A 111,349-nucleotide genomic window follows, 5' to 3' on the forward strand; every position below is an offset into this window, starting at 1 on the left:
GTACGCGGCTCGACGTACACGTCGTGGCCCCACACCAGATCGAGCAGCTGTTCGCGCGAGAAGACACGGCCGGCATGCTGCATGAAATGGCGCAGCAGGCGGAATTCGGTCGGGCCGAGGTGTACGTCCCGGCCGTTGCGGCGGACGCGGTGGGCAGCCAGATCCATCGTCACGTCGGCGAAGGTCAGCACCTCGTCGGTCATGCCGGGCGAGGCGCGGCGCAGCACGGCGCGCATGCGGGCGACCAGCTCGGTCGGGGAGAAGGGCTTGGTGATATAGTCGTCGGCGCCGGAATTCAGGCCGCGCACCCGGTCGCCTTCCTCGCCGCGGGCGGTCAGCATGATGATCGGGATGTCGCGGGTCTTGGCGTTGCGGCGCAGCTGGCGGCAGACCTCCAGCCCGCTCATCAGCGGCAGCATCCAGTCCAGCAGGACGATGTGCGGCGTCTGTTCGCCGGCGGCCAGCAGGGCCTCCTCGCCGTCGCTGGCGGTGGCGACGCGGAAGCCTTCCTTTTCCAGGTTGTACTTCAGCAGCGTCAGGATGTCGGCCTCGTCCTCGACGATCAGGACGAGCGGCTTCAGGGCCGCATTCATGGTGGCTCCGTTCACAGCGCGCGTCTCGACGTTAACCGGCATGGCACAGCCTTTTCAACAAAGGAGGGAAGAGGGGCGGGCGTCAGGCACACAGAGCGGATCTCAACCATAGCGGCCGGTGATGTAGCCCTGGGTGCGCTCGTCGCGCGGGTTGGTGAAGATTTCCTCGGTGTCGTCGCACTCCACCATCTCGCCCAGATGGAAGAAGGCGGTGCGCTGCGACACGCGGGCGGCCTGCTGCATGTTGTGGGTGACGATGACGATGGTGTAGTTGGCCCGCAGCTCGTCGATCAGCTCCTCGATGTGGGCGGTCGCGATGGGGTCGAGCGCCGAGCAGGGCTCGTCCATCAGGATCACCTCGGGGCTGACGGCGATGGCGCGGGCGATGCACAGCCGCTGCTGCTGGCCGCCGGACAGGCTGGTGCCCGGTTCGCGCAGCCGGTCCTTCACCTCGCCCCACAGCCCGGCACGCTTCAGCGAGGTCTGCACCACCTCGTCCAACTCGTCCCGGCCGGAGGCCAGCCCGTGGATGCGCGGGCCGTAGGCGACATTGTCGTAGATCGACTTCGGGAAGGGGTTCGGCTTCTGGAACACCATGCCGACGCGGGCGCGCAGCTGCACCGCATCGACCGCCTTGCCGTAGACGTCCTCGCCGTCGAGCGCGATCCGCCCCTCGACCCGGCAGCCCTCGATGGTGTCGTTCATCCGGTTCAGACAGCGCAGGAAGGTCGACTTGCCGCAGCCGGACGGGCCGATCAGCGCCAGCACCCGGTTTTCCCGGATGTCGAGGTCGATGCCCTTCAACGCCTGCTTGGCGCCGTAGAACACCTTCACCCCGCGGGCGGTCATCTTGTTGGGCAGCGCGGCGCCGGAGCGTTGACCGGGACGGTCGTCGGCGCGGGGCCGCAGCTTCAGCGGGTTCTGAATGCTCATGACGCTCACCACCGTCTCTCGAAAATCTTGCGCAGGATCACGGCCGCGCCGTTCAGCAGGATCAGGACGCCGAGCAGGATCAGGATCGCCGCCGAGGTGCGCTCGGTGAAGGCCCGCTCCGGGCTGTCGGCCCACATGTAGATCTGGACCGGAAGCACCGTGGCGCTGTCGGTCAGCCCGTGGGGCACGTCGACGATGAAGGCGACCATGCCGATCATCAGCAGCGGCGCCGTCTCGCCCAGCGCGCGGGCCATGCCGATGATGGTGCCGGTCAGGATGCCGGGCATCGCCAGCGGCAGCACATGGTGCAGCACCGTCTGCAACGGCGAGGCGCCGATGCCCAGCGCCGCCTGACGGATCGACGGCGGCACCGCCTTCAGCGCGACGCGGGACGCGATGATGATGACCGGCAGCGTCATCAGCGCCATCACCAGCCCGCCGACCAGCGGGGCGGAGCGCGGCATGCCGAAGAATCCCAGGAACACCGCGAGGCCGAGCAGGCCGAAGATGATCGACGGCACCGCGGCGAGGTTGTTGATGTTCACCTCGATCAGGTCGGTCCAGCGGTTCTTCGGCGCGAACTCCTCCAGATAGACCGCGGCGGCGATGCCGGTCGGCACCGACAGCGCCATGGTCACCAGCAGGGTCAGCAGCGAACCGGCGATGGCGCCGCCGATGCCGGCCTGTTCCGGCTCCCGACTGTCGCCGGCCGTGAACAGGGTGGTGTTGAAGCCCTGCGCCAAGGCGCCGGAGGCCAGCAGCGCGTCGGCGGCGGCGACCTTGGCGTCGCCGATCCCGCGCTCGCTCTCCGGCAGGTCGCGGCGGTAGGCGCCCTTCACCAGCTGGTCGATCTGGTCGTCGGCGCGGACCCAGACGGTCTGCGTCGTGCCGGCCAGCGCCGGGTTCTTTGCCACCATCGCCTCCAGCTCGTAGGGCGCGCCCGACGACAGCAGGTCGTTCAGCACGCGGCGGCCGGCGCGGTCGGTCACCTGGGGGAACTGGGCGTAGAGCGCCCGGCGCAGCAGGGCGGTGTAGTTGCGGTCGGCGACCTCCGCCGGGTCGAGCGTCACCTCCAGCCGGATGCGGGCCTCCAGGAAGGCACTGGCACCCTTGGCGACGATGGATCCCAGCAGCAGCACCAGCATCAGCGCCGCCAGCGCCACCGCGGCGGCGCCGGCCAGCCGGAAGCGGCGCTCCGCCGCATGGCGGGCGCGCAGGCGGCGGGCAAAGGCCTCGCTGCGCAGGCGCGACTTCGGCGCGGTGGAGGAGGCAGGGGCAGGGGCGGAGGAAGGCGTCACGGCCGCCGCGTCCCGCTCGACGAGGTCAGTCATATTTTTCCCGATAGGTCCGGACCACCCGCAGGGCGACCATGTTGAGGCAGAGCGTGACGAGGAACAGCACGAGGCCAAGGCCGAAGGCCGACAGCGTCTTCGGGCTGTCGAACTCCTGGTCGCCGACCAGCAGCGTGGCGATCTGGGTGGTGACGGTGGTCACCGCCTGCAACGGGTTGGCGGTCATGTTGGCGGTCAGGCCCGACGCCATGGTGACGATCATCGTCTCGCCGATGGCGCGGCTGACCGCCAGCATCACCGCGGCGACGATGCCCGGCAGCGCCGCCGGCAGCACCACCTGCCTGATGGTTTCCGACTTGGTGGCGCCGAGGCCGTAGGAGCCGTCGCGCAAGCTCTGCGGCACCGCGTTGATGACGTCGTCCGACAGCGAGCTGACGAAGGGGATGATCATCACCCCCATGACGATGCCGGCGGCCAGCGCCGATTCCGAACTGACGTCCAGCCCCAGCGCCTCGCCGACCGAGCGGACGAAGGGCGCCATCGTCAGCGCGGCGAAGAAGCCGTAGACCACGGTCGGGATGCCGGCCAGGATCTCCAGCGCCGGCTTCAGCCAAGTGCGCACGCCGCGCCCGGCATATTCCGACATGTAGATCGCCGCCATCAGCCCGACCGGCACCGCCACCAGCATCGCAATGACGGTGATGAGCAGCGTGCCGGCGAACAGCGGGATCGCGCCGAAGGAGCCGCTGGAGCCGACCTGATCGGCCCGCATCGCCATCTGCGGGCTCCAATGGGTGCCGAACAGGAAGTCGAGCGGCGAGACGACGCTGAAGAAGCGCAGCGCCTCGAACAGCAGCGACAGCACGATGCCGACCGTGGTCAGGATGGCGACCAGGGAACAGACGACCAGCGCCACCCGCACCACCCGCTCCACCGCCGGGCGGGCGCGCAGGTCCGGGCCGATGCGCCGGCGGCCCCAGGCCAGCCCGGCGACGGCAAGGCTGGCGCCAAGCGCCAGCAGGCTCCAGCCGGCGAGGTCGCGCAGGGCGGCATAGCGGCGCGCCGCCTCGACCACCAGCGGATCGGCCTCGCGCCCGGTCGAGATGCCGCGGGCGAGGTTGAGGATGTCCGCCTTCAGCAGGGCGACCGACTGGCCGTCGCCGGTGGTCAGCCGCTCCGGCAGGGCCGACAGCACCAGCTGCATGGCGAACCAGCCTTCCGACGCCGTCCAGGCGACGAACAGCAGCAGCGCCGGCAGCCCGGCCCACAGCGCGACATAGACGCCGTGATAGGAGGGGACCGAATGCAGCTCCGCCACCCGGCCGCCGACGGACGCCGCCGCCCGCGACCGGCCGATCGTGAAGCCGATCACGGTGAGCAGGGCCAGGATCAGGGCGAGGAGGGTCAGCTGCATGCGGGTCGCTCAAGAGGAGAAGTTGGTCAGAACTGGAGCGGCGTCAGGTTGACCGCCTCGACGCGGGCGGCGTCGCGCAGCGCCTTCGGCTCCGGGATCAGGCCCTTGTCGACCAGATAGCCGTCGTCGCCCATCGCCCGTTCCGACGTGTATTCGCCGATGAACTCGCGGATGCCGGGGATGACGCCGGCATGGGCGTTCTTGACATAGATGTAGAGCGGGCGGGCCAGCTCGTACTTGCCGGCGGCCACCGTCTCCGCCGTCAGCTCCACCCCGTCCATCTTCGCCGACTGCAAGGTGTCGCGGTTCTGGTCGAGGTAGCTGTAGCCGAAGACGCCGAAGGCGTTGGGGTTGGCGAGCAGCTTCTGGACGATCAGATTGTCGTTCTCGCCGGCCTCGACATAGGCGCCGTCCTCGCGAATGGTCATGCAGGCGCGCTCGCGCGCCTTTTCGTCGGGGACGGCCTTGGCGACCTCGGCCAGCTTCCTGCAGCCTTCCAGCATCGCCAGCTCGTTGAAGGTGTCGCGCGTCCCGGAGGTGGGCGGCGGCCCCAGCACCTCGATCGCCGCCTTGGGCAGCGACGGGTCGATGTCGGACCACAGCTTGTAAGGATTGGCGACCAGGGCACCGTTCACCGGCACCTCCTTCGCCAGCGCCTTCCACAGGAGGACGGTGGACAGCGACACCGGCGCCGCCTTCCGGGAGGAGGCCAGCGCGATGCCGTCATAGCCGATCTTCAGCTCGGTCATCGTGGTGACGCCGTTGCCGGCGCACTGGTCGACCTCCGACCTCTTGATCCGGCGCGAGGCGTTGGCGATGTCGGGATGGGCCGGGCCGACGCCGGCGCAGAACAGCTTCAGCCCGCCGCCGGTGCCGGTCGATTCGATCACCGGGGTCTTGAACTTGCCGATCTTGCCGAAGGCCTCCGCCACCGCGGTGGTGAAGGGGAAGACGGTGGAGGAGCCGACCGCGCGGATCTGGTCGCGCGACTGCGCCCAGGCCGGGGCGGCAAGGCCGAGGGCCAGGGTCAGGGTCAGGCCCAGGGCGGTCGCGGCGACAACATGGGTCCGGGTGGTCACGGGTGCCCCTCCTTGAGGAAACGGAGACTGGTCCAGCGGAATGGCGCGGACCATAGACCCGGAGGGCGACCGATTGATTACGTTTTTATGACGCTTTCATGACAGCGTCACAGAGCACCCCGCCTCTCTCACACCCCGCCATATCCCCTCTCTCCCCCGGGGAGAGGGTTAGGGTGAGGGGGAAGCGCGGCGGCCCTTCCACGAAAATCCTGACGCGTCTCCCCCTCACCCCGGCCCTCTCCCCGGGGGAGAGAGGGGGAAACCGTCTCCCCGACCGCCGGCAGATAAACCGTGAAGGCGCTGCCCACCCCGACCTCGCTTTCGATGGTCAGCCGGCCACGGTGGCGGTTCAGGATGTGCTTGACGATGGCCAGCCCCAGCCCGGTGCCGCCCATGGCGCGCGACCGCGCGGCATCGACGCGGTAGAAGCGCTCGGTCAGGCGGGGCAGGTGGGTGCGGGCGATGCCGTCGCCGCGGTCGCGCACCGACACCGACACCATGGCCGTGCCGCCGCGCCCGACCCGCTTGTCCTTCGCGGCAGCGCCGGGCGCCGGCAGGCCGGTGAAGCCCACCGCGGCACCGTCGGCCAGCGCCACGCTGACGGTCACGTCGGTGTCCTCGCGCGTGTATTTGATCGCGTTGCTGACGAGGTTCTGGAAGACCTGAGTCAGCTGGTCCTCGTCGCCGACGACCGGCGGCAAATCCTCCGGCGCCTCCATGCGCAGGCGGATGCGGCGCTCCGCCGCCTTCAGCTGAAGTGCGGCGATGACGTTCTCCAACTCCTCCACCACATCGACCCGCCCGTTGGGCTGCATGTGCTCGTCCAGCTCGATGCGCGACAGCGACAGCAGGTCGTTGACCAGACGGGTCATCCGGCTGGCCTGATCGTGCATGATCGCCAGGAACCGGTCCTGCGCCTCCGGATCGTCGCGGGCCGGGCCGCGCAGCGTCTCGATGAAGCCCAGCAGCGACGACAGCGGCGTGCGCAGCTCGTGGCTGGCATTGGCGATGAAGTCGGCGCGCATCTGTTCCGACCGGCGGGCGGCGGTGACGTCGTGCAGGGTCAGGATCGCCATGCGGGCGACGGTGGGCGGACGCGGCGCCGGCTCCTCCTCGATCTCGCCATCCAGCAGCGAGGGGTCGGGTTCCGGCACCAGCCGCTGGAAGGGCTTCACCTGCGCTTCGAAACTGCGCTCCACCGGGACCGGCAGGGTGAACTCGATGATGCGGGACGCCCCGCCGCGCAGCACCGAATCCACCGCCTCCAGCACCGCCGGCGTCCGCAGGGACGAGGCGAGGTCGCGGTCGACGATCTTGTCGCCGAACAGCTCCCGCGCCGTCTGGTTGGCGCGCACCACCTGCCGGTCGGCATCCATCAGCAGCAGCGGGGCGGGCAGGGCGTCGATCACCGCCTCGTCGGCGTCCAGCTGCATCCGCACGCTTTCGGCGCGGCGCAGCCCGACCCGGTGCAGGCGACCGATGGTGGCGGCCAGCGCCTTCAGGGCGGGCGGCGTCCCGGCCGGGGCCAGCGGCTCGTCGGTTTCGGCCAGCCGGGCGGCATAGTCGGTCACCGCGTTGGCGTCGCGGCGGTAGGTCCGCAGGATCTGGACCGCCCCCGCCAGGGCCGCGACGCCCGCCGCCAGCGCCAGCCCGCCATGCAAGGCCCCGCTATAGACCGCCCAGGTCAGCACGCCGGCAAGGGGGGCCAGCATCAGCAGGATGGCGGTCAGAAGCGGGGTGGGCGGCGACGCCTTCTGGCGCATGGGGTGGCACCGGATTTGAGGGTGGAGACGGACCGGGAATGCGCGGGTCCAGCCCTTCTACACCATCGCCGCGACGCTCGCGCGGCGGTCATAAAAGATTCATGGCGGAGACTGTGCGGCCGGCCGTTGACTCCAATATCTTAGAACTTTATTCTATCTTCATGGAAAAGATGGAAAACGACATCGACAGCCGGCTTGCCGTCCGGCTGCGTGCCCTGCGGGCGGACCGCAGCCTGACGCTGGACGGCCTGGCCGAACGGTCGGGCGTCAGCCGCTCGATGATCTCGCTGGTGGAGCGGGGGCAGAGCAGCCCGACGGCGTCGGTGCTGGAGCGGCTCGCCGCCGGGCTCGGCGTGACCCTGGCGACGCTGTTCGCCGAGGCCGAGCGCGCGGACGCCGACCCGGTGGTTCGCCGCGCCGACCAGATCGCCTGGACCGACCCCGCCACCGGCTACCGCCGCCGCAACCTGTCGCCGCCGGGCTATCCGTCACCCATCGAGCTGGTGGAGGTGGAGCTACCGCCGGGCGCCCGCGTCTCCTATGACAGCAGCGCCCGTGCCGCCATCGTCGAGCAGCAGATCCATCTGCTGGACGGCACCATCGAGCTGAGTGTGGACGAGGTGACGCACCGGCTAAGCACCGGCGATTGCCTCGCCATGCGGCTCGACCGGCCGACCGGCTTTCACAACCCGACCGACCGCACCGCCCGCTACATCGTGGCGCTGACCACCGAGGGGCGCGGCGGTTCAAACGCCGTTAAACGTTGAAGGAGCGAGCCATGGATGCTGCCTGCCTGGACCCGAGCCGGCGGAGTGGAGACGGTGCGGTGACGGTCCGCGTGCTGACGGCGGACGAGGCCGGCGCCTCCGTGCCAGGCCTGACCGACGTGCTGCTGGATTGCGTGGAGGGCGGGGCGTCGGTCAGTTTCATGGCCCCCCTCGACCGCGCCACCGCCGAAGGCTTCTGGCGGAGCGTGGCGGCCGGGGTGGAGCGGGGAGAGCGCATCCTGCTGGTGGCGGAAGACGGCGAGGGCGTGCTTGGCACCGTCCAGCTGGTGGTCGCCCAGCCGCCGAACCAGCCGCACCGTGCCGACCTGTCCAAGATGCTGGTCCACCGCCGCGGCCGCTGTCGCGGCGTCGGCGCCGCCCTGATGGAGGCGGCCGAGGATGCGGGACGCGCCGCCGGCAAGACCCTGCTGGTGCTGGACACCGCGTCGCCCGAGGCCGAGCGGCTCTACACGCGCGCCGGCTGGGTGAAGGTCGGCGTCATCCCGAACTTCGCCCTGTGGCCGCAGGGTGGACTCTGCGACACGGCTTTCTTCTACAAGGCGTTGGGGTGAGTGACAGTTCGAACGGTACTAGAAGGTAAGGAATTCTTCGAGAACCGATGCATTGGCCGGGGCGAATGGGTTCACAAACCGAACCCCTTCAAGCTCCCGGCCATCTTGCAAATCTTCACTGAACAGGACACGGCCACCGGCGCGCCTTACCACAGACCAGATCATGCCGTCCCAAAATTGGACGCCATGGTCACGGTGTATGCGCATAGCGTCGACAACATCTGCAAATACCGCCTCACGAATTGGAAAAACCCCGCTCCATACGTCGACGTAACGTGAGGCTTGCTCGGGAGAAGCGCGGTACTTTCTGACCACGACGGAATAGAACTCAGTCAAGGTCTGAAGCGGCAAGACTCCACACCCACCAGCACCCAGCCGATCAAGAAGATCGACCGCTCTGCGATGCTTTTCGGAGTCGCCAGCACTATCGACAGCATAGAGAAGAATGTTGGTATCGATCCCAGCTAACATCATCGCAAATGCACATCGTCGCGGTCGACACCACCCCGAAAATCAAGAGGAAGCCCTTCCGCAAGCATCTCCATCATCCGCCGATGCGCGCTGCTGCGATTCATGTTCGTGGATGCGTCGGCAGGCGACAGCACGGCAACCGGTTTGCCATCCTTGGTGATGGTGATACGCGCGCCCCCTTCGACGTCGCGTAGCATTTTCGAGAAGTCGCGGTTCGCTTCCGCCGCACTGACGAGACCGTCCGGCATGAGCATCCCCTCCCAACACTTGGTGTCTGGAATAAACTATAGGATGCCCAGCCCGGAAAGGTCACGCCTCTTCCTCCACCGCGGCGGAAGAAGAGGCGTCTTACCTCACCTCACCACGGCAGCGAGTCATGCGCCGCCAATGCTGCGGCGGTGACGATGTCGTTGACCGAGGCGCCCATGGTGACGATCTGCGCCGGCTTGTCCAAGCCGATCAGCAGCGGGCCGATCATCTGGCCGCCTGCCATCTTGTTCAGCAGCTTGGCCGAGATGTTGGCCGAATGCAGGCCGGGCATGATCAGCACGTTGGCCGGACCGGACAGCCGGCAGAACGGATAGACCCGCTTCATCAGCTGGTAATCCAGCGCCACGTCGGCCGACATCTCGCCGTCATACTCGAAATCGACCCGGCGGCTGTCGAGGATCGACAGGGCTTCCCGCAGCGGATCGGTGTTCGGGTGCGGCGTCTGGCCGAAGTTGGAGAAGGACAGCATCGCGATCCGCGGCTCGTGCCCCATCTGCCGCGCCTTGGCCGCGGCTCCGATGGCGATGTCGGCCAGCGTCTTGCCGTCGGGACGGACATGGACGGTGGTGTCGGCGATGAAGACGGTGCGGTTGCGGGTGATCGACAGGTGCAGGCCGAACACCGGCTCGCTCGCCTTCGGGTCGATGACGCGGCGGATTTCCTCGTAGGCGACGCCGAAGCTGCGGGTCAGGCCGGTCACCATGGCGTGGGCGTCGCCCTGCGCCACCATGCAGGCGGCGAAGACGTTGCGGTCCTGGTTGACCATCCGCTGACAGTCGCGCAGCAGCGCGCCCTTGCGCTGCAGGCGGCGGTAGAGGTGGTCGGCATAACGGCGGTTGGCGTCCGACAGGCGGGCGTTGTGGATCTCGAACTGGACGTTGGGCTGCCCCATCGCCGTCAGCTGTTCCCGGATGACCTCTTCCCGGCCGATCAGCACCGGCGTGCCGTAACCGTGGGCGCGGAAGGCCATGGCGGCGCGGATCGTCCGCTCCTCCTCGCCTTCGGCGAAGACGACCCGGCGCGGGTTGGTCCGCACCTTCTCCAGGATCAGTTCCAGGCTGTCGGCGGTCGGGTCCAGGCGGGTGCGCAGGGAATGCTTGTAGCTGGTCAGATCGAGGATCGGCTTGCGCGCCACGCCGCTTTCCATCGCCGCCTGGGCGACGGCGGCCGGGACGGTGACGATCAGGCGCGGGTCGAACGGCACCGGGATGATGTAGTCCGGGCCGTAGCGCAGCCGGCGCCCGGAATAGGCGGCGTCGACCTCGTCCGGCACATCCTCGCGCGCCAGCGCCGCCAGCGCCTTGGCGGCGGCGACCTTCATCGCCTCGTTGATGGTGGTGGCGCGGACGTCGAGCGCGCCGCGGAACAGGTAGGGGAAGCCCAGGACATTGTTGACCTGGTTCGGGTAGTCGGAGCGGCCGGTCGCCACGATGGCGTCGCCGCGCACCGCCTTGACCTCTTCCGGGGTGATCTCCGGATCGGGGTTGGCCAGCGCGAAGATGATCGGCTTGGCCGCCATCGACTTGACCATCTCCGGCGTCATCGCCCCCTTGGCCGACAGGCCGACGAACACGTCGGAGCCGGCCACCGCCTCTTCCAGCGTGCGCTTGTCGGTGTCGACGGCGAAGGACGACTTCCACTGGTTCATGCCGTTGGTGCGGCCGCGATAGACCACGCCCTTGGTGTCGCACAGGATGATGTTTTCACGTGAAACACCCATCGTGCAGAACAGCTCGGCGCAGGCGATGCCCGCCGCACCGGCGCCGTTCACCACCATCTTCACGTCCTCGACCTTGCGGCCGGTGATGTCGCAGGCGTTGATCAGGCCGGCGGCGGCGATGATCGCGGTGCCGTGCTGGTCGTCGTGGAAGACCGGGATGTCCAGCAGTTCGCGCAGCCGCTCCTCGATGATGAAGCAGTCGGGTGCCTTGATGTCTTCCAGGTTGATGCCGCCGAAGCTGGGGCCGAGGAAGCGCACGCAGTTGACGAATTCGTCGACGTCGCGGGTATCGACCTCCAGGTCGATGCCGTCGACGTCGGCGAAGCGCTTGAACAGCACCGCCTTGCCTTCCATCACCGGCTTGCCGGCGAGCGCGCCCAGGTCGCCCAGCCCCAGCACCGCGGTGCCGTTGGAGATGATGGCGACGATGTTGCCCTTGGCCGTGTAGTCGTAGGCGAGCGACGGGTCTTCGGCGATGCGCAGGCAGGGCGCGGCGACGCCGGGCGAATAGGCCAGCGCCAGATCGCGCTGGGTGGTCAGCGGCTTGGTCGGGGTGATTTCCAGCTTGCCGGGCCGGCCGCTGGAATGCAGCAGCAGGGCCTCTTCATCGGTGACGCGCTTGGTGTCGGACATGGATGTCGTGTTCCTCAACGGAGTGTACAGCCCGTCGGTCGTCGTTGATGCTTTTTGTGCGGTGCGCTGCCGACGGTGGGGTCGCGATGGTACACGCGGCACGCGCAACTCGCCAAGCCTCCATAGCCCGCTTTTTGTACGAATCATGCATTTCTTTGACGATTGAAGACACATTCAGTTGGGATTGCGTCCTATCTGCTGCGCTCGCCTTGCATGACCATGGCGTTTGGGCAGGCCGGGCGGCGGCTGTTACCATGCGGTGCACCCCCCGCAATCCGCGCTTTTCCGCCTCTGCCGGAGCCTCCATCTTGTCCCAGGCCACACGCCCCGCGGCGCCCACCGCGTTGACGCCTGACGAACGCCGCATCACGCTGGTCATCGCGGCGGTGCAGTTCATCAACATCCTGGATTTCATGATGGTGATGCCGCTCGGCCCCGACTTCGCACGGGCGCTTGGCATCCCGGCGGCACACATCGGTTACATCGGCGGCAGCTACACCGCCGCCGCCGCGGTGGCCGGGCTGATCGGATCGATGCTGCTCGACCGCTTCGACCGGCGCCGGGCGCTTGCCGTGGCGATGGCCGGGCTGATCGTTTCCACGGCGCTCGGCGGTCTGGCCTGGGACTTCCCGTCGCTGCTGGCGGCGCGCGTGCTGGCCGGACTGTTCGGCGGCCCGGCCGTTGCGGTCGCCATCGCCACGCTGACCGATCAAGTGGCGCCGCAGCGCCGCGGGCAGGCGATGGGGGCCGTGATGTCGGCCTTCTCACTGTCGGCCATCGCCGGCGTGCCGGTCGGGCTTGAACTGGCGCTCTATGGCGGCTGGCGCCTGCCTTTCTTCGCGGTGGCCGCCGCCGGGCTGGTCGTCGCCGTCGCCGCCATCGCCATCCTGCCGCCGCAGCGCGGCCATCTGGCTGCCGGGACAGGGGTCAAGACGGGGGCGTGGGTGCGGATGACGGCGCTGCTGTCCCGCCGCAAGGTCTGGCTGGCCTACGCCACGGTGGCGCTGGTGCAGGTCCAGCAATTCATGATCGTTCCCAACATCGCCGCCTATGTGCAGGGCAATCTGGGCTTCCCGCGCGACCATCTCAGCCTGGTCTACATGACCGGCGGCACGCTGAGCTTCTTCGCCGCCCGCTGGGCCGGCCGGCTGGTCGACCGTCATGGCTCCAGCGCCATCACCTTCGCGGCGACCGTGGGGTTGAGCGTCGTGATCTTCACGGCCTTCATCGGCTACCGTCCCTGGATGCCGGTGCTGGGGCTGTTCCCCTTCTTCATGACCTTCGTCGGCGTCCGCATGGTCGCCAACGGCGCCGCCTTCTCCCGCGTGCCGGACCCGCAGGAGCGCGCCGGCTTCATGGCCCTGGTGTCGGCGGTCCAGCATCTCAGCTCCGCCTTCGGGGCTTTCCTGTCGGCGGAAATCCTGACCAACGCGCCCGACGGCCGGCTGGAGCATGTCTCGACCATGGCCACGGTCTCCATCGCCGTCGGGCTTGCCATTCCCGTGCTGACCCTGTGGCTGGAGCGGGCGACGCGCCCGGCGGCGACGCCGTCGCCTGCCCCGATGGTCACGGACACCGTACTGGAGGACACCGTGCTGGACGGGGCGGGGCAGAGCCGTTAGCTTGCCGCCGATCTGCAAACGACCTTCGGAATGATGCCCATGCGCCCCTCCGGCCGCGCCTTCGACCAACTGCGCACCGTCTCCCTCGAACCCGGCTTCAGCCGGTATGCCGAGGGGTCCTGCATGGTGCGTTTCGGCAACACGCATGTGCTGTGCACCGCCAGCGTCGACGAGACGGTGCCGCGCTTCCTGAAGAACACCGGGCTGGGCTGGGTCACCGCCGAATACGGCATGCTGCCGCGCTCCACCCACAGCCGCAGCGACCGTGAGGCGGCCAAGGGCAAGCAGTCCGGCCGCACCCAGGAAATCCAGCGCCTGATCGGCCGCGCGCTCCGCGCCGTCACCGACCGCTCGGCGATGGGCGAGAAGCAGATCAAGATCGACTGCGACGTGATCCAGGCCGACGGCGGCACCCGCACCGCCGCCATCACCGGCAGCTATGTCGCCCTGCATCTGGCCTTCCAGCACCTGATGCAGATCGGCGCCCTGAAGACGATGCCGCTGACCGATCAGGTCGCCGCCGTCTCCTGCGGCCTCTATCAGGGCAACGCCGTGCTCGACCTCGATTACGACGAGGATTCCAAGGCGCAGGCCGATGCCAACTTCGTCCTGACCGGCAAGGCCGGCATCGTCGAAATCCAGGGCACCGCCGAGGAAACCCCCTTCTCCGAGCCGCAGTTCATGGAGCTGCTGGCGCTCGCCCGCAAGGGCGTGACCGAGCTGGTGGCGTTGCAGAAGCAGGTGCTCGGCATCAAGTAATACCAGAGTCATAAAGTTTCGACTTTTGACCCTGGTATCGGCCGCGACCGCGGCCGCGCGGGCACATGCCCGCGAAGCCAAGGCCCGCGGACGCGGGCCGCCCGGCGTTTGAGGGGCTGGAAAGTGCCGACCGCAGGTCGGAGCTTTCCAGCACTTATATAAAGCCGTTTCAGTCAGAGGTTCAGACCATGTCCGCTCCCCGCCGCTTCACCGGCGACACCCTCGTCATCGCCAGCCACAACAAGGGCAAGGTGCGCGAGATCGCCGACCTGCTCGGCCCCTATGTCGCCAATTTCACCGCGGCCGGGGAGCTGGGCCTGCCCGAACCTGAGGAAACCGGCACCACCTTCATCGCCAACGCGGAGCTGAAGGCCAAGGCCGCAGCCGCCGCCGGCCATATGGCGCTTGCCGACGACAGCGGGCTGGTGGTGCCGGCGCTGAACGGCGATCCCGGCATCTACTCCGCCCGCTGGGCTGGGCCGGCCAAGGACTTCGCCATTGCGATGCAAAAGGTCGAGGACGGGCTTGTCGGCAAAACGGATCGCAGCGCCTATTTCGTCTGCGCCCTGTCGCTCGCCTGGCCGGACGGCCATGTCGAAACGGTGGAGGGCCGCTGCTATGGCACGCTGGTGTGGCCGCCGCGGGGGCCGCAGGGCTTCGGCTATGACCCGATGTTCCTGCCCGACGGCCACGGGCTGACCTTCGGCGAGATGGACCCGGTGAAGAAGCACGAGATGAGCCACCGCGCCGACGCCTTCCGCCAGCTGGTGGAGCGGTGCTTCCGGTGACCATGTCCGATCCCGGCTTCTCTGGCCCCGGTTTTGCCATCTACGTCCATTGGCCCTTCTGCAAGTCGAAGTGCCCGTACTGCGATTTCAACAGCCATGTCCGCGAGCGGGTCGACCATGACCGCTGGCGGGCCGGGCTGCTGCGCGAACTGGACCATTACGCCGACCTGACCGCCGGGCGCACCGTCACCTCGATCTTCTTCGGCGGCGGCACCCCGTCGCTGATGGAACCCTCCACCGTCGGCGCCATTGTCGACCGCGTCGCCCAACGCTGTACGGTCGCCGATGGGCTGGAAGTGACGCTGGAGGCCAACCCGACCTCCGTCGAAGCCGACAAGTTCCGCGCCTTCCGCAGCGCCGGGATCGACCGCGTCTCGCTGGGCATCCAGGCGCTGGACGACGCCAGCCTGAAGTTCCTCGGCCGCGAACACACTGCGGCGGAGGCGACCGGCGCCATCGAGCTGGCGGCGCGGATTTTCGACCGCTTCTCCTTCGACCTGATCTATGCCCGTCCCGGCCAGACGGTGGCGGCTTGGCAGGCGGAGCTGGCGCGGGCGCTGGACTACGCGGTCGGCCACCTGTCGGTCTATCAACTGACCATCGAGCAGGGCACGGCCTTCTATCCGCTCCATGCCCGCGGCGATCTGGTCCTGCCCGACGAGGATCTGGCCGGCGATCTCTATGAGGCGACGCAGAGCCAGCTGACGGCGGCCGGGCTGCCGGCCTACGAGATTTCCAACCACGCCCGGCCGGGCGAGGAAAGCCGCCACAACCTGACCTACTGGCGCTATGGCGACTATGTCGGCATCGGTCCCGGTGCCCATGGCCGGCTGACGCTGGACGGCGAGAAATTCGCCACCCGAGCCCATCGCGCCCCGGAGATTTGGCTGGAGCGGGTGGAGCGCGACGGCCATGGCGCCGCCGCTCCCGATCCCATCGACCGTGATGCCCGCGGGACCGAGCTGCTGATGATGGGGCTGCGCCTGACCGAAGGCGTGCGGCTTGCCCGCCTGACGGAGGAAACCGGCCGGAGTTTGGACGATTTCGTCGATCCGGCAGCCCTGTCCCGCCTGATCGACGGCGATTTCCTGACCCGCGATGCCGACCGTCTGGTTGCCACACCGGAGGGGCTACAGCGTCTGAACGCGGTGCTCGGCGCAATTCTGGCGTAAAATCGGTCAGCTCCAGCAGGGAAAGGGCATGGGATGCTCATCACTCTGATCGTCGCCGCCGCAACGAACGACGTGATCGGCCGCGATGGCCGGCTTCCCTGGAGCCTTCCTAGCGACCTGCGCCGGTTCAAGGACCTGACGATGGGCAAGCCGATCCTGATGGGCCGGAAGACCTGGGAATCCCTGCCGCGCCGTCCACTTCCCGGCCGGGACAATCTGGTGGTCAGCCGTCAGGCTTCCATCGGCGAAAAGGACGGTGCCCGCTGGTTCAGCGGGCTGGGTGCGGCGGTGTCGTGGGCGCAGGCGTCCGGCGCCGCCGAACTCTGCGTCATCGGCGGCGCCGCCCTGTTCCGCGAGACGATGCCGATTGCCGACAGCCTGCACCTGACCCGCATCGAAAGCGCGGTCGAGGGCGACACGCTGATGCCGCCGATCGGGGCGGAGTGGGCGGAGGTGTGGTCGAGCGCGCCCATGGAAGAGAACGGGCTGATCTATCGCTACATCGACTTCGGGAAGGTGAGGGGGTAGGGGCGAGAACGCCCCCGACAAAGCCCCGTTACTCTTCGCCGCCCAGCCTGTGCAGCACGTCGTCCAGCTGGTCGAGCGTCTGGTAATGGATGGTGATCGTCCCGCGCTGACCCTGCGGATTGATGGCGACCTTCAAGCCGATGCGGGCGGAGATCTCCTCCTCCAGATTGATCAGGTCGACGTCCTTCATCGCAGGCGCGGATCCGGCTCCGCCAGCCGCGGCCTTGCCCTTCTTCGCCTTGGGCTGGTCGCCGCGCATCAGGTCTTCGGTCTGGCGCACGTTCAGGCCGCGGGTGACGACCTCGCGGGCGACGGCGGCCGGATCTGGGGCGGTCAGCAGGGCACGGGCATGGCCGGCGGTCAGCGCGCCGTCCTGCACCATCGACTTGACAGGCTCCGGCAGGGCCAGCAGGCGCATCATGTTGGCGACATGGCTGCGGCTCTTGCCGACGGCGCGGGCCAGATCCTCCTGCGTGTGCTCGAACTCCTCCATCAGCCGGCGATAGCCTTCCGCCTCTTCCAGAGGGGTCAGATCCTGGCGCTGGATGTTCTCGATCAGCGCGATTTCCAGCGCCTCACGGTCGCTGAGATCGCGGATGATGACCGGCACTTCGTGCAGTCCGGCGATCTGCGCCGCGCGCCAGCGGCGTTCGCCAGCGATCAGCTCATAGGAATTGGCGTCCTCGGCGTCGCGGCGGACCAGCAGCGGCTGGAGGATGCCCTTGTCCCGGATGGACTCGACGAGGCCCTGGATCGCCTCGTCATCGAACTTCCGCCGCGGCTGGTATTTGCCGGGATGGACGAACTCGATCGGCACCTGCTTGGACTGCCGCACCTTGTCGAGCGCCGAATAATCCTCGGTCGCCTCGCCGAACAGGGCGGACAGGCCGCGGCCCAGGCTGGCGCGGCGGGCGCCTCCTTGTTTGGTGTCGTCGATCATGCGGTCAGTCTCTTCTCACGGCGAAGCACCTCGCCCGCCAGATGGATGTAGGCCTGCGATCCGGGGCAGCGCATGTCGTAGATCAGCACCGGCTTGCCGTGGGACGGCGCCTCCGACACCTTGACGTTGCGCGGGATCACGGTGTCGTACACCTTCTCCCCGAAGAAGCCGCGGACGTCCGCCGCCACCATGTCCGACAAATTGTTGCGCTTGTCGAACATGGTCAGCACGACGCCGTGGATGTCGAGGTTGGGGTTGAAGGCGCGCTTCACCCGCTCGATGGTGCGGACCAGATGGCTGAGGCCTTCCAGCGCGTAGAACTCGCACTGGAGGGGGACCATCACCGCATGCGATGCGACCAGCGCGTTCAGCGTCAGCAATCCCAGCGCCGGCGGGCAGTCGATCAGGACGTAATCGTATTCCAGCGCGCTGTTGGCGACCGCTTCGCGCAGGCGGAACTCGCGGCGCTCGGCACCGACCAGTTCGATCTCCGCACCCGACAGATCGACCGACGAGGTGATGATCGACAGGTTCGGCACGGAGGAGGGGGTGGCGGCCTCCTCCAGCGACACGTCGTCGAACAGCACGTCGTAGATGCCGACGCGGCGGTCGGAGCGGGGGATGCCGAGACCGGTGGACGCGTTGCCCTGCGGGTCGAGGTCGATCACCAGCACCCGCTTGCCGATGACGGCGAGCGCGGTGGCAAGATTGATCGTCGTCGTGGTCTTGCCCACGCCGCCCTTCTGGTTGGCAATCGCAACCACGCGGGCAAGGGGACGGGTGACGGCAGACATGGCAGCCTCTCGGGAGTCCGGTTGGCGGGAAGAGGGCGGGGGAACGGTGTCAGGCACGGTCTTCACGCACGCTCAAGATGGCTCACACGCAGGATGGTCCCGCTCGGATCGGTGCGGCTGTCGAATCGCTCAGGAGCCAGTGTCCAATATTGCGTTGCAGCGGTCAATTCGTCGTCCAGCGCCGCGCCCTTCAGGAACAGGCACTTGCCGCGCGATCCGATGAAGGGATGAGCCCAGCCGAACAGGTCGGCCAGCGGCGCCAGGGCGCGGGCGGTGACGACATCGGCCTCGATGCCGGTGACGGTCTCGATCCGCTTGGTGTGGACGGTGACGGGGGCCTCGCAGACGCGGGCGACCTCGCGCAGGAAGGCGCATTTGCGCACGTCGCTCTCGATCAGATGCACCTGCGGCACGCCGAGGATGGCGAGCACCAGACCGGGGAAACCGGCGCCGCTGCCGAGATCGACCAGCACCCGCGTGCCGTCCGGCAACAGCGGGAAGAGCTGGGCGGAGTCGAGAAAGTGACGCTTCCAGGCATCCGGCAAGGTGGAGGGGCCGACCAGATTGATCTTCGGCTGCCACTTGCGCAGCAGAGTCTCATAGGCGATCAGGCGGTCGAGCGTTTCACGTGAAACACCCGTGGCCTCCTGAAATGCAACCGCATCGAACCCGCTCATTCCGCAGCCACCCCGGACGAGGCGACACTGGACGATGCTACATCGCGGCGCTTCACGTGGCGGAGCAGGGCGACCAGCGCCGCCGGGGTCATGCCGGGAATGCGCGCGGCAGCGCCCAGCGTCGCCGGACGCGACTGGCGCAGCTTCTGCCGGATTTCGGCGGACAGGCTGCCGATGCCGTCGACATCGAGATCGTCGGGCAGGGCGAGCGACTCGTCCTTACGGAAGGCGCGGATGTCGGCCTCCTGCCGGCCGAGATAGCCGGCATATTTGCCGTCGATCTCCAGCTGCTCGGCAATCTCGGGGGCGATCTCGCCAAGCTCCGGCCACAGGCGGGCGAGAGCGGCGAGATCGATGTCGGGATAGCGCAGCAGGTCGGCGCCACTGCGGCGCACGCCGTCCTGGTTCACCGCGACGCCCTGGCGGGACAGCTCGACCGGGGTCGCCTGCAGCGATGCGACCAGGGCACGCCCGGCGGACAGGGCGGCGCTCTTGGCGGCGAAAACATCGCGACGCTCGGAGCCGACGCAGCCGATGGCGACGCCCTTGTCGGTCAGCCGCTGGTCGGCATTGTCGGCGCGCAGCAGCAGCCGGTATTCGGCGCGCGAGGTGAACATGCGATAGGGCTCGTTGGTGCCCCGGCCGATCAGGTCGTCGATCAGCACACCGATATAGGCGTCGGCACGGTCGAGCACGAAGCCGTCCGGGTTGCCGCCCGCCGCCAGCGCCGCGTTGATGCCGGCCATCAGCCCCTGGGCCGCCGCCTCTTCATAGCCGGTGGTGCCGTTGATCTGGCCGGCCAGGAACAGGCGCGGCGCCCGACGGGTCTCCAGCGTCGGCTTCAGTTCACGCGGATCGACATAGTCGTATTCGATGGCGTAGCCAGGACGGATCATCACCACCTTCTCCAGCCCCGGCATGCTGGCGAGAATGCCGAGCTGCACGTCGCGGGGCAGGGAGGTCGAGATGCCGTTCGGGTAGACGGTGGGATCGTCCAGCCCTTCCGGTTCGAGGAAGATCTGGTGCTTCTCCTTCTCGGCGAAGCGGACGACCTTGTCCTCGATGGACGGGCAATAGCGCGGGCCGGTGCCGGTGATCTGGCCGGAGTACATCGGGGCGCGATGCAGGTTGGCGCGGATCAGCGCGTGCGCCTCCGGCGTCGTCCAGGTGATCGCGCAGTCGATCTGCGGCGTGTCGATCCGCTCGGTCATGTAGGAGAAGGGCGGCGGCGGCAGGTCGCCGGGCTGCTTCTCCAGCGCGTCCCAATCGATGGTGCGCCCGTCGAGCCGCGGCGGCGTGCCGGTCTTCAGACGGCCGAGAGTGAAGCCGAGACGGGCCAGCGTGTCGGACAGGCCGATGGACGGCGCCTCGCCGACACGGCCGGCGGGCGTGCGTTCCTCGCCGATGTGGATCAGCCCGCGCAGGAAGGTGCCGGTGGTCAGCACCACGGCACCGGCGCGGATGGACTCGCCGGCCCCGGTGACGACGCCGACGATGCGCTGTTCACCATCGACGATCAGGTCTTCGGCGCCGCCGGCCTCGATGAACAGGTTCTCTTGGTCCGCCAGCAGAGCCTGCATCGCCTGCCGGTAAAGCTTGCGGTCGGCCTGGGCGCGCGGACCGCGGACGGCGGGCCCCTTGCTGCGGTTCAGGATGCGGAACTGGATGCCGCCGCGGTCGATGGCCTTCGCCATCACCCCGTCCAGCGCATCGATCTCCCGCACCAGATGGCCCTTGGCCAAACCGCCGATGGCGGGGTTGCAGGACATCTCGCCGATAGTTTCGACCTTGTGGGTCAGCAGGAGCGTGCGCGCACCCATGCGCGCTGCCGCCGCGGCAGCCTCACAGCCGGCGTGACCGCCGCCGACAACGATGACATCATAGCTTCGCATGTGCGGGACCATAGCGGAACGGCGGCACGGATCCAAGAGGGAGGCAGGGAGGCGGGCGGAGACAAGTGCCGCAGGTCAGCCCTGTTTCACGTGAAACACGCCCTCACTTCCCCCTTCATTTCCCAATACAGAAATCCCGGAAGATCACGTCCAGCAGATCTTCGACATCCACCCGCCCGGTGATGCGCCCCAATGCCCGGCTGGCGAGACGCACATCCTCCGCCGCCAGTTCGGGCAACGGCGCCTCCAACGCGCGCAGCAGCGACTCCCGGCATTCGATCAGCGCGGCCCGGTGACGGGCGCGGGTCAGCGACGGCGCGCTGCCGATGGCGAGCCGGTCGGCACTGAACTCCGTCAGCTTGTCTTCCAACAGCTTCAGCCCGTCACCGGTCTGGGCGGAGACCAGGATCGGAGACAGATCCGGCCGCAGATCGGCAGCCTTCGCAAGGTCGGTCTTGTTGAAGACCACCACCGTGTCGCTGTCGATCAGGTCCAGCGTTGCCGGGTCGAGATCGGGCAGGGTGGCGGCATCGAACACCGCGACCTTCACGTCGGCGCGGGCGGCCCGGTCCCGGGCGCGGCGGATGCCTTCCTCCTCGACCTCGTCGGCGGCGGCCTCCCGCAGGCCGGCGGTATCGGCCAGCACGACCGGATAGCCGCCAAGGTCGAGATGGACCTCGATGATGTCACGGGTGGTGCCGGCGCGGGCGGAGACGATGGCGGCGTCCCGGCGGGCCAGCGCGTTCAGCAGGCTCGACTTGCCGGCATTGGGCGCGCCGACGATGGCGATGTGCAGGCCCTCGCGCAGACGCTCGCCCCGGCCGCCGTCATCGAGATGGCTGGCGATCTCCCCGGCCAGCCCAGCGATCACCGGACGGACGGCATCGGCGACGCCGCCGGGCAGGTCGTCCTCGGCGAAGTCGATGTCAGCCTCGATGTGGGCGAGGGCGCGGGTCAGCCGCTCCCGCCAGCCGTCATAAAGCTTGCCGAGCGCGCCCTCCATCTGCCGCAAGGCCTGCCGGCGCTGCGCAGTGGTCTCGGCGTCGATCAGGTCGGCGACCGCCTCGGCCTCCGTCAGGTCGAGCTTGCCGTTCTCGAAGGCGCGGCGGGTGAACTCGCCGGGCTCTGCCAGCCGCAGGCCGGGCAGGGTGGCGAGCGCCTCGATCACGCCGGTGACGACGGCGCGGCCGCCATGCAGGTGCAGTTCCACCACATTCTCGCCGGTAAAGCTGGCGGGGGCGGTGAAGCGCAGGACCAGCGCGTCGTCCAGCGCGTCGCCGGTCTGCGGATCGTGCAGCTTGGTCAGCACGGCGCGGCGCGGTGCGGGCAGGGGGCGGCCAGTCAGTCCCACGAGGGCGGATCCGGCCGCGGGTCCGGAAATGCGAACCACCGCCACACCGGATCGTCCGGGGGCGGTGGCGAGCGCGTAGATGGTGGTGACGGACATCGGCGGAGGATCAGCCCTGCTGCTCGGGCCGCAGCTCGCGCTGCTCCGCCGTCAGCATCAGCCGCTCGACCCGGCGGCCTTCGACCAGATGGGTCTGGAGGATTTCGTCGACGTCGCCGGTGCTGCGGTAGGTGTACCAGACCCCGTCCGGATAGATCACCAGCGTCGGCCCCAACTCGCAGCGGTCGAGACAGCCGGCGGAATTGATCCGCACCTTGCCGTCGAAGCCGAGTTCGCGGGCGCGGGCCTTCATATAGTCGCGCAGCTTCTCCGACCCATGGGCGGCGCAGGATCCGCGCCGGTGCCCGTCCGGGCGGCGGTTGGTGCAGCAGAAGACATGAGCTTCAAAATAAGGCTTCTGGGACTCAATCGAACGGTCGGTCACTTTCTTCCTTCCTGGCCCAGGGCCGAGGCCATCTGGGACCAAAACATCTTCTGCATCTGCTCCATGCCCTGGATGCCGGCGGGCAGCCAGGTCTTGAGCATGGTCTCCGGGTCCATGGCCTGGAGGTTGGCACGCATCCGTTCCTGGATCTCGTGCATCATGGCATCCTGCATCGGCTTCACGTCGGGCAGGCCGAGGAAGTGCCGGGCCTCGTCCGGGGTGCAGTCGATGTCGACGGTGATTTTCATGGGGACCCCCTCCAGAGCCGGAGCCGGCCTCTCCCCCTCGAAATCGAAGGATCGGACACCGGTCCCAAGCATTGGCCGCGTTGATTTTGGGGTTGAGCGCCGCGGCGGCTCATGCCCCACTATACAGATAGGATGCACTGGCGCAACGCCACCCCGGCGCCACCTATTGTCCAACGACACACCAACAGATCGGACACCGCCATGCCCGCCACTCCGTTGGGCGCGAACCTGCTAGGCCGGGAGACCAGCCCCTATCTGCTGCAGCACAAGGACAACCCGGTGCACTGGATGCCCTGGGGTCCGGAGGCTTTCGCCCGTGCCAAGGCGGAGAACAAGCCGGTGCTGCTGTCGGTCGGCTATGCCGCCTGCCACTGGTGCCACGTGATGGCGCATGAAAGCTTCGAGAATCCCGAGATCGCCGGGCTGATGAACGAGCTGTTCATCAACATCAAGGTCGACCGGGAAGAGCGTCCGGACCTCGACACCATCTACCAGTCGGCACTGGCGCTGCTGGGACAGCAGGGCGGCTGGCCGCTGACCATGTTCCTGACGGCGGATGCCGAGCCCTTCTGGGGCGGCACCTATTTCCCGCCGGCAGCGCGCTATGGCCGCGCCGGCTTCCCCGACGTGCTGCACGGCATCGCCGACACCTATGCCAACGAGCAGGACAAGGTGGTCAAGAATGTCGACGCGCTGAAATCGGCCCTCGCCGGGATGGGCGAGAACCGGTCGGCCGGCGCCGTCGATGCCGCGGTGCTGGATCAGGTGGCGCAACGGCTGCTGCGAGAAGTCGACCCCATCCATGGCGGCATCGGCAGCGCGCCGAAATTCCCGCAGGTGCCGCTGTTCGAACTGCTGTGGCGGGCGTGGCAGCGCACCGGGCGCGAGCCCTTCCGCGAGGCGGTGACCCACACGCTGGCCAACATGGCGCAGGGCGGCATCTACGACCATCTCGGTGGCGGCTTCGCCCGCTATTCGGTCGATGAACGCTGGCTGGTCCCGCATTTCGAGAAGATGCTCTACGACAACGCCGAGCTGCTCGACCTGATGACGCTGGTCTGGCAGGAGACGCGCGACCCGCTGCTGGAAACCCGCATCCGCGAGACGGCCGGCTGGCTGCTGCGCGAGATGATCGCCGACGGCGGCGGCTTCGCCGCGACGCTGGATGCCGACAGCGAGGGCGAAGAGGGACTCTTTTATATATGGCAGGAGCATGAGGTCGACCGGCTGCTCGGTCCCGCCCTCGGCGACAACGGGCTGGCGACGTTTAAACGCGTTTACGAGGTGCTGCCCCAGGGCAATTGGGAAGGCGTCACCATCCTGAACCGGCTGGGCGGCCTGACGCTGGCCGACGACGCCACTGAGGCGATGCTCGCCAAGGGCCGGGACATCCTGCTGCGGGCGCGGGCCAAGCGGGTGCGGCCGGGCTGGGACGACAAGGTGCTGGCCGACTGGAACGGCCTGATGATCGCCGCCCTGACCCATGCCGCCCTGGCGCTCGCTGAGCCGGAGTGGCTGGACGCCGCCGGCCGCGCCTTCGCCTTCGTCCGCGACCGCATGGATACGGACGGGCGGCTCTGCCACAGCTGGCGGCACGGGCAGGGCAAGCACACCGGCATGCTGGACGACTACGCCCACATGGCGCGCGCCGCCCTGGCGCTGCACGAGGCGACCGGGGATCCGGCCGCCCTCGACCGGGCCAGGGTCTGGGTGGCGACGCTCGACGCCCATTTCTGGGACGGCGCCAACGGCGGCTATTTCTTCACCGCCGACGATGCCGAGGGGCTGATCGTCCGCACCAAGAGCCCTCACGACAACGCCACCCCCAGCGGCAACGGCACCATGCTGGCGGTGCTGACCATTCTGTTCCAGCGCACCGGCGAGGATGCGTATCGCGAGCGGACGGAGGCGCTCGCCGCCGCCTTCTCCGGCGAGCTGGCGCGCAACTTCTTCCCGCTGCCGACCTTCCTCAACGCGGTGGAGCTGATGACGGCGCCGGTTCAGATCGTCATCGTCGGTCCGCCCAAAACTGCGGAGACGGAAGCGCTGCGGCGGACGGTGCTGGAGCACTCGCTGCCCAACCGCATCCTGACCGTGCTGGCACCGGAGGCGGATCTGCCCGCCGGTCATCCGGCGCAGGGCAAGGGGATGCGCGACGGGATCGCCACCGCCTATGTCTGCCACGGCATGACCTGTTCGGCCCCGGTGACGGCGCCGACGGATCTGGCGGCTCTGCTGGCAACGAAAAACTGATTTTTGCGGGAGGACCCCATGGCGCGCCTTTCCATCGACAGCCCGCTCGGGTCCCTGATGCTGACCGGGGACGGATCCGCCCTGACCGCGCTCGGCTGGGGCCGCTTCGACCAGGACGAGCCGGACGCCGTGCTGGCCGAGACGGCGCGCCAGCTGGACGCCTATTTCACCGGACGGCTCCAGCGCTTCGATCTGCCGCTGAAGCCGGCAGGCACCGCCTTCCGCCAGAGCGTCTGGGAGGCGATGCTGGCGATCCCCTATGGCGGCACCGCCACCTATGGCGGGATGGCGAAGATGCTGGACAGCGGGCCGCGCGCGGTCGGCGGTGCCTGCGGCGCCAACCCGATCCCCATCGTCATCCCCTGCCACCGGGTGCTGGCCAGCGGCGGCGCGCCCGGCGGCTATTCCGGCCATGGCGGGCTCGACACCAAGGCGTGGCTACTGGCGTTGGAGCGCCGCCATGCCGGCGTAGGCCAGGGCAACGGCGCGGCGGCGGAACAGTTCGCGCTGCTCTGAAACGCCTGAGAACTCAAAAGAAGGGAGACCATACCACCATGGTTCACGCGATCCGCATCCATGAGCACGGCGGGCCGGAGGTTCTGCGCTGGGACGAGATCGAGGTGGGAGAGCCCGGTCCGGGACAGGTGCGCATCCGCCAGACCGCGGTCGGGCTGAACTACATCGACACCTATCACCGCTCCGGCGCCTACAAGCTGCCGGATCTGCCGGCGGTGATCGGCATGGCCGGCACCGGAACAGTCGAGGCGCTGGGTCCGGACGTCACCACGCTGAAGCCCGGCGACCGCGTCGGCTACGCCATGTCCATCGGCGCCTATGCCGAGAGCCGGCTGATCGCCGCCGACCGGCTGGTGCCGCTGCCGAGCTGGCTTGACGAGCAGGCGACCGCCGCCACGCTGCTCCAGGGCTTGACCGCGCAGTATCTGCTGCGCAGCACCTATGCGGTCCAGCCCGGCGACACCATCCTGGTGCAGGCCGCCGCCGGCGGGGTGGGGCTGCTGCTGTGCTCCTGGGCCCGGCATCTCGGCGCCACGGTGATCGGCACCGTCGGATCGGAGGAGAAGGCCGAACTGGCGAAGGCCCATGGCTGCCACCACACCATCGACTACACCCGCGAGGATTTCGTCGTCCGGGTGAAGGAGCTGACAGGCGGGCAGGGCGTGCCGGTCGTCTATGACGGCGTCGGCAGGACGACCTTCCTGAAGGGGCTGGATTGCCTGCGGCCGCGCGGTCTGATGGTCCTGTTCGGCGCCGCGTCGGGTGCGCCGGAGCCGCTGGATCTGGGGCTGCTGGCGGCGAAAGGGTCGCTCTACGTGACGCGGCCGACGCTGGCGACCTACACCGCCAAGCGGGAGGATCTGATGGCCTCGGCCGCGGAACTGTTCGACGCGGTGAAAAATGGCGGGGTGACGTTCACGGTGAACCAGCGCTTCGCGCTGAAGGACACCGCCGACGCGCACCGGGCGCTGGAATCGCGGTCGACCACGGGGTCGACAGTGCTGGTGCCTTAAAGCCGGAACCGAGGGGCGGAGAGCCGGAGACCCGGATCCGCCCCATCCCTCACTCCACCGCCCACAGCGGGTTCTTGATCTTCTTCAGCATCTCCGCATGGGCCGCAACCTCGTCGTCGCTGACGGCGAAGACGCGGGCCTCGCGGAAGGGACGGTCGATGCGGACCGGGCTGGCGACGCCGCCCTTCGAGGCCGGACCCCCGGCGAAGGACAGGCCGGTCTGCCGGCCGCCCAGCAGCTCCAGATAAACCTCGGCCAGCAGCTGCGCGTCGAGCAGCGCGCCGTGCAGGGTGCGGTTGGAGTTGTCGACGCCGAAGCGCTTGCACAGCGCGTCCAGGGTGGCGGGCGAGCCGGGGAACTTCTGCCGGGCCATCAGCAGGGTGTCGACGGCGCGGTCCTTCGGCATCACCGGATAGCCGGCGATCTTCAGCTCCCAGTTCAGGAAATGCATGTCGAAGGCGGCGTTGTGGATCACCAGCGGCGCGTCGCCGATGAAAGCGACGAAGTCGGCGGCGACGTCGTTGAACAGCGGCTTGTCGGCCAGGAACTCCGTGCTCAGCCCATGGACGGCGAAGGCCTCGGGCGGCATGTCGCGCTCGGGGTTCAGATAGACGTGGAAGCGCTCGCCGGTGGCGAGATGGTTGACCAGCTCGATGCAGCCGATCTCGACCAGCCGGTGACCTTCCTCCGGCTTGAAGCCCGTGGTTTCGGTGTCGAGAACGATTTCACGCATGATGGATCTGCCCTGGTTGATAGCCGCGCGGCGGCCAGTGCCTTCCGGTCCGCCGCGCCGTCCGATGCTGTCTGATCTGGCGCACAATGCCCTGAAGCGCGCGCCGCGTCACCAGCCGACCGGCGCCGGTTGGAACGACATAGTCGGCACGCTGCCGCTTTTCCATATCCGGCATCTGGCGGGCGAGGATGCCGGCGAACTTCTCCGCCGTCATGCCCGGCCGGGCCAGCACGCGGGCGCGCTGGACGGCGAAGGGGGCCGAAACGACGATGGTCGCATCGACCCGCCGCTCGCCCCGGGTTTCGAACAGCAGCGGGATGTCCAGCACGGCGATCCTGGCACCGCGGCGGGCGGCACGGGCGAGGAAGTCGCGCTGCGCCGCCTGGACCATCGGATGCAGGATCGCCTCCAGCCGTTTCAGCGCACCCCCGTCGCGGAACACCGCCGCTCCCAGCGCCGGCCGGCTGACCGCCCCATCGACCACCACGCCGGGGAAGGCGGCGTCGATGACGGGCACCGCCCGGCCGCCGCGGCCGAGCAGCACATGCACCACCGCGTCGGAATCGCAGACCGGGGCACCCATCGCCTTCAGCATGCGGGCGGCGGTGCTCTTGCCCATGCCGATGGAACCGGTCAGGCCCAGCACGATCATCGCCCGTGCCTCAGCCTTCCAGGACGAAGCGGGTCAGATCCGGCGTCACCTGCGGCTCGACGCCGAACCAGGCCTTGAAGCCGGGGCGCGCCTGATGCAGCAGCATGCCGATGCCGCCGGCCACCGGGTTGCCGCGCGTCCTGGCCTCGGCCAGCAGCGGGGTTTCCAGCGGCACATAGACGATGTCGTTGACCACGGCCGAGACGGGCAGGGCGCGCAAGGACAGGTCCAGCGCCGGCTGCCCGGCCATGCCCTGGGTCGTGGTGTTGACCAGCAGGGACGCGCCATCGAGCGCGGTTTCACGTGAAACCCAATCGACCACCGTCACGCCGCTGTTGAGATCGGCGGCGGCCAGATCCGCCGCCAGCTCCTCGGCACGGGCGCGGGTGCGGTTGACCAGACGGACCTCCGGCGCACCGGCGTCGAGCAGGGCGACCACAACGGCGCGGGCGGCCCCGCCGGCACCGATCACCACCGCCGGACCGCGCTCCGCCGTCCAGTCCGGCTGCTCGGCACGCAGATTCTCGATGAAGCCGAAGCCGTCGGTGTTGCCGCCTTCCAGCGCGCCGTCATCGGCCACCACGATGGTGTTGACGGCTCCCATCCGCCGCGCCGTCCCGTCCAGCCGGTCGACGGTGCGGAAGGCGATCTCCTTCAACGGGACGGTGACGTTGCAGCCGCGGAAGCCCAAAGCGGGCAGGGCGCGGATCGCCTGTTCGGCGCGCTCCGGCGCTACCGCCAGCGGCACATAGGCGCCGTCGATCCCATACTGCCGCAGCCAGAATCCATGCAGCCGGGGAGAGCGCGAATGGCCGATGGGCCAGCCCATCACACCGGCGATCTTGGCCTTGCCGCTGATCACCCCAGAAGAACCCGCCGTCATTCCCTGCCCACTCCATGCACGCGCAGAAAGCCGAGCAGCGGCAGAAGCGGCAGCCCGAGGATGGTGAAGAAGTCGCCCTCGACCCGGTGGAACAGCTGCGCCCCCAGCCCTTCCAGCTGATAGGCGCCGACCGAGTGCAGCACCTCGTCGCCGACGCGATCGAGATAATCGTCGAGGAAGGCTTCGCTGAAGTTGCGCATGGTCAGGCGGGCGCTGTCGGTCTTGTGCCACATCCGCTCGCCGTCGCGCACGACCACGGCGCAGCTGACCAGTTGATGGGTCTTGCCGCGCAGGTCGAGCAGCTGGGCGCGTGCCGCGGCGCGGTCGGCCGGCTTGTCGAACCAGCGTCCCTCGCAGTCCAGCATCTGGTCGGCGCCGACCACCAGCGCGCCCGGATGGCGGCGGGTGATGCGCTGGGCCTTCAATTCGGCCAGGGCCTCGGCGACGGCATCGGCGGGAACGCCCTCGGCCCGGCCGGCGGCCTTCACCTCGTCCTCGTCGACCAGCGGCCTGTCGAGGATGGCGGTCACGCCGGCCTGTTCCAGCATCGCCGCCCGCGTGCGCGAGCCTGACGCCAGGACGAGCTTGGGAGCCGCGCTCACGTCTTCTTCCCTTCCGGGCTGAAATTGGCGCTCTGGCGGCGGGCGAGCAGCATCATGATCTCGGCCGCGGTCTCCTCGATGGAGCGGCGCGACACGTCGATCACCGGCCAGCCGCGCCGGCTGAACAGCCGCCGCGCCTCCTGCACCTCGGCACGGACCAGCTCGGGGTCGGCGTAGCTGGAGCCCTCGCCCTGGTTCAGCAGCTTCAGCCGGTTGCGGCGAATCTGCACCAGCCGGTCGGGGTCCTTGGTCAAGCCGACGATCAGCGGCCGGGTCAGCAGATCCAGTTCCGCCGGCAGCGGACTGCCCGGCACCAGCGGGATGTTGGCCGCCTTGATGCCGCGGTTGGCCAGATAGATGCAGGTCGGCGTCTTGGAGCTGCGCGACACGCCGATCAGCACCACGTCGGCCTCGTGCAGGTCCCAGTTCGACTGGCCGTCGTCATGGGACAGGGCGAAATCGACGGCGTCGATCCGGCTGAAATATTCGGCGTCGAGGACGTGCTGGCGGCCGGGCTGGCGCTGCGATTCCACGCCCAGGAAGGCGGCGAGTGCGTTGATCAGCGGATCGAGCACGGGGATGCAGGGCACCTGCATCTCGCGGCAGAAATCCTGGAGCCGGCGGCGCAGCGTCTCGTCGACCAGCGTGAACATCACCAGCCCGTGGTTGTCCCGGATTCCCTCCAGAACGAGGTCGAGCTGGCGGTCGGTCCGCACCAGATTCCAGAAATGTTCGATCGGCCGAACGTCGTCGAACTGGATGACGCAGGCGCGCGCCACGCTGTTGATCGTCTCGCCCGTCGCATCGGATACGAGATGTAGGTGGAACTCTTTCATCCGTCCCCAACATTCTGTGGAGAATCCGGCCCAGATCTGTGGACAACCGGATTCACCGTCGTTTCGTCCCGGCTGGGGGACTCTTCCTCCCCGATACGGCCAAGCGCGGAACAACTCCGCCGACCGCTTCGGAAGCTGGGAAGATCCGGTCCCGTCCGCCCGGTTATCCACGGGACTCCCGCTCGTCCAGCTATAGCATTTCCGCCGTTTCCGGCGGTAGTGCTCCGAATCGTCCACAGATCCGCACACATGCCCGCACAAGCCCCCGGATCTGTGGACAGATTCTCCAGAATCGGGGATCACCGTTATCCACAGCCATCCACCTCATCCTCTTCCTTTCTCCCTTTAAAAAATATAGTGAAGAAGAGGGGATAAACCCGTCCCGGATTCTGGCGCGGAATCGGCGCCGGAATCGCACGGGGCTTTTCGGATTCGCATGTCAGGGGAACGCACCGTCTTGTCCGCCACCAGCTCCGACGTCCAGAATCGGGCTTCCAAGCCTGCCCTGAAGCCGATGCTCGCCGCCCTGGCGGGAGAGGTGCGGCCGCGTCCGCCCTTCTGGCTGATGCGTCAGGCCGGACGCTATCTGCCGGAGTATCGCGAACTGCGGGCCAAGGCCGGCAGCTTCCTCGACCTCTGCTACAATCCCGACTTCGCGGTCGAGGTCACCTTGCAGCCCCTGCGCCGCTACGGCATGGACGCGGCGATTCTGTTCTCCGACATCCTGGTGGTGCCGCATGCCCTGGGGCAGCCGCTGGCCTATCTGGAAGGCGAGGGGCCGAAGCTGGATCCGGTCCGCACTGTCGAGGACCTGAAGCGCCTGTCGCGCGACCGCTTCCACGAGACGCTGGCGCCGGTCTACGAGACGGTGCGCCGGCTCTCCACCGCGATCCCCGCCGAGACGACCCTGATCGGCTTTGCGGGGGCTCCCTGGACCATCGCCTGCTACATGGTGGAGGGGGCGGGCTCCAAGGAGTATGCCCACGTCAAGCGCTGGGCCTACGGCGATCCTGTCGGCTTCGGCCAGCTGATCGACCTGATCGTCGAAGTGACCGCCGATTATCTCTGCCGCCAGATCGAGGCCGGGGCCGAGACGGTGCAGCTGTTCGACAGCTGGGCCGGCGTGCTGCCGGTGGCGGAGTTCCGCCGCTGGGTGATCGAGCCGACGCGGCAGATCGTCGCATTGGTCAAGGCGAAGCACCCGAACACGCCGATCATCGGCTTCCCGCGCGGCGCCGGCCACGCCTACGAGGAGTATGTCGCCGGGTCCGGCGTGGACGCCGTCGGGCTCGACACCACCGTTCCGCCGGCGTGGGCCGCACAGACCCTCCAGACCCGGCTGCCGGTGCAGGGGAACCTCGATCCGATCATGCTGGCTACCGGCGGCAAGGCGCTGGAGACGGCGACCCACGACATCCTGGCGGCGTTGGCCGCTGGGCCCTTCGTGTTCAATCTGGGCCATGGCGTCATCCAGTCGACCCCGCCGGCCCATGTGGAGGCGCTGACGCGCATCCTGCGGGAGTGGCCGGGGCAGGGCTGAGGGCTTTTCCGCCGGACCGCACCTAAAGGTCTGAAAAAGCGACGGCAGGGGTCTGGACAGAGCGGCTGCAACGCTCCAGTTTAGCGGGCACCATGAGCCAGCAATTCCCCCAGACCTCCGCCGCGACCAATGCCGCCTCGGCCAATGCCGGCCCCGGCGACCGAACTTCTGGGAGCCGGCCGCGTCGCGTCGCCGTCGTGCTGTTCAACCTCGGCGGTCCGGACGCGCCGGAGGCGGTGCGGCCCTTCCTGTTCAACCTGTTCGCCGATCCGGCCATCATCCGGCTGCCGAACCCGTTCCGCTTCGTGATCGCCAGCCTGATCAGCGGGCGGCGGGCCAAGCCGGCGACGGCGATCTACGCGCAGCTCGGCGGCAAATCGCCGCTGCTGGAGAACACGGAGGCCCAGGCGGCGGCGCTGGAGAGCGCCCTGGGGGCGGATCCGGGGGCAGATCCGGCCGTTGCCGGGGAGGGGACGGAGACCAAGGTCTTCATCGCCATGCGCTACTGGCACCCGATGAGCGCCGAGACGGCAGCAAAGGTGAAGGCCTACGACCCGGATCTGGTCGTGCTGCTGCCGCTCTACCCGCAATTCTCCACCACCACCACGGCGTCGAGCGCCAAGGCTTGGACCGAGGCGGCACGCACCGTCGGGCTGACGGCGCCGACGAAGCTGCTGTGCTGCTACCCGACCCAGGCCGGCTTCATCGACGGCACGGCGGACCTGATCCGCCCGCTGTACGAGGCCGCCAAGGCCCATGGCAGGCCGCGTGTCCTGTTCTCCGCCCACGGGCTGCCGAAGAAGGTGGTGGCTGGGGGCGACCCCTATCAGTGGCAGTGCGAGCGGACGGCCGAATCCATCGCCGCGGCGCTCGGCATCGACGATCTCGACTGGATCAACTGCTACCAGAGCCGCGTCGGCCCGATGGAGTGGATCGGTCCCAGCACCGACGCCGAGATCCGCCGCGCTGGCCAGGACGGCGTGCCGATCCTGGTGGTGCCGATGGCCTTCGTGTCGGAGCATTCCGAGACGCTGGTGGAGATCGAGGTCGAATACCGCCACCTCGCCAAGGAGGCCGGGGTGCCGCATTTCACCCGCGTGCCGACGGTCGGGGTGCATCCCGGCTTCATCGACGGGCTGGTCCGGCTGGTGCGGCAGACGGTCGCGGGCAAGGCGGCGATCTGCTCGCAGAAGGGCGACCGGATCTGCCCGTCCAACTTCTCCGGCTGCCCGCAGGCACGGCGCTGAACCGCGGGGCTGAGCCGCGACGGCCGAACTGAAACGGCTGAACAGTAAAGAAAAAGGGGACACGCCCGGTGCTGTACGAATGGATCAAGGCGCTGCACGTCATCAGCATCATCGCCTGGATGGCGGGGCTGCTCTATCTGCCGCGCCTGTTCGTCTACCATTGCCAAGTGCAGGCCGGATCCGAGGCGTCGGAGACCTTCAAGGTGATGGAACGCCGCCTGCTGCGCGCCATCATGAACCCGGCGATGATCGCGGCCTATGTGTTCGGCATCGCCATGATCGTGCTGACGCCGGAATGGATGAAGCAGGGCTGGCTGCACGCCAAGCTGCTGTTCGTCCTGCTGCTGACCGCCAGCCACATGATGATGGCCCGCTGGCGCCGGGACTTCGCAGAGGACCGCAACACGCGGCCGCAGCGCTTCTTCCGCATCGCCAACGAGGTGCCGACGCTGCTGATGATCGGCATCGTCGTCTTCGTCATCGTGAAGCCCTTCTGACCGGCTTGGCAGGTGAATCGCCGGTCTTCCATCTCCTGGAAAAAGCGGAATCCGCGACCTTCGCCGGTTTCGCTTTCGTTTGACTTGCGTCCGCCGATCCGATAACCATGTCAGGACCACGGGGTTTTCGCCCCGCGGCCTCCCACGCCCACATCTGCCGATCCGACGCTCTGATCTTGAGCCGGGCCTGGTGGCTGGCGAATCGCTCCCGTGCGGCCATTTTCCGGACGCCCTGGCGCGCCGTCGCCGAAGCGCCACCCGCTGCCCACCCGACGCGACCGCGTTGCGGCGTCCGCCGCCCCCAGCCGCCGTCGGCCGGACCCTCCGGCACTCCCCACCTCCAAGGCCATTCCCCCGCATGACGATTTCACAGGCAATCCGATGCATCTCCAAGAGCTGAAGTGCAAAAGCCCCGCTGAACTGCTGGCGTTCGCGGAGGAGTTGCAGATCGAGAACGCGAGCACGCTGCGCAAGCAGGACATGATGTTCGCGATCCTGAAGCAGCTGGCCGAAAACGACATTCCGATCTTCGGCGACGGCGTGTTGGAGGTGCTGCAGGACGGGTTCGGTTTCCTGCGTTCGCCGGAATCCAATTATCTGCCGGGTCCCGACGATATTTACGTCAGCCCCAGCCAGGTGCGCCGCTTCGGCCTGCGCACCGGCGACACGGTGGAAGGGCAGATCCGCTCGCCCAAGGACGGTGAGCGCTATTTCGCCCTGCTGAAGGTCAACACCATCAATTTCGACGCGCCCGACAAGGTCCGTCACCGCATCAACTTCGACAACCTGACGCCGCTCTATCCGGAAGAACGCATCCGGATGGAGGTCGAGGACCCCACCAAGAAGAACCTCACCGGCCGCATCGTCGACCTGGTGGCGCCGCTCGGCAAGGGGCAGCGCGGGCTGATCGTGGCGCCGCCGCGCACCGGCAAGACGGTGATGCTGCAGAACATCGCCCACTCGATCGCCACCAACCACCCCGAAGCCTACCTGATCGTCCTCTTGATCGACGAGCGTCCGGAAGAAGTGACGGACATGGCCCGCTCGGTCCGCGGCGAGGTCATCAGCTCCACCTTCGACGAGCCGGCCACCCGTCACGTCCAGGTCGCGGAAATGGTGATCGAGAAGGCCAAGCGCCTGGTCGAGCACAAGCGCGACGTGGTCATCCTGCTGGACAGCATCACCCGCCTGGCCCGCGCCTACAACACCGTGGTGCCGTCATCGGGCAAGGTGCTGACCGGCGGCGTCGATGCCAACGCCCTGCAACGGCCCAAGCGCTTCTTCGGCGCCGCCCGCAATGTGGAAGAGGGCGGGTCGCTGACCATCATCGCCACCGCGCTGATCGACACCGGCAGCCGCATGGACGAGGTGATCTTCGAAGAGTTCAAGGGCACCGGCAACTCGGAAATCGTGCTGGACCGCAAGCTCTCCGACAAGCGCACCTTCCCGGCCATCGACATCTCCAAGTCGGGCACCCGCAAGGAGGAGCTGCTGGTCGACAAGGGCACCATGTCGAAGATGTGGATCCTGCGCCGCATCCTGATGCCGATGGGCGTGACCGATGCGGTCGACTTCCTGGTCGACAAGCTGAAGCACACCAAGTCGAACAACGAGTTCTTCGAAAGCATGAACCAGTAAGGTCGTGCCGGATCCGCCCTCTCCTCTGCGGAGGGGGCGGCCATCTGTCGCGGCACAGAAAAAGGGCGGGGACCTTCCGGTCACCCGCCCTTTTCCTTTTTCAACTCGGTCCCTTCGGCCGATCCCTGACCGGGATCAGAAGGGCGGCTGCTGCGGCTGTTCGGCCTGCTGGGCCGACTGGCGATGGTACAGCTCGGCGAAGTCGATCGGGTTGATCATCAGCGGCGGGAAGCCGCCTTCGCGGGTCGCGCTGGAGACGATGGCGCGGGCGAACGGGAAGATCATCCGGGCGCCTTCGATCATCAGGACCGGGCGGTGATGCTCTTCCGGCAGGCCGGGGAACTGGAACAGCGCGCCATAGGCCAGCTCGACCAGGAAGGCGACGGACTCGCCCTGGCGGGCTTCGCACCGCAGGTTCAGCGTCAGCTCGTAAATGTCGTCGCCGACCTTCTGGCCCTGGACGTCGACGCCGATGTTGACCTGCGGCTGCGGCTGGTTCGGCAGCAGGCTCTGCGGGGCGTTGGGGTTCTCGAAGGAGAAGTCCTTCACATACTGCGCGAGGACATGCATCGGCAGCGAAGACGTCTGCTGCTGCTCGGCGCCGTTGCTCATCTGATCGGACATAACGGACTCCTAATCGCCGGCCCGCGTTCCATCCCCGGTCCTGGTATGGACGGGGGGCAGGGGCCGCAGGCCGACCCGGATGTGAGGTGACAGGGTTTGGTTCGCGACGGTTGTGCCTTCGCCCAACGGGCTGGCTATCATGGATCGGCCGTCCTGCCAACGGAAACCGCCGACGGGAAACCGGTCCCTGGGCGGTGGCTCAGCGCCGCTCGTCCGGACGCTGCTTGCCCCATTGGGAATCGGTCAGCCGCGGTGCGTCGCGATCCTCGCCGCTCCTGTCCTCCGGGGTGACGTCGCGGAAATCGCCGTCGATCACGCCGGGCACGCCGGGAGTGGGACGGAAGGGATCGTCGCCCCGGCGGGGACCGCCGGTGCCGAATTCGGCACTGCCGAAACCCTGCTCGCCGCCGATGGGGCCGCCGGCACCAGCCCCGAAACCGGGACCGAAACTGCCGCCCCCGAAGCCGCCCTTGCCCGTGGTGGTGAAGACCGGCATGCCAGCGCCGATCCGGCTGAGCAGCCAGCGGCCGATGCCCCGGCGCAGCGGCCGGATCAGCAGCAGGATGCCGAGGATGTCGGTCAGAAAGCCGGGGATGATCAGCAGGACGCCGGCCAGCACGGCGCAGAAGCCGTCGAGCACGGTGCCGATGGGCGCCTCGCCACGCGCCGCCGCCGCCTGGGCCTTGCTCAGCGAGGCCAGCCCCTGGTGACGGACGATCAGCATGCCCACCACCGCCGACAGGGCCAGCAGCCCGATGGTTGGCCCGGCGCCGATCCAATCGCCGACCTGGATGAATCCGACGATCTCCAGGATCGGCAGAAGAAGGATCAACAACAGGGGATTCATGGTGTCCTTGCTCTTCGGGCTCGCTGCCCCTATCTAGGTTTGGATAGGTCGTCCGGTCGAAAGACCGCCGGCCTCATCCAATTGGTGGTTCAATCGGCAATTACTGGCGGGCAAGCAACACGTAATGCCGACCGGCCGCAAGGTCCAGAGGCGGGCCGGATCCGCCGGCGATTTCGCCACGGCAAATGCCAAGACAACAAGACGTTCACGACAAATCGTATCGGAAGGAACAGATGATGGGAGACGGGTTCGTGTTCATCGAGATCGTGATCTTCGCGATGATCGCGGCCTTCCTCGTCTATCGGCTGCGCAGCGTCCTCGGCCGCCGGACGGGGGAGGAGCGGCAGCGGTCCAACCCCTTCACCTCGGCTCCGGGGGCGGCGAAGCCGGACAACGTCGTTCCCCTGCCGGAGCGCAACCGGCCGCGACCGGATGTCGCACCGGGTGCCGATGTCGTGCTGTCGGACGAGCCGCTGTCGCTGGCCGCGTCCATCGACCAGATCCGCGCCGCCGATCCGACCTTCGACGAGAAGCATTTCCTGGAAGGCTCCAAGGCCGCCTTCGCCATGATCGTCGATGCCTTCGCCCGCGGCGACACCGCGACGCTGCGCCCGCTGCTGGCCGACGATGTCTATGATAGCTTCGCCCAGGTCATCCGCGACCGTCAGGCCGCCGGCGAACAGCACGAGGCCCGCATCGAGCAGGTCCGCGAGGCCGAGGTGGTGGAGGCGAAGCTGGATGCCGGCCGCACCGCCCGCGTCACCGTGCGTCTGGTCTCCGATCAGGTGAATGTGGTGCGCGACCGCAACGGCGCCATCGTCGATGGCGATCCCAAGGCTCTGGTGGAGAACACCGACGTCTGGACCTTCGCCCGCAACCTCCGCTCCCGCGATCCGAACTGGGCGCTGGTCGAGGTTCGTCCGGTCCAGTGAGGAACGACCGCCAGCAATGACACATCGTCACCGTACCGGTTTCAGCGCCATCGCCCTCTTCGGGGCGGTGGCGTTGCTGTTTTCGGCCTGCGCCCCCAAGGAGGAGGTCAAGCCGCCGCCCGACGCCCTGACCCTGGCGCCGCTGTCCTTCGCCGATCTGACCGGCTGGCGCAGCGACCCGGTGGCGCAGGCGGTGCCGGCGCTCGCCCGCTCCTGCGCCCGCTTCAAAAGCCTGCCGGCCGACCGGATTGTCGGGCCGAACGGGGTGGCCGGAACCATCGCCGACTGGCAGGGTCCGTGCGCCCGTCTGGCGGACCTGCCGCCCGGCGACGATGCGGCCGCCCGCGCCTTCTTCGAGCAGAACTTCACCCCCTACGCCGCCGGCAACAACGGCAGCCGCGACGGTCTGTTCACCGGCTATTACGAAGCCGAGCTGGAGGGCAGCCTGCGCCCGGATCCGGCCTATCCGGTGCCGCTCTACCGCCGGCCGCCCGATCTGGTGATGGTCGATCTCGGCGACTTCTCCGACCGCTGGAAGGGGGAGCGCACCGCCGGCCGCGTGGTCGACGGCAAGCTGAAGCCTTACGAGGATCGCGCCGCCATCGTCGCCGGATCGCTGAAGGGCAAGGGGCTGGAACTGGTGTGGGTGAAGGACCCGATCGGCGCCTTCTTCCTGCAAATCCAGGGCTCGGGCCGGATCCGGATGGCCGATGGAAGCGAGACGCGCATCGGCTACGCCGCCCAGAACGGCCACAAATACGTCGCCATCGGCAAGGAGCTGATCGACCGCGGCGCGCTCAAGCGCGAGGAGGTCTCGCTCCAGACCATCCGCGCCTGGCTGCTGGCGCATCCCGATCAGGCGGCGGCGGTGATGAACGTCAACCCGTCCTACGTCTTCTTCCAGACGCTGACCGGCGACGGCCCGAACGGCGCCCAGGGCGTGGCGCTGACGCCCGGCCGCAGTCTGGCGGTCGACTCCAAGTTCATGCCTTACGGCGTTCCGGTGTGGCTGGATGCCGAGGACCCGGTCGATGCCGGACAGCGTCTGCAACGGCTGCTGGTCGCCCAGGACACCGGCGGTGCCATCCGCGGGCCGGTGCGCGGCGACGTCTTCTGGGGCCATGGCGCGGAGGCGGAGCACCGGGCCGGACTGATGAAGAGCCGCGGAAGCTATGTGCTGCTGCTGCCGAAAAGCGTGAAGGTGGCGGCAGGAAACTAGAGTTTGGTTTTCCGTGTGATTCACGCTTCAAGCGATTCCGCTTGAACCGATCACACTCCAGGGGCAGGCAGGGGTGATCGCCGGGCAATGTTTCACGTGAAGCAGAGGGGCGCCGTCTCGGGCGCCCCTCGCGCTTTTACAGGATGAACTTCGACAGGTCCGCGTTCTTCGCCAGACCGCCGACCCGCTCGCGCACCAGCGCGGCGTCGATGGTGACCGTCTCGCCGGCCCGGTCGCTGGCGGCGAAGCTGATCTCCTCCAGCAGCCGCTCCAGCACCGTGTGCAGGCGGCGCGCGCCGATGTTCTCGACGGAGCCGTTGATCTCCGCCGCCAGCCGGGCCAGCTCGTCGATGCTGTCGTCGGTGAAGACCAGATCGACCTCCTCCGTCTTCATCAGCGCCTTGTACTGGCGGATCAGGCTGGCCTCCGGCTCGGTCAGGATGCGCTTGAAGTCGTCCTGGCTCAGCGCCTTCAGCTCGACGCGGATCGGCAGGCGGCCTTGCAGCTCCGGCAGCAGGTCCGACGGCTTGGCGATGTGGAACGCGCCCGACGCGATGAACAGCACATGGTCCGTCTTCACCGGGCCATGCTTGGTCGACACCGTGGTGCCTTCGATCAGCGGCAGCAGGTCGCGCTGGACGCCTTCGCGGCTGACGTCGGCGCCGCGGGCGTCGGAGCGGGCGGAGATCTTGTCGATCTCGTCGAGGAAGACGATGCCGTTCTGCTCGACCGCGCGGATCGCCTCGGCCACCACCTTTTCCTGGTCCAGCAGCTTGTCCGACTCCTCGGCCATCAGCACGGTGTGGCTCTCGGCCACCGTCATGCGGCGGGTCTTGGTGCGGCCCCCCATCATCTTGCCGAACATGTCGTTCAGGTTCAGCATGCCCATCTGGCCGCCCGGCACGCCGGGGATGTCGAAGGTCGGCATGCCGGCCGGCGCCCCGGTGTCGGCGACCTGGATTTCGATCTCCTTGTCGTTCAGCGTGCCCTCGCGCAGCATCTTGCGGAACTTGGCGCGCGTCTCGGCACTGGCGCTGTCGCCGCACAGCGCGTCGAGCACCCGCTCCTCCGCCCGCAGTTCGGCCTTGGCGGCGACCTCCTTGCGCAGCCGCTCGCGGGTCAGGCCGATGGCGGCCTCGACCAGATCGCGGACGATCTGCTCGACGTCGCGGCCGACATAACCGACCTCGGTGAACTTGGTCGCTTCGACCTTGAGGAAGGGAGCCTGGGCCAGCCGGGCGAGGCGGCGGGCGATCTCGGTCTTGCCGACGCCGGTCGGGCCGATCATCAGGATGTTCTTCGGCAACACCTCTTCCCGCAGGCCCTCGGGCAGCTGCTGCCGGCGCCAGCGGTTGCGCAGCGCGATGGCGACCGCGCGCTTGGCCTCGTTCTGGCCGACGATGTAGCGGTCGAGTTCGGAGACGATCTCGCGCGGGCTGAAGGCGGCGGTGTCGGCGGAGACGGAAGCGGATTGAGTCGTCATGGCGCTCACAGCTTTTCCAGGGTGACGTTTTCGTTGGTGTAGACGCAGATGCCGGCGGCGATCTTCATCGCCTTGCGTGCCACGGCTTCCGCATCCATCCCGTCGATGTCGATCAGCGCACGCGCCGCCGACAGGGCGTAGGAACCGCCGGAGCCGATGCCGATCAGCCCGTCCTCCGGTTCCAGCACGTCGCCGTTGCCGGTCAGCACGAGGCTGACGCTCTTGTCGGCCACCGCCATCATCGCCTCGAGCCGGCGCAGGTAGCGGTCGGTGCGCCAGTCCTTGGCCATCTCGACGCAGGCGCGGGTCAGCTGGCCGGGATACTGCTCCAGCTTGCCTTCCAGCCGTTCGAACAGGGTCATCGCGTCGGCGGTGGCGCCGGCGAAGCCCGCCATCACCGTGCCGCCAGCCAGCCAGCGGACCTTGCGCGCGTTGGCCTTCATCACCGTCGGGCCGACCGAGACCTGCCCGTCGCCGGCGATCACCACCTGACCGTTCTTGCGCACCGACAGGATCGTGGTGCCGTGCCACTGGATGGGATCGTGAGGATTGGACGCTGGATAGGTCATGCGGGAACCACGCTGGAGAATGGGAAATTGTCCCGCCGCCCCGGATCCGGGGCGCCGTCGCAGGCGCATGGACCTTGCAAGTCGTGGCGGCAGGGCATCCGGTCTATGTGGGAGGGGCGATGTCCCCGTCAAGCATATCGCCGTTTGGCCCATCCTCCTCCCACAGGGACTCGACCGGGCCGTTCCGGCGCGCTTTGCCCGGTTTGGCCGGAGCGGCGGACGGCATAGGGCCAGCCGGATCCGCCCCCAGCCGGTCGAGCAGCGGACCGAGCGCCAGGAACTCGACCAGACCGGCCGGGGTGGCGGCCAGAGTGGGGGCGGAACGGCCGGCGGAGGGCGCGATACCGACCAGTGCGCCGCTGCCGTCCAGCAGCGGGTCGCCCGCCTCGGTCACCGCGGTCAGCAGGGCGGCCGAGCCCAGATCCGCCTGGATCAGCGTGGCACCATTCCCCTCGTCGGCCGGCAATCCGCCGACGATGCCGGCGACCTCCCGTCCCCGTCCGCCGGGGATCGCCCGCACCGGCTCGCTGACGCGCAGGGCCGCGGTGCGGACGGGCAGGGCGGGCAGCCGGGCTGGCACCCGGACCAGGGCGAAGCCGCTGGCCGGGTCGCGCCCGACCACCCAGCCGGTCAGTTCCACCCCGCGGGCGGGCCGGACGGTGACGGTGGGGTCGGATCCAGGCAGCGGGGCCAGCAGCACCGCCTGGACCTCGCCGGCCGCCTCGGTCTCGCCGATCACCAGCCCATGCGACCCACCGACCGGCAGTCTCGCCGCCGCGGGCCGGCCGGATCCGGCCCCGGTCCGCAGCAGCAGGCGGCCTGGACGGTACACCGCGGACCCCGCAGCCAGGGCAGGAGGTGCTGCGTCCGGCGTCAGCGGAGTGGGGCCGGATCCGGCCGGCGCCGCCACGGGAAACAGGGCCGACGGAGGTTGAGACTGTGGCTGGGACTGGGGCAGGGCGCCGCCCGACAGCAGGGCGCGGAAGCCGCCGTCGGCGGCGAGCGCCTCGACCGCGGCGGCGAAGGCTTCCTCGACCAGCAGGGTGTCGCCTTGCGGCACGCCGCTCTCCTGGGCAATCGCGCCGGTGGTGACCACACGGTGCACCAGCCCGCCGCCGCGCGCGTCGTAGACCGTCCATTCCACCTTGACGCTGCCGGTGCCGGAACTGCCCTTGCTGCTGCCGGTCAGCCAGTTGGTGCGGTGGCACAGCTCCAACTGCACGTCGCGCAGGTCGCCCTGCACGGTGAAGCGGGCGCGGCTGCGGTTGCCGTCGGGGTTGTCGGGACCGCCGGGCCGGCCGACCACGTCGAAACCGGCGGCGGTCATCGCCTCGGCGAAGCGCTCGTCGAAGGTGGAGCCGCGCCGCATGTTGACGCCGCTGGTCCAATAGACGTCGTCATAGGGCGGGGCGCAGTCGATGCCCCAGACATAGCGGCCGATCTGCATCCCGCGCCGCATCGACCCGATGGTCAACTCGCCGAAGCGCAACGGCGCCGTGGTCCCGGCGGCCACCGGCGGCGCCGTCCTGGCGACCGGCGGGGGCGGGGACAGGCCGGCGCATCCGGCCGGCAGCAGGCCGAGAAGCAGGGTCAGGACTGCGGCGAAAAAGCGCGGATGGTCGGTCATAAGCGGATATGCACGCAGGAAGTGTAAACAACTCTATCCTGCACACGTCCGTAGGACAATCGTCGGAATGGACAGGGCGCGCATCAATCGTGCCGGATGCTGGCGCGTGAGGATGCTTCCTGCTACAAAACCGCCATGGACCAGACCCCCATCAATGGCGGCCGCCGCGCCTCGATCGAGCGGAACACCACGGAGACCCGGATCCGGGTCGCGCTGAACCTTGACGGCACCGGCGTCTACGACGTCAAGACGGGGGTCGGCTTCCTCGACCATATGCTGGAACAGCTGTCGCGCCACAGCCTGATGGACCTGACGGTCCTGGCCGACGGCGACCTGCACATCGACTATCACCACACCACCGAGGACACCGGCATCGCCATCGGCATGGCGGTGGCGAAGGCGCTCGGCGACCGCAAGGGCATCCAGCGCTACGGCCATTCCTATGTCCCGATGGACGAGACGCTGACGCGGGTGGCGCTGGACTTCTCCAACCGGCCCTACCTGATCTGGAAGGTGAACTTCACCCGCGACAAGATCGGCGATTTCGACACCGAGCTGTTCCGCGAGTGGTTCCAGGCCTTCGCCATGGCCGCCGGCGTGACGCTGCACGTCGAGAACCTGTATGGCGAGAACAACCACCACATCGTGGAAAGCTGCTACAAGGCGCTTGCCCGCGCGCTGCGCGCCGGGGTGGAGATCGACCCGCGCAAGCGCGATGCGGTGCCCTCGACCAAGGGCACGCTCGGCGGATCGCTCTGACGGCGGGGACCGCGGTCCAGTCCTCCCCCTCCGCCGTCCTATCGGAAGGTTTGTCACGTTCATGGAAACGGTCGCGCTGATCGATTACGGCTCCGGCAACCTGCGCTCCGCCGCCAAGGCGATCGAGCGCGCGGCCGGTGAAGCCGATGCGTCCTACACGGTCCTCGTCACCTCCGACGCCGATGCCGTCCGCCGGGCCGACCGCGTGGTCCTGCCCGGCGTCGGCGCCTTCGCCGACTGCAAGCGCGGCCTGTCGGAGGTTCCCGGCATGCTGGAGGCACTGGAGGAGGTGGTGCACCGCCGCGCCCGGCCGTTCCTCGGCATCTGCGTCGGCATGCAGCTGATGGCGGAGCGTGGTCGCGAATATGGCGTGACCGAGGGGCTGGGCTGGATCCCGGGCGAGGTGGTGAAGCTGGAGCCGGCCGATCCGGCCCTGAAGATCCCGCACATGGGCTGGAACGAGCTGAACATCCGCCACCCGCACCCGGTGCTGGCCGGCCTGCCGGAAGGCAGCCACGCCTACTTCGTCCATTCCTACCAGTTCAAGCTCGCCGATCCCGACACGCTGATCGCGTCCGCGGACTATGGCGGGCCCTTCGCCGCGGTGGTCGGGCGCGACAATCTGGTCGGCACCCAGTTCCACCCGGAGAAGAGCCAGGCGACTGGCCTGGCGCTGATCGCCAATTTCCTGCGCTGGAAGGTCTGACGAGATGGCCGAGATCGCCATCGACAAGGTCGATGCGCTGAAGACCGCTGACCTGCACGATCTGTGCGACGCCGCTGACGACGCCATCCGCGCCGGCGGCGGCTTCGGCTGGGTCGAGCCGCCGCCGCGCGATGTGATGGAACGCTATTGGAAGGGCGTTCTGGTGGTGCCGGAACGGGTGATGTTCGTCGCCCGCCTGGACGGGGTGGTGGCCGGATCCGCCCAGCTGGTCAAGCCGCCGCGCAACAACGAGGCGCAGGCCCACGCCGCCCAGCTGACCACCAGCTTCGTCGCCCCCTGGGCGCGCGGCCACGGCCTTGCCCGCCGCCTGACCGTGGCGGTGCTGGAAGAGGCGCGCGCCGTCGGCTTCAAGGTGCTGAACCTCGACGTCCGCGTGACGCAGGATGCGGCCATCGCGCTCTATGAATCGCTCGGCTTCAAGCGCTGGGGCACCCATCCCTTCTACGCGCTGGTGCAGGGCAAGCCGCTCGCCGGACATTACTACTGCAAGGATCTGGAGCCTGCGCAACAGCCGCCGGCCCAATAACTGCCAGCCCAATGACCGCCCGCCCGACAACCGCCAGCCACGCCATAGGAAGACGCCCGCGATGATCATCTACCCCGCCATCGACCTCAAGGACGGTGCCTGCGTCCGCCTGCTGCGCGGCGAGATGAGCCAGGCCACGGTCTTCAACACCGATCCCGGCGAACAGGCCCGCCTGTTCCAGAGCCAGGGCTTCGAATGGCTGCATCTGGTCGACCTCAACGGCGCCTTCGAAGGCAAGCCGGTGAACGGTGCGGCGGTCGAGAGCATCCTGAAGTCGGTCACCATCCCGGTGCAGCTCGGCGGCGGCATCCGCGACCTGACCACCATCGGCATGTGGCTGGAGAAGGGCATCAGCCGCGTCATCCTGGGCACGGTGGCGCTGCGCGATCCGGAGCTGGTCAAGGCGGCCTGCCGCGAGTTCCCCGGCAAGATCGCCGTCGGCATCGACGCGCGCGAAGGCTATGTCGCCGTGGCCGGCTGGGCCGAGACCTCCGACATCAAGGCGCTCGACTTGGCGCTGAAGTTCGAGGATTGCGGCGTCGCCGCCATCATCTACACCGACATCAACCGCGACGGCGCCATGGGCGGCGTCAACGTCGAGTCCACCTCCGATCTCGCCTTCCACCTGACCACGCCGGTCATCGCGTCCGGCGGCGTCTCGTCCATCGAGGACTTGAAGGCGCTGAAGGTCGAGGAGGACACCGGGATCGAAGGCGTGATCTGCGGCCGGGCGCTGTACGACGGCCGGATCGATCCCAAGGAGGCACTGGCCCTGCTGTCCGCCCCCGCCGTCGAGGACGCCGACTGATGCTGAAGATGCGTGTCATCCCCTGCCTGGACGTCAAGGACGGCCGGGTGGTCAAGGGGGTCAATTTCGTCGATCTGGTCGATGCCGGCGATCCGGTGGAGCAGGCCCGCGTCTACGACCGCGAGGGGGCCGACGAGCTGACCTTCCTCGACATCACCGCCAGCCACGAGAACCGCGACACCATCTTCGACGTGGTGCGGCGGACGGCGGAGCAGGTCTTCATGCCACTGACCGTCGGCGGCGGCGTGCGCACGGTGGACGACATCCGCAAGCTGCTGCTGGCTGGCGCCGACAAGGTGTCGATCAACACCGCGGCGATCCACCGTCCGGAGTTCGTGCGCGAAGGCGCCGAGAAGTTCGGCGCCCAGTGCATCGTCGTCGCCATCGACGCCAAGAAGGTGGCTCCCGGCAAGTGGGAGGTCTTCACCCATGGCGGCCGCAACGCCACCGGCATCGACGCGGTGGAGTGGGCCAGGCGGATGGAATCGCTGGGGGCGGGTGAAATCCTGCTGACCTCGATGGACCGTGACGGCACCAAGAGCGGCTTCGACCTGGAGCTGACGCGCACGGTGGCGGACAGCATCCGCGTCCCGGTGATCGCGTCGGGCGGCGTCGGCACGCTCGACCATCTGGTGGAGGGCATCCGCGAGGGGCACGCCACCGCAGTGCTCGCCGCCTCGATCTTCCATTTCGGCACCTACACCATCGGCCAGGCCAAGGCCGCGCTCGCCACTGCCGGCATCCCGGTGCGCCCGGCCAAGGCGCTGGAGACGACGAATGGGTGACAAGAAGGCCACCGAGAAGGCCGCGGAAAAAGCCGCCGAGAAGGCTGCCGAGAAGCTCCAGGCCCTGCCGTCGGCCACCCCGTCCGCCATGCCGTCGGCGGAGGTGCTCGACCGCCTGTTCGTCACCGTGCAGGCGCGCAAGGGGGCGGATCCGGAAAGCTCCTACACCGCGAAGCTCTACAGCCGCGGCACCGCCAAGATCGCCCAGAAGGTGGGCGAGGAGGCGGTGGAGGCGATCCTGGAGGCCGTGCGCGGCGACAAGGCGGCACTGGCCGCGGAATCCGCCGACCTGCTCTATCACCTGCTGGTGCTGTGGGCCGATCTCGGGCTGGATCCGGCGGAGGTCTGGAGCAGGCTCGCCCAGCGCGAGGGCACCAGCGGCATCGACGAGAAGAAATCCCGCAAGGCCTGATTGGGGCCTGATCCGGGATTCCCCAGCAAGAGGACGCATGCGATGGCCAAGAGCTATGACGCCAACAACGTGTTCGCCCGCATCCTGCGCGGCGAAATCCCGTGCAAGAAGCTGCATGAGACCGAACATGCGCTGGCATTCCACGACATCGAGCCGCAGACCCCGACCCATGTGCTGGTGATCCCGAAGGGCGCCTACATCGACATGGACGACTTCACCGCCAAGGCGTCGGAGGCGGAGATCGCCGGCCTGTTCCGCGCGGTGGGCGAGGTCGCCCGCATGGTCGGCGCCGACGGCCCCGGCTACCGCATCCTGTCCAATTGCGGCGAGGCCGCGCATCAGGAAGTGCCCCACCTGCACATCCACCTGTTCGCCGGCCGCGACCTGGGGCGGATGATCGGCAAGGCCTGATACCGTCGAGCGTAAGTCATGACTTACGCTCGACGGTAAGGGCCGCGACCGCGGCCCCGCAGGCCTATGCCTGCGAAGGCAAGCGGCCGGATGGCCGCGCCCGCCGATTGAGGGCGAAAACGCCCGGCGCCGGTAGCCTCTACCTCCGGCGCATCCCCACCCGGCGCCGTGCCCCCTTCTTCGGCGGCACGGCGTCGAGGATCGCCAGGATCGCCGCGATCCCGTCCTCGTCCAGATCGCCGATCCGTTCCGACAGAAGGTTGGCGAGTTCCGTCGCCCGCGCGCTCAGGCCGGAGGTGTCCACCGTCACGCGCGGGTGGGACAGATCCGCCAGCCGTTCCAGCTCCTCCGCCTCGTCCCAGATGATGCCGAAATAGGCGCAGATCTGCCGGACCAGCTGGGGGGAGGGCTGGCCGCGCTTGCCATGCTCCAGCGCCGACAGATAGGCGGACGAGATGGACAGGTCGGTCGCCATCTGCTTCAGCGTCACGCCCCTGGCGTCTCGCAGCGACCGGACCCGTTCGCCGAACGGGGTCATGTGGAGTCCCTGACTGTTTGGGACCTAGTCCTTACGGTCGCGCCGCCGTTTGATCAAGACATACAGCGCGCCGTCGCCGCCATGCTTGGGCTGCGCCGGCTGGATCGCCAGCACCATCGGCCGCAGGCCCGGATCCGCCAGCCAGCGGGGGGTCGCCTGCCGCAGCACGCCCAGGCTGCCGAAACTGCCCTTGCCGGTGATGACCAGCACACAGCGCCGCCCCTCGTTCCAGGCGCGGTGGACGAAGCCGGCGAGCGCGTGGTGGGCCTGCGCCTGGGTCATGCCGTGCAGGTCGATGCGGCCGTCGATCTCCAGCTCGCCGCGGCGGAAGCGGTCGCCGGTGCGGCGGTCGATGTTGGCGGTCGAACCGGGCGTCAGCGGCGGGTGGGCCGCCCGCGACGGCCGGGCCGGGCCGGGGAATTGCTTTGCGGTCGGCGGCGGGGCGAGGCTGGTCGCCACCGGCTCCTCGACCAGCTCCGCCATGGTCGCCAGCGGTTCCGCCTCCACCTCTACGGCGCGGCCCGGCATCGGTTCGGCGTCGCGCATGGCGATCCGCCACAGGCGCCGCTCGTCGGGCGTGGGCAGTCGTCTGCGGGTCATCGGCGCGGAACCTTCTGCGGCAGAGAAAAGGGCGGTGCCAACGGATAAAGCCCGTCGGCCCGCCCCTGTCAATGTGTGTTGCCGCGCCGCAAAGAAAAAGGGTGCAGGCGAAAAGGCCGCCCATGAGGCGGCACTTTGCCGAAGCCTGCGCTCAGCCCTGCGACCAGGCGGCGGCCGCCGCGACCTGCTCGTCGGTCGGACGCACGCCGGTGTAGAGCACGAACTGTTCGAGCGCCTGGAGGGCGATCACCTCGGCGCCGGTGATCACCGGCTTGCCGGCTTCCCGCGCGGCGCGGATCAGCGGGGTTTCGGCCGGCATGGCGACGACGTCGAACACCTGCGCCGCCGATGCGATCAGCGCCGGTTCGAAGGCGAGGGTGTCGGCCTCCGTCCCGCCGGCCATGCCGAGCGGCGTCACATTGACCAGCAGCGACCCCTCGGCGATGCCCGTGCTGTCCGGCTGCCAGGGCAGGCTGTACTCGTCGGCGAGCCGGCGGCCGGCCGCCTCGTTGCGGGCGATCAGCGTGCCGTTGGTGAAGCCGGAATCGCGCAGCGCGCACACGACCGCACGGGCCATGCCGCCGCTGCCGCGGAGCGCGAAGGGCAGGGCGGGCGAGACGTCGTGACGGTCGAGCAGCGTGCGCACCGCGAGATAGTCGGTGTTGTAGCCGCGCAGCCGGCTGCTCCCGTCTGCGCCGATGTCGTTGACGATGGTGTTGACCGACTGCAACCCGGCGGCCGACGGGTCCAGTTCGTCGAGGAAGGGAATGCAGGCTTCCTTGAAGGGCATCGACACGCCGCAGCCGCGGATGTTCAGCGCCCGGATGCCGGTGATGGCCCCCGGCAGATCCGTGGTGGTGAACGCCTTGTAGACGTAATTCAGCGAGAGCGCTTCATAGAGGTGATTGTGGAAGCGCGTGCCGATGTTGCTCGGGCGGCCCGAAAGCGAAATGCACAGGCGCGTGTCTCTGTCGATCTTGTGGGGCAACCAAGCCTCTCCTTGCCGCTTTCTGGTTGGACGTTGTCCGGCGGGTCAGCCGCCGGCCTTCAACGCGTCCAAACGTCCTTTCAGCAGAATGTATTCCGGATCGCTCGGCTTGAACTGGGCGATCAGCTTACCCCAATGGGCGGCGGCCTCGTCCTTGTGGCCCGACATCATGGCGTCGAGGCCGAGCAGCCACAGCGCGTCCTTGTTGTCCGGCTCCGCCTTCAGCGCCAGCCGCAGGGCGGAGGTCGCCTCTTCCGGCAGGGGCTTCGGCGTCTCGTTGCGCGGCTGGGTCTGCAACACGGCGTTGGCGTAGGCGACCTGCACGTCGGCGCGGTCCGGCGCCCGCTCGCGTGCCTTGCGGGCGGCGTCCAGCGCCTTGGCGGTGTCGCCCAGCACGCCGTAGGAGCGGGCGAGCTTCAGCCAGCCGTCGACGTCCGACGGGTCGGCGTCCAGCCGGGCGGCGAGGTTGGCGACCATGCCGCGGATCATCTCGTCCTGGCCCGCTGCGTTGCCCTGGGGGTTGGCCTGGGCATTGGCCGTCCCATTGCCCTGCGCGTTCGGGGCCGCCTGCTGGCCGCCCTGCGCCGCCTGTTCCTTCTGCTCCGGCGGCAGCGGCTGCGGCGTGACCTTGGCGGGGTCGAGGTTCAGCGCCACCGCGGCCTCGCGGATCTGGTCGCGCACCACCGGCACCCACGGCGCATCGGCGGGGGACTCCGCCATCAGCGCGCTCCAGCGGTCCAGCGCCCCCTGCTGGTCGCCGGCCTGGAATCGGGCGAGGGCGGCGAAGAAGCGGGCGCGCGGGTCCTTCGGGTCCTTCGCCAGCACGGCGTCGAAGGCGGCCACCGCCTCTTCCGGCACCATGCCGTCGTTGGCGGACACCAGCGTCTCGGCGAACAGCCCCTGCACCTCGACATCGTCCCTGTTCAGGGCGACGGCATGGCGCAGCGCATCGGCGGCGTCGCCGTTGCGGCCCATCTTGGCATAAGCCTGCCCCAGGATCAGCCAGCCCTGGATGTCGCTGGGATTCTCGGCCAGCTGGGCCTTCAGCTTGTCCATCGCGGCCAGAACGCTCTTCGGCGGACCGCCACGCTCCTGCTCGATGTTGCGCGAGGCCAGCGGCTGGGCCGGCAGATCCGGGCGGCCGACCGATCCATAGACGGCAAGCGCGCCGGCCGGCAGCACCAGCGCCAGCAGCACGGCCAGAAGCCGGGCGCTGCGCGGGGCGACGCTGCCGGTCGCCGCGGTCTTCTCGGCGGTCGCCAGCATGCGCCGGGCGATCTCCGCCCTGGCCGCCTCGGCCTGGGCGTCGTTGATCAGGCCGCGCGCACGGTCGCGCTCCAGCTCGTCCAGCTGGTCGCGGTAGACCTCGCGGTCGAACTCCTCCCGGTCGGGGCCGGATCCGGCCGTGCGCAGAAGCGGCGGCACGATCAGCAGCAGCACGGCCGCGGTCAGGACGGCGGCGAAAATCCAGAACAGCATCAGTCGTCTTTCCGCAGCAGGGCGTCCAGCCGCCGCCGCTCATCCGCGCTCAGGGGCGCGGTGTCGGCACCGGCGGCAACGCCGCGCCGCCCGCGCAGGAACAGGAAGGTGCCGGCCGCACCCAGCAGCAGCACGGCGAAGGGACCGATCCACAGCACCAGCGTGGTCGCCTTGAAGGGCGGCCGCAGCAGCACATAGTCGCCGTAGCGGTCGGTGACGTATTCCATCACCTTGTCGTCGCTATCGCCGGCCTTCAGCCGGTCGCGCACCAGGAGGCGCAGGTCGCGGGCCAGCGGCGCGTTGCTGTCGTCGATGGACTGGTTCTGGCAGACGAGGCAGCGCAGCTCCTGGCTGATGGTGCGGGCGCGGTTTTCCAGCGCTGGATCCGGCAGCACCTCGTCCGGCTGGACCGCCAGGGCAGGGCGGGCGGCAGGCGAGAGCGTCGACAGCGCCAGCAGGGCGGCGAGGAGGAGTCGCTTCATCAGCCCTGCCTCAGATGCTTGACCATCGGGAGGATCTGCTCCTCCACCACCTGCGGGGTCAGCGGGCCGACATGCTTGAAGCGGATGCGGCCCTTGCGGTCGATCAGGTAGCTCTCCGGCACGCCATAGACGCCCCAGTCGATCGACACCCGGCCATCCTGGTCGGCGCCGATGGCGGCATAGGGGTTGCCGTTGCGCGACAGCCAGGTCAGCGCGTCCTCCGGCTTGTCCTTGTAGTTGATGCCGTAGACCGTCACCCCCTGCTCGCGCGACAGGCGGGTGATGACGGGATGCTCCGCCTTGCAGGGGATGCACCAGGAGGCGAAGACGTTCACCAGCGTCACGTCGCCGGCCAGCCTGGCGGAGGACAGGCCGCCGGCCCCTGGCTGTCCCTGGACCGGCTGGCCCTGCACCATCTGGCCCGGAATGGCGGGCAGGTCGAAGGTCGGGGCCGGCTTGTCGATCAGGGCCGACGGGATGTCGCGCGGGTCGCGCTCGAACCCCAGGAAGAAGGCGACGCCCACCCCGATGAACAGCAGGAAGGGCAGCAGGTACAGAAGGCGGCGCATGGTGTCTCGTGTCCTCATTCGGCCGGCAGCGGAGCCGACTTGCCCCCGGTCTTGCCGGCGGCGCGGCGGCGTTCCGGCGCGCCGATGCGGAAGCGGCGGTCGGTCAGGCTCACCAGCCCGCCCAGCATCATGCCGACGCCGCCGATCCAGATCCACGGCACCAGCGGGTGGTGGTAGATGCGGACGATCCAGGCGGTGCCGTTCTGCGTCGGGTCGCCCAGCGCCACATACAGGTCGGAGAAGACCGTGGTGTGGATGGCCGATTCCGTGGTGGTCATGCGGGTGGTGCTGTAGCTGCGGCGTTCCGGCTCCAGCGTGGCGACGCGCTGGCCGTCCTTGGTGACGGTGAAGATGCCGCGCTCCGCCTTGAAGTTCGGGCCGTCGACCAGCCCGACGCTGTCGAACTGGAACTCGTAGCCGGCGACGCTGGCCCGGTCGCCCGGCTTCATCGCCGTGATCGATTCCGTCTGCCACGCCGAGGTGCCGGTCATGCCGAGGATCGACAGGCCGACGCAGGCATGGGCGATGGTCATGCCCCAGGCGCTGCGCGGCAGGTGCACGGCGCGGTTCCAGCTGTTGCGGAACGGGGTGCGGAACAGGGCGATGCGGTCGGCGAACTCGACCAGCGAGCCGACGAAGGCCCAGGCGGCAAGGCCGATGCCGACCAGCGCCAGCAGCGGACCGCTGCCCGCCTTGACATAGGCGGTGACGGCGACGGCGGCCACCACGGCGACGCCGGCAACCCACAGCCGGGTCAGAGCCGCCCCCAGATCCGCCCGCTTCCACGACAGATAGGGGCCGACGACCATGGCGGCTACCATCGGGATGGCGACCGGCAGGAAGGTGGCGTTGAAGAAGGGGGCGCCGACCGACACCTTGCCCAGCTTCAGGATGTCGAGGAACAGCGGATAGAGCGTGCCGATGAACACCGTCGCCGTCGCGGTCGACAGCAGCAGGTTGTTCAGCACCAGCGCCCCTTCGCGGCTGATCGGCGCGAACAGCCCGCCCGCCTTCAGCGTCGGCGCCCGCAGGCTGTAGAGCAGCAGCGAGCCGCCGGTGGCGATCGCCAGCAGCACCAGGATGAAGATGCCGCGCTTGGGATCGACGGCGAAGGCGTGGACCGAGGTCAGGATGCCCGACCGCACCAGGAAGGTGCCCATCAGCGACAGCGAGAAGGTGACGATGGCGAGCAGGATGGTCCAGCTCTTCAGCGCGTCGCGCTTCTCCACCACGATTGCCGAATGCAGCAGGGCGGTGCCGGCCAGCCAGGGCATGAAGGACGCGTTCTCCACCGGGTCCCAGTACCACCAGCCGCCCCAGCCCAGCTCGTAATAGGCCCACCAGGAGCCCATGGCGATGCCCATGGTCAGGGTCGACCACGCCGCCAGCGTCCAGGGCCGCACCCAGCGCGCCCAGGCGGGATCGACCCGCCCCTCGATCAGTGCGGCGACGGCGAAGGAGAAGGCCATCGAGAAGCCGACATAGCCGGCATAGAGGAAGGGCGGGTGGAAGGCGAGGCCGGGGTCCTGCAACAGCGGGTTCAGGTCGTTGCCGTCGATGGGCGCCGGAATCACGCGGATGAAGGGGTTGGAGGTGATCAGGATGAACAGCAGGAAGCCGACCCCGATCAGCCCCTGGACCGCCAGCACGCGGGCCTTCAGCGTCGGCGGCAGGTTGCGCCCGAACACGGCGACGGCGGCGCCGAAGATCGTCAGCATGACGATCCACAGCATCATCGAGCCCTCGTGGTTGCCCCAGACGCCCGACACCTTGTAGAGCATCGGCTTGGCCGAGTGGCTGTTCTGCACCACGTTCAGCACGCTGAAATCGGACACCACATGCGCCCAGGTCAGCGCCGCGTAGGCGATCAGCACCAGCAGCATCTGGGCGATGGCCGCGGGCACCGCGACGTTCATCCAGGCGCCGTTGCGGGTGGCGGCGCCGACCAGCGGCGGCACCGACTGCACCAGCGCCACGAACAGCGCCAGCACCAGCGCGTAATGGCCGAGTTCGGGGATCACGGGTCCGCTACTCCTTCTTCGCCGTCTTCGTCGCGGACTCCGCCGGGTTCTTGTAGACGCCGGCCTGCTTCAAGGCCTCCGACACCTCGGGCGGCATGTAGTTCTCGTCATGCTTGGCCAGCACCTCGCGCGCGACGAAGACGCCGCCGGTCATCCGGCCCTCCGCCACCACCCCCTGGCCCTCGCGGAACAGGTCGGGCAGCTGGCCGCGGTAGCGGACATCCACCGTGTGGGCGGTGTCGGTGACGCGGAAGGCGGTGGTGACGCCGTCCGGCTGCTTCTGGACGCTGCCTTCCTCGACCAGCCCGCCCAGGCGGAAATTGCGGTCGCCGACCTGCTGCGTCTGCAGCTGGCTCGGGCTGTAGAAGAAGACGATGTTGTCCTGGAAGGCGGTCAGCGCCAGGGCGGTCGCCGAACCCAGCCCGAGAAGGGCGAGGCCCAGCATGTAGAGGCGGCGTTTCTTGCGGGTCATCCTTCGCTCGCTTCCGCCGGCGTTCCGGCGCTCTGATCGGCCGCTTTACGGCCAGTGCTGTTTGAGCCGTTGCGGGTGCGCCGGCGGGAGGGCCGCGTGCTTTCCAGCGCCTTCAGCGTCGCCTCGGCGTCGCGCAGCCCCTTCCAGGTGGCGACCAGCAGCCCCAGCAGGACGATTGTGGCGATGCCGTAGGCCGGCCAGACATAGGCGGCGTACCCGCCCATATGGAGAAATTCGGTCATCGTCCTTACCCCCGCATCCCGTCCGTCACGGTACCGTCACCGGCAACTCCACTTGCCACCGAAAGGCGCAGCGTCTGGATCTTGCGCTGGGCGATCTCGGTGCGCACGCGCAGCAGGACCACCGACAGGAAATAGGCGGTGAAGGCGCCGGCCATCACCAGCAGCGGCGTCAGCATGCTGGGGTCGATGCTGGGGCCGCCCATGCGCACAACGCTGGCCGGCTGGTGCAGCGTGTTCCACCAGTCGACCGAGAACTTGATGATCGGCACATTGACGATGCCGACCAGCAGCAGGACGTTGCCCGCCTTCATGCCGCGCTGCGGATCGTCGAAGGCGTTCACCAGGGCCATGTAGCCGAGATAGAGGAAGAACAGGATCAGCACGCTGGTCAGCCGCGCGTCCCACACCCACCAGGTCCCCCACATCGGCGCGCCCCACAGCGACCCGGTCACCAGGCAGACAAAGGTGAAGCCGGCGCCGATGGGGGCGGCGGCCTTGGCGAACAGGTCGGCCAGCGGGTGCTTCCACACCAGGCCGCACGCCGCGGCGATGGCCATGTTGGTGTAGACGAACAGGCTCATCCAGGCGGCGGGAACATGGATGTACATGATCCGCACCGTCTCGCCCTGCTGATAGTCGGGCGGCGAGCTGAACAGGCTGAACCACAGACCGAGGATCGTCAGGATCACGGTCGCCCCGGCGCACCACGGCAACAGCAGGGCCGACAGGCGCAGGAAGCGGGCGGGGTTGGCGAAACGATGCATGGAACGATGGCCCCGGTACGGGATGACCTTGGTCAGGCTTGCGGACGATATAAGCGCATGTATGGCGGACTGCGAGGGGTTTCGCCTTGATCTCGGTCAGGCCAATCCGCCATTCGTTCGTACTCTGACACCAAGGTATCAGGCGCCCCGGACCTCCGGCGGCACCCCTGTTCCCTGGTGTGGGACGCCGGAGGCGGGGCTTTTCATCCCCCGCGCCCCGGAGATTTTTCCCCGATCAGGCCGCCATCGCCTTCTGCGCCGCCACCCCCATCGCCTCCGCGATCAAGTCGAAGTCGCGCAGGCTGACCGGCAGCAGGCCGAAGCGGAAGGGATAGCCCCAGTTCCGCACCCCGGCGGTCAGCTCCAGCCGGTCCAGCAGCGGCTGGATCGGCGCCTCCTCCGCCGGCCACCAGGACACGTCGCGGCGGAAGGGAACGAAGCCGCCGCCCATGTCGAACCGGTAGGGCTCGCCCGGCAGGATCGTGCCGATGGCGGTGAAGGACTTCAGCCCGTCCGCCGCCCCGAACCTGTCGGTGGGGGAATAATACACCACCCGGTCGCCCGCCTGGATCCGCCGCAGCGGGGCGGCCTTGCCGTGGCAGACCTGCATGAAGCCGCCGGCCCGTCCGCGCCGGACATGCTCGGCGCTGGCCACGGCGATCCAGGCACCGGTGTATGTGTTGCCGCTCACGACCGCACCTGTTCGGACTGGGCTTCCTCACCCCGGTTGGGTGCGAACACGCGCAGGCGATGGCCGTCCGGGTCCTGTGCAACGAAGGTATGACCGAAATCCATCGCGGTTGGCGGTTGCAGGATGGTCAGGCCGCGGCCGCTCCAGTTGGCGTGCAGGTTGCGCACCGCGGCCTCGTCGGCGACGGTGAAGGCGATCTCGCCGCCGCCGGGTGCGGTCGCCGCCGGCTCCACCGTGTAGCGCGACCACAGGCCCAGCATCAGCCCGTTCCCCGCCTTGAACATGGCGAAGGTGGGCGAGGCCTCCACCGGCGGCCGGCCCAGCAGCTCGGCATAGAAGGCGGCGCTGGCGGCCGGACTGTCGACATAAAGCAGGACGAAATCGAGGGCGAGGGCGGCAGCGGGGTTGGCGGCAGCGGTCTGGGTCGCGGTCATGGTCGGCTCCGGTCTTGAGCGGTTGGGGTGGGGCGGTTCCGTTCGGCGCCCTCACCGGCAAAGCCAAGACTAGGCGGCCATGCTGACAGTTTCCGTCAGCATGGTGCCAGCCCCAGTCATCCCTTTTGCGGGATCCCCTCCGCCGTGCGCCATTCCTTCAGCATCGCCTGCCGGCGGCGGGGATAGCGGGTCTCGCTGGCGGTCAGCGCCAGGATGCGGTCGGTGCGGAAATGGCGGAAGGACTGGCGCAGCTCGCACCACGCCACCATCACCCGCACCCGGTCGAAGAAGCCCAGCGCGAAGGGCCAGACGATACGCCGGCTTTCCGAGCCGTCACGGTCGCGATAGGCGATCTCCAGCTTGCGCTCCCCGCGGATCGCGCCGCGGATGGTCGCCAGCTCGGCGTCCCCCGCAGGAATGGGCTCGCCCGGCCCGACCAGCAGTGTCGAGCCGTCCAGCCCCTCGCGCTTATCGGCCGGCAGCACCGCCGCGATCTTGGCGAGCGCGTTGCGCGCCGCCCCGCCCAGCCGGCTGTCGCCGCGCTCCACCACCCAGCGCGACCCCAGCACCAGCGCCTCGACCTCCTCCTCGGTGAACATCAGCGGCGGCAGCAGGAAGCCGGCGCGCAGCAGATAGCCGACCCCCGGCTCCCCCTCGATCATCGCGCCCTGCGCCTGGAGCGTGGCGATGTCGCGATAGAGCGTGCGCAGGCTGACCCCCAGCTCGCCGGCAAGCGACTTGCCGCTGACCGGCTGGCGATGCCGCCGCAGAACCTGCATCAGATCGAGAAGACGTTCGGCGCGGGACATCGGAAACTGCGGAAAGGGAAAGGGTATCCATAATGACAAGGGGCGCTCCCCGATGGGAAGCGCCCCTCTTCATGGCAGGAATCACCGGGCGGTTGCCCGGCTCTCCCGAACCTTAACGACGGATCACTCCGCCTTCTTGGTCAGGTCCTCGCCGGTGGCTTGGTCGACCTGCTTCATCGACAGCTTGACCTTGCCGCGGTCGTCGAAGCCGATGACCTTGACCTTCACCGAGTCACCCTGCGACACGACGTCCGACACCTTGCCGACGCGCTGCTGCGCCAGTTCGGAGATGTGGACGAGGCCGTCGCGCGAACCCAGGAAGTTCACGAAGGCGCCGAAATCGACGACCTTCACCACCTTGCCGGTGTAGACGACGTTCATCTCCGGCTCGGCGACGATGCCCTTGATCCACTCGATGGCGGCGTCCGACTTCTTCTGGTCGACGGCCGAGACCTTGACGGTGCCGTCGTCCTCGATGTCGATCTTGGCGCCGGTCTGCTCGACGATCTCGCGGATCACCTTGCCGCCGGAGCCGATCACGTCGCGAATCTTCTCCTTCGGGATGTTGATCACGGTGATGCGCGGGGCGTTCTCGTTGACGCCTTCGCGGGCGCCGGTCAGCGCCTTCGACATCTCGCCCAGGATGTGCAGGCGGCCGTCCTTGGCCTGGCCCAGCGCGATCTTCATGATCTCCTCGGTGATCGAGGTGATCTTGATGTCCATCTGCAGCGCGGTGACGCCGACCTCGGTGCCGGCGACCTTGAAGTCCATGTCGCCGAGGTGATCTTCGTCACCCAGGATGTCCGACAGGACGGCGAAGCCGTGGTCTTCCTTGATCAGGCCCATGGCGATGCCGGCAACCGGACGGATCAGCGGCGCGCCGGCGTCCATCAGCGACAGCGAGGTGCCGCAGACGGTGGCCATCGAGGAGGAGCCGTTGGACTCCGTGACTTCCGACACGACGCGCAGCGTGTAGGGGAAGTCTTCCTTCTTCGGCAGCAGCGGGTGGATGGCGCGCCACGCCAGCTTGCCGTGGCCGATCTCGCGGCGGCCCGGGCTGCCCATGCGGCCGGCTTCACCCACCGAGTACGGGGGGAAGTTGTAGTGCAGCATGAAGTGCTCGCGGTACTCGCCTTCGAGCGCGTCGATGATCTGCTCGTCCTGGCTGGTGCCCAGCGTGGTGACGACCAGCGCCTGGGTCTCGCCGCGGGTGAACAGGGCCGAGCCGTGGGCGCGCGGCAGGATGCCGACTTCCGACACGATCGGGCGCACGGTCTTGGTGTCGCGGCCGTCGATGCGGCGGCCGGTCTTCAGGACGGCGCCGCGCAGGATGTCGGCTTCCAGCTCCTTGAACTCGAACCCGATCGACTGGGCGTCGAATTCCTCGGCCAGCGTCTCGAGCGCCTTCGCCTTGGCGGCGCCGACCTTCTCGTAACGCGACTGCTTGACCGTCTCGGTATAGGCGGCCTCGACGGCGGCGCCGACGGTCTCGCGCAGGCGGGCCTTCAGGGCCTTGCGGTCATAGGCCGGCTCCGGCAGGTCCCACGGCTCCTTGGCGGCTTCCTCGGCCAGGTCGATGATCAGGTTGATCACCGGCTGGAAGTTGGTGTGGCCGAACATGACGGCGCCCAGCATGACCTCTTCGGTCAGCTCCTTGGCTTCCGATTCGACCATCAGCACGCCTTCGACAGTGCCGGCGACGACCAGATCCAGGTCGCTGTCGCCGACCTCGTCCCGGGTCGGGTTCAGGATGTACTGGCCGTTCTTGTAGCCGACGCGGGCGGCGGCGATCGGACCCAGGAACGGGATGCCGGAGATCGTCAGCGCGGCCGAGGCGCCGACCATCGCGACGATGTCCGGATCGTTCTCCAGATCGTGGCTCAGCACGGTGCAGACGACCTGCGTCTCGTTGCGGAAGCCATCGGCGAACAGCGGACGGATCGGACGGTCGATCAGGCGGCTGACCAGCGTTTCCTTCTCGGTCGGACGGCCTTCGCGCTTGAAGAAGCCGCCGGGGATCTTGCCGGCCGCGAACGCCTTTTCCTGGTAATTGACGGTCAGCGGGAAGAAATCGATGCCCGGCTTCGGCGCCTTGGCGGCGACGGCGGTGCACAGGACGGTGGTGTCACCATAAGTGACCAGAACCGCGCCGTTGGCCTGACGGGCGATCTTGCCCGTTTCCAGGACCAGCTTGCGGCCACCCCACTCGATTTCCTTGCGATGAACAGTAAACATGGATTCTTTCCTTCCATCCGACACCCTGGAACGGCCGGATTGCCGCCCAAGGCCGGGGCCATCGGTCGTAGGACCCCGCGAGAAAACTGGAGATACGGTGTTCGACAACAGGACCAAATCAATCGAGGTAGAGGCGCTGCGGATGCAAAAAAGGCCGGTCCCCGAATAAACGGGCCGGCCTGTCCATCACGAAACGCTCAAGATCGAGTTTCTATTGCCAATAACCAATGAGGTGTTCCGGAACGGTACAGGTGAACGAAGACTTGCCTTGTTCCGCTGTTCCGGTGGGTAGCCCCCGGCCGGTGGCCGGCCAGGGGAACCCGAACCCGTCAGCGGGACGGCGCAGCTTAGCGGCGCAGGCCCAGACGCTCGATCAGCGCGGCGTAGCGCGGATGATCCTTCTTCTTCAGGTAGTCGAGCAGACGGCGGCGCTGACCGACCATCACCAGCAGACCACGGCGGGAGTGGAAGTCCTTCTTGTGGCCCTTCAGGTGATCCGTCAGGTTGCTGATGCGCTCCGTCAGGATCGACACCTGGACCTCGGGCGAACCGGTGTCGTTGGTGCCGCGGGAAAATTCCTTGATCAGCTCTTGCTTGCGCTCGGGCGTAATCGACATCGGGGTCTCCTAAATCACGTGAGGTTGAGCACGCGCACCGGACGGACCTCCGCCCCCTCGACACGGGCCAACGCCACCGGCGTTCCGCCGAAAAGCGCAATGACGGTGCCATCCCCACCGTCAGCACCCTGAACCGCCATCAGGCGTTCACGATCCTGCCGGGTGAGGAGAGCGACCGTCTGGCCGTGCCTCAGTCGGTGCGCTTCCGCTTCCGTCAGGGCCAGCGCCGGGATGTCGTCCAGCGCGGTCTCGATCGGCAACAGAAGTCGTTCGACGGCCGCACCTTGCTCCATGGCGGCCAGTTCGTCCAGGGAAATCGCCCGGTCCAGCGTGAAGGAGCCGACGCGCAGGCGGCGCAGAAGCCCGACATGGCCGACCGTGCCGAGCGCCTCCGACAGGTCGCGGGCCAGCGAGCGGACATAGGTGCCCTTGCCGCAATCGACCTCGAACACCGCATGGTCGGCGTCCGGTTCCTCGACCAGCTCGAAGCGGTCGATGCGCACGGTGCGGGCGGCCAGATCGACCGCATCGCCTTCGCGCGCGATGTCATAGGCGCGCTCGCCGTCGATCTTGATGGCGCAGAACTGCGGCGGGACCTGCTGGATCTCGCCCAGGAAGGCGGGCAGGGCGGCGCGGATTTCGTCGGTCGACGGACGGTGGTCCGAGCGGGCGATCACCTCGCCCTCGCGGTCGTCGGTGCTGGTGCGCTCGCCCCAGCGGATGGAGAAGCGGTAGGTCTTGGCACCGTCCATGGCATAGGACACGGTCTTGGTCGCTTCGCCCAGCGCGATCGGCAGGATGCCGGTCGCCAGCGGGTCCAGCGTGCCGCCATGCCCGGCCTTCTCGGCGTTCAGCAGGCGGCGCACCTTCGACAGCGCCTGGGTGGAGGTCATGCCTTCCGGCTTGTCCAGCACCACCCAGCCATGGATCGGCGTGCCCTTGCGCTTACGAGCCACGACGGCCGCCCTTTTCCCCGCTCTTGTCCTCGTCGTCGAGCATGGCGCGGTCCTCGTCGAGGTCGTCGTCCCCGTCCAGTTCGTCGTCCGACGCGTCGGGGTCCCCGTCCTCGTCCTCGTCCTCGCCGTCCTCATCCTCGTCCCAGGAATCGTCCTCGTCCTCGTCGTGGTCGTCGTCGCCATTGACGCGGCCGAGCGGATGGCCGCTCAGGTCGCGGGCGACCTCCGGGCTGTGCAGGATGCTGTCGATGCGGTGGGCGTAGTCGAAGGAGGTGTCGCCCTCGAAGCTCAGCGTCGGAGCGTGGCGCAGGTTGACCATGCGGGCGACCTGCCCGCGCAGGAAGGCGGCGGCCCGTTTCAGGGCGACCTGGGCCTCCTCCATCCGCTCGCCGCCCAGCGTCGCATAGAAGACGGTGGCGTTGGACAGGTCGGGGCTGATCCGCACCTCGGTGACCGTGACGTTCAGCGAGGCCAGTTCCGGATCGTGGAAGTCCCCGCGGCGGAACAGGTCGGCAAGGGCGTGGCGCACCTCCTCGCCGACGCGCAGTTGCCGTTGGGACGGGGGCTTGCCGGCGATGAACGCGCCGCGCTTCTTGCTGGCCATGGTACGTGTCTTTCGTCGATGTCACTGGGCCGGGCTGCTTCAGCTCTCCGGCCGATCACACACAAAAAGGGAGCCGCCAAGGGAGTTGCCTGGTCTCCCACCCCGACCGCTGCCCGCCGGGCAGGGGAAGGGCGGTGGCGATCACCCCAATATAGGAACAGGGCGCAGGACAGATCCCGCGCCCTTCAAAGCGAAAAAGGCCACCCGATCCATCCCGGCGGGTGCCGGAAAGGATCGGGTGAACCGAAGAGGTCAAAGCTCGCGAGCGATTTCGTCGATCTCGAAGGCTTCGATCTGATCGCCGGCCTGGATGTTGTCGTAGTTCTCGAAGGCCATGCCGCACTCGTAACCCTCGCGGACGTCCTTGACCTCGTCCTTGAAGCGCTTGAGCGTCTTGAGCGTGCCTTCGTGAATGACGACGTTGTCGCGCAGCAGGCGGACGCCGGCGCCGCGCTTGACGGTGCCCTGCGTGACCATACAACCGGCGACCTTGCCGACCTTCGTGATGTTGAACACCTCGCGGATGGTCGCGTAGCCGATGAAGCGTTCCCGCAGCGTCGGAGACAACAGACCGGTCAGCGCCGCCTTCACGTCGTCGATCACATTGTAGATGATCGAGTAGTAGCGGATTTCGACGCCGTCGCGCTTGGCGAGGTCGCGGGCCTGCGGGTTGGCGCGGACGTTGAAGCCGATGATCATCGCGTTGGACGCATTGGCCAGCGTGATGTCGGACTCGTTGATCGCACCGACCGAGTTGTGCAGGACGCGGACCTTGACCTCGGTGTTCTCGGCCGTGAGCTTCTCCAGCGAGCTGGCGATGGCTTCGATCGAGCCCTGCACGTCGCCCTTGATGACGACCGGCAGTTCCTTGGCCTCGCCGGCCTGGATGCGGCTGAACATGTCCTGCAGCGAACCGCGGGCCGAGGCCGCCACCGCCGCTTCGCGCTTCTTGCGCTGGCGGAACTCGGCGATCTCGCGGGCACGGGCCTCGGACTCGACGACGGAGAAGTCGTCGCCGGCCATCGGCGTGCCGTTCAGGCCCAGAACCTCGACGGGCACGGCCGGGGCCGCCTCGTTGACGTTCTGGCCGCGGTCGTTGATCAGGGCGCGGACGCGGCCCCACTCGGCACCGGTGACGAACACGTCGCCGACCTTCAGCGTGCCGCGCTGGACCAGCACGGTGGCGACCGAACCGCGGCCACGCTCCAGCTTCGCCTCGATGACGACGCCTTCGGCGGCACGCTCGGGGTTGGCCCGCAGCTCCAGGATTTCGGCCTGGAGGAGGATGGCCTCCTCGAGCTTGCTCAGGTTGCGCTTGGCCTTGGCCGACACTTCGACGTCGAGCACGTCGCCGCCCATCTCTTCGACCACCAGCTCGTGCTGGAGCAGTTCCTGGCGGACGCGCTCCGGCTTGGCATCGGGCAGGTCGCACTTGTTGATGGCGACGATGATCGGAACCTTGGCCGCCTTGGCGTGGCGGATGGCCTCGATCGTCTGCGGCATGACGCCGTCGTTGGCGGCGACCACCAGAACGACCACGTCGGTGACGTTGGCGCCGCGGGCACGCATCTCGGTGAAGGCGGCGTGACCCGGCGTGTCGATGAAGGTGATCTTCGCACCCGACTCCAGCTGCACCTGATAGGCGCCGATGTGCTGGGTGATGCCGCCGGCCTCGCCCGACACCACGTCGGTCTGGCGCAGCGCGTCGAGCAGCGAGGTCTTGCCGTGGTCGACGTGGCCCATGATGGTGACGACCGGGGGACGCGGCACCAGGACGGCGCCCTCTTCCTCGGTGGCACGCAGGCCGATCTCGACGTCGGACTCCGACACGCGGCGGACGCGGTGGCCGAACTCGGTGATCAGCAGCTCGGCGGTGTCGGCGTCGATGGTCTGGTTGATGGTCGCCATCACGCCCATGCGCATCAGCGCCTTGATGACGTCGGCGCCACGCTCGGCCATGCGGTTGGCCAGCTCCTGGACGGTGATGACCTCCGGCAGGACGACGTCGCGGGTGACCTTGGCGGTCTCCTGACGGCTCATCTGGCGCAGGCGTTCACGCTCGCGGGCACGGCGCACCGCGGCCAGCGACCGGGTGCGGTCGCTGCCGTCGTCGCTGAGCGCCTGCGAGACGGTCAGCTTGGTGCCCTTGCGGCGGTCGGCGCCGGCGGGAGCCTTGGCGGCCGGACGGGCCGGCGCGGCCTTGGCCGGGGCGCCGCCGCGACCACCCTTGCGGCGGTTGTCGTCCTCTTCCTCGGCACGGGCCGGCGGGGCGCCGACGCCCGGCTGGGGGCGGCCGGGAGCGGCATCGGCGGCGGGACGGGCGGCGGGACCGCCGGGGCGCTGATCGCCGGCCGGCCGGGCACCGACCGGACGCGCGCCGTCACGGCCCGCACCGTCGCGGGCGCCATCGCGGGCACCGTCGCGGCGCGGGGCCGGCTCGGCGTCGCGACGCTTGGCGTCCTCGGCTTCCTTGCGCTTGGCCTCTTCCTCCTTGCGGCGGCGTTCGGCCTCGGCGGCGATCTTGCGATCTTCCTCCTGGATGGCGCGCATCTCGTCCAGCTCGCGCTGGCGCAAGGTGTCGGCATCCAGGATGATCGGCGGCATTTCCGGCGCGGCCGGCGCCGGAGCGTCGGACGGGGCGGCGGCGGCGGCCGGAGCAGCGGCTTCGGAGGGGGCGGCCGGAGCGGCGGCCTCATCCTCGGCGGCCTGGGCGGCGCGGGCTTCGGCCTCGGCGGCGCGGGCTTCGGCCCGGGCCACTTCCTCTTCGGCGTCGATCCGGCGCTGCTCTTCGAACGCGGCGGCGCCACGAAGCGCACGCAGGCGGGATTCCAGCTCCTCGCGGGTCAGCTGGCGCCCGGCAGGGGCACCGCCGCCACGGGGGCGCTGGCCCTGTGCGCCGCGCATGGGCAGGCCCTGGGCAGCTTGACGCGCAGCGGCGCCGCCGTCGGCAACGCCGGGCACGGCGCCCTTTTCAACATGACGCTTGCGCTTGACCTCTACGGTCACCGCTTTTGACCGGCCATGGGAGAAGCTCTGCCGGACCTGGGTCTCGACCGGCTTCTTCGACTCCAGCTTTCCTTTGCTGGCGCCGGTTAGGTGCAAGACTTTTTTCTGGTCCTGGTCGTTGCTGTCGGTCATCGGTTCCCGAATGGTCAGACGTTACATCGCAGGCCGGCCGGCCGTATCGCCGACTCCCAAGCCCTTATCAGATTCCCGGTGCGCGTCCCGGTCCCCTTCGGGACCTGTCGAGCCCAGCTGCCCCTGGGGACCTTTCAGCCCCCTCAGGCGTGCCGCATCGCGGGCCAGCCCTGCGGCCAGCCTGCCCCGCGCCACCACGGCGTGCACCGCGTGATCGCGTCCCAGCGCCGCGGCCAAGGCCGGGGACTGGAAGAGATCGATCACCGGCAGCGACGGCGCGAGCGCCGTCACCTTGCCGCGCTGGTCCAGCGAGCCGTCCGCGGCTTCGACCAGCAGGGCCGGCGGGGGACCCGCACGGCCGACCTGGTTGGCCCTCAACGCCTCGCGCACCTTCTCGTATCCCGCCAGAACGTGGCCGGCACGGCGGGCAAGGCCCAACGCGTGCAGACAGCGCCGCTCCAGCAGCCGTTCCAGCCTCTCGGCCAGATCGGGCGGTACTTTCACCGCCCGGCGGGCCGCTTTGGCGAAAACGGATTTACCCGTGGCTTTCGCCAGGGCATCCCGGTCGGCCGTGACCCAAAGGCCGCGGCCGGGCAGACGTTCCTCCAGGTCCGGAACCACCTCGCCGTCGGGGCCGATCACGAAGCGGATCATGCTCTCCTTCGGCCCCACCGTGCCCGACGCGATGCAGCGGCGCAGAGGCCCCTTCTCGTCGTCGGCCGGCAGGCGGTCCGTACCGGCACCATCGTCCTGTGCCAAATCCTGTTCCGGCACCGCATCCGCGGTGGCGGTCGGTGTCCGTTCGTCGTTCCGTTCGGTCATCCGATCGTCATCCGCTCGCGCGGTCCCGAATAATCGTTCCTCTCGGGCGCAGTTCCAACCGGCATTGCTGCCGGTCAGGCCTGCGCGCCATGGCCGTCGGCCGAACCCGCGGCAGCGCCATCGGCGGCGGGAGCCGCGGCGGCGCCGTCCTCGCCCTCACCCTCGAACCAGTGGGCGCGTGCGGCCATGATGATCGCGTTCGCCTCCTCTTCCGAAGGGGCGTCCTTGGCGCCGTCCTTGCCCAGGATCTCGACCAGCTCGTCGCCGGCCAGATCGGCCAGGTCGTCCAGCGTCTTGACGCCGTTCTCGCCCAGCTTCACCAGCTGCGTGGCGCTGAAGCCGGTCAGCTCGGCGATGATGTCCTCGACGCCCAGCTCCAGCCGGCGCTCGTTGGCCTGCTCGTCCCGGACTTCCAGGAAGGCGAGAGCGCGCTGCTTCAGCTCGTCGGCGACCGACTCGTCGAACCCTTCGATCTCGGCCAGCTCCTCGGTCTCGACATAGGCGATCTCCTCGACCGAGGTGAAGCCTTCGGCGACCAGCAGGTGGGCGATCACGTCGTCGACGTCCAGCGCCTGCATGAACAGGGCGGAGCGGTTGTGGATTTCCTCCGACCGGCGCTCCGACTCTTCCTGTTCGGTCAGGATGTCGATGTCCCAGCCGGTCAGCATCGAGGCGAGGCGCACGTTCTGGCCGCGGCGGCCGATGGCCAGCGACAGCTGGTCGTCGGGCACCACCACCTCGATGCGGTGGTTGTCGTCGTCGAGCACGACCTTGGCGACCTCGGCCGGGGCGAGCGCGTTGACGACGAAGGTCGGCGCCTCGCCGTTCCACGGGATGATGTCGATCTTCTCGCCCTGCAGCTCGCCGACGACCGCCTGGACGCGGCTGCCGCGCATGCCCACGCAGGCGCCGACCGGGTCGATGGAGCTGTCGTGGCTCAGCACCGCGATCTTGGCGCGCGAACCCGGGTCACGGGCGACCGCCTTGATCTCGATGATGCCGTCGTAGATTTCCGGCACTTCCTGGGCGAACAGCTTCGCCATGAACATCGGATGCGTGCGCGACAGGAAGATCTGCGGCCCGCGCGGTTCCTCGCGGACGTCGAAGATGTAGGCGCGCACGCGGTCGCCGTTCTTGAAATGCTCGCGCGGCAGCAGCTCGTCGCGGCGCAGGATCGCTTCGGCGCGGCCCAGGTCGACGGTGACGTTGCCGTATTCGACGCGCTTGACCAGACCGTTGACGATCTCGCCGTTGCGGTCCTTGTACTCGTTGAACTGGCGCTTGCGCTCGGCGTCGCGCACCTTCTGCACGATCACCTGCTTGGCGGTCTGGGCGGCGATGCGGCCGAAATCGATCGGCGGCAGCGGGTCGACCAGGAAATCGCCGAGCTTGGCGCCGGCCTTGCGCTTCTGGGCGTAGGGCAGGGTGACCTGCGTCGCCTCGTTCTCCACCGTCTCGACCACTTCGAGGTGGCGGGTCAGATGGATGTCGCCGGTCTTGCGGTCGATGCGGGCGCGGATGTCGTGCTCATGGCCGTACTTGGAGCGGCCGGCCTTCTGAATCGCCTGCTCCATCGCCTCCAGGACTTCGTCCCGGTCGATGTTCTTTTCGCGGGCGACCGCGTCAGCGACTTGCAGCAGTTCCATCCGTTACACTTCCTGAATCGGTCTTGTGTGGTGCCGGTCTTGCGTGATGTCCGGTCGGGTCGGCGGGTTCGGGGCGGGGGTCCTGGCGGCTATCGTCCTGGCGGACCGGGCCGTCAGTGCTCCAGGCCCTCCTGCTGTTCCTGGCTGGCGCGGATCAGCTCGTCCGTCAGCACCAGCTTGGCGCGCAGGATGTTGTCGAACTCCAGCCGGGCGGGTCCCTGTTCGGTGTCGACGCACACGAGGCCGTCCTCGACGCCCTTCAGCATGCCCTTGAAACGCTTGCGGCCGTCGATGGCCATGCGGCTTTCCAGCCGGGCTTCGAAGCCGGCGAAGCGCTCGAAATCCTTGAGCCGGGTCAGCGGCCGGTCGATGCCGGGCGAGCTGACTTCCAGCGTGTAGGCCTCGCGGATCGGGTCTTCCACGTCCAGCAGGGCCGAAACGGAGCGGCTGATGTCGGCGCAGTCCTCGACAGTCATGGGCGCGCCGTCGGCGCGCTCCGCCATGATCTGGAGAATTGCCCGCTGGCCGCCGGAGATCTGAACGCGCACGACCTCATAGCCCATGGCTTCGACCGACGGCGTGATGATCTGTTCGATGCGACCTGTAGCGTCCATTCCACCTAACCCAAAGCCTGCGGCCGGGATCGAACCGGACGAGGTTTCCACAACAGAAGGTTTAACAAGCGCGTGTTACCACACGCTCATAAAAAAATAAGTGGGCAAAAGCCCACCCGCAAAGCGTCTCGCCGGCCCGGTTGCCCGGGCCGCCGATCCGTATGGGTTCTCAGAGGCTGAATATAGTCATTCCGGCCGATGCCGCAAGCCTTTTCGGGACCGATCGTCATGGCAGCCCGGAATCTCAAGCGGAACGGGTATGCGTCACCCCCGCGGGCGGCGGACGAAGCGCATGAAGACCGGCTTGCGCCCGGCAATGATCGCCTTCTCCTCATAGCGCGTCGCCGGCCAGTCGTCGGGGCGGATGCGCCAGTCGGACGGGCGGCGCGCCGTCCATTCGAAATCGGGATGCTTGACCGTATGTTCAAGCATCCAGCGCACCAGACCCATGTCGTCGCTGGCCAGACGCAGCTCGGCGCCGTCCTTCAGCACGCGGGCCAGCCGCGGCAGGTTCTCCGGCCCGATGAAGCGGCGGTCGGCATGGCGCTTCTTGGGCCAGGGGTCGGCGAACAGCACGAAGGCACGGCCGATCGACGCGTCGGGCAGGGCGTCCAGCAGCGGCCGGGCATCGTCGGGATGGATGCGCACGTTGCTGAGATCGTCGTCGTCGATCATCCCCAGGAGGCCGGCGATGCCGTTGAGGAAGGGCTCGGCGCCGACGATGCCGACATCCGGGTTGTGCCTGGCCTGCCAGGCGAGGTGATGGCCCATGCCGAAGCCGACCTCCAGCCAGACCTCGCGTTTCGGCGTGTCGAACAGGCTGGCGGGGTCCCAAAATCCCGGTGTCGGGCTGTCGCCGGATTTCGGCACCGCGATCTGGAGCTGCGGCAGCAGATCCTCGATCAGGCTCGTGCGGCGCTTGCGCAAAGGGCGGCCCTTGCGCCGGCCGAACAGCCGGTTTCCGGTTTCGCTCTGCGGAGCTTCGTCAGTCGGTCGGTCGGTTTTGCTGTCGGTCATGGGCTGTCAATTATGGGCTGTCGGTCATGGCGGCCGATGCGGTTCGAAGAGCGGCATCGGCAGGAAAAGGGCTTACAAAAAAGGGCGGCGGAGGCCGTTTCCAGCCTCCGCCGCCTTTTTCAGATCCGGTGATCCGCCGGTCGGGGCGGTCAGAAGGCGCCGCGCAGGGCCTCGACCAGATCGGTCTTCTCCCACGAGAAGCCGCCGTCCACCTCGGGCTCGCGGCCGAAATGGCCGTAGGCGGCGGTGCGGGCGTAGATCGGCTTGTTCAGGCCCAGATGCGTGCGGATGCCGCGCGGGGACAGGTCGACCAGCTGCTGGAGGATGTCGGACAGACGGTCCTCGTCGACGTTGCCGGTGCCGTGGGTGTCGACATAGACCGACAGCGGCTTCGACACGCCGATGGCGTAGGAGACCTGGATCGTGCACTTGTCCGCCAGTTCCGCCGCGACGACGTTCTTGGCGAGGTAGCGGGCGGCGTAGGCGGCCGAGCGGTCGACCTTGGTCGGGTCCTTGCCGGAGAAGGCGCCGCCGCCGTGCGGGGCCGCACCGCCGTAGGTGTCGACGATGATCTTGCGGCCGGTCAGGCCGGCGTCACCGTCCGGGCCGCCGATGACGAAGCGGCCGGTCGGGTTGACGTACAGGTTCTTATCGTCGCACATCCAGCCTTCCGGCAGGCAGTTGACGATGTGCGGCATGACGATCTCGCGCACCGCGTCCTGGTCCAGCCCCTCGGCATGCTGGGTCGACAGCACGATGGCGGTGGCGCGGGTCGGGCGGCCGTCGATGTACTGCAGGGTGACCTGGCTCTTGGCGTCCGGGCCCAGCTGCGGGGCGGCGCCGGAATGGCGCGCCTCGGCCAGCGACTTCAGGATGGCGTGGCTGTAGTAGATCGGCGCCGGCATCAGGGCCGGGGTCTCGCGGCAGGCATAGCCGAACATGATGCCCTGGTCGCCGGCACCCTCGTCCTTGTTGCCCGCGGCGTCGACGCCGACCGCGATGTCGGCGGACTGGGAATGGACGAAGCACTTGACGTCCATCTTCTCCCAGTGGAAGCCGTCCTGCTCGTAGCCGATGTCCTTCACCGCGGCACGGGCGGCTGCGACCAGCTGGTCGGCCTCGATGCTGGCGGGGCCGCGAACCTCGCCGGCCAGCACCACCTGGTTGGTGGTCGCCAGCGTCTCCACGGCCACGCGGGCCTGCGGGTCGTGCGAGAGGTAGAGATCGACGATGGCGTCGGAAATGCGGTCGCAGACCTTGTCGGGATGACCCTCCGACACGGACTCGCTGGTGAAGACGTAGTTCAACTTTGCCACGGGAAACCTCGGCATTCGGCGGCACGCTATTTCATGAGCCGAAACGGCAGACCGGTACAGCGGCCGCAGACACCGATCCAAATCCGGTTTTGACAAGGTTTCAGGCCGGGGTCAAGAAGCCTACCGGCGGTAAGGCCTTGGTCCTATCATCGCAGGCACCACACGAAGGGGGTGGATACGGTCGCGCCACATCTTCCCCGTTCGGTGGGTATCACAGGCCGCGGACAACCGGCAGGAGTCGCTGCCGTGAGCTTGACGCCCTCAATTGCCGCTCCCAATTGCCGCGGTGAATTGCCGCCGTGGGTCACTGCTGCAAATCACCGCCGCACCTTACTCCGCGGCTTCCGCCACGGCGGCGCTGGCCACTGCCTTGGTCAGCTCGAACAGGCGCTTGCGCACCGACGGATCGCTGATCTTGTAATAGGCGCGGACCAGTTCCAGCGTCTCGCGCTTGGCCATCGGATCGGGCTCGTAGGTGCTGGCCGACCGCTCTTCCGAGCCACCCGCCTCGTCGTCGTCATCGACGCGGGCCGAGGCCGCTTCGACCGGCATGTCGTCGAAGAAGAAGGAAACCGGCACGTCCAGCACGCGGCTGAGATCGAACAGACGCGATGCACCGATGCGGTTGGCGCCGCGCTCGTACTTCTGCACCTGCTGGAAGGTCAGGCCGATGGCCTCACCCAACTTTTCCTGGCTCATGCCGAGAAGGGTGCGGCGGAGACGGACGCGGGATCCGACATGGACATCGATGGGATTCGGCTTTCCGGTCTTCGGACGGCCCGCACCCGCACGGCGCCCGCGCGGCGCTCCAGTTTCAGTCTGCATCTCGTTTATCCCTGTAACGGTTGTGCAACCTAGTTACGACATATCCACGTATGCAGTCAAGCCCGCTCCGGTCATGCCGGTTACACGAATTTGTTCTGCCTGTGGCGGGCATAATGCCCGTATTGCAGCGTCACCGGTGATATCGCGAGGCCAGGGCTGCCATGAAACAGCCTAGAAGCACTATGCCGAAAATCCAGTCGCCCATACGGGCATAGGCTGTAACGCCAACCGGCGCTTTCGGTAACGTGGTATCGATGAAGCCACGCTCACCCAGACCGAGCAACTGTCGCACACGACCGTAGGAATCCACCACCCCGGATATTCCCGTATTCGCCACCCGTACGAGCGGCAGCCCTTCCTCGACGGCACGCACCTGATTGATGGCGAAATGCTGGTGCGGACCGGCGGTGCGGCCGTACCAGGCGTCGTTGGTCAGGTTCAGCAGCCATTGCGGCCGGTCGGCGGTATCGACCACCGCGCCGGGGAAGATGCTCTCGTAGCAGATCAGCGGGCTGAAAGGCGGCAGGCCCGCCACGCGGTCGCCCAGATGCAGGGTGCGCGGGCCGGGACCGGCGGAGAATTCCGCCCCGTTGCCGGCGATGGCGCCGACCGGCAGCCATTGCCGCAGCGGCATATATTCGCCGAAGGGGACGAGATGGAACTTGTCGTAGTCGGCGACCGCGGCGCCGCTGCCGTCCACCGCCACCATGCCGTTGAAATAGCGGCGTTCGCCGTCGGCATCCACCGTCGTGCGCGGGGCTCCGGTGATCAGCAGCCCGCCGGACGGCGTGACCGAGGCCAGGGCCTGCCGCACCCGCGCATCGTCCTCGATGAAGAAGGGCACGGCGGTTTCCGGCCAGATGATGACGTTGGGCGGCGGGGTGGAGGGATCGGCCGGGGCGGCGGCGGACAAAGCGAGATGGCTCTGGAAATTCTGCACCCGTTCGCCGGGCGCCCATTTCAGCCGCTGGTCGATTGCCGCCTGCACCAGCCGCAGCCGCACCCCCGGCACCGGCTCGTCGACCGCACCGGCCAGCCGCCATGCGCCCCAGCCGCCGAGGACCGCCAGCAGCGCCAGACCGGCGGCGACGGCGGCGCCGGCGCGACCGGGCGTGGTGTCGCGGTCGGGCAGGGCGGCCGGCAGCGACGCCACCAGCACCGTCACCAGCGTCAGGCCATAGATGCCGATCAGCGAGGCGGTTTGCAGAACCGGCAGCACCCCGACCCAGCCATAGCCGATCAGGTTCCAGGGGAAGCCGGTGAAGACATGGCCGCGCAGCCATTCCCACAGGCACCAGCAGGCGGCGAACAGCAGCGGGCGCCCGAGCCCGGCGCCGAAGCCGCGCCGGCGCAGCAGCTGGAAGGTCAGGGTGGCGCCGCCGCTGAACATCGCCAGCACGACCGGCAGGCCGACCGCCGACAGCGGCAGCGCCCACCAGAAGCGTTCGATGTCGGTGAACAGCGCGGCGCTGATCCAGTAGAGCCCCAGCAGGTGGTGGCCGAAGCCGAAGAACCAGCCGACGGCGAAGGCGCCCTTTTTGGTCTCCGCCCCGTCCAGCAGCCAGATCAGGCCGGGAAAGGCCACCAGCACGACCGGCATCAGGTTGGCCGGCGGCAGCGCCAGCGTGGCGAACCCGCCCAGCAGCATCGCGGCGGCCAGCCGGCGCCAGCCGGTCAGGGCGGCCAGCCGCGCGGAAACGCGGCCCAGCTTGGCCGGGACGGGCAGGGTGTCGGTGGCGGTCAAGGCAAAACTCCGGCAGCGGCAGGGAGCGGCGCCACAGGTGCAGGGCGGGCGGCGCCATAGGTAATGCCGCCGGGCAGGGGTGCCAAGGTTCTTGTGGGCGGGGCTGTGTTGTGGAGAGGGAGCGTTGCGAGGTGTCCCGTCACCCGCGGAGGAAGGCCCCAACCCCTCTCCCACAGGGGGAGAGGGGCTTCGTCAGAGACCGCAATCCAAATGCGATAGCCTTCCCCGGCAAAGGCTGACCAGAGAAGAGGCCAGGCATCAACGGGTGTTACGCCGTCTCCGCCAGCTCCACGCTGTTGGCCGGGACATTGTGGACGCGCAGGCGCTTCAGGCGGCGGGAATCGGCGTCGACGATCTCGAACTCCAGGCCCGACGGGTGGACCAGCCGTTCGCCCAGCCCCGGCACGCGGCCGGCGATGGAGACGACCAGACCGCCGAGCGTGTCGATGTCCTCACGCTCCTCCTCGGTCAGCACCGGGCCGACGCGGACCTCGAAATCCTCGATGGGCAGGCGGGCGTCGGCGATCAGGCTGCCGTCGGGACGTTCGACCAGCCGCGGGGCCGCGGCCTCGTCATGCTCGTCCTCGATCTCGCCGACGATCTCCTCGACCAGATCCTCGATGGTGACGAGGCCGTCGATGCCGCCGAACTCGTCCACCACCAGGGCCATGTGCTGGCGGGTCTGGCGCATCTGCACCAGCAGGTCGAGCACATGCATGGAGGGGGCGACGATCTTCGCCTCGCGGATGATGCCGCTCAGGTCCGGCTTCTGGCGCAGGCCTTCGGCGGAGATGGCCTGCCTGGCCATCAGGGTCATCACATCCTTGATGTGGATGATGCCGACCACGTCGTCCAGGGTCTCGCGGAACACCGGCAGGCGGGAATGGCCTTCCTCGGCGACGCGCTGGACCAAGGCGGGGAAGGGGGTGTCGATGTCGACGGCGATAATGTCGGCGCGCGGCACCATGACGTCGGCGACGGTGCGGTCGCGCAGCTTCAGGATGTTGGTCAGCAGCGCCCGCTCGCCGGTGCCCAGCGAATCCTCGCCGTCCTCGCTGGCCGCATCGTCCAGGCCGGAGATCAGCTCTTCGATGGTGCCGCGCAGGGATGTGTCCTCGCGGCCGCCCCAGACGGTGCGGAGCCACCCCTTGAACAGGTGGCCCAGGGAATGGTCTTCGGCCCCGTTGTCATCACGGGGCGTGCGACTGTCGGATATATCGCTCATCGGTCCGGCGGTTGGTGGTTGGCGGCGTAAGGATCGGCGATTCCGAGCGTGGCGAGCAACCGGGTTTCCAGCGCCTCCATCTCCTCGGCCTCGTCGTCCGTCTCGTGATCATACCCCAGCAGATGCAGAACACCATGCATCACAAGGTGAGTCAGGTGGTCCTGCAAGCTTTTCCGCTGTTCGGCGGCTTCGCGTGCAACCGTTTCATAGGCGAGGATGACGTCGCCCAGCATCACCGGCACGCCTTCCTGCGCGTCGGGCTCCTCCGCCTCGGTCAGGGCGAAGGACAGGACGTTGGTCGGCTTGTCCTTGCCGCGATACTCGCGGTTCAGCCGGTGGACCAGTTCGTCGTCGGCCAGCACGACCGACAGCTCGGCCGGGCCTTCCTCGTCGTCATAGGCGGCGCCGAGCGCCGCGAGCGCCGCGCGCTCGGCCAGCCACTCGGCATCCTCGGCCCAGTCGCCGGCTTCACGTGAAACAGCGATATCGACCGCGGTGGTCATTGCGGTTCTCCAACGATCCCTGCATCTCTGCCGGTCGTTTCGGCTGCGGAACCGGCCGGCGCAGCGTTGGTGCGGCGGGTCTGCCTGCGCTCCGCCTCGCGGGCATCGGCCTGATCGTAGGCGCGGATGATGCGGGCCACCATCGGGTGGCGGACCACGTCGGCGTCGGTGAAGCGGACGAAGCGCACGCCCTCCACCCCGCCCAGGATGTCGAGCGCGTCGCGCAGGCCCGACCGGGTGCCGGTCGGCAAATCGATCTGCGAGATGTCGCCGGTCACCACCATCCGCCCGCCTTCGCCCAGCCGGGTCAGGAACATCTTCATCTGCATCGGCGTGGTGTTCTGCGCCTCGTCCAGGATGACGAAGGCGTTGCCCAGCGTCCGGCCGCGCATGAAGGCCAGCGGCGCGATCTCGATCTCGCCGGACTCCAGCCGCTTCTTGACCTGCTCGGCCGGAAGCATGTCGTGCAGCGCGTCGTAGAGCGGGCGCAGGTAAGGATCGACCTTTTCCTTCAGGTCGCCGGGCAGGAAGCCCAGCCGCTCGCCGGCCTCGACCGCCGGGCGCGACAGCACGATGCGGTCGACCTGACCGGTGGTCAGCAGCGCCACCGCCTGCGCGACCGCCAGATAGGTCTTGCCGGTGCCGGCCGGGCCGAGCCCGAAGACCAGCTCGCTCTCCGCCAGGGCCTGGAGATAGGCGGCCTGGGTCGGGGTGCGGGGCGTGATCGGGCCGCGGCGGCGGGTGCGCAGCGCGATCTCGGCGCGTGTGATCGTCGCCTGCGGGGCGGCGGGGCGCGCCTCCTCACCAGTAGAAACGCCGGCAAAACCGGCCTCGGCGGTCGCCATGCGGACGGCGCCGTCGACCTCGCCGCCGTCGATGGTCTGGCCGCGGGTCAGCCGGCCATACAGGCCGTTCAGCGCCGTCCGCGCCGTTTCGGCGGCGTCGGACGGGCCGGAGATGGTCAGGGTGTTGCCGCGGGAGATCAGCGACACGCCGAGAAGCGATTCGATGCGGGCGAGGTGGCGGTCATGCTCCCCGTACAGCATCGGCAGAAGACGGTTGTCATCGAATTGAACGTCGATGCGCCGTTCGGGCAGACCGTTCAAGCGCTGGCCTCCAAGGTTACGGCAGGCTGGAAGGGAGAGGCGGTGACGTATTCGCCGGTCACCACCGTGCCGGCGAGGCTGTTGGCCCGCGCGGCGTCGACCCGCACCTCGACGATGCGGCCGAGCAGCCGTTCGTCCGCCTCGGCATGGACCGACTGCATCCACGGGCTGCGGCCCAGCAGCTGGCCGTCGCGGCGGCCGACGCGGTCGAACAGGACCGGCACGCTGCGGCCGACGAAGCCGTGGTTGAAGGCGATCTGCTGGGCGTCCAGCAGCTGGCGCAGCGCCTCCAGCCGCGCCTCCTTCACCTCTTCCGGCAGCTGGGCGCCCTCGGCCGAGGCCGGGGTGCCGGGACGCGAGCTGTATTTGAAGGAATAGGCCTGGGCATAGCCGATCTCGGTGACCAGCTTCAGCGTCTGGGCGAAATCGGCGTCGGTCTCGCCGGGGAAGCCGACGATGAAGTCGCCGGACATCGCCAGATCGGGCTTGGCGTCGCGCAGCCGGTCGACCAGCCGGCGGTAGTCGTCGGCGCTGTGCTTGCGGTTCATCGCCGCCAGGACGCGGTCCGACCCGGCCTGCACCGGCAGATGCAGGTAGGGCATCAGCTGCGGCACCTCGGCATGGGCGCGGATCAGGTCGTCGGCCATGTCGCGCGGGTGCGAGGTGGTGTAGCGGATGCGCGCCAGCCCGTCGATCTCCGCCAGCTCGCGGATCAGCCGGCCGAGGCCCCAGGTCGCGCCGTCCGGCCCTTCGCCGTGCCAGGCGTTGACGTTCTGGCCCAGCAGGGTGATCTCGCGCGTGCCGCCGGCGACCAGCCGCTTCGCCTCGGCCAGGATCTGGCCGGCGGGGCGGGAGAACTCGGCGCCGCGGGTGTAGGGCACCACGCAGAAGGTGCAGAACTTGTCGCAGCCCTCCTGCACCGCCAGGAAGGCGGCGACGCCCTGGCTGCCGGCTTCCTCCGGCAGCAGGTCGAACTTGGATTCGGCCGGGAAATCGGTGTTCAGCACGCTGCCGGCGGCACGGCTGGCCTTCGCCACCATCTCCGGCAGGGTGTGGTAGGTCTGCGGGCCGAAGACCATGTCGACGAAGGGGGCGCGGGCGACGATCTCCTCGCCCTCGGCCTGGGCGACGCAGCCGGCGACCGCCAGGATCATCCGGCCGTCCTCGGCCTCCGCCTTGCGGTCCTTCATCTGGCGCAGCCGGCCCAGCTCGGAGAAAACCTTCTCGGCCGCCTTCTCGCGGATGTGGCAGGTGTTCAGGATCACCATGTCGGCGCCGTCCGGCTCATCGACCGGCCGGTAGCCCAGCGGTGCCAGGACGTCCACCATGCGGGCGGAGTCGTACACGTTCATCTGGCAGCCCCAGGTCTTGATGAACAGCTTCTTGGTCAACCCGCACCCTTCCGCTTGGAACAAAAACGAATAGCGCGCTCACGGTTCTGCGTGGCGCGCGGCACGCCGTCGGTCCGGCGTCGCTCCTGATGAGATGGTATCGCGTGCGGGGCGAATCGAGTCAATCCCGCTTCGCCCCACCCACTATTTGCAAGCCTTTGCTTTCCGCAATCCGGAACCGTCACGCCGCCCCGGCCTGGAGGCCGTCGCGCCAGAACCAGTCGGTCCGGCGCACCCGGTCAGTCCAAAGTCGCTCCGCCGCCGTCCGGCTGAACAGGGCGCTGAAAGGGACGGGGGTGTCTCCCGCCGGCAGGTCGATGGAACTGGCCAGCACCGGGCCGAGCACCGGCGTGGCGCCGGCTTCCGTCTCCCGCGCGTCGGCCTGCTCGGGCTTGCCGATCATGCCGGCGGCGCCGGCCAGCGAGCCTTCGACCAGTTCCAGCCCCAACAGCCGGCTCATGTCGACCGGACCCGGCATCTCCATGCCCAGCGTCAGGGCGCGGGAGAAGCCGAACCGCTCGTAATAGGGGGCGTCGCCGACCAGGATCACCGACTTGTGGCCCAGCGCCACCGCCTTGTTCAGGCTCATCCGGATCATCTTGCTGCCCAGCCCGCTGCCCTGGAGATGGGCGGCGACCGCGATGGGGCCGAGCAGGATGGACGGGGTGGCGCCGCCGACCAAGATCGGCCAGTAGCGGATGGTGCCCACCACAACCTCGCGGCCATGCTCGTCATGCTCGATGGCGACGAGGTTCAGGGCGGGGATGGAGTCGACGCCGTCGCGCAGCCGGTAGGCGGTCTTGTTGAAGCGGTCCGGACCGAAGGAGGCGTCCAGCAGGGCTTCGATGGCGGCGGCGTGCTTCGGCTCTTCGACGGTGATGATCATCAGGTGGGGCTCCCGGCGGGAAGAAGGTCTTCTCAGAAGGCTTCTGAAGGGCGGATCGCGCCGCCGCCGGAAGGCCGGGGGTGTCAGGTCCCCGATGTGCCTTTGGCGTTCGCACGCGACCCAAGGACGGCCGCAACCGCAATGCGCGGTGCGAGGCTCCGTCGTCGGATGCGAAGGGCGTGCGAACGAGACATGGACAAGGCTCTTCGGCCGTTGCTGGGACTTGCGCATATATCATCGTCGTCCCCCCGTCGCAAGACCGTGGAGACCCCGAAGCGATGCATGACTGTATCCACCTGAATGCGGGCATGTCCCACGATTGTCCGGACCGCGTCTGGACAGTGCGGAGGGGGAACTTTATTGTGTGGCCGACAGCCGCCCGGCGCCCCGGACTCGCCCGGGCGCCGGGACGTTTTCCGGCCGGCGCCGTTTACCGGGCTGTCCGTCCGGATTGCCCGCCCAGGATTGCCCCCCAGGATCCTCGACCATGTACACCGCCGTCACCCACGACATCCGCGTCACCGTCCAGCCCGTGTTCCTGGAGGACCAGTCGTCCCCGGCGGAGGGACGCTTCGTCTGGGCCTATCATGTCCGCATCGAGAATGAGGGCGAGGAGACGGTGCAGCTGCGCACCCGCCACTGGCGCATCACCGACGCCATGGGCCGCGTGCAGGAGGTGCGGGGCCCCGGCGTCGTCGGCGAACAGCCGGTGCTGGAGCCGGGCGACCATTTCGAATACACCAGCGGCACCCCGCTCGGCACGCCGTCCGGCATCATGGCCGGAACCTACGGCATGGAGGGCGAGGACGGCCGCGCCTTCGACGTGACGATCCCGGCCTTCTCGCTGGACAGTCCGCACCAGCCGATGCAGCTGAACTGATCCGTGAACCGGCTGCAAAAAGCGGGCTCGAAAAAGGACGCGGGCGAATAATACAATAGAATGTGTGTGGTTATTGGAAGAATTCAACACGCGGCTTTGACAAGCCGCATGGCTGCCCGTACTTTGTCCATCGCTTGAAGGTCATAGGCCGGATCCTATCTAGGATCTTCCGGATGGCGTCCGGCGACAGAAACCGGGCGGAAACGGAAAGGCGGGCGCCGCCACTCCGTTCTAGATGTCTCCTTTTCGTCTTGCGGGCCGTTCGGTTGATCCGCCGAGGCATCGGCTCCGTACTGACGGCAAACCCGAGTGACGCCAGACAGGGTGGGCGTGTTGCGCGACAGCCGTCGGCTCACGGCCGATGGTCCACGCAAGGCGTGTTATCAGTTATGGAAAGGATGTTCCCGTGACGGCTACCAAGACCCCGCACGCCAAGCCTCCGGCGGCCGACAACGTGCTCCGCGGCCCCGGCCTGTCCCGGCCGGACGCCCTTGCCCGCCCGTCCCGCGCCGACGCGGAGGAGGCCGTGCGCACCCTGATCCGCTGGGCCGGCGACGATCCGGCGCGCGAAGGGCTGGTCGGCACGCCGGACCGCGTCGTCCGCTCCTATGAGGAATTCTTCGCCGGCTACGGCATCGACCCGGTCGAGATCCTGTCGCGCACCTTCGAGGAGACCGACGGCTACGACGAGATGGTCGTGCTGCGCGACATCCGGGTCGAGTCCTATTGCGAGCACCACATGGTGCCGATCATCGGCAAGGCCCATGTCGCCTATCTGCCGCGCCGCCGCGTCGTCGGCATCTCCAAGCTGGCGCGGCTGGTCGAGGCCTATGGCAAGCGCCTGCAAATCCAGGAGAAGATGACGGCGCAGATCGCCAACACCATCGACGAGGTCCTCCAGCCCGAGGGCGTCGCCGTGGTGGTCGAGGCGCAGCACCAGTGCATGACGACCCGCGGCATCCACAAGACCGGCGTGACCATGGTGACCAGCCGCATGCTGGGCGCCTTCCGCACCGACCCGTCGACCCGCCGCGAATTCCTGACGATGATCGGCAACCCGTCGTCGCGCGGGATGGAGTGAGGTCCGCAGGGCTTTACACTCAAACCGCTGCCTGCCAAGCTCCCGCCGCTATTTCCCAGTGAGCGGTGTGGAGCATGGCGGCGAAGGTGACCCCGGCGGTCAATGCGGCGAAGGCGGCGGGCGTCGCCTTCCGCCTGATGGAATACGAGTACGACCCGTCGGCCGACGCCATCGGCCTGCACGCGGCCGAATCGCTCGGCCTCGACCCGGCCATCGTCTACAAGACCCTGATCGTCCAGCTGGAGCCCAAGGCGCTGGCCTGCGCCGTCATTCCGGTCGCGGCCAAGCTGGATTTGAAGGCCATCGCCGCGGCGGCCAAGGCGAAGAAGGCCGATCTGGCCGACCCGGCGCTGGCGGAAAAGACCACCGGCTTCCTCGTCGGCGGCATCAGCCCGCTCGGCCAGAAGAAGGCGCTGCCGACCTTCATCGACGCGAGCGCCGAAGCGCTGCCGGAAATGGTGGTGAATGGCGGCCGGCGCGGCTTGCAGATCGTGCTGGCGCCCGCCGATCTGGCCAAGGCGACGAAAGCGGCGGTCTGCGCCATCGTCGCACATTGAGTCATGATTTTACGGTGGTGGTGACCCCGGCAGGACTCGAACCTGCTGCCTCAAGTTTAGGAAACTCGCGCTCTATCCTGATGAGCTACGGGGCCACTTGCGCCGCACCTTAACGGTTTCGCCGGGAAGGGGAAAGCGGCTTTTGGTGAAAGTGCGGCGTCGCCGGAGCGCTCGCCTGAAGGCGGGCGTCACGCCGTTGGAAGCAACATAGACCACGGATTACACGGATTTCCACAAGGATTACACAGATCAGGCTGTATCAGGGACGTCAATCCATAGGAATGGCGACCGGGATGGACCGTGCTGAACCGGGCGGTTCCGTGAAATCCGTGTCAAAATCCGTGAAATCCGTGTCGATTGTTGCCTGCGTCTCCAGTACCTCGCGTTCAGGCGAGTGACTTGCCCCTGCCGGCCCCCATCAGTCCGAATAGCGCTCCTCCAGCCACGGATCGGCGTGGTTGTTGTAGCCGCGGACCTCCCAATAGCCCTTGCGGTCGCCGGCCAGCAACTCGATCCGCTTCACCCACTTGGCGCTCTTCCACAGATACAGCTTGGGCAGGACGATCCGCACCGGGCCGCCATGCTCGCGGCTGATCGGCTGGCCCTCCCAGCTCGTGGCGAGCAGCACGCCGTCGTCGTCGAAGTCCGACAGGGCGACGTTGGTGGTGTAGCCGTCGAAGGAATGGAAGACGACGAAGCGCGCCTCCGGCTTCGGCCGCGCCAGTTCCAGCAGGCGGCGGGCGCTGACGCCCTCCCACCGGTTGTCGTAGCGCGACCAGGTGGTGACGCAGTGGATGTCGGAAACGAAGCTCTCCTGCGGCTGCGCCTGGAAATCCCCCCAGTTCCACGACAGCGGGGTCTCCACCAGCCCGTCCACCGCGAGCGTCCAGTTGGCCGTCGTCACCTTCGGCGTGATGCCGAGATCCAGCACCGGCCAGTCGGTCACCAGACGCTGGCCGGGCGGCAGCCGGTCGCGCGCCGGGTCGGCGGCATGGCCGGTGAGCGCACGGCCATCGCGCGCCCACTGCTCCTTGGTGGCGACCAGCTTGTCGCGGACGGTGCCGTCCTGTCCGATCGTCCGGTCCGGTTCCAGTCCGGTACGCCCGTCCGGCTTGGGCTCCGGCTTGGGCTCCGGCTTGGGAGGTGTCTCGCTCATGGCTCATCCTTACTCAGCGCTTCCGGCTCCGCCGGCATCTCCGCCGGCAGGGGTCCCGCTTAAAAAAGGAACAGACAGTCGGGTTGGCAAGCGGAAGCGGGAGAACTAACTTCCCGAAACCCGGCATATTGGAGCCACAGTTCCACGCCAGGGTGCCGGCCGGCCGTGTTTTCGCCGCCCACCCTTGTCGCCGCCCCATCAGAGACCACCCGAGTGAATTGCCGATGATCCGGTCCGCAACGCCCGCCGCAAACCCTTCCTCAAGCGTTTGGCGTCAGCTCCTGTCCGGCGGCCTGGCCGTCCTGCTTCTCGTGGGTCTGCTCGCCGGGGCGGGGGCTCCGGTGCTCGCCGCCTCAGCGGCGCCCGCCGGCGCGGTTCCGGCTCCGGCCGCCGGTGCCGCCGCTCCCGCCGCCACCGCGCCCGTGGTGGTGGACGAGGCGACCGTGCAGCAGCTGGAGGCTCTGGTCGGCACGCTGGAGAACCAGGATGCGCGCACCCAGCTGGTCACCCAGCTGCGCAACCTGATCACCGCCCAGCGCGGCCTCGCCCAGGCCAAGGAGGCGGAAGGCGAGTCGGCGCTGCCGCAGACCCTCGGCGCCCGCGCGCTGGCCTTCCTGGCGGCGCGGATGGACGTGGTCAGCCGCCAGCTGGTGCAGGTCGCCAACGTCTTCTCCGACCTGCCGGGAGCGCTGTCCTGGGTGCAGCGGCAGGTGCAGGACGACACCGCCCGCGAACGCTGGGTGCAGATCGCCATCCAGCTGGCGATGATCCTCGGCATCGGCGCGGTGGCCGCGCGCGGCATCGGCTGGCTGCTCAGCCGGCCGCGCCATGCGATGGCCGCCCGTCCCGTCGGCTCCTCCCTGCTGCGCATCCCGATGCTGCTCGGCCGGGCGGTGCTGGAACTGGCGCCGATCCTCGGCTTCATCGTCGTCGCCTACACCATCCTGTCGGTGACCGAACCGGCGCCGCGCGTGCGGCTGGTGGCGCTGGCGGTGGTGAACGCCACCGTCATCACCCAGGCGCTGCTGATCCTGGTGCGGATGCTGTTCGCGCCCGACGCCCCCAACCTGCGGCTGGTCCACACCAGCGAGGCCGGGGCGAAGCGCTGCTACATCTGGTCGCGCCGGCTGATCGCGGTCGCCGTCTACGGCTATTTCCTGGCGGAGGGGGCCTATGTGCTGGGCCTGCCGCTGGGGGCCTACGGCGCGCTGCTGAAGCTGCTGGGCGTAGTGATCGCCGCCATGCTGATCGCGCTGATCCTGCAGAACCGGGTCGGCGTCGCCGACTGGATGCGCGGCAACCCGCTGTCGGGCGACGGCGACCCGCTGGCGACCGCCCGGCGCGAGGCGGAAGGGCAGGGGGCGGTGCTGCGCACCGCGCGCCGCCGCTTCGCCGAGATCTGGCACGTGCTGGCCATCCTCTATGTCGTGGTGACGCTGGGCGTCTGGGTGCTGAACGTCTATGGCGGCTTCGAATTCCTGGCCCGCGGCACCGCGGTGACCATGGTGGCGGTGGTGGTGGCCCGGCTTCTGGTGACCGGGCTGAACCGGACGTTGCGCCGCGGCCTGACCATGAACCGCGAGCTGGCCGGCAACCTGCCGCAGCTCCACACCCGCGCCTTCCACTATCTCCCCATCGTCCAGCGCATCGGCAAGGCCATCATCTGGCTGGTGGCGCTGGGCGCCGCGCTGAACGGCTGGGGCATCGACACGCTGGGCATGGTCGAAACCGCCGCCGGCCGCCGCATCGTCGGCAGCACGATCTCCATCGGCCTGCTGCTGGCCGGCGCCATCGTCGCCTGGGAGGTGGTCAGCGCGCTGATCGAGCATTTCCTGCGCGCCACCGACCGCAACGGCACCCGCATCGAACGCAGCGCCCGCATGCGCACGCTGCTGCCGCTGCTGCGCAACGCCTTCCTGATCCTGCTGGTGACGATGGTGTCGCTGATCACCCTGTCGGAGCTGGGCGTCAACATCGCGCCGCTGCTGGCCGGTGCCGGCGTCGTCGGTCTGGCCATCGGTTTCGGATCGCAGACGCTGGTCAAGGACATCATCACCGGCCTGTTCATCCTGTTCGAGGACACGGTGTCGGTCGGCGACGTGGTGGATGTCGGCGGCGGCCATTCCGGCACGGTGGAGGCGATCTCCATCCGCTCGATCCGCCTGCGCGACGGGGCCGGCGCCGTCCATTCCGTGCCGTTCAGCGCCGTCACCACCGTGAAGAACATGAGCAAGGACTTCTCGGTCACCCTGTTCAACATCACGGTGTCCAACCGCGAGGACCCCGACCGCATCATCGCCGCGCTGAAGGAGACCGGTGCCGAGGTGCAGGCCCAGCCGCAGTTCGCCGCCGACATCCTGACCCCGCTGGAGGTGCTGGGCGTCGACAAGCTGTCCGACACCGGCATCAACATCCTGGCCCAGTTCAAGACCCGCCCGACCCGCCAGTGGGGCGTCACCCGCGAGTTCAACCGCCTGCTGAAGAAGAAGTTCGACGAGCAGGGCATCTCCATGCCGACCCAGTCGATGCAGCTGGTCGTCGGCCAGAACCCGCAGGACCGCGCGCTGGCGGAAGCGCTCAGCCAGGGCTCCTGACCGCCGGGGGTACTGCCCGTAAGCACAGCCTCCGACCTTACGGACAGGGAACGCCCGGCATTGCCGGGCGTTTTCCTTATGTACGTCCTGTACGTCCGACGAGCGGGAGCCAGCCGCAAAAATGGTCAGCGATGCCTTTTCCCGTTTCGCCCGCTGGATGGAGCGCCAGTCCGGCCGTCCGGGCGCCTTCGTCACCGCCTTCGCCGTCGTGCTGGTCTGGGGGCTGACCGGGCCGCTGTTCCACTTTTCCGACACGTGGCAGCTGGTGATCAACACCGGCACCACCATCGTCACCTTCCTGATGGTGTTCATCATCCAGAACGCCCAGAACCGCGACACCCAGGCCATCCACCTGAAGCTGGACGAGCTGATCCGCGCCACCCACTCCGCCCGCAACGGCATGATCGACGTGGAGGAGATGCCGGAAGCCGAGCTGGCGAAGGTGAAGCGCAGCTTCGAAAAGCTCGCCCAGACCGCCGAGTGCCTGGACCACCGCATCGACGAGAAGGTGGAGCGCGCGGTCGAGCGTGAAGTGGAGCGCGAGGTCGACGAGGAGCTGGAGGAACGCGGCCTGCCCGACCCGGCCGACAAGCGTTGAGGCTTGCCCTATCCGGCGGGCGCCGGCGGGCAGGGGGGACGGCGCCAGAGGCGCAGCGCATCGTCCAGCGCGCGGGCGAAGCTGGACCGCTCGTCCGGCGACAGGAAGGACCCGACGCCTACGGACTGGCCATGGGAACTCAGCGTGACCTGCCCGGCGGCGGCGCGGCGCTCATGGTCGGCCGGCTCGGTGTGGGTGATCCGCAGCCAGTAGGGATGGAAGGACCAGCGCCGCTCCGGCGCCTTCCAATGCACCCGCTGCACCGTCAGCGCGGTCTCGGTCAGCCGCACCCGCTCGTACTGGCGGGCGGAGCGGTAGCTGACCCGGAAGGCCAGCCACAGCGCCAGCACGTCCAGGCCGCAGAAGGGCACGACCGGCCAGGCGCCATGGGCGACGAAGATGCCGGCGACGATCAGGTTCATCGCCACCACCACCGCCATCAGCACCCGGAAGCCGCTGCGGCCCAGGCTGCGGTGCGGGTGAAGGATGGCGTCGAACAGCACACGCACGGAGCCGCTGCCGCCGCCGCTTTCCGCGGGGGAGGGACCGTCGCCGGGATGCCGGCCACCGGGTTGCGGGCCGCTGATGTCGATTGGCATGGCGCCCATCCTACCCCAGCGCCGCCCGGCAGAAAACCGCGAGGAAAGCGGGGTTATGCCGCCCTCGACACCATCGGCACCGCGCCGCCGTTCAGCACCCAGGCCATGGCGCTGTCCATGCCGGGATAGTCGGCGGGATGGTCGGCGGCCGGCCGGCCCTCGATCTCTCCGGCCAGGCTGCCCTCGACGGTCGGACCCTTGGCCAGGACGAAAATCCGCGCCTGGTCGTCGATGCCGGCGGCGATCATCACCTCCGCCATCACCGAGGCCCAGTGCCAGTCGGTCATCACCACGCCGCAGCGCAGCTGTCCGCAGCGCCGGGCCAGCTTCATCAGGGCGACGACGATCTCCGGCCGGAACCCTTCCTCGGCCTCGAAGCGGTCGAACTCGACAAGGCTGCTCCAGGACGTGCCGCGGGCGCCCAGGGTGGCGCAGTGCCTCTCCACCTGCCGGGCGATGCTGTCGCGCTGCTCCAGCGACAGGGTGCCCTGCAACCGGACATGCAGTCCCCAATCCTTCAGTTCCACAAGATAAGACGCGGTCATATCAAGATACCCTTATCCGATCGGAACGCCACAACCAGGATGATCCATGGTTCTTTTGCAGGCGTTCAAGCGGTGTCCCGGCAGTCAGCAAATCATACGCCACCGTGAAAGGGACCGGAAAGCCGGTATTCTGCGTCCAATTCTGTTGATTCGTCGTCACTTGTTCGAGTGTTTGTCGCAAATTGCGACGCAAGGCCGCAGTTTGGTCTGCGTTCTGCGCTGGATCGTTTCGCTGTTGTCATCGACCCGTCCCGCAGCCCCTCCGAACGGCCCGTTCCGCCTCTGGCGCAGGCGGGGCCGTTGCGGCTATGGTGGCGGCCATGAAGCCAGCCGCCGTCCAGGAATTCTTCCGCCGCCTGTCCGCCGCCAATCCGGAACCCCGGAGCGAGCTGGAATACGTCAATCCTTACACGCTGCTGGTCGCCGTGGTGCTGTCGGCCCAGGCCACCGACGTCGGGGTGAACCGGGCGACCGGACCGCTGTTCCAGCTCGTCACCACGCCGCAGCAGATGGTGGCGCTGGGCGAGGAGGGGCTGCGCGGCCATATCAAGACCATCGGCCTGTTCAACACCAAGGCCAAGAACGTCATCCGCCTGTCGGAGCTGTTGATCGAGCGCCATGGCGGCGAGGTGCCGCGCGACCGCGACGCGCTGGAACAGCTTCCCGGCGTCGGCCGCAAGACCGCCAACGTCGTCCTGAACGTCGCCTTCGGCGAGGAGACCATCGCGGTCGACACCCACATCTTCCGCGTCGGCAACCGCACCGGGCTCGCCCCCGGCAAGACGCCGGACGCGGTGGAGGCGAAGCTGCTGAAGGCGGTGCCCAAGCTGTACCGCCGCCATGCCCACCACTGGCTGATCCTGCACGGCCGCTACGTCTGCAAGGCGCGCAAGCCCGATTGCCCGGTCTGCCCGGTCGCCGACCTCTGCGCCTTCAAGGACAAGATCATCGCGTGAATTGGGCGTGAATTGGGCCTGACCGGAACGCAAAACGCCCGGCATGGCGGAAGCCAGCCGGGCGTTTTGCGTTTTCTGCCGGTCGCAGGGGCCGGTCAGACGGTCTCGGCCGCCGGGATCTGCTCGATCGCGGGCTGGGCCACCGGCTGAACCGCGGCGGCGGCGGGCTTGGACCCGGTGCTGTAGAGCTGGATGTCGCCGACCAGCTGGCCGCCGGCATCGACCGCCAGTTCGCCGAAGCGGATCGACCCGGTGATCTTGCCGGTCGAGCGCACGGTCAGGCGGCCGCGGACGGCGATGTCGCCTTCGAAGCGGCCGGCGATGTCGGCCTCCTCGATGTCGACCGAGCCCTTGAACAGGCCGGTCTCGGCGATCTCGACCAGCCGGCCTTCGCGCAGCTTGGCCTCGACCGTGCCTTCGACCACCAGCACGTCGCAGGAGCCGATCTCGCCGGCCAGCGAGATGTCGCGGCCGACGGTCAGGCGGCGCTGCTCGGGCATGGCCGGGGCGACGGGGGCCGGCGCGGCCGGAGCCTGGGCGACGGGAGCGGCGGCCGGGTTGGCGATGGGGATCGACGGCTGGCGCGGGGCGGAGCCGGGCATGTCGACGACCCGGCGCGGCACGTCGGTCTTGAAGCCGGCACCCGGCACGGACGGTGCGGACGGGGGCTTGGGAATGCTGTTCATGTCGGGTCCCTTCGAGGCGGAAGGCATGTCGGGATAGGCCGGGGCGGCGTGCTGCGTGTCGGCCAGGGCGTGGGCCATGCTGGGGGCGGCTGCTCCGGCCGCGAGAGCGGAAGCCGGGGTGGAGGCCGGGGCATGTGCCGGGTTGTTGAGCCCCGGATTATTCAGGGAGGCGAGCGGCGACGAGACGGCGCCGGGCTCGCCCGGGGTGTACGGACGGACACCCGGCTGCGGCGGGACGGGGCTGTCGGCCTTGGGAGCGGCGGGCGGTGTCTTTCGTCCGAACAGCATGAGCGGTTCCCCCAGTCTGGACATTCGGGTGGCGGGATGGCCTGGAAATCGTGTGGCCCGGTGCCGGAGGCGCCCCGCCGGGAAGGCGGTCGCCGCAATCGGTGTCCGGGCGGCCGGTTTCCGGGCAGGCGACGGTGTGCGGCCGTGCCGCCTAGCGGCGTATCACGGTCGTCCGGCCTGCCGCAAGGGGCGCCGACATGGACTGTAGGACATGAACCATGAAGGCGCTCGCGACGACCGGGACCAGCAAATTGGCGAAGGGGATTGTCGAAAGGAAGGCAATGACGACCCCGGCCAAAAAAGGTTTCAGCGGTCTGGCACGGCGCATCGCCCGCGCGGCGGCGCGGTCCATCCGCCGGTGTGCGACCATCTCGAAATACTCCCGGCCCAGCAGATAGCCGTTGATGGTGTAGAAGACGATCAGGTTCAGGCCGGGTGCGAAGATGTAGATCGGCAGCGCTGCCAAGTTGACCGCCAGCACCAGCAGCAGGAAGCGCAGCGCCGTCGCCAGCTCCTCCAGCCAGCCGGCCTGGCGCGGGGCGGGCAGGCCGGGGTAGTGCCGCGCCTCGACCCGCTCCACCACCTCGTCGAGGAAGAAGCTCGACACCGTGCCGACGGTGGCCGGGAACAGCAGCCACGCCAGCACCAGCACCCCCAGCCCGCCCATGACGTCGATGGTGGCGTCGATCCAGCCATAGCCGGTCAGCGGCGTCGCCGACAGCGCCCACGAGGCGCCGAGCGCCAGCAGGGCATAGGCGAGCAGCGAGACGAACACCCCGGTCCACACCACCCGGCGCACGCGCGGGTCGGACAGCTGGGCGAAGGCAAGCACGAGGGCGCGGATCATCGGCGGTCCGTAAGGCGGCAAGGAGGGGCGGCGGGGCATGGCTGCCGCCGCCGCCCGCATATCTACGGTGGCCGGCCGCCGGGTTCCAGTCCCCCCCGTGCCGCCCTTCCGCTCTCCGGTTACGGTGCGGGGCTGAACACCAGCGCGGCGTTGGTCCCGCCGAAGCCGAAGCTGTTCGACAGGACATGGCGGATGCGCCGCTCCTTCGGCCGCAGCGGCACGAGGTCGAGGTCGCAGCCCTCCGACGGCGCCTCCAGGTTCAGGGTGGGCGGGGCGACCTGATCGCGCAGGGCCAGGATGGCGAAGATCGCCTCCACCGCACCCGCCGCGCCCAGCAGATGGCCGGTCGCCGATTTGGTCGAGGACATTGAGAGGTCCGCCGCCGCCGGGCCGAACAGGCGCTTGACCGCCGCGATCTCCACCGGGTCGCCGGCCGGGGTGGAGGTGGCGTGGGCGTTGACGTAGTCGATGGCGTCCGGCGCCAGTCCGGCCCGCTTCAGCGCGGCGCGCATGGCGCGGAAGGCGCCGTTGCCGTCCTCCGCCGGCGAGGTGATGTGGTAGGCGTCGCCCGACAGGCCATAGCCGGTGACCTCGGCATAGATCGTCGCCCCGCGTCGCTTGGCGTGCTCCAGCTCTTCCAGCACCAGCACGCCGGCGCCTTCGCCCATGACGAAGCCGTCGCGCTCGCGGTCCCAGGGGCGCGACGCGCGGGCCGGGTCGTCGTTGAAGCCGCTGGACATGGCGCGGGCGGCGCAGAAGCCGGCGATGGCGAGACGGCAGATCGTCGCCTCGCTGCCGCCGGCCAGCATGACGTCGGCATCGTCCATGGCGATCAGCCGGGCGGCGTCGCCGATGGCATGGGCTCCGGTCGCGCAGGCGGTCACGGCGGCATGGTTCGGTCCGCGGAAGCCGTAGCGGATCGAGACATGGCCCGACGCGAGGTTGATGAGGGTCGACGGCACGAAGAAGGGCGAGATGCGGCGCGGCCCCTTCGCATGCAGGGTCAGGGCCGCGTCGGCCAGGGCCGGCAGGCCGCCGATGCCGGAGCCGATCATCACGCCGGTGCGCTCCTGCGCCTCCGCATCCGCCGGGCGCCAGCCGGCATCGGCCACCGCCTCTTCCGCGGCGGCGAGCGCCAGCAGGATGAAGCGGTCCATCTTGCGCTGGTCCTTGGGCGGCACCACCGCATCGGCGTCGAAGGCGGCCTCCCCGCTGTCCGGCACATGTCCGGCGATGCGGCAGGGCAGGTCGGCGACATCGATCCCGCCGGTATCGACCCCGCGTATCGCGCGGATGCCGCTGCGGCCGTCCAGCATGGCGCGCCAGCTAGGATTCACCCCGGCCCCAAGCGGAGTGACCGCGCCCAATCCGGTGACCACGACTCGTCTCATTCGGTTTCGTCCTTTGCCCATGTCGTCTTTGCGGGGATGGTGAATTCCGGGCGCAGCCGCTCCGGCCGGAGCGCTTCGCCTGTCGTCCTGTCGATCAGCACCGGCTCGACCGGCCGTCCGGTGTCCCTGTCGACGATCCGGAACGCCCCGCCGGGCGGCAGCCAGCGGCTGCCCCAGTCGGCCATGGCGATCAGCACCGGCAGGAAATCCCGCCCCTTGCCGGTCAGGTGATAGCTGTGGCGCAGCGGGCGGTCCTGGTAGGGCCGCTTCTCCAGCAGCCCGGCCTCCACCAGAGCCTGGAGGCGGCGGGTCAGCATGTTGGTGGCGAGCCCGATGCTGCGCTGGAACTCGTCGAAGCGGGTCAGGCCCAACATCGCGTCGCGCAGGATCAGCAGGGACCACCATTCCCCGACCTCGTCAAGGCCGCGGGCGATGGGGCAGGGAACGTCGCTCAGGCGGGTGCGTCGCATGGCGGCGACTGTCGCACGGTCACTTTCATCATGCAAGTGACGGGGATGGCGGCTCGTCCGCGGGGCATCGGACGTGCTCGCCTGAGCCGCACTTGTGATGCGGGCGGCGGCGGCTATACTCGCGCCGCAACTTCGCACCGACCGCAAGATCTCCCAGGAGAGCCCATGACCACGTCCGTCCAGGATGCCGCCTACGACGTCACCGGCATCGGCAACGCCATCGTGGACGTGATCGCCCACGCCGACGACGCCTTCCTCGCCGCCAACACCATCGAGAAGGGGGCGATGACGCTGATCGACGCCGCCCGCGCCGAGGAGCTGTATGGCCGCATGGGGCCGGGCGTGGAGGTCTCCGGCGGCTCGGCCGGCAACACCATGGCGGGCATCGCCATGCTGGGCGGGCGCGGCGCCTATATCGGCAAGGTTGCCAAGGACCAGCTGGGCGACGTGTTCCGCCACGACATCCGCGCGGCCGGCGTCGCCTTCGACAGCGCGCCGCTGCTGGGCGGGGCGCCGACCGCCCGCTGCCTGATCCTGGTCACGCCGGACGCCCAGCGCTCGATGAACACCTATCTCGGCGCCTGCGTCGAGCTGGGGCCGGAGGACATCGACGAGACGCTGATCGCCGCCTCGCAGGTCACCTATCTGGAAGGCTACCTCTGGGATCCGCCCCGCGCCAAGGAGGCCTTCCGCAAGGCGGCGGAGATCGCGCACGCCTCCGGCCGCAAGGTGTCGCTGTCGCTGTCCGACAGCTTCTGCGTCCACCGCCACCATGCGGAGTTCGTCGATCTGGTGGAACGCCACGTCGACATCCTGTTCGCCAACGAGCATGAGATCGGCGCCCTCTACGGCACCGACAGCTTCGAGGACGCGCTGGCGGCGGTGAAGCGGCTGGGCAAGACGGCGGCGCTGACCCGCAGCGAGAAGGGCGCGGTCATCGTCTCGGCCGGCGAGGTGGTCGAGGTGGCGGCCGAGCCGGTGGAGCGGGTGGTCGACACCACCGGCGCCGGCGACCTCTATGCCGCCGGCTTCCTGTTCGGCCACACCCGCGGCCTGTCCCCGGCGGTCTGCGGCCGTCTGGGCGCCGTCGCCGCGGCGGAGATCATCGGCCATGTCGGCGCCCGGCCGGAGGTGAACCTGCGCGAACTGGTCGCCGCCAAGGGCATTCTGTAACCTGCGATTTGCGCCTCAAATCGCGACCACGTTGCCGGCCGCACTGCATTCTGCAACTGCGGCCGGTTCTCATTCCGGTCCGGTTTTCTTCACCTCAGCCGGCTCAGTTCAACTGGTCATCCACCACCGGCCGCTCCGGTACGGTGACCCTGGCGCACAGCAGCGCCAGCGCCGTCCCGCTGTCGGGGGCGGCCACCGCCCAGCGCTCCGGCCGGTCGGGCCGCGGGACGGTCAGCAGCCACAGCCGGTCCTTCTCCCCGAAACGCTCGTTCATCAGCGTGTATTCCCGTGGGCCCTGGCGGCGCAGGTCGTTCAATTGGCTCTGCAATTCCACCGCCTGGGCGTTGCGGACGGATATCGCGTCCTCCAGCTGGCGCAGTTCGGTTTCCTGCCGGTGCAGGTCGCGCCGCAGGGAGTCGGTGGTCTGGGCCAGCTCCGTCCGTCCATGATGCAGCTGCGACCGGCGGCGCTGCACGGACGCGATCCGGTAGCCGATCCGCAGGATCGACACGGTGCCCCAGCTGAGGCAGGCCATCATGATGACCATTTCCAGCACCAGCAGCAGCGGCGACTGCATGCCCATCCTCCTCCGCTCCTTCGGCACGCTCCTTGCTGCGTGCACGGCTGCCGGTGAGTGCAGCAACCGGCGTGCCAGGGCGGGTGCCGGCATTTGCGGCGGACTTCGATGGGGGCGGGGTAGCGATGGAGGTGGTGCGGACGATCCTCAACTCGGCGGTGCCGCTGGTGGCGGCGCTGGCCGTGCTGTGCCATCTGTGCTGGGTCGGCATCCGGCGCAGCTGGGAACGGGTGGCCGGGCTCGACCGGCTGCGCCAGTCGGTGCGGCCGCTGAAGGAACGCCAGCGCGCCGAGACGGAGGCGCTGGCCGACATGGCCTGCCGGCTGGAGGAGGCGAGGGGCCGTCTGACCGCCGCCGAACTGCGGGTCAGCCATCTCCAGCGCCAGATCGACACGCTGGACAAGGAACCGCCGGTCTTCCTGCACGTCCTCGGCGCTCCCGGCGGCAACCGGCGCGGCTTCAAGGCGGAGGCGAAGTTCGACGCCGTTGTCGCCGCCGCCGCCCGTGCCGCCGGCAAGCCGGTGAACCCGGCCTGGCGCTACGGCAACCGGGTCGTGGTGCATGCGCTGGACATGGCGTCCGCCCGGCGCGAGGCGGACCATGTCTTCCCGCAGAAGGGCGGCTATCAGGTCTTCTTCCACGCGGCGGTGCACTGACCCCCTGCCCGGTTGCCGTTTTTCGCAAAAGCCCACCGTTTGGAGAAATAATTCCTATACCCTCTCCGCAATGCCCACTCATTCGCGGAGCCACGCCATGCCCCTCGACAGCCGTACTCTCCAGAACGACCAGTTCCCGCTGTGGGCGGAAGAGCCGCCGGTGCCGTCGGACGGCTCGCTGGTCCCCGGTTCGCAGTTCCATGAGGAACAGTGGATCATGGCCGCCGGCATGCTGGCCCGCGGCAGCAGCTTCCTCTATGTCGCCCGCGCCATGGGATGCAGCCGCACCACCCTGTGGCGGGCCTATTACGGCTCCAAGGATTTCCGTCACAGGGTGTGGTGGGAGCGGCAGGCGTTGCGCCGCGAGGCCGACCTGCGCCTGTCCTCGCTGCGCAGCTTGGTGGTCGAACAGATCGAACGGCTGGTCTCCTCCGGCGATCCCTCGACCGTGCGCTGGCTGGCCGACCGGCTCGGCATCCTCGACGGGCTCGCCGCCCAGCCGGCTCAGCAACCGCCGCAAGACCTGTCCGCAGAGGCTGCCCCTGAGACTTCCCCCGATCCCGTTGCCGATCCCTTCGCCGGCCTCTCCGGCATCGTCGTCCCCGACCTCGACGACGACCGCATCCCCGGCGCCTTCCGCGAACGCACCCCGCCCGATCCGCGCGCCGTCGCCGCCATCCTCGCCCGCCCGGAGGCGCCGGGGCCGAAGGGCGTCTATCCCTACACCCTCAACCCCGACGATCCCTATCCCACCCTCGGCTCGGCGCTGGAACGCCGGGGCAAGGCCGCCTTCGACCGCCGGTGAGGCGGACAGGCCGATGAACATGGAACATCGGCCGGAAACCGTTCCACGCCGTTCCAACGCTCTTACCGGCCTCTTCACCGGAGGCGATCCTCCCGGAAGGCCGTTTAAGGCAATCGCATATGGCTCCCTCTCCCGTCCCGGGAGAGGGAAGGGGCCCGCCGCGAAGCGGTGGGAAGGGTGAGGGGTGATCCAAGGAGCCATGCGGTTCTTGAGTCTTGGGCCAACCCTCACCCTCCCCGCCTTCGGCGGGTCCCCTCCCTCTCCTGGGGCGGGAGAGGGCGTTTTGCGCCGTATGCAATCCCCCAAAAGGCCGGCGCTGCGGTCTTCCGCCACGGCACCGGCTCGGGTAAGCTGCCGATCCCGCCGCCCATCCTGACAGATTGCCCCTCCATGCAAGTCTACCTGCCGATTGCCGAGATGTCGGTCAACGCGCTGCTGGTGCTCGGCATGGGCTGGCTGGTCGGCTTCCTGTCGGGCATGTTCGGCGTCGGCGGCGGCTTCCTGATGACGCCGCTGCTGATCTTCATCGGCGTTCCCCCGGCAATCGCCGTCGGCACCCAGGCCAACCAGCTGGTCGCCGCCAGCGTGTCGGGCGTGCTCGCCCACTGGCGGCGCGGCAATGTCGACGTGAAGCTGGGCGTGGTGATGCTGGGCGGCGGCGTGGTCGGCACCGCGGTGGGGGTGTGGATCTTCGGCATCCTCCAGCGGCTGGGCCAGATCGACATCGCCATCACCCTGTCCTACGTCTTCTTCCTCGGCACCATCGGCGGCATGATGCTGGTGGAAAGCAGCCGCGCCATCCTGCGCCGCCGGGCGCCGACGGCCAAGCGCGGCAAGCTGCACCGCCACATCTGGCTGCACGGCCTGCCCTTCAAGATGCGCTTCCAGCGCTCAAAGCTCTACATCTCCGCCCTGCTGCCGGCGGGGATCGGGGCGGTCGGCGGCATGCTGGTGGCGATCATGGGCATCGGCGGCGGCTTCCTCTTGGTGCCGGCGATGATCTATCTGCTGAACATGCCGGCTGGTCTGGTCGCCGGCACCTCGCTGTTCCAGATCATCTTCACCACCGCGGCGGCGACCCTGCTCCAGGCCGCCACCAACCAGACGGTGGACGCCATGCTGGCGCTCCTGCTGCTGATCGGCGGCGTGATCGGCGCGCAGTTCGGCACCAGGGCCGGCACCCGGCTGCGCGGCGAGACCGCCCGGATGGCGCTGTCGATGATCGTGGTGGCGGTGGCGCTGAAGCTGGCCTGGGACCTGTTCTCCCGTCCCGACGACCTCTACACCCTGACCATGGGGCTGCGCTGATGGCGGCGGTTACCAAGCGCAGGCCGATCAAGCGCCGGCTGGTCCAGGCCGCCGCGGCGCTGGCCGGGCTGCTGCTGGGCGGCACGGTGGCGGCGACGGTGTGGGCGCAGCAGCTGGTCGCCGACCTGTCGAGCCACCTGATCGCCATCACCACCGGCTTCACGGGCACGGAGGTCGTTCTGTTCGGCACCACCGACGGGGCGGGCGACGTCGCCATCGTCGTCACCGGCCCGCGCTCCCCCGCCACCGTCCGCCGCAAGCAGCGGGTGGCCGGCATGTGGATGAACACCGACAGCCTGCGCTTCGATCAGGTGCCCAGCTTCTACACGGTGGCGGTCAGCCGGCCGCTCGACCAGCTGGTCGGCCGCCCGGTTCTGGAGCGCCACCAGCTGGGCCTGCCGCAGCTGCAGCTGCCGGCGGATGCCAACATGCCGCCGGAGGAGCTTGCCGCCTACCGCAGCGCGCTGATCCGCAACAAGCAGCGCCAGGGGCTCTACGCCATCTCGATGGGGCAGGTCGCCTTTCTGGGCGAGCGGCTGTTCCGCACCAACATCTATTTCCCGGCCAATGTCCCGACCGGGCTGTACAATGTCGAAGCCCTGCTGATACGCGACGGCGAGGTGGTCAGCGCCCAGACCACGCCGCTGGTGGTGTCCAAGATCGGGTTCAGCGCCGAAGTGTCGGACTTCGCGCGCAACCGCCCGGTCATCTACGGGGTGGCCGCCGTCCTCGGCGCCATCGCGGCCGGCTGGGCGGCCGGCGCCGCATTCCGCCGGGTCTAAGCCGAGAGGGTTACAGAGATGACCGACGCGACACAGCCGACGACGCCCGACACGCAGCAGCCCCCCGCCCCTAAGCCGGTGCGCATCTTCCTGGTGGTGGTCGACGACAGCCCGGAGCTGAAGGTGGCGCTCCGCTATGCCTGCCTGCGCGCCCGCAAGTCGGGCGGCAAGGTGGCGCTGCTGACCGTCCTGGAAAAGGGCGAGATGCAGCACTGGCTGGCGGTGGAGAACCTGATCCGCGAGGAGCAGCGCGCCGAGGCGGAGCAGATGCTCCAGAAGCTGGCGCGCGAGGTCAACCAGCTGACCGGCACCCTGCCGGCGCTCTATGTCCGCGAGGGCAACCGCACCGAGGAGGTGCTGGCCCTGATCGGGGAGGAGCCGAGCATCTCCATCCTCGTGCTGGCCGCCGGCACCGACCCGGAAGGCCCCGGCCCGCTGATCTCCTACTACACCGGCCGCGGGCTGGGGCGGCTGCACATCCCGCTGACCATCGTCCCCGGCGGGCTCAGCAACGAGGAACTGGACGCGATCACGTGAACCGGGCAAGCAGGTAAGGATAGGCGCCGGGGGCGGTCCGCGCATGCCGGATGCCGAATACCCACACAACCGGGGTCCTTGATCCGCCCGGCGTTTCGGCCCAAATTTCCCCCAATCGTACCGCGTCCCGATCCCGGGCGCGCCGGCGGTTCCATTCCGCCGCCGATGGAGGACCAGACCATGTTCATTCAGACCGAGCAGACGCCCAACCCGGCGACTCTCAAGTTCCTGCCGGGGCGTGACGTGCTCGGACGCGGCACCGCCGACTTCACCGGCCGCGAGGATGCCGCCCGTTCGCCGCTCGCCCAGCGCCTGTTCGAGATCGAGGGCGTCGTCGGTGTCTTCCTGGGTGCCGACTTCATCACCATCACCAAGACCGACGCCCGCGACTGGTTCCTGCTGAAGCCGTCGATCCTCGGCGTGATCATGGAGCATTTCACCGCCGACCGCCCGGTCCTGCTGGAAGACGGCGGCGACGGCCATGCCGCGGCGGCGAACGCCGACGACGAGGAGATCGTCGAGCAGATCAAGGAGCTGCTGGACACCCGCGTCCGCCCGTCGGTCGCCCAGGACGGCGGCGACATCACCTTCCAGGGCTTCGAGCGCGGCGTCGTCTATCTGGCGATGAAGGGGGCCTGCTCCGGCTGCCCCAGCTCCACCGCCACGCTGAAGCACGGCATCGAGAACATGCTGCGCCACTACATCCCGGAAGTGGTCGAAGTCCGCTCGGTCCAGTAAGGACCGCCCCTATGGTTATGCCGGCTTGCCCTTGATGCGGCGGGCCGGCATTCCCATGCTGGTTGCATGATCATCTCCGCCAGCTACAAGACCGACATTCCCGCCTTCTACGGGCGCTGGTTCCTGAACCGCCTCGACGCCGGCCATTGCCGGATGGTCAATCCCTATGGCGGCCAGACCTACCGCATCGACCTGACCCGGCCGGCGGTCGACGGCCTCATCTTCTGGACCAAGAATCTGGGACCGTTCCTGCCCGCGCTCGACAGCGTGGCGGAGCGTGGCTTTCCCTTCGTCGTGCAATACAGCATCACCGGCCTGCCCACCGCGCTGGAGCGCTCGGTCCCCGCCTGGGAGACGGCGGTCGGCCATATGGCACAGGTGCGCGGGCGCTGGGGAGCGCGGGCAGCGGTCTGGCGCTACGACCCCATCGCCCTGACCGACGCCACGCCGCCCGCCTGGCACCGCGAGACCTTCGCCGCCATCGCCCGCTCGCTGCGCGGGGTGACCGACGAGGTGGTGGCATCCTTCCTCCAGCCCTACCGCAAGACCGCCCGCAACCTCGCCGCCGCCGGCATCGGCTGGCGCGATCCGGAGGCGGAGGAGAAGCGCGCGCTGCTGGCGGATCTGGCCGGCATCGCGGCGGGGGAGGGGATGACACTGACGCTCTGCACCCAGCCGGAGTTGGCCGGTACGCCCGACACGGCGCCGGCCCGCTGCGTCGATGCGCAGCGGCTGTCCGATGTCGCGGGCCATGCGATCGCCGCGCGGGAGAAGGGCAACCGTCCCGGCTGCCTGTGCGCCGAAAGCCGCGACATCGGCGACTATGACAGCTGCCCGCACGGCTGCGTCTACTGCTATGCCGTCGCCGACCGCGGCAAGGCCCAGCAACGCTTCGCCGCGCACGATCCGGAGGGGGAGTTTCTGCTTACCCGTTGACGGGGAAGACCGGTCCTTACGGACAGACCTTCCGCACCGTCTCCACCAGCTTTTCCGGGTTGAACGGCTTCACCAGCCAGCCGGTGGCACCGGCTTCGCGGCCGGCGGACTTCTTGGCCGGATCGGCCTCGGTGGTCAGCAGCAGGACCGGGGTGGCGCGGTTGGTGGCCGAGGCGCGGATGGCGCGGGTCAGCGCCAGCCCGTCCAGGCCCGGCATGTTCAAATCGGTAATGATGCAGTCAAACTTGCGCTGGTTGACCAGGGCGAGGCCGGCATTGCCGTCCGACGCCTCCGCCACCTCATAGCCGGCGCCTTTCAGCGTGAACCCGACCATGTCGCGGATGGTCTTGGAATCGTCGACGGTCAGGACGCTTTTGGGCATGGAACGCGGCTCCGGTTGCTCGGCCGAAAGAGTTATGGGAAAGCCCTAGGCAATTTCCCGCCGACCGTCAACCGCTGGCGTACCCTATTCCGCACAACAAGGAAGCCCCCGGCCCGTCGGCGGTGCCGGTGAACCGGGGGCTTTGCAGAAGTCGTATGGTTACGCCTTCGTATCGACGTGTTGGCCGCCGGCGTCACCGCCCTTGGCGACACCGACCATCGCCTCGCGCAGCAGGCGGCCGTGGATGGTGTAGCCGGGCTGGAGAACCTGCACGACGGTGCCGGCGGCCTTGCCGGTGTTCTCGATCTCGAACATCACCTGATGGAAGTTCGGGTCGAACGGCTCCCCGGCCGGGTCCAGCTTCTTGATGCCGGCGCGGTCGAAGGCGGCGAACAGCTGGCGCTCGGTCGCCTCGACGCCGACGGCGAGGCCCTTCAGCACATCGTCCTGCTCGCGGCCCTCGGCCGGCACGGCGTCGAGCGCGCGGCGCAGATTGTCGGCGACCGACACCAGCTCCTTGGCGAAGCTCGACACGGCGAACTTGCTGGCGTCCTCGCGGTCGCGCTGGGCACGGCGGCGGGTGTTCTCCGTCTCCGCCATGGCGCGCAGAAGCTGGTCCTTCAGGCTGGCGACCTCGGCCTCCAGCTTGGCGACGCGGTCCTCGGGCGAACCGGCATCCGTCTGGTTGGCGGTGTCGGCGGTGGCCTCGGTTGGCTCCACCGTGGCGTCGGCGGGCTTGTTCTGCTCTTCGCTCATGGTTTTCTCAATTCTTGCTTCGTCAAAAGGCGGAGTTGGTGAGGGTGGTGCTCAGCCGATCAGCCGGCTGACCACCTTGGCGGTGTAATCGACCAGCGGAATGATGCGGGCGTAATTGATGCGGGTCGGGCCGATGACGCCGATGGCGCCGATCACCTGTTCCCGGCTGTTCTGGAAGGGGGAGATGATCATCGAGCAGCCGGAATGGCTGAACAGCACGTTCTCGGCGCCGATGAAGATCTGCACGCCGTCGCCGCGGCCGGTGGCGTCCAGCATGCGCAGCATCGTCTCCTTGGTCTCCAGCGCCTCGAACAGACCGCGCACGCGCTCCAGATCCGACAGCGCGGTGACGTCCTCCAGCAGGCGGGACTGGCCGCGGACGATCAACTGGCCGGCGTTCGACCCGCCGCTGCCGGCCCAGGTGGCCAGACCGGCGGCGACCACCTTGCGCGACAGCTCGTCCAGCTGGGTCTTCTGCTGCTCGATCTCCTGCAGGACCTCCTGCCGGGCCTCGTCCAGCGTGCGGCCGGCGAGCTTGGCGCTGAGGAAGTTCGACACCGTCTGCAGGGTGGAGGTCGGGACCCCCATCGGCACCTCGATCACCCGGTTCTCGACCAGCCCGTCCTCGTTCACCAGGACGACCAGGGCGCGGCCGGGGCCGAGCGACACGAACTCGATGTGCTTGAGCGGACGGTCGGTCTTGGGTGCCACCACCAGGCCTGCGCAGTGCGACAGGCCGGACAGCATGGTCGACGCCTCGCCCAGCACGTCGGCGAAGGCGCGGCCGGAGGCGGAGCATTTCGCTTCGATCGAGGCGCGTTCGTCCTCGGTCAGCGACCCGATCTCCAGCAGGCCGTCGACGAACATGCGAAGGCCGGCATCGGTCGGGATGCGGCCGGCGGAGGTGTGCGGGGCATAGAGCAGCCCCTGCTCCTCCAGGTCGGCCATCACGTTGCGGATGGTCGCGGGCGACAAGGCCATGCCAAGCCGTCGCGAGATTGTGCGCGAGCCGACCGGCTCGCCCGACGCCACATAGGCGTCGACGATCAGCCGGAAAATCTCGCGCGATCGCTGGTTCAGCTCGTTGATCATGGACTGGGGCGGTCGTGCTCTGTTCGGGCCGGTCGGTTGCGGAACGCAGGTTCCGTCAACCGGTCCGAATTTAGGCAGGTCCGACCGCCGAATCAACGTGCGGGGCGAAGATGCCCCACCGGCATGCCCCCATTGGGATGCGGGCGGCATGCAGGCATGTGACCGCCCTTACTGCTCCGCCAGGAAGGCGCGGTACTGGGTGGCGATGGCGCCGACCGCCGCCTCGTACAGGCGCTGGCCATGTTCGGGACGGGCAAGGCCGGGGGCGGAGCCGATGCGGCCGTCGGGATAGCGGCGACGGAAGTCGCGGGCATCGTGGAAGCCGCCGGCCGGCGCCTGTTCCGGTTCCATCGCCGCGCTCTTGATCGAGTCGGGATAGGCGTACTGGGTCAGCGACACCTCGCTGGGGGTGGCGTGCGAGCCTTCCTTGCCCTGGTACAGCTCGCGTGACAGGCGGCCGACCTCGCCATTCTCCCACCAGTTCACCAGGGTGCAGCGCAGATCCGGGGCGTCGCGGCCGCGCAGCGCCCGGTTCTCCGCATAGATCTCATAGAAGGCGGCGCGCAGCGTGGCGATGTTGCCGCCATGGCCGTTGACGAAGAAGAAGCGCTCGAACCCGTGTTCGGCCAGCGAGCCGACATAGTCGCGCAGTAGCGCGATCAGGGTGGACGGCTTCAGCGTCATCGAGCCGGGGAATTCCATGTGGTGGACGGCCATGCCGACCGGGATGGTCGGGCCGACCAGCGCGCCGGTGGCGTCGCCGACGCCCTTCGCGATGACCTCGGCACAGATGGCGTCGGTGCCGACCAGCCCGTTCGGCCCGTGCTGCTCGGTCGAGCCGATCGGCATGATGATGCCCTTGGAGGTCTTCAGATAGGTTTCGACCTCGGCCCAGGTGCTCAGGTGAAGCTGCACGGTGGCTGATCCTTTTCGACGATGCGTGCCGGAAATGCGGCCGGGAATGCGTTTGCCTTCATGTTAGGCGGCCGGCGGGCCGGGACAACCACTCCCTGCGCCGGGCGGGCATGACGGGGCCGGCGGTTGGGTTTTGTTCATCCCGCGCTGGCGCATTGGTCTCATGGTGACTACAATCGCGTGTACCATGCCCTGACGGGCGTCTGTTTCGGGGTGCGGTTGTGGTTGCGCGCGTCAACACGGTGGCGTTCCAGGGCATCGAGGTGCTGGGGATCGACGTCCAGGTCCAGATGTCCGGCGGAATCGTCGCCTTCACCGTCGTCGGCCTTCCCGACAAGGCGGTGGGCGAAAGCCGGGAGCGGGTGCGCGCTGCGCTGCACGCGCTGGGACTCGCGCTGCCGGCCAAGCGCATCACCGTCAACCTCGCTCCCGCCGATGTGCTGAAGGAGGGAAGCCATTTCGACCTGCCCATCGCGCTCGGCCTGCTGACGGTGATGGGGGTGCTGCCGGATGCGGAGATCGCCCGCTACGTGGCGCTGGGCGAACTGGCGCTCGACGGCGCCCTGACGCCGGTGGCCGGCGTGCTGCCCGCCGCCATCGACGCGCTGGCCAACGACCGCGGCCTGATCTGTCCGGCGGCTTGCGGCGGGGAGGCGGCCTGGGCCGGTCCCGACCTCGACGTGCTGGCGCCGGCCAACCTGCTGGCGCTGATCAACCATTTCAAGGGCACCCAGGTGTTGACCCCGCCCAAGCCGCGGATGCAGGAACAGGACGCGCCGCCGCCCGACCTGCGCGACGTGAAGGGCAACGAAACGGCCAAGCGCGCGCTGGAGGTCGCCGCTGCCGGCTCGCACAATCTGCTGATGATCGGCCCGCCCGGTTCCGGCAAGTCGATGCTGGCCGCCCGGCTGCCCGGCCTGCTGCCGCCGCTCGACCCGGCGGAGGCGCTGGAGGTGTCGATGATCCACAGCGTCGGCGGTCTGCTGGAGGACGGTCGTCTGCTGCGCCAGCGCCCCTATCGTGCGCCGCACCAGTCGGCCAGCCTGCCGGCGCTGGTCGGCGGCGGCACGCGGGCGAAGCCGGGCGAGATCTCCCTGGCGCACCAGGGCGTTCTGTTCCTCGACGAGTTGCCCGAGTTCCCCCGCGCGCTGCTGGAGGCGTTGCGTCAACCGCTCGAGACCGGCAAGGCGGTGGTCAGCCGCGCCAACCATCATGTGACCTACCCGGCGCGCGTCCAGCTGGTGGCGGCGATGAACCCCTGCCGCTGCGGCCATCTCGACGACGCCTCGCTCGCCTGCGCCCGCGCGCCGAAATGTGCCGCCGACTATCAGTCGAAGATCAGCGGACCGCTGTTCGACCGCATCGACCTGCACATCGATGTGCCGGCGGTCAGCCCCGCCGACCTCAGCCTGCCGCCCCCGGCGGAGGGCAGCGCCGCCATCGCCGCCCGTGTCGCCGTCGCCCGCGCCATCCAGGCGGAGCGTTACGGCGGTTTCGGTCCTTACCCGGCCGGCCGGGCGGTGCGGACCAACGCCGAGGCGGACGGCGAACTGCTGGAAAAGGTGGCCTCCCCCGACGCCCCCGGCCGCGCCCTGCTGACCGAGGCGGCGGAGCGGCTGAAGCTGTCCGCCCGCGGCTACCACCGGGTGATGCGGGTGGGGCGGACGCTGGCCGACCTGGACGGGGTCGAGGGGGTGAGGCGCCTTCACATCGCGGAGGCGCTGAGCTACCGGCGTATCGCGCCTGGGCGGTGAACGGGGGGCGCAGGACGACTGCCGGCATCAGCCTGCGGCGGTTGCCGCCCCTTGTTGTTGCGCGGCAAGGATCGCCGCCGCGACTGCGCCGCGCGCCTGCGGGCTGTTCTTCCAGCAGCTCGCGCCCAGCTCTCCGGCGATTGCCGTGCACAGAGCCGCGGCGTCCGCATCGGCCAGCGCCGCCAGATCATGGATGCCGACCTGTTCGAGCCGGCCGATCACGGTCGGCCCGACGCCTTTGACCGCCAGCAGCACAGCGCGCTCATGGGATGGAAAGGGCATCGGGAACCTCTTCTCCTGCGGGTTACGGTCCTTCGAACACCGGCGGCTTGGCCGCGCCCGGACAAGCGGTCGCCGGAACCAACTCCTGCTCGACGAAGGTCACGGCGGTAGCCATGGCGCAGTCCTCGCTGGAAGTCACGATGTGGCTGGCGGCGCGGAAGACCAGATGGCGGCTCTTCGGCAAGGTGGCGGCGGCGCGGTCGCCCCAGTCCGGCGGGGTGACGGGGTCGTAGGCGCCGGACAGCAGCAGCACCGGCACCGGGCTGGCGACCGGCAGGCGCTCGGTCAACTCCTGATGGCCGGCCGGCCACAGGCGGCAGACGCGCTGGCCGGGATCGTCGGCGGCGACCAGCCCGTAGGGGGCATAGCGGCGGGCGTTGTCGGCGCGCTTCAACGGATCGGCAGTGGTCACCGACTCACGGCATTCGACCGAGAAGGCCAGCCCGTCGGCGACCTCCGGGTCGCCCAGCCAGTTGGTCGGCGCCCATTCGGCCAGCGTGGCGTACTGGCCGCGGATGGCGCGGTCGAGCATGATCGGCAGGGCCGGCACCGCCTCGCTGACCGCCATCGCCTCCAGCCCGGCGGCGATGGCCGCCCCGCCGGTCAGCCGCAGGACGCGGCGCGTCTCATGGTCGCCGACGACGATCTCGACCGGGTTGCGGTCAAGCCGGTCGATCAGGCCGAGGAAGCGCTTTTCCAGATCGGGAAAGGCGGAGCGGCAGGCCCGGTTGGCGGCGCAATCGTCGAAAAGCCGGCGATAGGCGCGTTGCGCCAGCCAGGCCATCTCTTCCTGTGCATTGACGTCGGGTGGATAGACGCTGTCGAAGACGGCGGTGCGGACACGGGAGCCCTGCCGCCGCAGGATCTCCAGCCCGACCCGCGTGCCGTAGGACACCGCGAACAGGTTCACGCGCTGGGCCCCCAGCGCGGTGACGATGTCCAGCGCATCCTCCGCCGCGACGGGGGTGGAGAATTGGGTGGCGTCCAGCCCGGCCCCCTGCAGCCGCGCCGAACAGGCGCTGACCGCCGAGCGTTCCGCCGCCGCCCGCTGCTCGCGCGTCAGCGGCCGGGTGCCGCGGGTGGTGCCGACGGCGTCCAGTTCCGGGCAATCGGTGTCGGGCTCCGCCCGGCCGACGCCGCGCGGATCGAACAGGATCAGGTTGCGGGTGCGGCGGAACGGAGCCGACAGCTCCCACCACACCTCCATCCGCTCCTCCGTCGCCTCGCCGCTGCCGAAGGGGGAGGCGCCGGGGCCGCCCTCCAGGAACAGCACGGGATCGGGGGCCGGCTGGCGGGCGGTGCTGAGCAGGACGGCGACCGGCAGGCGCAGGCTGCGGCTGTTGGGGCGGTCCCGCCGCTCCGGCACCGCGACCGTTCCGCACAGGGCCGCTTCGCCGTCCGGCACGGTGAACCAGCAGGGGCCGGGGGTGAAGCGCGCCTCCGCCGCCGCGGGCAGGCTCCACAGCGTGCCCGCCGCCACGGCTGCAACCGCCAGCAGCTTGCGGGCGGAACGCACCGCTGTCGGCCATGCGGAAGAGGGGAGGATGGACACGGACGGACGACCCGGAACTGATGGATAGGAGACCGACGAGAGGAGTACCGCAGACGGCTTTTGCCGCCGGCTTTGTGTTTGACCGACCGACCTCCGCTTGTCCAGAGATGCCCGGCCTCATCCCCGCGGATGGCGAAACGGCGGAAAAGCGGTGCCGATTTGCAACAGACGTGCGGCGAAGGTCACGCCATTTGCAAACGAACGGTCATCTCGGGAGGAACCGGTTGACGGAACACATCCGCACGCGGAATTATTTCGTCATAGAGGCCCGGCCGTCGGTGCCTCTCGGTTAAAGGAGCAGATCATGCCGACCTTGTGGACGGCGTTGCGGAGCCGTTGGCTCGATTCCGGGCTATCCTCGGGACCGGGCCGACTGTGCGACCATTTGCGGCGCGACATCGGATTGACGGACGGAGACGTCGGGGACGGCGAAGAGCCTCCACTCGCCTGCCGCCTTCCGCCTTTTCACATCCGCGATCGGAACCTATCGGACGCGCGGACATTTTTGACCTTGCAACCGTATCGCTAACCGGCGATACCGGATCCGCCGGCCTCTCACGCCGGCCTCACTCAACCCCTGGAGAGTTTCGATGAAAGCCATCGTAGCCACTGCCTGGACTCGCCGATCGGGCGATCCGGCCATCACCGCCGCCAATTGGGCCGCCCATATGGCCGCCAATCAAGCCCAGCCGGCCCGCCTTCTTCCCGCAGCCTTCGAACGTGAATTCCGGATATCGAGAGGATCCCATGTGTGTCTTTCTGGGTTTTTGCGGTCACCGTCTCTTCGTTGAACACGCCCGCTGGGCATCGCCGGCCGGGTCCTTCGACCTGAGGCGTGAAAACGGGGAAGTCATCCTATGGCTTGGACGCCTGAACATCATCTACACACCGGCCCGCTGGGGACCACCCTCCCGCGCTGCATAGCGCGCGGCGTCGCGGAGACCTGCTGAATGCCGGCCCGCGTTCGTCATGACGAGGTCCTTACCGTCGTCCAGGTGCTTGAGGCGTTCCGCAAGCTCGACCCCGATCTGCCCATCCAGTATGCGCTGAGTTTCATGACCATCGCGCAGAGCGAAGGCATCTCCATCGGCGAACTGGCGGAACGCCTGGGCATCGCCCAATCCTCCGCGTCGCGCAACGTCGCGGCGCTCAGCCGCTGGCACAGCTTCGGCAAGGCCGGCCTCGATCTGGTGCAGGCGCAGGAAGATCCGCGCGAACGCCGTCGCAAGATCGTCACCCTGACCGACAAGGGCCGTGAGTTCCTGGACGCGTTGCGCGCCATCGTGAACCCGCCCGACCAGCGCCGTCCCGCCAGGACGGCCTGATTCTTATCTAGCGATCCCGTCCAGCGCCCGGCGCAGCATGCCCACCAGCGTGCGCACCGCCAGCTCCTGCCGCTCCAGACCCAGACCGCCGAAGCGGCGCAGCGTTGCCGCCCGTTCGGGCAGCGGCGGCATGTGGAAGAAGCCGTAGGGCACGTCCAGGCCGGCGCTCTCGATGATATGGCGCGCCCGGTAGAACAGATGATTGCCGAGGAAGCCGCCGGAGAAATCGCCGAAGGTCACCGGCAGTCCCGCCATCGACAATTCGCGCATCACCCGCGGCACCGGCAGGGTGCTGCCATAGGCGGTCGGCCCGTCGGGCACGATATCGGCATGGTCCCGCACCGTGCCGGCCGCATCCGGCAATGGGCTTTCATCGCGGTTCCAGGCCAGCCGTTCCAGCCGGATGTAATCGCTGGAGTCCAGATAGGCGAAGCCGAGCGCCGCCAGCGGCCGGTGTTCCGCCAGCAGCGCGGCGAAGGCCTCGCCGCAGGTGTCATACAGGGGGGGCAGGGTGGCGGTGACGACCCCCGGCTCTCCCGCCAGCCGCTCCATCAGCAGGGCGGTCGGATCGGCCGTCCAGGGATGATCGGTGTGGGGATGGTCGGCGGCGGACGGATCTGCTTCGCCGTCCAGGGGTGTCCCGAACGGCGCGAAGCCGGTGATCAGGATGGGGGCCGTCACGGGAAATTTATCCTTACGGCCGCAGCAGGCCGATGATGTCCTTCACGTCGTTCAGGTTCTTTTCCGCGATGGCGGCGGCGCGCTCGCCGCCCTTCTTCAGCAGCCGGTCGATTTCAGCCTTGTCGGCCAGCAGTTCCTTCATGCGGGTGGTGATCGGCGCCAGCTTGTCCACCGACAGGTCGACCAGCGACTTCTTGAAATCGGAGAACTGGGACCCGGCGAACTGCGCCAGCACCTGCTCGCGCGACTGGCCGGCCAGCGCACCATAGATGGTGACGAGGTTGTCGGCCTCCGGACGGGCCTCCAGCTCGGTCACGGTTTCCGGCAGCGGCTCCGGATCGGTCTTCGCCTTGCGGATCTTCTGGGCGATGGTGTCGGCATCGTCGGTCATGTTGATGCGCGAATATTCGGACTCGTCCGACTTAGACATCTTCTTCTTGCCGTCGCGCAGGCTCATCACCCGCGTCGCCTCGCCCAGGATTTGCGGCTCGGGCAGCGGGAAGTATTCGGTCTCATAGCGGCGGTTGAAGGCGCCGGCGATGTCGCGCGCCAGTTCCAGATGCTGCTTCTGGTCCTCGCCTACCGGCACATGGGTGGCCTTGTACAGCAGGATGTCGGCGGCCATCAGCGTCGGGTAGGCATAGAGGCCGAGGTTGGCCATATCCTTCTGCTTGCCGGCCTTTTCCTTGAACTGCGTCATGCGGTTCAACCAGCCCAGCGGCGTGTGGCAGGACAGGATCCAGCCCAGTTCGGCATGGCCGGAAACCACCGACTGGTTGAACAGGATGTTCTTGTCCGGGTCGATGCCGGCGGCGATGTAGGCCGCGGTGACCTCGCGGATGTTGTTGCGCAGAACCTCCGGGTCCTGGTCGATGGTCAGCGCGTGCAGGTCGACAACGCAGAAGATGCACTCGTAGCTGTTCTGCAGATCCACCCAGTTGCGCAGCGCCCCCAGATAGTTGCCGAGGTGAAGCTGCCGGGTCGGCTGCATGCCGGAGAAAATGCGGTTCACGGGTGGTCTCGCTCGAAAACTCTGGGAGGCGGCAGTTATCGCCCCCCGAAGTCCGCCGGTCAAGGCGCGGCGCGCCGCAGCCGGACCCGCTTTCCTAGGCCAGTTGTTGGGCGATGGAGCGCGTTCTCGGCGTCTCGACATCGCCGGTGTGCTTCGTCGTCACCGTTTCGATCAGCAGAATACAGCATTCCTCGTCGGCGACCGGATTGTGCATCACTCCACGTGGGATCACGCACAGTTCGCCCGGTGACAGCAGCGTCTCGCCGCCATCCTCGAACTGGATGCGCAGCCGGCCGCGGATGACCTGGAAGAGCTCATCCTCATCATCGTGGCGGTGCCAGACGAAGTCGCCCTTCAGCTTGGCAACCTTCACATACTGGTCGTTCACCCGCGCGATCACCTTGGGCGACCAGTGATCGGTCAGGGTGTCGAGTGCGGCGTCGATGTTGAGGGCAGGGATCATCGGAACGGCTTCTCCGGTCATGGTGCGGATGGAACCGGGGTACAGCTCAACCGAGCTCTTGGATAACTAATAGTGGAGATGGAGGTCATTAGTATTCATAATGCCGCTATGCCCAGAAATCTCGACACGACCCTGCTGCGCAGCTTCGCCGTGGTCGCCGACCACGCCAGCATGACGGCGGCGGCCCAGAACCTGAACCTGACGCAGGGAGCCGTCAGCCAGCAGATTGCCCGGCTGGAAGCGCTGGCCGGCGGCCCCCTGTTCATTCGTGACCGCAGCGGATTGCGCCCGACCGCGTTGGGGGAGCGTTTGCTGGGGAAATCCCGGCGGTTGCTGGCGCTGAACGACGAGATTTGGGCAGACATCACCGGTGGCGCCATCGACGGGCCGGTGCGGATCGGCGTTCCCTACGACCTTGTCGCTCCCTGCATTGCCCCGATGCTGCGGAGTTTCACCGCTGCCTTCCCGAAGGTCGAACTGACGCTGATCTGCGGATCGTCTCCCGAACTGGCGGGCCGCATCGGCGATGGGGATCTCGACCTTGCGCTGGTCGAAGAGCCGGTGGAGGCGGCGCAGGGCGAGCATCTGCTGATCGACCGTCTGGTCTGGGTCGGTGCGCGCGGCGGCAGTGCTTATGCCGCGACCCCGCTGCCATTGTCGCTGGTGGTGGAAACCTGCGTCTTCCGGCCGGCGGTGATGGCGGCGCTGCGCCGGCAGGGGCGGGATTGGCGCAGCATGTTCGAAAATGGCGGCCTTGACGCCACCTTCGCCACCGTGCGGATGGATCTCGCGGTCTCGGCCTGGCTGGCCTTCACCGTGCCGCCCGATCTGGAAATCCTGCCGGCGGACAGCGGTCTTCCCGACCTGCCGTCCTTCGCCGTCACGCTGCATCGGCCGGTCCGCACGCCCTCGCTGGCGGCGGCGGAACTGGCCCGGCAAATCCGCGACGCCTTCGCCCGGTTCAAGCGCACGGGCTGACCGGTCCCACGGTCCAGCCCGCCCGTTTGACCCGGTGGCGCCCTATCCTTACTTCCGCACGCGCCGCAGTTCTTATTTCGCCGCGCGGCGGCGCTCGATGGCATCCCACAGAAGGGCTTCCAACTGAACGCCGTTCAGGCGGTTGATCTCCTGGATGCCAGTGGGGGAGGTGACGTTGATCTCGGTCATGTAGTCGCCGATCACGTCGATGCCGACGAAGACCAGCCCCTTCTCGCGCAGCACCGGGCCGATGGCGGCGCACATCTCGCGCTCGCGCGCGGTCAGCTCGGTCTTCCTGGCGCTGCCGCCGGCGTGGAAGTTGGCACGGGCCTCGCCCTCCAGCGGCATGCGGCTGACCGCGCCCACCGGCTCGCCGTCGACCAGGATGATGCGCTTGTCGCCCTGGCGGATCTCCGGCAGGTATTTCTGCACGATCACTGGCTCGCGGTAGAGCTGGGTGAACATCTCCAGCAGGGAGCCCAAATTCTCGTCGTCGGGCTTCAGGTGGAAGACGCCGGCGCCGCCGTTGCCGAACAGCGGCTTGACGATGATGTCCTTGTGCTCGGCCCGGAAGTCCAGGATGGCCTGCTTGTCGCTGGTGATCAGCGTCGGCGGCATCAGGTCGGGGAACTTGGTGATGAACAGCTTTTCCGGCGCATTGCGCACCTCGGCCGGGTCGTTGACGACCAGAACCTTGGGCTGCACATGCTCCAGCAGGTGGGTGGAGGTGATGTAGGCCATATCGAAGGGCGGGTCCTGCCGCAGCAGGATGACGTCCATCGTCGACAGGTCGGTCATAACCGGCTCGCCCAGCGTGTAGTGGGCGCCGCGCTGGCGCACCACCGTCATCTCGCGCACACGGGCGGTCAGGCGGTTGCCGGTCAGGATCAGGTCGCGCGGGTGGTAGTGATGCAGGCGATGGCCGCGCTTCTGCGCCTCCAGCGCCATCATGAAGCTGGAATCGGTGTCGATGTTAATCGACTCGATGGGGTCCATCTGGAAGGCGACGGCGAGGCTCATGACGGGTCCCTCTGGAACGGGGTCAGTTCAGGCGGTTCTTCAATTGCTGGATCAACGAGGCGGTCTGGTGCCGGTGATGGTCGTCGCCGGTCAGCGCCATGAAGGTTTCCAACGCGGTGATGGCGTCCTTCAGATTGCCGGCATGGGCTTCCAGAAGGCCGGTCTCGCGCCACAGCGCCGGCTCGTGTGGGGCGAACAGGCGCATCGCCTCCAGCACCTCCAGCGCCTTCGGCACATCGTGCGCCGACAGGTGGCGCAGCTTGATGTTGTTCTGCAGGCGCAGCAGCACGTCGCGGTTCGACACCGGCTGGTAATGGCCGGGCTCCAGCTCGGCGGCGCTTCCGGCCGTAGCCTTCAGCAGGTCACGCAGGTCGACGACGCTGCGGGTCTGCCCCTCGTTGAAGGGGTCGATAATGGCGCGGGCGCCGTCCTTCTCGATGCGGACCAGGAAATGACCAGGGAAATTAAGGCCCACCATCGGCCAGCCCTGCGAGCGGGCGGCATGCATGTAGAGAATGCCGAGCGCCACCGGCAGGCCGCGGCGGCGATCGACCACCCGCAGCAGGTTGGCGTTCTGCAGGTCATCGTAGGTGTCGTGGTCGCCGGAGTAGCCGTGGCGCTCGCCGATCACGGCGTGCAGGTGCGCGATGCGTGCTTCCAGGCTGTCGCCCGCGGCCTGATCCTGCGCCGCGACGCGGGCGGCCAGATCCTCGACGATGGCGCGGATATGGGCGCGGTAGGGGGCGAGGTCGGCGCTCGGCAACTCCAGCGCGCCCAGAGCCAGGGCGGCTTCGGCCAGATCGATCTCGTCGTCCGGCTGGTCGCCGATGCGGCGCAGGATTTCGCGGGCTTCCGCGCGGTTGCTCAAGACTGTCGCCCCCTCAAATTCATCCCCTCACAGTCTCCAGGCATCGACCAGATGACGGGGCCAAGTCCAAGGGGTAACCAGCATCACGTCGAAGCGCAAGACATAGCCGGCATAGCGCGGGTTGGCGCCGAGGAAGGCATGGGCGGCGCGGGCGAGCCGGCCGCGCTGCCGGGCGTTCAGCGCCTCGTTGGCGGTGTCCCAGTCGCCACGTGCCTTCACTTCGACGATGGCGATGGTTTGGCCGCGTCTGGCGACGATGTCGATTTCGCCCATCGGCGTGCGCAGGCGGCTGGCCAGGATGCGGTAGCCGCGCAGGCGCAGCGACAGGCGGCACAGCGCCTCCGCCCGGCGGCCAAGGCTCTCGGCCCGCAGGCGACGCGCATCCAGGTCGGTCATTTCGTCCGTTCCTCCCGCTGCAATTCCAGCGCGCGGGCATAGACGGTGCGCTTGTGCTGGCCGGTGCGGGCGGCGACATCG

117 protein-coding genes and 1 tRNA gene (2 of these 118 cut by a window edge) are annotated in these 111,349 nt (G+C 68.6%); 40 read left to right on the forward strand and 78 right to left on the reverse strand.

Annotated elements, in window-relative coordinates; genetic code table 11:
* The 6 genes from phoB to VH569_RS11665 all read right to left on the reverse strand — a co-directional run.
* A protein-coding gene (gene phoB / locus VH569_RS11640) for a phosphate regulon transcriptional regulator PhoB (protein WP_098741185.1) crosses the window boundary here: on the reverse strand, positions 1-593 show its 5' portion. 112 nt of this gene lie to the left of the window's left edge; only the first 593 of its 705 coding nucleotides appear in the window; the start codon lies at positions 591-593; its stop codon lies off the left edge, out of view.
* A gap of 102 nt (positions 594-695) precedes the next feature.
* Positions 696-1,526 carry a phosphate ABC transporter ATP-binding protein PstB gene (pstB, locus tag VH569_RS11645; protein WP_423315472.1) on the reverse strand — a complete coding sequence of 277 codons (831 nt, stop codon included), beginning with the start codon at positions 1,524-1,526 and terminating at the stop codon, positions 696-698.
* A gap of 5 nt (positions 1,527-1,531) precedes the next feature.
* Positions 1,532-2,857, reverse strand: coding sequence for a phosphate ABC transporter permease PstA (gene pstA, locus VH569_RS11650; protein WP_423315473.1), 1,326 nt, complete (start codon positions 2,855-2,857; stop codon positions 1,532-1,534).
* On the reverse strand, positions 2,850-4,232 hold the full coding sequence (pstC, locus tag VH569_RS11655; RefSeq protein WP_423315475.1) for a phosphate ABC transporter permease subunit PstC: 1,383 nt from the start codon (positions 4,230-4,232) through the stop codon (positions 2,850-2,852). Before pstC ends, pstA begins: the two co-directional genes overlap by 8 nt.
* 26 nt (positions 4,233-4,258) lie before the next feature.
* Positions 4,259-5,311 carry a PstS family phosphate ABC transporter substrate-binding protein gene (locus VH569_RS11660; protein ID WP_423315476.1) on the reverse strand — a complete coding sequence of 351 codons (1,053 nt, stop codon included), beginning with the start codon at positions 5,309-5,311 and terminating at the stop codon, positions 4,259-4,261.
* A 128-nt stretch (positions 5,312-5,439) separates the two neighbouring features.
* Entirely contained in the window at positions 5,440-7,074 is a 1,635-nt protein-coding gene (locus VH569_RS11665; RefSeq protein WP_423315477.1) for an ATP-binding protein, read from the reverse strand.
* 170 nt (positions 7,075-7,244) lie between these two features.
* On the opposite strand from VH569_RS11665, the gene VH569_RS11670 reads away from it, so the two are divergent.
* Positions 7,245-7,841 carry a helix-turn-helix domain-containing protein gene (locus VH569_RS11670; protein ID WP_423315478.1) on the forward strand — a complete coding sequence of 199 codons (597 nt, stop codon included), beginning with the start codon at positions 7,245-7,247 and terminating at the stop codon, positions 7,839-7,841.
* An 11-nt stretch (positions 7,842-7,852) separates the two neighbouring features.
* Positions 7,853-8,413 (forward strand): GNAT family N-acetyltransferase, encoded by a 561-nt coding sequence (locus VH569_RS11675; RefSeq protein ID WP_423315479.1) that lies wholly within the window; start codon positions 7,853-7,855, stop codon positions 8,411-8,413.
* A gap of 18 nt (positions 8,414-8,431) precedes the next feature.
* On the opposite strand, the gene VH569_RS11680 is transcribed toward VH569_RS11675, so the two are convergent.
* The 3 genes from VH569_RS11680 to VH569_RS11690 form a co-directional block, all read right to left on the reverse strand.
* Positions 8,432-8,887: a PIN domain-containing protein gene (locus VH569_RS11680; RefSeq protein WP_423315480.1), complete on the reverse strand. Its 456-nt coding sequence runs from the start codon at positions 8,885-8,887 to the stop codon at positions 8,432-8,434.
* On the reverse strand, positions 8,884-9,132 hold the full coding sequence (locus VH569_RS11685) for a type II toxin-antitoxin system Phd/YefM family antitoxin (RefSeq protein ID WP_423315481.1): 249 nt from the start codon (positions 9,130-9,132) through the stop codon (positions 8,884-8,886). Before VH569_RS11685 ends, VH569_RS11680 begins: the two co-directional genes overlap by 4 nt.
* Before the next feature lie 110 nt (positions 9,133-9,242).
* Positions 9,243-11,507, reverse strand: coding sequence for an NADP-dependent malic enzyme (locus VH569_RS11690; RefSeq protein ID WP_109096020.1), 2,265 nt, complete (start codon positions 11,505-11,507; stop codon positions 9,243-9,245).
* 308 nt (positions 11,508-11,815) lie between these two features.
* Between VH569_RS11690 and VH569_RS11695 the strand changes: the two genes are divergently transcribed.
* From VH569_RS11695 to VH569_RS11715, 5 genes are all read left to right on the forward strand, one after another.
* Entirely contained in the window at positions 11,816-13,129 is a 1,314-nt protein-coding gene (locus tag VH569_RS11695) for an MFS transporter (protein ID WP_423315482.1), read from the forward strand.
* Between the two features lie 39 nt (positions 13,130-13,168).
* The gene (rph, locus tag VH569_RS11700) at positions 13,169-13,888 is read left to right on the forward strand and encodes a ribonuclease PH (protein WP_109084942.1); all 720 of its coding nucleotides are present in this window, start codon (positions 13,169-13,171) and stop codon (positions 13,886-13,888) included.
* A 188-nt stretch (positions 13,889-14,076) separates the two neighbouring features.
* Positions 14,077-14,676 carry an RdgB/HAM1 family non-canonical purine NTP pyrophosphatase gene (gene rdgB / locus VH569_RS11705; RefSeq protein ID WP_423315483.1) on the forward strand — a complete coding sequence of 200 codons (600 nt, stop codon included), beginning with the start codon at positions 14,077-14,079 and terminating at the stop codon, positions 14,674-14,676.
* 2 nt (positions 14,677-14,678) lie between these two features.
* Positions 14,679-15,848 (forward strand): radical SAM family heme chaperone HemW, encoded by a 1,170-nt coding sequence (hemW, locus tag VH569_RS11710; protein ID WP_423315585.1) that lies wholly within the window; start codon positions 14,679-14,681, stop codon positions 15,846-15,848.
* Positions 15,849-15,881: 33 nt separating this feature from the next.
* The gene (locus tag VH569_RS11715; protein WP_423315484.1) at positions 15,882-16,376 is read left to right on the forward strand and encodes a dihydrofolate reductase; all 495 of its coding nucleotides are present in this window, start codon (positions 15,882-15,884) and stop codon (positions 16,374-16,376) included.
* A gap of 28 nt (positions 16,377-16,404) precedes the next feature.
* Here VH569_RS11715 and VH569_RS11720 read toward each other — a convergent pair whose 3' ends face one another.
* The 7 genes from VH569_RS11720 to VH569_RS11750 form a co-directional block, all read right to left on the reverse strand.
* A complete protein-coding gene (locus VH569_RS11720; protein ID WP_098740884.1) occupies positions 16,405-17,316 on the reverse strand; it encodes a ParB/RepB/Spo0J family partition protein in 912 nt (303 codons plus the stop codon).
* Positions 17,313-18,110: a ParA family protein gene (locus tag VH569_RS11725; protein WP_063635622.1), complete on the reverse strand. Its 798-nt coding sequence runs from the start codon at positions 18,108-18,110 to the stop codon at positions 17,313-17,315. The genes VH569_RS11720 and VH569_RS11725 overlap by 4 nt, the downstream gene beginning before the upstream one ends.
* A gap of 62 nt (positions 18,111-18,172) precedes the next feature.
* Positions 18,173-18,787 carry a 16S rRNA (guanine(527)-N(7))-methyltransferase RsmG gene (gene rsmG / locus VH569_RS11730; protein WP_423315485.1) on the reverse strand — a complete coding sequence of 205 codons (615 nt, stop codon included), beginning with the start codon at positions 18,785-18,787 and terminating at the stop codon, positions 18,173-18,175.
* Entirely contained in the window at positions 18,784-20,691 is a 1,908-nt protein-coding gene (gene mnmG, locus VH569_RS11735) for a tRNA uridine-5-carboxymethylaminomethyl(34) synthesis enzyme MnmG (protein WP_423315486.1), read from the reverse strand. The genes rsmG and mnmG overlap by 4 nt, the downstream gene beginning before the upstream one ends.
* 103 nt (positions 20,692-20,794) lie before the next feature.
* Positions 20,795-22,126 (reverse strand): tRNA uridine-5-carboxymethylaminomethyl(34) synthesis GTPase MnmE, encoded by a 1,332-nt coding sequence (gene mnmE, locus VH569_RS11740; RefSeq protein ID WP_423315487.1) that lies wholly within the window; start codon positions 22,124-22,126, stop codon positions 20,795-20,797.
* A gap of 10 nt (positions 22,127-22,136) precedes the next feature.
* The gene (locus VH569_RS11745; RefSeq protein WP_423315488.1) at positions 22,137-22,511 is read right to left on the reverse strand and encodes a (2Fe-2S) ferredoxin domain-containing protein; all 375 of its coding nucleotides are present in this window, start codon (positions 22,509-22,511) and stop codon (positions 22,137-22,139) included.
* A complete protein-coding gene (locus VH569_RS11750; RefSeq protein WP_014249167.1) occupies positions 22,508-22,759 on the reverse strand; it encodes a DUF6489 family protein in 252 nt (83 codons plus the stop codon). Before VH569_RS11750 ends, VH569_RS11745 begins: the two co-directional genes overlap by 4 nt.
* Before the next feature lie 201 nt (positions 22,760-22,960).
* Between VH569_RS11750 and VH569_RS11755 the strand changes: the two genes are divergently transcribed.
* Genes VH569_RS11755 through VH569_RS11765 form a run of 3 tightly spaced genes read left to right on the forward strand, consistent with a single transcriptional unit; the run spans position 22,961 to position 26,541 of the window.
* Positions 22,961-25,012 carry a thioredoxin domain-containing protein gene (locus tag VH569_RS11755; RefSeq protein ID WP_423315489.1) on the forward strand — a complete coding sequence of 684 codons (2,052 nt, stop codon included), beginning with the start codon at positions 22,961-22,963 and terminating at the stop codon, positions 25,010-25,012.
* Positions 25,013-25,030: 18 nt separating this feature from the next.
* On the forward strand, positions 25,031-25,528 hold the full coding sequence (locus VH569_RS11760) for a methylated-DNA--[protein]-cysteine S-methyltransferase (RefSeq protein WP_423315491.1): 498 nt from the start codon (positions 25,031-25,033) through the stop codon (positions 25,526-25,528).
* 38 nt (positions 25,529-25,566) lie between these two features.
* Positions 25,567-26,541: a quinone oxidoreductase family protein gene (locus VH569_RS11765; RefSeq protein ID WP_423315492.1), complete on the forward strand. Its 975-nt coding sequence runs from the start codon at positions 25,567-25,569 to the stop codon at positions 26,539-26,541.
* Between the two features lie 49 nt (positions 26,542-26,590).
* Here VH569_RS11765 and dnaQ read toward each other — a convergent pair whose 3' ends face one another.
* The 5 genes from dnaQ to VH569_RS11790 are packed head-to-tail and all read right to left on the reverse strand — an operon-like array spanning position 26,591 to position 30,247.
* Positions 26,591-27,274 carry a DNA polymerase III subunit epsilon gene (dnaQ, locus tag VH569_RS11770; protein ID WP_423315493.1) on the reverse strand — a complete coding sequence of 228 codons (684 nt, stop codon included), beginning with the start codon at positions 27,272-27,274 and terminating at the stop codon, positions 26,591-26,593.
* A complete protein-coding gene (gene coaE, locus VH569_RS11775; protein ID WP_423315495.1) occupies positions 27,267-27,926 on the reverse strand; it encodes a dephospho-CoA kinase in 660 nt (219 codons plus the stop codon). Before coaE ends, dnaQ begins: the two co-directional genes overlap by 8 nt.
* Before the next feature lie 10 nt (positions 27,927-27,936).
* A complete protein-coding gene (locus VH569_RS11780; protein ID WP_423315496.1) occupies positions 27,937-28,809 on the reverse strand; it encodes a shikimate dehydrogenase in 873 nt (290 codons plus the stop codon).
* Positions 28,806-29,411 (reverse strand): Maf family protein, encoded by a 606-nt coding sequence (locus VH569_RS11785; protein ID WP_423315497.1) that lies wholly within the window; start codon positions 29,409-29,411, stop codon positions 28,806-28,808. Before VH569_RS11785 ends, VH569_RS11780 begins: the two co-directional genes overlap by 4 nt.
* On the reverse strand, positions 29,408-30,247 hold the full coding sequence (locus VH569_RS11790; RefSeq protein ID WP_085086922.1) for a pyruvate, water dikinase regulatory protein: 840 nt from the start codon (positions 30,245-30,247) through the stop codon (positions 29,408-29,410). The genes VH569_RS11785 and VH569_RS11790 overlap by 4 nt, the downstream gene beginning before the upstream one ends.
* 514 nt (positions 30,248-30,761) lie before the next feature.
* On the opposite strand from VH569_RS11790, the gene hemE reads away from it, so the two are divergent.
* From hemE to rho, 4 genes are all read left to right on the forward strand, one after another.
* Positions 30,762-31,787, forward strand: a complete 1,026-nt coding sequence (gene hemE / locus VH569_RS11795) for a uroporphyrinogen decarboxylase (RefSeq protein WP_423315586.1) — start codon at positions 30,762-30,764, stop codon at positions 31,785-31,787.
* 92 nt (positions 31,788-31,879) lie between these two features.
* Positions 31,880-33,034: a ferrochelatase gene (hemH, locus tag VH569_RS11800; RefSeq protein ID WP_423315498.1), complete on the forward strand. Its 1,155-nt coding sequence runs from the start codon at positions 31,880-31,882 to the stop codon at positions 33,032-33,034.
* A 68-nt stretch (positions 33,035-33,102) separates the two neighbouring features.
* Entirely contained in the window at positions 33,103-33,531 is a 429-nt protein-coding gene (gene hemJ / locus VH569_RS11805; RefSeq protein WP_423315499.1) for a protoporphyrinogen oxidase HemJ, read from the forward strand.
* Between the two features lie 381 nt (positions 33,532-33,912).
* Positions 33,913-35,169 (forward strand): transcription termination factor Rho, encoded by a 1,257-nt coding sequence (rho, locus tag VH569_RS11810; protein WP_376957882.1) that lies wholly within the window; start codon positions 33,913-33,915, stop codon positions 35,167-35,169.
* Between the two features lie 135 nt (positions 35,170-35,304).
* Here rho and secB read toward each other — a convergent pair whose 3' ends face one another.
* Together secB and VH569_RS11820 are read right to left on the reverse strand one after the other, a co-directional pair.
* On the reverse strand, positions 35,305-35,793 hold the full coding sequence (gene secB / locus VH569_RS11815; protein ID WP_085086914.1) for a protein-export chaperone SecB: 489 nt from the start codon (positions 35,791-35,793) through the stop codon (positions 35,305-35,307).
* Positions 35,794-35,992: 199 nt separating this feature from the next.
* On the reverse strand, positions 35,993-36,640 hold the full coding sequence (locus VH569_RS11820; RefSeq protein WP_423315501.1) for an FxsA family protein: 648 nt from the start codon (positions 36,638-36,640) through the stop codon (positions 35,993-35,995).
* A gap of 236 nt (positions 36,641-36,876) precedes the next feature.
* Between VH569_RS11820 and VH569_RS11825 the strand changes: the two genes are divergently transcribed.
* Together VH569_RS11825 and VH569_RS11830 are read left to right on the forward strand one after the other, a co-directional pair.
* A complete protein-coding gene (locus VH569_RS11825) occupies positions 36,877-37,572 on the forward strand; it encodes a Tim44/TimA family putative adaptor protein (RefSeq protein WP_423315587.1) in 696 nt (231 codons plus the stop codon).
* 16 nt (positions 37,573-37,588) lie between these two features.
* Positions 37,589-38,791 carry a murein transglycosylase A gene (locus VH569_RS11830; protein WP_423315503.1) on the forward strand — a complete coding sequence of 401 codons (1,203 nt, stop codon included), beginning with the start codon at positions 37,589-37,591 and terminating at the stop codon, positions 38,789-38,791.
* 136 nt (positions 38,792-38,927) lie between these two features.
* On the opposite strand, the gene hslU is transcribed toward VH569_RS11830, so the two are convergent.
* From hslU to VH569_RS11845, 3 genes are all read right to left on the reverse strand, one after another.
* A complete protein-coding gene (gene hslU / locus VH569_RS11835; RefSeq protein WP_423315504.1) occupies positions 38,928-40,274 on the reverse strand; it encodes an ATP-dependent protease ATPase subunit HslU in 1,347 nt (448 codons plus the stop codon).
* Positions 40,275-40,279: 5 nt separating this feature from the next.
* Entirely contained in the window at positions 40,280-40,843 is a 564-nt protein-coding gene (gene hslV / locus VH569_RS11840) for an ATP-dependent protease subunit HslV (RefSeq protein ID WP_098740902.1), read from the reverse strand.
* A gap of 103 nt (positions 40,844-40,946) precedes the next feature.
* Positions 40,947-42,470, reverse strand: a complete 1,524-nt coding sequence (locus VH569_RS11845) for a serine protease (RefSeq protein ID WP_423315505.1) — start codon at positions 42,468-42,470, stop codon at positions 40,947-40,949.
* 135 nt (positions 42,471-42,605) lie between these two features.
* On the opposite strand from VH569_RS11845, the gene hisB reads away from it, so the two are divergent.
* The 7 genes from hisB to VH569_RS11880 all read left to right on the forward strand — a co-directional run bounded on the left by hisB (position 42,606) and on the right by VH569_RS11880 (position 46,898).
* Positions 42,606-43,229: an imidazoleglycerol-phosphate dehydratase HisB gene (gene hisB / locus VH569_RS11850; protein WP_044550958.1), complete on the forward strand. Its 624-nt coding sequence runs from the start codon at positions 42,606-42,608 to the stop codon at positions 43,227-43,229.
* Between the two features lie 61 nt (positions 43,230-43,290).
* Positions 43,291-43,935, forward strand: coding sequence for an imidazole glycerol phosphate synthase subunit HisH (gene hisH, locus VH569_RS11855; RefSeq protein WP_423315506.1), 645 nt, complete (start codon positions 43,291-43,293; stop codon positions 43,933-43,935).
* Positions 43,936-43,939: 4 nt separating this feature from the next.
* On the forward strand, positions 43,940-44,482 hold the full coding sequence (locus VH569_RS11860) for a GNAT family N-acetyltransferase (RefSeq protein ID WP_376957876.1): 543 nt from the start codon (positions 43,940-43,942) through the stop codon (positions 44,480-44,482).
* A gap of 61 nt (positions 44,483-44,543) precedes the next feature.
* Entirely contained in the window at positions 44,544-45,290 is a 747-nt protein-coding gene (hisA, locus tag VH569_RS11865) for a 1-(5-phosphoribosyl)-5-[(5-phosphoribosylamino)methylideneamino]imidazole-4-carboxamide isomerase (protein ID WP_098740906.1), read from the forward strand.
* Positions 45,290-46,075: an imidazole glycerol phosphate synthase subunit HisF gene (hisF, locus tag VH569_RS11870; protein ID WP_423315507.1), complete on the forward strand. Its 786-nt coding sequence runs from the start codon at positions 45,290-45,292 to the stop codon at positions 46,073-46,075. The genes hisA and hisF overlap by 1 nt, the downstream gene beginning before the upstream one ends.
* 88 nt (positions 46,076-46,163) lie before the next feature.
* Positions 46,164-46,487 (forward strand): phosphoribosyl-ATP diphosphatase, encoded by a 324-nt coding sequence (locus tag VH569_RS11875; RefSeq protein WP_423315589.1) that lies wholly within the window; start codon positions 46,164-46,166, stop codon positions 46,485-46,487.
* A gap of 42 nt (positions 46,488-46,529) precedes the next feature.
* Positions 46,530-46,898, forward strand: coding sequence for a histidine triad nucleotide-binding protein (locus tag VH569_RS11880; protein ID WP_423315508.1), 369 nt, complete (start codon positions 46,530-46,532; stop codon positions 46,896-46,898).
* A 139-nt stretch (positions 46,899-47,037) separates the two neighbouring features.
* Here VH569_RS11880 and VH569_RS11885 read toward each other — a convergent pair whose 3' ends face one another.
* The 30 genes from VH569_RS11885 to VH569_RS12030 all read right to left on the reverse strand — a co-directional run bounded on the left by VH569_RS11885 (position 47,038) and on the right by VH569_RS12030 (position 77,632).
* Positions 47,038-47,436 carry a helix-turn-helix domain-containing protein gene (locus VH569_RS11885; protein WP_109052241.1) on the reverse strand — a complete coding sequence of 133 codons (399 nt, stop codon included), beginning with the start codon at positions 47,434-47,436 and terminating at the stop codon, positions 47,038-47,040.
* A 24-nt stretch (positions 47,437-47,460) separates the two neighbouring features.
* Positions 47,461-48,036: a Smr/MutS family protein gene (locus VH569_RS11890; RefSeq protein WP_423315509.1), complete on the reverse strand. Its 576-nt coding sequence runs from the start codon at positions 48,034-48,036 to the stop codon at positions 47,461-47,463.
* 151 nt (positions 48,037-48,187) lie between these two features.
* Positions 48,188-49,024, reverse strand: a complete 837-nt coding sequence (locus tag VH569_RS11895; protein WP_423315510.1) for a shikimate 5-dehydrogenase — start codon at positions 49,022-49,024, stop codon at positions 48,188-48,190.
* A gap of 45 nt (positions 49,025-49,069) precedes the next feature.
* Entirely contained in the window at positions 49,070-50,503 is a 1,434-nt protein-coding gene (gene ccmI / locus VH569_RS11900) for a c-type cytochrome biogenesis protein CcmI (RefSeq protein WP_423315511.1), read from the reverse strand.
* A complete protein-coding gene (locus tag VH569_RS11905; protein ID WP_395458888.1) occupies positions 50,503-50,985 on the reverse strand; it encodes a cytochrome c-type biogenesis protein in 483 nt (160 codons plus the stop codon). The genes ccmI and VH569_RS11905 overlap by 1 nt, the downstream gene beginning before the upstream one ends.
* On the reverse strand, positions 50,985-51,554 hold the full coding sequence (locus VH569_RS11910) for a DsbE family thiol:disulfide interchange protein (protein ID WP_423315512.1): 570 nt from the start codon (positions 51,552-51,554) through the stop codon (positions 50,985-50,987). Before VH569_RS11910 ends, VH569_RS11905 begins: the two co-directional genes overlap by 1 nt.
* 14 nt (positions 51,555-51,568) lie before the next feature.
* The gene (locus tag VH569_RS11915) at positions 51,569-53,575 is read right to left on the reverse strand and encodes a heme lyase CcmF/NrfE family subunit (protein ID WP_423315513.1); all 2,007 of its coding nucleotides are present in this window, start codon (positions 53,573-53,575) and stop codon (positions 51,569-51,571) included.
* A gap of 7 nt (positions 53,576-53,582) precedes the next feature.
* Positions 53,583-54,047: a cytochrome c maturation protein CcmE gene (ccmE, locus tag VH569_RS11920; RefSeq protein ID WP_098740916.1), complete on the reverse strand. Its 465-nt coding sequence runs from the start codon at positions 54,045-54,047 to the stop codon at positions 53,583-53,585.
* Positions 54,044-54,289 carry a heme exporter protein CcmD gene (ccmD, locus tag VH569_RS11925; protein WP_423315514.1) on the reverse strand — a complete coding sequence of 82 codons (246 nt, stop codon included), beginning with the start codon at positions 54,287-54,289 and terminating at the stop codon, positions 54,044-54,046. Before ccmD ends, ccmE begins: the two co-directional genes overlap by 4 nt.
* Positions 54,290-54,294: 5 nt before the next feature.
* Positions 54,295-55,053 (reverse strand): heme ABC transporter permease, encoded by a 759-nt coding sequence (locus VH569_RS11930; RefSeq protein ID WP_098740918.1) that lies wholly within the window; start codon positions 55,051-55,053, stop codon positions 54,295-54,297.
* 235 nt (positions 55,054-55,288) lie between these two features.
* Positions 55,289-55,744, reverse strand: a complete 456-nt coding sequence (locus tag VH569_RS11935; RefSeq protein ID WP_423315515.1) for an EVE domain-containing protein — start codon at positions 55,742-55,744, stop codon at positions 55,289-55,291.
* The gene (locus tag VH569_RS11940; RefSeq protein ID WP_423315516.1) at positions 55,741-56,178 is read right to left on the reverse strand and encodes a VOC family protein; all 438 of its coding nucleotides are present in this window, start codon (positions 56,176-56,178) and stop codon (positions 55,741-55,743) included. Before VH569_RS11940 ends, VH569_RS11935 begins: the two co-directional genes overlap by 4 nt.
* A gap of 116 nt (positions 56,179-56,294) precedes the next feature.
* The gene (locus VH569_RS11945; RefSeq protein ID WP_423315517.1) at positions 56,295-56,987 is read right to left on the reverse strand and encodes a helix-turn-helix transcriptional regulator; all 693 of its coding nucleotides are present in this window, start codon (positions 56,985-56,987) and stop codon (positions 56,295-56,297) included.
* Between the two features lie 123 nt (positions 56,988-57,110).
* Positions 57,111-59,222 carry a polyribonucleotide nucleotidyltransferase gene (gene pnp / locus VH569_RS11950; RefSeq protein WP_376957859.1) on the reverse strand — a complete coding sequence of 704 codons (2,112 nt, stop codon included), beginning with the start codon at positions 59,220-59,222 and terminating at the stop codon, positions 57,111-57,113.
* A gap of 347 nt (positions 59,223-59,569) precedes the next feature.
* Entirely contained in the window at positions 59,570-59,839 is a 270-nt protein-coding gene (gene rpsO / locus VH569_RS11955) for a 30S ribosomal protein S15 (protein WP_376957858.1), read from the reverse strand.
* A gap of 14 nt (positions 59,840-59,853) precedes the next feature.
* Positions 59,854-60,795: a tRNA pseudouridine(55) synthase TruB gene (truB, locus tag VH569_RS11960; RefSeq protein ID WP_377808297.1), complete on the reverse strand. Its 942-nt coding sequence runs from the start codon at positions 60,793-60,795 to the stop codon at positions 59,854-59,856.
* The gene (gene rbfA, locus VH569_RS11965; RefSeq protein ID WP_423315518.1) at positions 60,785-61,399 is read right to left on the reverse strand and encodes a 30S ribosome-binding factor RbfA; all 615 of its coding nucleotides are present in this window, start codon (positions 61,397-61,399) and stop codon (positions 60,785-60,787) included. The genes truB and rbfA overlap by 11 nt, the downstream gene beginning before the upstream one ends.
* 252 nt (positions 61,400-61,651) lie before the next feature.
* Positions 61,652-64,537, reverse strand: a complete 2,886-nt coding sequence (gene infB / locus VH569_RS11970; RefSeq protein ID WP_423315519.1) for a translation initiation factor IF-2 — start codon at positions 64,535-64,537, stop codon at positions 61,652-61,654.
* Between the two features lie 21 nt (positions 64,538-64,558).
* Positions 64,559-65,359: an RNA-binding protein gene (locus VH569_RS11975; RefSeq protein WP_423315520.1), complete on the reverse strand. Its 801-nt coding sequence runs from the start codon at positions 65,357-65,359 to the stop codon at positions 64,559-64,561.
* A 74-nt stretch (positions 65,360-65,433) separates the two neighbouring features.
* Positions 65,434-67,005, reverse strand: coding sequence for a transcription termination factor NusA (nusA, locus tag VH569_RS11980; protein WP_423315521.1), 1,572 nt, complete (start codon positions 67,003-67,005; stop codon positions 65,434-65,436).
* A 113-nt stretch (positions 67,006-67,118) separates the two neighbouring features.
* Positions 67,119-67,619 (reverse strand): ribosome maturation factor RimP, encoded by a 501-nt coding sequence (rimP, locus tag VH569_RS11985; protein WP_109052223.1) that lies wholly within the window; start codon positions 67,617-67,619, stop codon positions 67,119-67,121.
* Between the two features lie 264 nt (positions 67,620-67,883).
* Complete coding sequence (gene trmB / locus VH569_RS11990; protein WP_423315522.1) at positions 67,884-68,636, reverse strand: tRNA (guanine(46)-N(7))-methyltransferase TrmB; 753 nt, start codon at positions 68,634-68,636, stop codon at positions 67,884-67,886.
* A gap of 149 nt (positions 68,637-68,785) precedes the next feature.
* Positions 68,786-69,967 carry a methionine adenosyltransferase gene (metK, locus tag VH569_RS11995; protein WP_423315523.1) on the reverse strand — a complete coding sequence of 394 codons (1,182 nt, stop codon included), beginning with the start codon at positions 69,965-69,967 and terminating at the stop codon, positions 68,786-68,788.
* A 315-nt stretch (positions 69,968-70,282) separates the two neighbouring features.
* Positions 70,283-70,777, reverse strand: a complete 495-nt coding sequence (locus VH569_RS12000; protein ID WP_377808307.1) for a helix-turn-helix domain-containing protein — start codon at positions 70,775-70,777, stop codon at positions 70,283-70,285.
* Positions 70,778-70,907: 130 nt separating this feature from the next.
* Positions 70,908-72,521: an apolipoprotein N-acyltransferase gene (lnt, locus tag VH569_RS12005; protein WP_423315524.1), complete on the reverse strand. Its 1,614-nt coding sequence runs from the start codon at positions 72,519-72,521 to the stop codon at positions 70,908-70,910.
* Positions 72,522-72,789: 268 nt separating this feature from the next.
* Positions 72,790-73,746 (reverse strand): hemolysin family protein, encoded by a 957-nt coding sequence (locus VH569_RS12010; RefSeq protein WP_423315525.1) that lies wholly within the window; start codon positions 73,744-73,746, stop codon positions 72,790-72,792.
* A complete protein-coding gene (gene ybeY, locus VH569_RS12015; protein ID WP_423315526.1) occupies positions 73,743-74,249 on the reverse strand; it encodes an rRNA maturation RNase YbeY in 507 nt (168 codons plus the stop codon). Before ybeY ends, VH569_RS12010 begins: the two co-directional genes overlap by 4 nt.
* Complete coding sequence (locus VH569_RS12020) at positions 74,246-75,355, reverse strand: PhoH family protein (RefSeq protein WP_423315527.1); 1,110 nt, start codon at positions 75,353-75,355, stop codon at positions 74,246-74,248. The genes ybeY and VH569_RS12020 overlap by 4 nt, the downstream gene beginning before the upstream one ends.
* Positions 75,352-76,746, reverse strand: a complete 1,395-nt coding sequence (gene miaB / locus VH569_RS12025) for a tRNA (N6-isopentenyl adenosine(37)-C2)-methylthiotransferase MiaB (protein WP_423315528.1) — start codon at positions 76,744-76,746, stop codon at positions 75,352-75,354. Before miaB ends, VH569_RS12020 begins: the two co-directional genes overlap by 4 nt.
* Before the next feature lie 181 nt (positions 76,747-76,927).
* The gene (locus VH569_RS12030) at positions 76,928-77,632 is read right to left on the reverse strand and encodes a GNAT family N-acetyltransferase (RefSeq protein ID WP_423315529.1); all 705 of its coding nucleotides are present in this window, start codon (positions 77,630-77,632) and stop codon (positions 76,928-76,930) included.
* A 487-nt stretch (positions 77,633-78,119) separates the two neighbouring features.
* Here VH569_RS12030 and apaG point away from each other — a divergent pair, with 487 nt between their 5' ends.
* The 3 genes from apaG (at position 78,120) to ybaK (ending at position 80,150) form a co-directional block, all read left to right on the forward strand.
* Positions 78,120-78,512, forward strand: a complete 393-nt coding sequence (apaG, locus tag VH569_RS12035) for a Co2+/Mg2+ efflux protein ApaG (protein ID WP_098740939.1) — start codon at positions 78,120-78,122, stop codon at positions 78,510-78,512.
* Positions 78,513-78,918: 406 nt separating this feature from the next.
* Positions 78,919-79,593 (forward strand): GTP cyclohydrolase I FolE, encoded by a 675-nt coding sequence (folE, locus tag VH569_RS12040; RefSeq protein ID WP_423315530.1) that lies wholly within the window; start codon positions 78,919-78,921, stop codon positions 79,591-79,593.
* Positions 79,594-79,667: 74 nt separating this feature from the next.
* Positions 79,668-80,150 (forward strand): Cys-tRNA(Pro) deacylase, encoded by a 483-nt coding sequence (gene ybaK / locus VH569_RS12045; RefSeq protein WP_193548476.1) that lies wholly within the window; start codon positions 79,668-79,670, stop codon positions 80,148-80,150.
* Between the two features lie 18 nt (positions 80,151-80,168).
* Here ybaK and VH569_RS12050 read toward each other — a convergent pair.
* Positions 80,169-80,245 (reverse strand) — tRNA-Arg (locus VH569_RS12050).
* A gap of 323 nt (positions 80,246-80,568) precedes the next feature.
* Complete coding sequence (locus VH569_RS12055; protein WP_423315531.1) at positions 80,569-81,306, reverse strand: sulfite oxidase-like oxidoreductase; 738 nt, start codon at positions 81,304-81,306, stop codon at positions 80,569-80,571.
* 341 nt (positions 81,307-81,647) lie between these two features.
* On the opposite strand from VH569_RS12055, the gene VH569_RS12060 reads away from it, so the two are divergent.
* Positions 81,648-83,900, forward strand: coding sequence for a mechanosensitive ion channel domain-containing protein (locus VH569_RS12060; protein WP_423315532.1), 2,253 nt, complete (start codon positions 81,648-81,650; stop codon positions 83,898-83,900).
* Positions 83,901-84,021: 121 nt separating this feature from the next.
* Positions 84,022-84,498 carry a low affinity iron permease family protein gene (locus VH569_RS12065; RefSeq protein WP_423315533.1) on the forward strand — a complete coding sequence of 159 codons (477 nt, stop codon included), beginning with the start codon at positions 84,022-84,024 and terminating at the stop codon, positions 84,496-84,498.
* An 8-nt stretch (positions 84,499-84,506) separates the two neighbouring features.
* On the opposite strand, the gene VH569_RS12070 is transcribed toward VH569_RS12065, so the two are convergent.
* Both VH569_RS12070 and VH569_RS12075 read right to left on the reverse strand, forming a co-directional pair.
* On the reverse strand, positions 84,507-85,097 hold the full coding sequence (locus tag VH569_RS12070; protein WP_423315534.1) for a DUF2244 domain-containing protein: 591 nt from the start codon (positions 85,095-85,097) through the stop codon (positions 84,507-84,509).
* Positions 85,098-85,150: 53 nt separating this feature from the next.
* Positions 85,151-85,642: a hypothetical protein gene (locus tag VH569_RS12075; RefSeq protein WP_423315535.1), complete on the reverse strand. Its 492-nt coding sequence runs from the start codon at positions 85,640-85,642 to the stop codon at positions 85,151-85,153.
* 320 nt (positions 85,643-85,962) lie between these two features.
* Here VH569_RS12075 and nth point away from each other — a divergent pair, with 320 nt between their 5' ends.
* Positions 85,963-86,598 carry an endonuclease III gene (nth, locus tag VH569_RS12080; RefSeq protein ID WP_423315536.1) on the forward strand — a complete coding sequence of 212 codons (636 nt, stop codon included), beginning with the start codon at positions 85,963-85,965 and terminating at the stop codon, positions 86,596-86,598.
* A gap of 95 nt (positions 86,599-86,693) precedes the next feature.
* Here nth and VH569_RS12085 read toward each other — a convergent pair whose 3' ends face one another.
* From VH569_RS12085 to VH569_RS12100, 4 genes are all read right to left on the reverse strand, one after another.
* Positions 86,694-87,572, reverse strand: coding sequence for a polymer-forming cytoskeletal protein (locus VH569_RS12085; RefSeq protein WP_423315537.1), 879 nt, complete (start codon positions 87,570-87,572; stop codon positions 86,694-86,696).
* A 151-nt stretch (positions 87,573-87,723) separates the two neighbouring features.
* Positions 87,724-88,419, reverse strand: a complete 696-nt coding sequence (locus VH569_RS12090; protein ID WP_423315538.1) for an EI24 domain-containing protein — start codon at positions 88,417-88,419, stop codon at positions 87,724-87,726.
* A 119-nt stretch (positions 88,420-88,538) separates the two neighbouring features.
* Positions 88,539-89,810, reverse strand: coding sequence for a beta-ketoacyl-ACP synthase II (gene fabF / locus VH569_RS12095; RefSeq protein WP_109052206.1), 1,272 nt, complete (start codon positions 89,808-89,810; stop codon positions 88,539-88,541).
* Positions 89,807-90,280, reverse strand: a complete 474-nt coding sequence (locus tag VH569_RS12100; RefSeq protein WP_109052205.1) for a winged helix-turn-helix transcriptional regulator — start codon at positions 90,278-90,280, stop codon at positions 89,807-89,809. Before VH569_RS12100 ends, fabF begins: the two co-directional genes overlap by 4 nt.
* A gap of 165 nt (positions 90,281-90,445) precedes the next feature.
* Here VH569_RS12100 and VH569_RS12105 point away from each other — a divergent pair, with 165 nt between their 5' ends.
* Positions 90,446-91,453, forward strand: coding sequence for an adenosine kinase (locus VH569_RS12105; protein ID WP_423315539.1), 1,008 nt, complete (start codon positions 90,446-90,448; stop codon positions 91,451-91,453).
* Positions 91,454-91,556: 103 nt separating this feature from the next.
* On the opposite strand, the gene VH569_RS12110 is transcribed toward VH569_RS12105, so the two are convergent.
* Positions 91,557-92,030, reverse strand: coding sequence for a hypothetical protein (locus VH569_RS12110; RefSeq protein WP_423315540.1), 474 nt, complete (start codon positions 92,028-92,030; stop codon positions 91,557-91,559).
* A gap of 53 nt (positions 92,031-92,083) precedes the next feature.
* Here VH569_RS12110 and VH569_RS12115 point away from each other — a divergent pair, with 53 nt between their 5' ends.
* From VH569_RS12115 to VH569_RS12145, 7 genes are all read left to right on the forward strand, one after another.
* Positions 92,084-92,686: a hypothetical protein gene (locus tag VH569_RS12115; protein ID WP_423315542.1), complete on the forward strand. Its 603-nt coding sequence runs from the start codon at positions 92,084-92,086 to the stop codon at positions 92,684-92,686.
* Positions 92,687-92,783: 97 nt separating this feature from the next.
* Positions 92,784-93,491, forward strand: a complete 708-nt coding sequence (locus tag VH569_RS12120; protein ID WP_423315543.1) for a hypothetical protein — start codon at positions 92,784-92,786, stop codon at positions 93,489-93,491.
* Between the two features lie 390 nt (positions 93,492-93,881).
* A complete protein-coding gene (locus tag VH569_RS12125) occupies positions 93,882-94,799 on the forward strand; it encodes a sulfite exporter TauE/SafE family protein (RefSeq protein WP_109096887.1) in 918 nt (305 codons plus the stop codon).
* Positions 94,799-95,581, forward strand: coding sequence for a TIGR02186 family protein (locus VH569_RS12130; protein WP_423315544.1), 783 nt, complete (start codon positions 94,799-94,801; stop codon positions 95,579-95,581). The genes VH569_RS12125 and VH569_RS12130 overlap by 1 nt, the downstream gene beginning before the upstream one ends.
* Positions 95,582-95,599: 18 nt before the next feature.
* A complete protein-coding gene (locus VH569_RS12135; RefSeq protein WP_423315545.1) occupies positions 95,600-96,118 on the forward strand; it encodes a universal stress protein in 519 nt (172 codons plus the stop codon).
* Between the two features lie 180 nt (positions 96,119-96,298).
* Positions 96,299-96,856, forward strand: coding sequence for a NifU family protein (locus VH569_RS12140; protein ID WP_174471445.1), 558 nt, complete (start codon positions 96,299-96,301; stop codon positions 96,854-96,856).
* A gap of 66 nt (positions 96,857-96,922) precedes the next feature.
* Positions 96,923-97,792 (forward strand): DUF1848 domain-containing protein, encoded by an 870-nt coding sequence (locus VH569_RS12145; protein WP_423315546.1) that lies wholly within the window; start codon positions 96,923-96,925, stop codon positions 97,790-97,792.
* Positions 97,793-97,808: 16 nt separating this feature from the next.
* On the opposite strand, the gene VH569_RS12150 is transcribed toward VH569_RS12145, so the two are convergent.
* The 4 genes from VH569_RS12150 to VH569_RS12165 all read right to left on the reverse strand — a co-directional run bounded on the left by VH569_RS12150 (position 97,809) and on the right by VH569_RS12165 (position 100,937).
* Positions 97,809-98,174, reverse strand: a complete 366-nt coding sequence (locus VH569_RS12150; RefSeq protein ID WP_109048338.1) for a response regulator — start codon at positions 98,172-98,174, stop codon at positions 97,809-97,811.
* 159 nt (positions 98,175-98,333) lie between these two features.
* Complete coding sequence (gene grpE, locus VH569_RS12155) at positions 98,334-98,930, reverse strand: nucleotide exchange factor GrpE (protein ID WP_423315547.1); 597 nt, start codon at positions 98,928-98,930, stop codon at positions 98,334-98,336.
* Positions 98,931-98,981: 51 nt separating this feature from the next.
* Complete coding sequence (hrcA, locus tag VH569_RS12160) at positions 98,982-100,022, reverse strand: heat-inducible transcriptional repressor HrcA (protein WP_085090505.1); 1,041 nt, start codon at positions 100,020-100,022, stop codon at positions 98,982-98,984.
* 168 nt (positions 100,023-100,190) lie between these two features.
* Entirely contained in the window at positions 100,191-100,937 is a 747-nt protein-coding gene (locus VH569_RS12165; RefSeq protein ID WP_423315548.1) for a creatininase family protein, read from the reverse strand.
* 221 nt (positions 100,938-101,158) lie between these two features.
* On the opposite strand from VH569_RS12165, the gene VH569_RS12170 reads away from it, so the two are divergent.
* Complete coding sequence (locus tag VH569_RS12170; protein WP_423315549.1) at positions 101,159-102,691, forward strand: YifB family Mg chelatase-like AAA ATPase; 1,533 nt, start codon at positions 101,159-101,161, stop codon at positions 102,689-102,691.
* Between the two features lie 27 nt (positions 102,692-102,718).
* On the opposite strand, the gene VH569_RS12175 is transcribed toward VH569_RS12170, so the two are convergent.
* Positions 102,719-102,973: a hypothetical protein gene (locus VH569_RS12175; protein WP_423315551.1), complete on the reverse strand. Its 255-nt coding sequence runs from the start codon at positions 102,971-102,973 to the stop codon at positions 102,719-102,721.
* Between the two features lie 22 nt (positions 102,974-102,995).
* Positions 102,996-104,489: an alpha/beta fold hydrolase gene (locus VH569_RS12180; RefSeq protein ID WP_423315552.1), complete on the reverse strand. Its 1,494-nt coding sequence runs from the start codon at positions 104,487-104,489 to the stop codon at positions 102,996-102,998.
* A gap of 986 nt (positions 104,490-105,475) precedes the next feature.
* On the opposite strand from VH569_RS12180, the gene VH569_RS12185 reads away from it, so the two are divergent.
* Entirely contained in the window at positions 105,476-105,850 is a 375-nt protein-coding gene (locus tag VH569_RS12185) for a MarR family winged helix-turn-helix transcriptional regulator (RefSeq protein ID WP_014249257.1), read from the forward strand.
* 3 nt (positions 105,851-105,853) lie between these two features.
* Here VH569_RS12185 and VH569_RS12190 read toward each other — a convergent pair whose 3' ends face one another.
* From VH569_RS12190 to VH569_RS12200, 3 genes are all read right to left on the reverse strand, one after another.
* Positions 105,854-106,531 (reverse strand): pyrrolidone-carboxylate peptidase, encoded by a 678-nt coding sequence (locus VH569_RS12190; RefSeq protein WP_423315554.1) that lies wholly within the window; start codon positions 106,529-106,531, stop codon positions 105,854-105,856.
* Between the two features lie 13 nt (positions 106,532-106,544).
* Positions 106,545-107,543, reverse strand: a complete 999-nt coding sequence (trpS, locus tag VH569_RS12195) for a tryptophan--tRNA ligase (protein WP_098740959.1) — start codon at positions 107,541-107,543, stop codon at positions 106,545-106,547.
* Between the two features lie 94 nt (positions 107,544-107,637).
* Positions 107,638-108,006, reverse strand: a complete 369-nt coding sequence (locus VH569_RS12200) for a cupin domain-containing protein (protein ID WP_423315555.1) — start codon at positions 108,004-108,006, stop codon at positions 107,638-107,640.
* Between the two features lie 108 nt (positions 108,007-108,114).
* Between VH569_RS12200 and VH569_RS12205 the strand changes: the two genes are divergently transcribed.
* Entirely contained in the window at positions 108,115-108,984 is an 870-nt protein-coding gene (locus tag VH569_RS12205; protein WP_423315556.1) for a LysR family transcriptional regulator, read from the forward strand.
* Positions 108,985-109,056: 72 nt separating this feature from the next.
* Here VH569_RS12205 and gshB read toward each other — a convergent pair whose 3' ends face one another.
* The 4 genes in view from gshB to rsmI are tightly spaced (at most 27 nt apart) and all read right to left on the reverse strand, a layout consistent with a single transcriptional unit that may run on beyond the window.
* Positions 109,057-110,004, reverse strand: a complete 948-nt coding sequence (gshB, locus tag VH569_RS12210; protein WP_423315557.1) for a glutathione synthase — start codon at positions 110,002-110,004, stop codon at positions 109,057-109,059.
* A 22-nt stretch (positions 110,005-110,026) separates the two neighbouring features.
* Entirely contained in the window at positions 110,027-110,872 is an 846-nt protein-coding gene (locus VH569_RS12215) for a SirB1 family protein (RefSeq protein ID WP_395458921.1), read from the reverse strand.
* A 27-nt stretch (positions 110,873-110,899) separates the two neighbouring features.
* Positions 110,900-111,268: a YraN family protein gene (locus VH569_RS12220; protein ID WP_423315559.1), complete on the reverse strand. Its 369-nt coding sequence runs from the start codon at positions 111,266-111,268 to the stop codon at positions 110,900-110,902.
* Positions 111,265-111,349: the final stretch of a 16S rRNA (cytidine(1402)-2'-O)-methyltransferase gene (gene rsmI / locus VH569_RS12225; RefSeq protein ID WP_423315560.1), read on the reverse strand. Its footprint extends 836 nt past the window's final position; only the last 85 of its 921 coding nucleotides appear in the window; the start codon falls outside the window, past its right edge — the gene reads right to left on this strand; its stop codon occupies positions 111,265-111,267. The genes VH569_RS12220 and rsmI overlap by 4 nt, the downstream gene beginning before the upstream one ends.

This window comes from Azospirillum sp. 11R-A (assembly GCF_049472615.1).
GTDB classification, from domain to species: domain Bacteria; phylum Pseudomonadota; class Alphaproteobacteria; order Azospirillales; family Azospirillaceae; genus Azospirillum; species Azospirillum palustre.

Coding starts and splice junctions, on each gene's coding strand:
- hrcA (WP_085090505.1), bottom strand. CDS start 100,022: ATGATCAACGAGCTGAACCAGCGATCGCGCGAGATTTTCCGGCTGATC.
- VH569_RS12135 (WP_423315545.1), top strand. CDS start 95,600: ATGACCGACGCGACACAGCCGACGACGCCCGACACGCAGCAGCCCCCC.
- VH569_RS12010 (WP_423315525.1), bottom strand. CDS start 73,746: ATGAGCGATATATCCGACAGTCGCACGCCCCGTGATGACAACGGGGCC.
- VH569_RS12150 (WP_109048338.1), bottom strand. CDS start 98,174: ATGCCCAAAAGCGTCCTGACCGTCGACGATTCCAAGACCATCCGCGAC.
- hslV (WP_098740902.1), bottom strand. CDS start 40,843: ATGACCTATCCAGCGTCCAATCCTCACGATCCCATCCAGTGGCACGGC.
- VH569_RS12200 (WP_423315555.1), bottom strand. CDS start 108,006: ATGATCCCTGCCCTCAACATCGACGCCGCACTCGACACCCTGACCGAT.
- VH569_RS11905 (WP_395458888.1), bottom strand. CDS start 50,985: ATGAAGCGACTCCTCCTCGCCGCCCTGCTGGCGCTGTCGACGCTCTCG.
- VH569_RS12090 (WP_423315538.1), bottom strand. CDS start 88,419: ATGATCCGCGCCCTCGTGCTTGCCTTCGCCCAGCTGTCCGACCCGCGC.
- ybaK (WP_193548476.1), top strand. CDS start 79,668: ATGGCGGCGAAGGTGACCCCGGCGGTCAATGCGGCGAAGGCGGCGGGC.
- VH569_RS11665 (WP_423315477.1), bottom strand. CDS start 7,074: ATGCGCCAGAAGGCGTCGCCGCCCACCCCGCTTCTGACCGCCATCCTG.
- mnmE (WP_423315487.1), bottom strand. CDS start 22,126: ATGTCCGTCACCACCATCTACGCGCTCGCCACCGCCCCCGGACGATCC.
- VH569_RS12070 (WP_423315534.1), bottom strand. CDS start 85,097: ATGCCAATCGACATCAGCGGCCCGCAACCCGGTGGCCGGCATCCCGGC.
- VH569_RS12220 (WP_423315559.1), bottom strand. CDS start 111,268: ATGACCGACCTGGATGCGCGTCGCCTGCGGGCCGAGAGCCTTGGCCGC.
- coaE (WP_423315495.1), bottom strand. CDS start 27,926: ATGATCGTGCTGGGCCTGACCGGTTCCATCGGCATGGGCAAGAGCACC.
- ccmI (WP_423315511.1), bottom strand. CDS start 50,503: ATGCTGTTCTGGATTTTCGCCGCCGTCCTGACCGCGGCCGTGCTGCTG.
- VH569_RS11820 (WP_423315501.1), bottom strand. CDS start 36,640: ATGAATCCCCTGTTGTTGATCCTTCTTCTGCCGATCCTGGAGATCGTC.
- VH569_RS12145 (WP_423315546.1), top strand. CDS start 96,923: ATGATCATCTCCGCCAGCTACAAGACCGACATTCCCGCCTTCTACGGG.
- mnmG (WP_423315486.1), bottom strand. CDS start 20,691: ATGGTCCCGCACATGCGAAGCTATGATGTCATCGTTGTCGGCGGCGGT.
- VH569_RS11945 (WP_423315517.1), bottom strand. CDS start 56,987: ATGTCCCGCGCCGAACGTCTTCTCGATCTGATGCAGGTTCTGCGGCGG.
- apaG (WP_098740939.1), top strand. CDS start 78,120: ATGTACACCGCCGTCACCCACGACATCCGCGTCACCGTCCAGCCCGTG.
- VH569_RS11720 (WP_098740884.1), bottom strand. CDS start 17,316: ATGATCGACGACACCAAACAAGGAGGCGCCCGCCGCGCCAGCCTGGGC.
- secB (WP_085086914.1), bottom strand. CDS start 35,793: ATGTCCGATCAGATGAGCAACGGCGCCGAGCAGCAGCAGACGTCTTCG.
- ccmE (WP_098740916.1), bottom strand. CDS start 54,047: ATGACCCGCAAGAAACGCCGCCTCTACATGCTGGGCCTCGCCCTTCTC.
- ybeY (WP_423315526.1), bottom strand. CDS start 74,249: ATGACCACCGCGGTCGATATCGCTGTTTCACGTGAAGCCGGCGACTGG.
- rph (WP_109084942.1), top strand. CDS start 13,169: ATGCGCCCCTCCGGCCGCGCCTTCGACCAACTGCGCACCGTCTCCCTC.
- VH569_RS12075 (WP_423315535.1), bottom strand. CDS start 85,642: ATGACCGCGTCTTATCTTGTGGAACTGAAGGATTGGGGACTGCATGTC.
- VH569_RS11685 (WP_423315481.1), bottom strand. CDS start 9,132: ATGCCGGACGGTCTCGTCAGTGCGGCGGAAGCGAACCGCGACTTCTCG.
- hisB (WP_044550958.1), top strand. CDS start 42,606: ATGGACCAGACCCCCATCAATGGCGGCCGCCGCGCCTCGATCGAGCGG.
- infB (WP_423315519.1), bottom strand. CDS start 64,537: ATGACCGACAGCAACGACCAGGACCAGAAAAAAGTCTTGCACCTAACC.
- VH569_RS11875 (WP_423315589.1), top strand. CDS start 46,164: ATGCCGTCGGCGGAGGTGCTCGACCGCCTGTTCGTCACCGTGCAGGCG.
- VH569_RS11690 (WP_109096020.1), bottom strand. CDS start 11,507: ATGTCCGACACCAAGCGCGTCACCGATGAAGAGGCCCTGCTGCTGCAT.
- pnp (WP_376957859.1), bottom strand. CDS start 59,222: ATGTTTACTGTTCATCGCAAGGAAATCGAGTGGGGTGGCCGCAAGCTG.
- rho (WP_376957882.1), top strand. CDS start 33,913: ATGCATCTCCAAGAGCTGAAGTGCAAAAGCCCCGCTGAACTGCTGGCG.
- pstC (WP_423315475.1), bottom strand. CDS start 4,232: ATGCAGCTGACCCTCCTCGCCCTGATCCTGGCCCTGCTCACCGTGATC.
- VH569_RS11885 (WP_109052241.1), bottom strand. CDS start 47,436: ATGACCCCGTTCGGCGAACGGGTCCGGTCGCTGCGAGACGCCAGGGGC.
- VH569_RS11780 (WP_423315496.1), bottom strand. CDS start 28,809: ATGACGGCGGGTTCTTCTGGGGTGATCAGCGGCAAGGCCAAGATCGCC.
- rbfA (WP_423315518.1), bottom strand. CDS start 61,399: ATGGCCAGCAAGAAGCGCGGCGCGTTCATCGCCGGCAAGCCCCCGTCC.
- rpsO (WP_376957858.1), bottom strand. CDS start 59,839: ATGTCGATTACGCCCGAGCGCAAGCAAGAGCTGATCAAGGAATTTTCC.
- VH569_RS11910 (WP_423315512.1), bottom strand. CDS start 51,554: ATGCGCCGCCTTCTGTACCTGCTGCCCTTCCTGCTGTTCATCGGGGTG.
- trmB (WP_423315522.1), bottom strand. CDS start 68,636: ATGACCGACAGCAAAACCGACCGACCGACTGACGAAGCTCCGCAGAGC.
- nusA (WP_423315521.1), bottom strand. CDS start 67,005: ATGGAACTGCTGCAAGTCGCTGACGCGGTCGCCCGCGAAAAGAACATC.
- hemE (WP_423315586.1), top strand. CDS start 30,762: ATGCTCGCCGCCCTGGCGGGAGAGGTGCGGCCGCGTCCGCCCTTCTGG.
- VH569_RS11830 (WP_423315503.1), top strand. CDS start 37,589: ATGACACATCGTCACCGTACCGGTTTCAGCGCCATCGCCCTCTTCGGG.
- VH569_RS11680 (WP_423315480.1), bottom strand. CDS start 8,887: ATGATGTTAGCTGGGATCGATACCAACATTCTTCTCTATGCTGTCGAT.
- pstA (WP_423315473.1), bottom strand. CDS start 2,857: ATGACTGACCTCGTCGAGCGGGACGCGGCGGCCGTGACGCCTTCCTCC.
- rimP (WP_109052223.1), bottom strand. CDS start 67,619: ATGGACGCTACAGGTCGCATCGAACAGATCATCACGCCGTCGGTCGAA.
- VH569_RS11975 (WP_423315520.1), bottom strand. CDS start 65,359: ATGACCGAACGGAACGACGAACGGACACCGACCGCCACCGCGGATGCG.
- hisH (WP_423315506.1), top strand. CDS start 43,291: ATGGAAACGGTCGCGCTGATCGATTACGGCTCCGGCAACCTGCGCTCC.
- rdgB (WP_423315483.1), top strand. CDS start 14,077: ATGTCCGCTCCCCGCCGCTTCACCGGCGACACCCTCGTCATCGCCAGC.
- rsmG (WP_423315485.1), bottom strand. CDS start 18,787: ATGAGCGGGTTCGATGCGGTTGCATTTCAGGAGGCCACGGGTGTTTCA.
- VH569_RS11880 (WP_423315508.1), top strand. CDS start 46,530: ATGGCCAAGAGCTATGACGCCAACAACGTGTTCGCCCGCATCCTGCGC.
- VH569_RS11750 (WP_014249167.1), bottom strand. CDS start 22,759: ATGAAAATCACCGTCGACATCGACTGCACCCCGGACGAGGCCCGGCAC.
- VH569_RS12100 (WP_109052205.1), bottom strand. CDS start 90,280: ATGCGACGCACCCGCCTGAGCGACGTTCCCTGCCCCATCGCCCGCGGC.
- VH569_RS12125 (WP_109096887.1), top strand. CDS start 93,882: ATGCAAGTCTACCTGCCGATTGCCGAGATGTCGGTCAACGCGCTGCTG.
- VH569_RS11675 (WP_423315479.1), top strand. CDS start 7,853: ATGGATGCTGCCTGCCTGGACCCGAGCCGGCGGAGTGGAGACGGTGCG.
- VH569_RS11725 (WP_063635622.1), bottom strand. CDS start 18,110: ATGTCTGCCGTCACCCGTCCCCTTGCCCGCGTGGTTGCGATTGCCAAC.
- gshB (WP_423315557.1), bottom strand. CDS start 110,004: ATGAGCCTCGCCGTCGCCTTCCAGATGGACCCCATCGAGTCGATTAAC.
- VH569_RS11760 (WP_423315491.1), top strand. CDS start 25,031: ATGGCGCGCCTTTCCATCGACAGCCCGCTCGGGTCCCTGATGCTGACC.
- VH569_RS12205 (WP_423315556.1), top strand. CDS start 108,115: ATGCCCAGAAATCTCGACACGACCCTGCTGCGCAGCTTCGCCGTGGTC.
- dnaQ (WP_423315493.1), bottom strand. CDS start 27,274: ATGCGTGAAATCGTTCTCGACACCGAAACCACGGGCTTCAAGCCGGAG.
- VH569_RS12110 (WP_423315540.1), bottom strand. CDS start 92,030: ATGCAGTCGCCGCTGCTGCTGGTGCTGGAAATGGTCATCATGATGGCC.
- VH569_RS12105 (WP_423315539.1), top strand. CDS start 90,446: ATGACCACGTCCGTCCAGGATGCCGCCTACGACGTCACCGGCATCGGC.
- VH569_RS12055 (WP_423315531.1), bottom strand. CDS start 81,306: ATGAGCGAGACACCTCCCAAGCCGGAGCCCAAGCCGGAGCCCAAGCCG.
- hslU (WP_423315504.1), bottom strand. CDS start 40,274: ATGACGACTCAATCCGCTTCCGTCTCCGCCGACACCGCCGCCTTCAGC.
- VH569_RS12175 (WP_423315551.1), bottom strand. CDS start 102,973: ATGCCCTTTCCATCCCATGAGCGCGCTGTGCTGCTGGCGGTCAAAGGC.
- VH569_RS11825 (WP_423315587.1), top strand. CDS start 36,877: ATGGGAGACGGGTTCGTGTTCATCGAGATCGTGATCTTCGCGATGATC.
- VH569_RS12130 (WP_423315544.1), top strand. CDS start 94,799: ATGGCGGCGGTTACCAAGCGCAGGCCGATCAAGCGCCGGCTGGTCCAG.
- VH569_RS11845 (WP_423315505.1), bottom strand. CDS start 42,470: ATGACCGACCATCCGCGCTTTTTCGCCGCAGTCCTGACCCTGCTTCTC.
- ccmD (WP_423315514.1), bottom strand. CDS start 54,289: ATGACCGAATTTCTCCATATGGGCGGGTACGCCGCCTATGTCTGGCCG.
- VH569_RS11755 (WP_423315489.1), top strand. CDS start 22,961: ATGCCCGCCACTCCGTTGGGCGCGAACCTGCTAGGCCGGGAGACCAGC.
- grpE (WP_423315547.1), bottom strand. CDS start 98,930: ATGAGCGAAGAGCAGAACAAGCCCGCCGACGCCACGGTGGAGCCAACC.
- VH569_RS11860 (WP_376957876.1), top strand. CDS start 43,940: ATGGCCGAGATCGCCATCGACAAGGTCGATGCGCTGAAGACCGCTGAC.
- VH569_RS12085 (WP_423315537.1), bottom strand. CDS start 87,572: ATGCTGTTCGGACGAAAGACACCGCCCGCCGCTCCCAAGGCCGACAGC.
- hisA (WP_098740906.1), top strand. CDS start 44,544: ATGATCATCTACCCCGCCATCGACCTCAAGGACGGTGCCTGCGTCCGC.
- VH569_RS11930 (WP_098740918.1), bottom strand. CDS start 55,053: ATGCATCGTTTCGCCAACCCCGCCCGCTTCCTGCGCCTGTCGGCCCTG.
- VH569_RS12140 (WP_174471445.1), top strand. CDS start 96,299: ATGTTCATTCAGACCGAGCAGACGCCCAACCCGGCGACTCTCAAGTTC.
- VH569_RS12065 (WP_423315533.1), top strand. CDS start 84,022: ATGGTCAGCGATGCCTTTTCCCGTTTCGCCCGCTGGATGGAGCGCCAG.
- metK (WP_423315523.1), bottom strand. CDS start 69,967: ATGCCGAGGTTTCCCGTGGCAAAGTTGAACTACGTCTTCACCAGCGAG.
- VH569_RS11890 (WP_423315509.1), bottom strand. CDS start 48,036: ATGACCCGCAGACGACTGCCCACGCCCGACGAGCGGCGCCTGTGGCGG.
- hemW (WP_423315585.1), top strand. CDS start 14,679: ATGTCCGATCCCGGCTTCTCTGGCCCCGGTTTTGCCATCTACGTCCAT.
- pstB (WP_423315472.1), bottom strand. CDS start 1,526: ATGAGCATTCAGAACCCGCTGAAGCTGCGGCCCCGCGCCGACGACCGT.
- VH569_RS11715 (WP_423315484.1), top strand. CDS start 15,882: ATGCTCATCACTCTGATCGTCGCCGCCGCAACGAACGACGTGATCGGC.
- VH569_RS12185 (WP_014249257.1), top strand. CDS start 105,476: ATGCCGGCCCGCGTTCGTCATGACGAGGTCCTTACCGTCGTCCAGGTG.
- VH569_RS11790 (WP_085086922.1), bottom strand. CDS start 30,247: ATGAAAGAGTTCCACCTACATCTCGTATCCGATGCGACGGGCGAGACG.
- VH569_RS12000 (WP_377808307.1), bottom strand. CDS start 70,777: ATGCAGACTGAAACTGGAGCGCCGCGCGGGCGCCGTGCGGGTGCGGGC.
- hemH (WP_423315498.1), top strand. CDS start 31,880: ATGAGCCAGCAATTCCCCCAGACCTCCGCCGCGACCAATGCCGCCTCG.
- nth (WP_423315536.1), top strand. CDS start 85,963: ATGAAGCCAGCCGCCGTCCAGGAATTCTTCCGCCGCCTGTCCGCCGCC.
- VH569_RS12030 (WP_423315529.1), bottom strand. CDS start 77,632: ATGATCATCACCGTCGAAGAGCCGAAGCACGCCGCCGCCATCGAAGCC.
- fabF (WP_109052206.1), bottom strand. CDS start 89,810: ATGAGACGAGTCGTGGTCACCGGATTGGGCGCGGTCACTCCGCTTGGG.
- hisF (WP_423315507.1), top strand. CDS start 45,290: ATGCTGAAGATGCGTGTCATCCCCTGCCTGGACGTCAAGGACGGCCGG.
- VH569_RS11940 (WP_423315516.1), bottom strand. CDS start 56,178: ATGACCGCGACCCAGACCGCTGCCGCCAACCCCGCTGCCGCCCTCGCC.
- VH569_RS11670 (WP_423315478.1), top strand. CDS start 7,245: ATGGAAAACGACATCGACAGCCGGCTTGCCGTCCGGCTGCGTGCCCTG.
- VH569_RS12120 (WP_423315543.1), top strand. CDS start 92,784: ATGCCCCTCGACAGCCGTACTCTCCAGAACGACCAGTTCCCGCTGTGG.
- VH569_RS11765 (WP_423315492.1), top strand. CDS start 25,567: ATGGTTCACGCGATCCGCATCCATGAGCACGGCGGGCCGGAGGTTCTG.